109 protein-coding genes, 4 tRNA genes, 1 other RNA gene and 1 pseudogene (2 of these 115 only partly in view) are annotated in these 114,462 nt (G+C 61.7%); 76 read left to right on the top strand and 39 right to left on the bottom strand.

What is annotated here, in order from left to right; all coding sequences use genetic code 11:
* Positions 1–483, bottom strand: the 5' portion of a protein-coding gene (locus EDF61_RS19170; protein ID WP_133833447.1) for a CatB-related O-acetyltransferase. 309 nt of this gene lie to the left of the window's left edge; only the first 483 of its 792 coding nucleotides appear in the window; its start codon is at positions 481–483; its stop codon lies off the left edge, out of view.
* Between the two features lie 78 nt (positions 484–561).
* Positions 562–2,370 (bottom strand): glycosyltransferase, encoded by a 1,809-nt coding sequence (locus EDF61_RS05070; protein ID WP_133833446.1) that lies wholly within the window; start codon positions 2,368–2,370, stop codon positions 562–564.
* Positions 2,371–2,728: 358 nt separating this feature from the next.
* On the opposite strand from EDF61_RS05070, the gene EDF61_RS19040 reads away from it, so the two are divergent.
* Positions 2,729–2,857: a hypothetical protein gene (locus EDF61_RS19040; RefSeq protein WP_286134218.1), complete on the top strand. Its 129-nt coding sequence runs from the start codon at positions 2,729–2,731 to the stop codon at positions 2,855–2,857.
* A gap of 118 nt (positions 2,858–2,975) precedes the next feature.
* Here EDF61_RS19040 and EDF61_RS05065 read toward each other — a convergent pair whose 3' ends face one another.
* Positions 2,976–3,983 (bottom strand): ABC transporter substrate-binding protein, encoded by a 1,008-nt coding sequence (locus EDF61_RS05065; protein ID WP_133833445.1) that lies wholly within the window; start codon positions 3,981–3,983, stop codon positions 2,976–2,978.
* A 102-nt stretch (positions 3,984–4,085) separates the two neighbouring features.
* Here EDF61_RS05065 and EDF61_RS05060 point away from each other — a divergent pair, with 102 nt between their 5' ends.
* The 3 genes from EDF61_RS05060 to EDF61_RS05050 all read left to right on the top strand — a co-directional run bounded on the left by EDF61_RS05060 (position 4,086) and on the right by EDF61_RS05050 (position 8,035).
* A complete protein-coding gene (locus EDF61_RS05060; protein WP_286172106.1) occupies positions 4,086–5,183 on the top strand; it encodes a FecCD family ABC transporter permease in 1,098 nt (365 codons plus the stop codon).
* Positions 5,180–6,235: a FecCD family ABC transporter permease gene (locus EDF61_RS05055; protein ID WP_133833444.1), complete on the top strand. Its 1,056-nt coding sequence runs from the start codon at positions 5,180–5,182 to the stop codon at positions 6,233–6,235. Before EDF61_RS05060 ends, EDF61_RS05055 begins: the two co-directional genes overlap by 4 nt.
* Positions 6,236–6,298: 63 nt before the next feature.
* A complete protein-coding gene (locus EDF61_RS05050) occupies positions 6,299–8,035 on the top strand; it encodes an HNH endonuclease signature motif containing protein (RefSeq protein ID WP_133833443.1) in 1,737 nt (578 codons plus the stop codon).
* 46 nt (positions 8,036–8,081) lie between these two features.
* Here the strand turns inward: EDF61_RS05050 and EDF61_RS05045 are convergent, their stop codons facing one another.
* Entirely contained in the window at positions 8,082–8,711 is a 630-nt protein-coding gene (locus tag EDF61_RS05045) for a LysE family translocator (RefSeq protein ID WP_133833442.1), read from the bottom strand.
* Between the two features lie 250 nt (positions 8,712–8,961).
* Between EDF61_RS05045 and rpsP the strand changes: the two genes are divergently transcribed.
* The 17 genes from rpsP (at position 8,962) to EDF61_RS04960 (ending at position 23,460) form a co-directional block, all read left to right on the top strand.
* Positions 8,962–9,372, top strand: coding sequence for a 30S ribosomal protein S16 (gene rpsP, locus EDF61_RS05040; protein WP_013348861.1), 411 nt, complete (start codon positions 8,962–8,964; stop codon positions 9,370–9,372).
* A 2-nt stretch (positions 9,373–9,374) separates the two neighbouring features.
* Positions 9,375–9,617 carry an RNA-binding protein gene (locus tag EDF61_RS05035; RefSeq protein ID WP_038991490.1) on the top strand — a complete coding sequence of 81 codons (243 nt, stop codon included), beginning with the start codon at positions 9,375–9,377 and terminating at the stop codon, positions 9,615–9,617.
* 154 nt (positions 9,618–9,771) lie between these two features.
* The gene (rimM, locus tag EDF61_RS05030) at positions 9,772–10,314 is read left to right on the top strand and encodes a ribosome maturation factor RimM (RefSeq protein WP_133833441.1); all 543 of its coding nucleotides are present in this window, start codon (positions 9,772–9,774) and stop codon (positions 10,312–10,314) included.
* 3 nt (positions 10,315–10,317) lie between these two features.
* Positions 10,318–11,142 carry a tRNA (guanosine(37)-N1)-methyltransferase TrmD gene (trmD, locus tag EDF61_RS05025; RefSeq protein WP_105657732.1) on the top strand — a complete coding sequence of 275 codons (825 nt, stop codon included), beginning with the start codon at positions 10,318–10,320 and terminating at the stop codon, positions 11,140–11,142.
* Positions 11,143–11,392: 250 nt separating this feature from the next.
* Positions 11,393–11,752, top strand: coding sequence for a 50S ribosomal protein L19 (rplS, locus tag EDF61_RS05020; protein WP_133833440.1), 360 nt, complete (start codon positions 11,393–11,395; stop codon positions 11,750–11,752).
* Positions 11,753–11,765: 13 nt separating this feature from the next.
* Complete coding sequence (gene lepB, locus EDF61_RS05015) at positions 11,766–12,413, top strand: signal peptidase I (RefSeq protein ID WP_133833439.1); 648 nt, start codon at positions 11,766–11,768, stop codon at positions 12,411–12,413.
* Between the two features lie 424 nt (positions 12,414–12,837).
* On the top strand, positions 12,838–15,081 hold the full coding sequence (locus tag EDF61_RS05010) for a S1 family peptidase (RefSeq protein WP_133833438.1): 2,244 nt from the start codon (positions 12,838–12,840) through the stop codon (positions 15,079–15,081).
* A 173-nt stretch (positions 15,082–15,254) separates the two neighbouring features.
* Positions 15,255–15,842, top strand: coding sequence for a hypothetical protein (locus EDF61_RS05005; protein ID WP_133833437.1), 588 nt, complete (start codon positions 15,255–15,257; stop codon positions 15,840–15,842).
* Between the two features lie 164 nt (positions 15,843–16,006).
* Positions 16,007–16,711 carry a signal peptidase I gene (gene lepB, locus EDF61_RS05000; RefSeq protein ID WP_286134539.1) on the top strand — a complete coding sequence of 235 codons (705 nt, stop codon included), beginning with the start codon at positions 16,007–16,009 and terminating at the stop codon, positions 16,709–16,711.
* Between the two features lie 11 nt (positions 16,712–16,722).
* On the top strand, positions 16,723–17,448 hold the full coding sequence (gene rnhB / locus EDF61_RS04995) for a ribonuclease HII (protein ID WP_133833436.1): 726 nt from the start codon (positions 16,723–16,725) through the stop codon (positions 17,446–17,448).
* Positions 17,448–17,768, top strand: coding sequence for a DUF2469 domain-containing protein (locus EDF61_RS04990; protein WP_105657739.1), 321 nt, complete (start codon positions 17,448–17,450; stop codon positions 17,766–17,768). The genes rnhB and EDF61_RS04990 overlap by 1 nt, the downstream gene beginning before the upstream one ends.
* Positions 17,769–17,929: 161 nt before the next feature.
* On the top strand, positions 17,930–18,292 hold the full coding sequence (locus EDF61_RS04985; protein ID WP_133833435.1) for a YraN family protein: 363 nt from the start codon (positions 17,930–17,932) through the stop codon (positions 18,290–18,292).
* Positions 18,289–19,848 carry a YifB family Mg chelatase-like AAA ATPase gene (locus EDF61_RS04980; RefSeq protein ID WP_133833434.1) on the top strand — a complete coding sequence of 520 codons (1,560 nt, stop codon included), beginning with the start codon at positions 18,289–18,291 and terminating at the stop codon, positions 19,846–19,848. The genes EDF61_RS04985 and EDF61_RS04980 overlap by 4 nt, the downstream gene beginning before the upstream one ends.
* A gap of 8 nt (positions 19,849–19,856) precedes the next feature.
* Positions 19,857–21,101, top strand: a complete 1,245-nt coding sequence (gene dprA / locus EDF61_RS04975) for a DNA-processing protein DprA (RefSeq protein WP_286172105.1) — start codon at positions 19,857–19,859, stop codon at positions 21,099–21,101.
* A 33-nt stretch (positions 21,102–21,134) separates the two neighbouring features.
* A complete protein-coding gene (locus EDF61_RS04970; protein WP_133833433.1) occupies positions 21,135–22,130 on the top strand; it encodes a tyrosine recombinase XerC in 996 nt (331 codons plus the stop codon).
* 141 nt (positions 22,131–22,271) lie between these two features.
* A complete protein-coding gene (locus EDF61_RS04965; protein ID WP_105657742.1) occupies positions 22,272–22,775 on the top strand; it encodes a DUF3145 domain-containing protein in 504 nt (167 codons plus the stop codon).
* Positions 22,776–23,073: 298 nt separating this feature from the next.
* Complete coding sequence (locus tag EDF61_RS04960; RefSeq protein ID WP_133833432.1) at positions 23,074–23,460, top strand: VOC family protein; 387 nt, start codon at positions 23,074–23,076, stop codon at positions 23,458–23,460.
* Positions 23,461–23,466: 6 nt separating this feature from the next.
* On the opposite strand, the gene EDF61_RS04955 is transcribed toward EDF61_RS04960, so the two are convergent.
* From EDF61_RS04955 to aceE, 6 genes are all read right to left on the bottom strand, one after another.
* Positions 23,467–24,042, bottom strand: a complete 576-nt coding sequence (locus tag EDF61_RS04955; RefSeq protein WP_105657744.1) for a dihydrofolate reductase family protein — start codon at positions 24,040–24,042, stop codon at positions 23,467–23,469.
* A gap of 193 nt (positions 24,043–24,235) precedes the next feature.
* Positions 24,236–25,483: a beta-ketoacyl-ACP synthase II gene (gene fabF / locus EDF61_RS04950; RefSeq protein ID WP_105657745.1), complete on the bottom strand. Its 1,248-nt coding sequence runs from the start codon at positions 25,481–25,483 to the stop codon at positions 24,236–24,238.
* A gap of 121 nt (positions 25,484–25,604) precedes the next feature.
* Positions 25,605–25,850 (bottom strand): acyl carrier protein, encoded by a 246-nt coding sequence (locus tag EDF61_RS04945; RefSeq protein ID WP_105657746.1) that lies wholly within the window; start codon positions 25,848–25,850, stop codon positions 25,605–25,607.
* Between the two features lie 219 nt (positions 25,851–26,069).
* Positions 26,070–26,993: an ACP S-malonyltransferase gene (locus EDF61_RS04940; protein WP_133833431.1), complete on the bottom strand. Its 924-nt coding sequence runs from the start codon at positions 26,991–26,993 to the stop codon at positions 26,070–26,072.
* Between the two features lie 176 nt (positions 26,994–27,169).
* Positions 27,170–28,381: a PucR family transcriptional regulator gene (locus EDF61_RS04935; protein ID WP_105657748.1), complete on the bottom strand. Its 1,212-nt coding sequence runs from the start codon at positions 28,379–28,381 to the stop codon at positions 27,170–27,172.
* A gap of 156 nt (positions 28,382–28,537) precedes the next feature.
* On the bottom strand, positions 28,538–31,282 hold the full coding sequence (gene aceE / locus EDF61_RS04930) for a pyruvate dehydrogenase (acetyl-transferring), homodimeric type (RefSeq protein WP_105657749.1): 2,745 nt from the start codon (positions 31,280–31,282) through the stop codon (positions 28,538–28,540).
* Between the two features lie 362 nt (positions 31,283–31,644).
* Between aceE and EDF61_RS04925 the strand changes: the two genes are divergently transcribed.
* From EDF61_RS04925 to EDF61_RS04890, 8 genes are all read left to right on the top strand, one after another.
* A complete protein-coding gene (locus EDF61_RS04925) occupies positions 31,645–32,061 on the top strand; it encodes a DUF3052 domain-containing protein (RefSeq protein ID WP_105657750.1) in 417 nt (138 codons plus the stop codon).
* Positions 32,061–32,513, top strand: a complete 453-nt coding sequence (locus EDF61_RS04920; RefSeq protein ID WP_133833430.1) for a redoxin domain-containing protein — start codon at positions 32,061–32,063, stop codon at positions 32,511–32,513. Before EDF61_RS04925 ends, EDF61_RS04920 begins: the two co-directional genes overlap by 1 nt.
* Before the next feature lie 115 nt (positions 32,514–32,628).
* Positions 32,629–32,704, top strand: a tRNA-Val gene (locus EDF61_RS04915).
* A gap of 662 nt (positions 32,705–33,366) precedes the next feature.
* Positions 33,367–33,442, top strand: a tRNA-Val gene (locus EDF61_RS04910).
* Between the two features lie 112 nt (positions 33,443–33,554).
* Positions 33,555–34,163, top strand: a complete 609-nt coding sequence (locus tag EDF61_RS04905) for a class I SAM-dependent methyltransferase (RefSeq protein ID WP_105657752.1) — start codon at positions 33,555–33,557, stop codon at positions 34,161–34,163.
* Between the two features lie 257 nt (positions 34,164–34,420).
* The gene (locus EDF61_RS04900) at positions 34,421–35,083 is read left to right on the top strand and encodes a hypothetical protein (RefSeq protein ID WP_133833429.1); all 663 of its coding nucleotides are present in this window, start codon (positions 34,421–34,423) and stop codon (positions 35,081–35,083) included.
* On the top strand, positions 35,070–35,363 hold the full coding sequence (locus EDF61_RS04895) for a transcriptional regulator (protein WP_133833428.1): 294 nt from the start codon (positions 35,070–35,072) through the stop codon (positions 35,361–35,363). The genes EDF61_RS04900 and EDF61_RS04895 overlap by 14 nt, the downstream gene beginning before the upstream one ends.
* 161 nt (positions 35,364–35,524) lie before the next feature.
* On the top strand, positions 35,525–35,719 hold the full coding sequence (locus EDF61_RS04890; RefSeq protein WP_105657755.1) for a CsbD family protein: 195 nt from the start codon (positions 35,525–35,527) through the stop codon (positions 35,717–35,719).
* A gap of 86 nt (positions 35,720–35,805) precedes the next feature.
* Here the strand turns inward: EDF61_RS04890 and EDF61_RS04885 are convergent, their stop codons facing one another.
* Positions 35,806–37,032, bottom strand: coding sequence for a methyltransferase (locus EDF61_RS04885; protein ID WP_133833427.1), 1,227 nt, complete (start codon positions 37,030–37,032; stop codon positions 35,806–35,808).
* A gap of 66 nt (positions 37,033–37,098) precedes the next feature.
* Entirely contained in the window at positions 37,099–38,331 is a 1,233-nt protein-coding gene (locus tag EDF61_RS04880) for a glycosyltransferase (RefSeq protein WP_133833426.1), read from the bottom strand.
* A gap of 94 nt (positions 38,332–38,425) precedes the next feature.
* Here EDF61_RS04880 and EDF61_RS04875 point away from each other — a divergent pair, with 94 nt between their 5' ends.
* From EDF61_RS04875 to EDF61_RS04865, 3 genes are all read left to right on the top strand, one after another.
* A complete protein-coding gene (locus tag EDF61_RS04875) occupies positions 38,426–39,067 on the top strand; it encodes a TetR/AcrR family transcriptional regulator (RefSeq protein ID WP_133833425.1) in 642 nt (213 codons plus the stop codon).
* A gap of 91 nt (positions 39,068–39,158) precedes the next feature.
* Positions 39,159–40,328: an acetylornithine deacetylase gene (argE, locus tag EDF61_RS04870; protein ID WP_286172104.1), complete on the top strand. Its 1,170-nt coding sequence runs from the start codon at positions 39,159–39,161 to the stop codon at positions 40,326–40,328.
* Entirely contained in the window at positions 40,325–41,599 is a 1,275-nt protein-coding gene (locus EDF61_RS04865; protein ID WP_133833424.1) for an MFS transporter, read from the top strand. The genes argE and EDF61_RS04865 overlap by 4 nt, the downstream gene beginning before the upstream one ends.
* An 81-nt stretch (positions 41,600–41,680) precedes the next feature.
* Here the strand turns inward: EDF61_RS04865 and trhA are convergent, their stop codons facing one another.
* A complete protein-coding gene (gene trhA / locus EDF61_RS04860) occupies positions 41,681–42,370 on the bottom strand; it encodes a PAQR family membrane homeostasis protein TrhA (RefSeq protein WP_181148856.1) in 690 nt (229 codons plus the stop codon).
* A gap of 110 nt (positions 42,371–42,480) precedes the next feature.
* Here trhA and EDF61_RS04855 point away from each other — a divergent pair, with 110 nt between their 5' ends.
* Positions 42,481–43,413: a zeta toxin family protein gene (locus tag EDF61_RS04855; protein ID WP_133833423.1), complete on the top strand. Its 933-nt coding sequence runs from the start codon at positions 42,481–42,483 to the stop codon at positions 43,411–43,413.
* 93 nt (positions 43,414–43,506) lie between these two features.
* Here EDF61_RS04855 and EDF61_RS04850 read toward each other — a convergent pair whose 3' ends face one another.
* Positions 43,507–43,767: a GlsB/YeaQ/YmgE family stress response membrane protein gene (locus EDF61_RS04850; RefSeq protein WP_105657761.1), complete on the bottom strand. Its 261-nt coding sequence runs from the start codon at positions 43,765–43,767 to the stop codon at positions 43,507–43,509.
* Between the two features lie 322 nt (positions 43,768–44,089).
* Between EDF61_RS04850 and EDF61_RS04845 the strand changes: the two genes are divergently transcribed.
* Positions 44,090–44,596, top strand: a complete 507-nt coding sequence (locus EDF61_RS04845; RefSeq protein WP_105661221.1) for a gluconokinase — start codon at positions 44,090–44,092, stop codon at positions 44,594–44,596.
* Between the two features lie 66 nt (positions 44,597–44,662).
* Positions 44,663–46,078: a GntP family permease gene (locus tag EDF61_RS04840; protein ID WP_133833422.1), complete on the top strand. Its 1,416-nt coding sequence runs from the start codon at positions 44,663–44,665 to the stop codon at positions 46,076–46,078.
* Positions 46,079–46,168: 90 nt separating this feature from the next.
* Here the strand turns inward: EDF61_RS04840 and EDF61_RS04835 are convergent, their stop codons facing one another.
* On the bottom strand, positions 46,169–46,903 hold the full coding sequence (locus tag EDF61_RS04835) for a FadR/GntR family transcriptional regulator (RefSeq protein ID WP_133833421.1): 735 nt from the start codon (positions 46,901–46,903) through the stop codon (positions 46,169–46,171).
* 208 nt (positions 46,904–47,111) lie between these two features.
* Here EDF61_RS04835 and gnd point away from each other — a divergent pair, with 208 nt between their 5' ends.
* Complete coding sequence (gene gnd, locus EDF61_RS04830) at positions 47,112–48,551, top strand: NADP-dependent phosphogluconate dehydrogenase (protein ID WP_105657765.1); 1,440 nt, start codon at positions 47,112–47,114, stop codon at positions 48,549–48,551.
* A gap of 595 nt (positions 48,552–49,146) precedes the next feature.
* Here the strand turns inward: gnd and EDF61_RS04825 are convergent.
* Positions 49,147–49,725, bottom strand: a complete 579-nt coding sequence (locus EDF61_RS04825; protein WP_133833420.1) for a TetR/AcrR family transcriptional regulator — start codon at positions 49,723–49,725, stop codon at positions 49,147–49,149.
* Positions 49,726–49,817: 92 nt separating this feature from the next.
* Here EDF61_RS04825 and EDF61_RS04820 point away from each other — a divergent pair, with 92 nt between their 5' ends.
* The 3 genes from EDF61_RS04820 to EDF61_RS04810 all read left to right on the top strand — a co-directional run bounded on the left by EDF61_RS04820 (position 49,818) and on the right by EDF61_RS04810 (position 51,690).
* The gene (locus EDF61_RS04820) at positions 49,818–50,210 is read left to right on the top strand and encodes a DUF1304 domain-containing protein (RefSeq protein WP_133833419.1); all 393 of its coding nucleotides are present in this window, start codon (positions 49,818–49,820) and stop codon (positions 50,208–50,210) included.
* Between the two features lie 51 nt (positions 50,211–50,261).
* Complete coding sequence (locus tag EDF61_RS04815; protein ID WP_133833418.1) at positions 50,262–51,272, top strand: NADP-dependent oxidoreductase; 1,011 nt, start codon at positions 50,262–50,264, stop codon at positions 51,270–51,272.
* Positions 51,273–51,420: 148 nt separating this feature from the next.
* Complete coding sequence (locus EDF61_RS04810; RefSeq protein WP_133833417.1) at positions 51,421–51,690, top strand: hypothetical protein; 270 nt, start codon at positions 51,421–51,423, stop codon at positions 51,688–51,690.
* On the opposite strand, the gene EDF61_RS04805 is transcribed toward EDF61_RS04810, so the two are convergent.
* Positions 51,691–52,191 (bottom strand): GNAT family N-acetyltransferase, encoded by a 501-nt coding sequence (locus EDF61_RS04805; protein ID WP_133833416.1) that lies wholly within the window; start codon positions 52,189–52,191, stop codon positions 51,691–51,693.
* A 2-nt stretch (positions 52,192–52,193) separates the two neighbouring features.
* Positions 52,194–54,455 (bottom strand): ATP-binding cassette domain-containing protein, encoded by a 2,262-nt coding sequence (locus EDF61_RS04800; RefSeq protein ID WP_133833415.1) that lies wholly within the window; start codon positions 54,453–54,455, stop codon positions 52,194–52,196.
* Positions 54,456–54,585: 130 nt separating this feature from the next.
* Between EDF61_RS04800 and EDF61_RS04795 the strand changes: the two genes are divergently transcribed.
* Together EDF61_RS04795 and EDF61_RS04790 are read left to right on the top strand one after the other, a co-directional pair.
* Positions 54,586–55,098 carry a hypothetical protein gene (locus EDF61_RS04795; protein ID WP_133833414.1) on the top strand — a complete coding sequence of 171 codons (513 nt, stop codon included), beginning with the start codon at positions 54,586–54,588 and terminating at the stop codon, positions 55,096–55,098.
* Positions 55,099–55,396: 298 nt separating this feature from the next.
* Entirely contained in the window at positions 55,397–56,677 is a 1,281-nt protein-coding gene (locus tag EDF61_RS04790) for a dicarboxylate/amino acid:cation symporter (RefSeq protein WP_133833413.1), read from the top strand.
* Positions 56,678–56,859: 182 nt separating this feature from the next.
* On the opposite strand, the gene epsC is transcribed toward EDF61_RS04790, so the two are convergent.
* From epsC to msrA, 3 genes are all read right to left on the bottom strand, one after another.
* Positions 56,860–57,444: a serine O-acetyltransferase EpsC gene (gene epsC, locus EDF61_RS04785; protein WP_105657773.1), complete on the bottom strand. Its 585-nt coding sequence runs from the start codon at positions 57,442–57,444 to the stop codon at positions 56,860–56,862.
* Positions 57,445–57,586: 142 nt separating this feature from the next.
* A complete protein-coding gene (gene cysK / locus EDF61_RS04780; RefSeq protein WP_105661227.1) occupies positions 57,587–58,522 on the bottom strand; it encodes a cysteine synthase A in 936 nt (311 codons plus the stop codon).
* Between the two features lie 127 nt (positions 58,523–58,649).
* A complete protein-coding gene (gene msrA, locus EDF61_RS04775) occupies positions 58,650–59,177 on the bottom strand; it encodes a peptide-methionine (S)-S-oxide reductase MsrA (protein WP_105657859.1) in 528 nt (175 codons plus the stop codon).
* A gap of 132 nt (positions 59,178–59,309) precedes the next feature.
* Between msrA and EDF61_RS04770 the strand changes: the two genes are divergently transcribed.
* Together EDF61_RS04770 and EDF61_RS04765 are read left to right on the top strand one after the other, a co-directional pair.
* Entirely contained in the window at positions 59,310–60,263 is a 954-nt protein-coding gene (locus tag EDF61_RS04770) for a Nif3-like dinuclear metal center hexameric protein (protein ID WP_286172103.1), read from the top strand.
* Positions 60,264–60,275: 12 nt separating this feature from the next.
* The gene (locus EDF61_RS04765) at positions 60,276–60,674 is read left to right on the top strand and encodes a VOC family protein (RefSeq protein ID WP_105657776.1); all 399 of its coding nucleotides are present in this window, start codon (positions 60,276–60,278) and stop codon (positions 60,672–60,674) included.
* A 120-nt stretch (positions 60,675–60,794) separates the two neighbouring features.
* Here EDF61_RS04765 and EDF61_RS04760 read toward each other — a convergent pair whose 3' ends face one another.
* A complete protein-coding gene (locus EDF61_RS04760) occupies positions 60,795–63,074 on the bottom strand; it encodes an exo-alpha-sialidase (protein ID WP_166650696.1) in 2,280 nt (759 codons plus the stop codon).
* A 209-nt stretch (positions 63,075–63,283) separates the two neighbouring features.
* Complete coding sequence (locus EDF61_RS04755) at positions 63,284–64,063, bottom strand: YaaA family protein (RefSeq protein ID WP_133833505.1); 780 nt, start codon at positions 64,061–64,063, stop codon at positions 63,284–63,286.
* A gap of 117 nt (positions 64,064–64,180) precedes the next feature.
* Between EDF61_RS04755 and EDF61_RS04750 the strand changes: the two genes are divergently transcribed.
* The 4 genes from EDF61_RS04750 to EDF61_RS04735 all read left to right on the top strand — a co-directional run bounded on the left by EDF61_RS04750 (position 64,181) and on the right by EDF61_RS04735 (position 69,097).
* Positions 64,181–65,623, top strand: coding sequence for a dihydrolipoyl dehydrogenase family protein (locus EDF61_RS04750; RefSeq protein WP_105661232.1), 1,443 nt, complete (start codon positions 64,181–64,183; stop codon positions 65,621–65,623).
* Positions 65,624–65,695: 72 nt separating this feature from the next.
* Positions 65,696–66,051, top strand: an RNA gene (gene rnpB / locus EDF61_RS04745) — RNase P RNA component class A.
* 219 nt (positions 66,052–66,270) lie between these two features.
* Positions 66,271–67,728: a glyceraldehyde-3-phosphate dehydrogenase gene (locus tag EDF61_RS04740; protein WP_105657779.1), complete on the top strand. Its 1,458-nt coding sequence runs from the start codon at positions 66,271–66,273 to the stop codon at positions 67,726–67,728.
* 322 nt (positions 67,729–68,050) lie between these two features.
* A complete protein-coding gene (locus tag EDF61_RS04735; RefSeq protein WP_133833411.1) occupies positions 68,051–69,097 on the top strand; it encodes a winged helix DNA-binding domain-containing protein in 1,047 nt (348 codons plus the stop codon).
* Between the two features lie 12 nt (positions 69,098–69,109).
* On the opposite strand, the gene def is transcribed toward EDF61_RS04735, so the two are convergent.
* The 3 genes from def to EDF61_RS04720 form a co-directional block, all read right to left on the bottom strand.
* Positions 69,110–69,682 (bottom strand): peptide deformylase, encoded by a 573-nt coding sequence (def, locus tag EDF61_RS04730; RefSeq protein WP_105657783.1) that lies wholly within the window; start codon positions 69,680–69,682, stop codon positions 69,110–69,112.
* A gap of 24 nt (positions 69,683–69,706) precedes the next feature.
* The gene (locus tag EDF61_RS04725) at positions 69,707–70,855 is read right to left on the bottom strand and encodes an acyl-CoA dehydrogenase family protein (protein ID WP_208294229.1); all 1,149 of its coding nucleotides are present in this window, start codon (positions 70,853–70,855) and stop codon (positions 69,707–69,709) included.
* 830 nt (positions 70,856–71,685) lie between these two features.
* A tRNA-His gene (locus EDF61_RS04720) sits at positions 71,686–71,761 on the bottom strand.
* 142 nt (positions 71,762–71,903) lie between these two features.
* On the opposite strand from EDF61_RS04720, the gene EDF61_RS04715 reads away from it, so the two are divergent.
* Entirely contained in the window at positions 71,904–72,656 is a 753-nt protein-coding gene (locus tag EDF61_RS04715; RefSeq protein WP_353653986.1) for a DapH/DapD/GlmU-related protein, read from the top strand.
* A gap of 97 nt (positions 72,657–72,753) precedes the next feature.
* Here EDF61_RS04715 and EDF61_RS04710 read toward each other — a convergent pair.
* Both EDF61_RS04710 and orn read right to left on the bottom strand, forming a co-directional pair.
* Positions 72,754–72,829: transfer RNA gene (locus EDF61_RS04710), tRNA-His, on the bottom strand.
* Between the two features lie 158 nt (positions 72,830–72,987).
* On the bottom strand, positions 72,988–73,599 hold the full coding sequence (gene orn / locus EDF61_RS04705; RefSeq protein ID WP_105661234.1) for an oligoribonuclease: 612 nt from the start codon (positions 73,597–73,599) through the stop codon (positions 72,988–72,990).
* A gap of 183 nt (positions 73,600–73,782) precedes the next feature.
* Between orn and mptB (EDF61_RS04700) the strand changes: the two genes are divergently transcribed.
* The 7 genes from mptB (EDF61_RS04700) to EDF61_RS04670 all read left to right on the top strand — a co-directional run bounded on the left by mptB (EDF61_RS04700) (position 73,783) and on the right by EDF61_RS04670 (position 82,368).
* Positions 73,783–75,333, top strand: coding sequence for a polyprenol phosphomannose-dependent alpha 1,6 mannosyltransferase MptB (gene mptB / locus EDF61_RS04700; RefSeq protein WP_286172102.1), 1,551 nt, complete (start codon positions 73,783–73,785; stop codon positions 75,331–75,333).
* A 5-nt stretch (positions 75,334–75,338) separates the two neighbouring features.
* The gene (gene mptB / locus EDF61_RS04695) at positions 75,339–76,814 is read left to right on the top strand and encodes a polyprenol phosphomannose-dependent alpha 1,6 mannosyltransferase MptB (protein WP_133833408.1); all 1,476 of its coding nucleotides are present in this window, start codon (positions 75,339–75,341) and stop codon (positions 76,812–76,814) included.
* A gap of 57 nt (positions 76,815–76,871) precedes the next feature.
* Positions 76,872–77,975, top strand: coding sequence for a VanZ family protein (locus tag EDF61_RS04690; RefSeq protein ID WP_133833407.1), 1,104 nt, complete (start codon positions 76,872–76,874; stop codon positions 77,973–77,975).
* A gap of 131 nt (positions 77,976–78,106) precedes the next feature.
* Positions 78,107–78,877, top strand: coding sequence for a DUF2637 domain-containing protein (locus tag EDF61_RS04685; protein WP_133833406.1), 771 nt, complete (start codon positions 78,107–78,109; stop codon positions 78,875–78,877).
* Positions 78,878–78,961: 84 nt separating this feature from the next.
* Positions 78,962–80,065, top strand: a complete 1,104-nt coding sequence (locus tag EDF61_RS04680; protein ID WP_105657790.1) for a GTP pyrophosphokinase — start codon at positions 78,962–78,964, stop codon at positions 80,063–80,065.
* A gap of 186 nt (positions 80,066–80,251) precedes the next feature.
* Entirely contained in the window at positions 80,252–81,853 is a 1,602-nt protein-coding gene (locus tag EDF61_RS04675) for an ABC-F family ATP-binding cassette domain-containing protein (RefSeq protein ID WP_105657791.1), read from the top strand.
* A 68-nt stretch (positions 81,854–81,921) separates the two neighbouring features.
* Positions 81,922–82,368, top strand: a complete 447-nt coding sequence (locus EDF61_RS04670; RefSeq protein WP_133833405.1) for a hypothetical protein — start codon at positions 81,922–81,924, stop codon at positions 82,366–82,368.
* A 78-nt stretch (positions 82,369–82,446) separates the two neighbouring features.
* On the opposite strand, the gene EDF61_RS04665 is transcribed toward EDF61_RS04670, so the two are convergent.
* Genes EDF61_RS04665 through EDF61_RS04655 form a run of 3 tightly spaced genes read right to left on the bottom strand, consistent with a single transcriptional unit; the run spans position 82,447 to position 84,023 of the window.
* Positions 82,447–83,355 carry an SURF1 family cytochrome oxidase biogenesis protein gene (locus tag EDF61_RS04665; RefSeq protein ID WP_133833404.1) on the bottom strand — a complete coding sequence of 303 codons (909 nt, stop codon included), beginning with the start codon at positions 83,353–83,355 and terminating at the stop codon, positions 82,447–82,449.
* Positions 83,356–83,601: an acetone carboxylase gene (locus EDF61_RS04660; RefSeq protein ID WP_105657794.1), complete on the bottom strand. Its 246-nt coding sequence runs from the start codon at positions 83,599–83,601 to the stop codon at positions 83,356–83,358.
* A complete protein-coding gene (locus EDF61_RS04655) occupies positions 83,601–84,023 on the bottom strand; it encodes a DUF3099 domain-containing protein (protein ID WP_133833403.1) in 423 nt (140 codons plus the stop codon). The genes EDF61_RS04660 and EDF61_RS04655 overlap by 1 nt, the downstream gene beginning before the upstream one ends.
* Positions 84,024–84,240: 217 nt before the next feature.
* Between EDF61_RS04655 and EDF61_RS04650 the strand changes: the two genes are divergently transcribed.
* Entirely contained in the window at positions 84,241–84,963 is a 723-nt protein-coding gene (locus EDF61_RS04650) for a beta-ketoacyl-ACP reductase (RefSeq protein WP_105657795.1), read from the top strand.
* Between the two features lie 34 nt (positions 84,964–84,997).
* Positions 84,998–85,747 carry an SDR family oxidoreductase gene (locus EDF61_RS04645; protein WP_105661240.1) on the top strand — a complete coding sequence of 250 codons (750 nt, stop codon included), beginning with the start codon at positions 84,998–85,000 and terminating at the stop codon, positions 85,745–85,747.
* A gap of 149 nt (positions 85,748–85,896) precedes the next feature.
* On the opposite strand, the gene EDF61_RS04640 is transcribed toward EDF61_RS04645, so the two are convergent.
* Together EDF61_RS04640 and serB are read right to left on the bottom strand one after the other, a co-directional pair.
* Positions 85,897–87,645, bottom strand: coding sequence for a VanW family protein (locus tag EDF61_RS04640; RefSeq protein ID WP_105657797.1), 1,749 nt, complete (start codon positions 87,643–87,645; stop codon positions 85,897–85,899).
* 161 nt (positions 87,646–87,806) lie between these two features.
* Positions 87,807–88,727, bottom strand: coding sequence for a phosphoserine phosphatase SerB (gene serB / locus EDF61_RS04635; RefSeq protein WP_105657798.1), 921 nt, complete (start codon positions 88,725–88,727; stop codon positions 87,807–87,809).
* Between the two features lie 187 nt (positions 88,728–88,914).
* On the opposite strand from serB, the gene EDF61_RS04630 reads away from it, so the two are divergent.
* The 4 genes from EDF61_RS04630 (at position 88,915) to EDF61_RS04615 (ending at position 91,769) form a co-directional block, all read left to right on the top strand.
* Positions 88,915–89,700, top strand: coding sequence for an ABC transporter ATP-binding protein (locus EDF61_RS04630; RefSeq protein ID WP_133833402.1), 786 nt, complete (start codon positions 88,915–88,917; stop codon positions 89,698–89,700).
* Positions 89,701–89,728: 28 nt separating this feature from the next.
* Positions 89,729–90,526 (top strand): sulfite exporter TauE/SafE family protein, encoded by a 798-nt coding sequence (locus EDF61_RS04625; protein WP_133833401.1) that lies wholly within the window; start codon positions 89,729–89,731, stop codon positions 90,524–90,526.
* Between the two features lie 4 nt (positions 90,527–90,530).
* The gene (locus EDF61_RS04620) at positions 90,531–91,364 is read left to right on the top strand and encodes a TrmH family RNA methyltransferase (protein WP_105657801.1); all 834 of its coding nucleotides are present in this window, start codon (positions 90,531–90,533) and stop codon (positions 91,362–91,364) included.
* Positions 91,365–91,511: 147 nt separating this feature from the next.
* Positions 91,512–91,769, top strand: a complete 258-nt coding sequence (locus tag EDF61_RS04615; RefSeq protein ID WP_013348950.1) for a type B 50S ribosomal protein L31 — start codon at positions 91,512–91,514, stop codon at positions 91,767–91,769.
* Positions 91,770–92,519: 750 nt separating this feature from the next.
* Here the strand turns inward: EDF61_RS04615 and EDF61_RS19035 are convergent.
* The 3 genes and pseudogenes from EDF61_RS19035 to EDF61_RS04605 all read right to left on the bottom strand — a co-directional run bounded on the left by EDF61_RS19035 (position 92,520) and on the right by EDF61_RS04605 (position 94,119).
* On the bottom strand, positions 92,520–92,813 hold the full coding sequence (locus tag EDF61_RS19035; protein WP_286172101.1) for a hypothetical protein: 294 nt from the start codon (positions 92,811–92,813) through the stop codon (positions 92,520–92,522).
* 18 nt (positions 92,814–92,831) lie between these two features.
* Positions 92,832–93,005 (bottom strand): annotated as a pseudogene (locus EDF61_RS19165) (HNH endonuclease); the annotation flags it as partial.
* Entirely contained in the window at positions 92,938–94,119 is a 1,182-nt protein-coding gene (locus tag EDF61_RS04605) for a DUF222 domain-containing protein (RefSeq protein WP_133833399.1), read from the bottom strand. The pseudogene EDF61_RS19165 and the gene EDF61_RS04605, both read right to left, overlap by 68 nt.
* Before the next feature lie 171 nt (positions 94,120–94,290).
* On the opposite strand from EDF61_RS04605, the gene lplAB reads away from it, so the two are divergent.
* The gene (gene lplAB / locus EDF61_RS04600; protein WP_133833398.1) at positions 94,291–95,346 is read left to right on the top strand and encodes a lipoate-protein ligase LplAB; all 1,056 of its coding nucleotides are present in this window, start codon (positions 94,291–94,293) and stop codon (positions 95,344–95,346) included.
* A gap of 66 nt (positions 95,347–95,412) precedes the next feature.
* Positions 95,413–95,538, top strand: a complete 126-nt coding sequence (locus tag EDF61_RS19030; RefSeq protein WP_286172100.1) for a hypothetical protein — start codon at positions 95,413–95,415, stop codon at positions 95,536–95,538.
* A gap of 29 nt (positions 95,539–95,567) precedes the next feature.
* Here the strand turns inward: EDF61_RS19030 and pepN are convergent, their stop codons facing one another.
* Together pepN and EDF61_RS04590 are read right to left on the bottom strand one after the other, a co-directional pair.
* Complete coding sequence (gene pepN / locus EDF61_RS04595; protein WP_133833397.1) at positions 95,568–98,213, bottom strand: aminopeptidase N; 2,646 nt, start codon at positions 98,211–98,213, stop codon at positions 95,568–95,570.
* Positions 98,214–98,257: 44 nt separating this feature from the next.
* A complete protein-coding gene (locus EDF61_RS04590) occupies positions 98,258–99,016 on the bottom strand; it encodes a FadR/GntR family transcriptional regulator (protein ID WP_286172099.1) in 759 nt (252 codons plus the stop codon).
* A gap of 103 nt (positions 99,017–99,119) precedes the next feature.
* On the opposite strand from EDF61_RS04590, the gene EDF61_RS04585 reads away from it, so the two are divergent.
* The 11 genes from EDF61_RS04585 to EDF61_RS04535 all read left to right on the top strand — a co-directional run bounded on the left by EDF61_RS04585 (position 99,120) and on the right by EDF61_RS04535 (position 111,145).
* On the top strand, positions 99,120–100,730 hold the full coding sequence (locus EDF61_RS04585) for an ABC transporter substrate-binding protein (RefSeq protein ID WP_133833396.1): 1,611 nt from the start codon (positions 99,120–99,122) through the stop codon (positions 100,728–100,730).
* Between the two features lie 108 nt (positions 100,731–100,838).
* Positions 100,839–101,795, top strand: a complete 957-nt coding sequence (locus tag EDF61_RS04580; protein ID WP_105657808.1) for an ABC transporter permease — start codon at positions 100,839–100,841, stop codon at positions 101,793–101,795.
* 2 nt (positions 101,796–101,797) lie between these two features.
* Entirely contained in the window at positions 101,798–103,819 is a 2,022-nt protein-coding gene (locus tag EDF61_RS04575; RefSeq protein WP_502699057.1) for a dipeptide/oligopeptide/nickel ABC transporter permease/ATP-binding protein, read from the top strand.
* The gene (locus tag EDF61_RS04570) at positions 103,816–104,610 is read left to right on the top strand and encodes an ABC transporter ATP-binding protein (protein WP_133833395.1); all 795 of its coding nucleotides are present in this window, start codon (positions 103,816–103,818) and stop codon (positions 104,608–104,610) included. The genes EDF61_RS04575 and EDF61_RS04570 overlap by 4 nt, the downstream gene beginning before the upstream one ends.
* Before the next feature lie 43 nt (positions 104,611–104,653).
* A complete protein-coding gene (locus EDF61_RS04565) occupies positions 104,654–105,601 on the top strand; it encodes a dihydrodipicolinate synthase family protein (RefSeq protein WP_286172097.1) in 948 nt (315 codons plus the stop codon).
* 11 nt (positions 105,602–105,612) lie between these two features.
* Positions 105,613–106,548, top strand: coding sequence for an ROK family protein (locus EDF61_RS04560; protein ID WP_286172096.1), 936 nt, complete (start codon positions 105,613–105,615; stop codon positions 106,546–106,548).
* A 12-nt stretch (positions 106,549–106,560) separates the two neighbouring features.
* Positions 106,561–107,247: an N-acetylmannosamine-6-phosphate 2-epimerase gene (locus tag EDF61_RS04555; protein WP_105657812.1), complete on the top strand. Its 687-nt coding sequence runs from the start codon at positions 106,561–106,563 to the stop codon at positions 107,245–107,247.
* Between the two features lie 76 nt (positions 107,248–107,323).
* Positions 107,324–107,884 (top strand): hypothetical protein, encoded by a 561-nt coding sequence (locus tag EDF61_RS04550; RefSeq protein WP_105661251.1) that lies wholly within the window; start codon positions 107,324–107,326, stop codon positions 107,882–107,884.
* Positions 107,885–108,325: 441 nt separating this feature from the next.
* Entirely contained in the window at positions 108,326–109,207 is an 882-nt protein-coding gene (locus tag EDF61_RS04545; protein ID WP_133833393.1) for a hypothetical protein, read from the top strand.
* Complete coding sequence (locus EDF61_RS04540; protein ID WP_105661253.1) at positions 109,204–110,475, top strand: hypothetical protein; 1,272 nt, start codon at positions 109,204–109,206, stop codon at positions 110,473–110,475. The genes EDF61_RS04545 and EDF61_RS04540 overlap by 4 nt, the downstream gene beginning before the upstream one ends.
* A 4-nt stretch (positions 110,476–110,479) precedes the next feature.
* Positions 110,480–111,145, top strand: a complete 666-nt coding sequence (locus EDF61_RS04535; RefSeq protein WP_105661254.1) for an ABC transporter ATP-binding protein — start codon at positions 110,480–110,482, stop codon at positions 111,143–111,145.
* A 413-nt stretch (positions 111,146–111,558) separates the two neighbouring features.
* Here EDF61_RS04535 and EDF61_RS04530 read toward each other — a convergent pair whose 3' ends face one another.
* Positions 111,559–112,962 carry an aminotransferase-like domain-containing protein gene (locus EDF61_RS04530; protein ID WP_133833392.1) on the bottom strand — a complete coding sequence of 468 codons (1,404 nt, stop codon included), beginning with the start codon at positions 112,960–112,962 and terminating at the stop codon, positions 111,559–111,561.
* Here EDF61_RS04530 and EDF61_RS04525 point away from each other — a divergent pair.
* Positions 112,961–113,905: a DMT family transporter gene (locus tag EDF61_RS04525; protein WP_133833391.1), complete on the top strand. Its 945-nt coding sequence runs from the start codon at positions 112,961–112,963 to the stop codon at positions 113,903–113,905. The two genes, EDF61_RS04530 and EDF61_RS04525, sit on opposite strands and share 2 nt — an antisense overlap.
* Positions 113,902–114,462 carry the 5' portion of a dihydrodipicolinate synthase family protein gene (locus EDF61_RS04520; RefSeq protein WP_105661257.1) on the top strand. The gene runs 378 nt beyond the window's last position, so the window shows 561 of its 939 coding nt (coding positions 1–561); the start codon lies at positions 113,902–113,904; its stop codon lies beyond the right edge, outside the window. Before EDF61_RS04525 ends, EDF61_RS04520 begins: the two co-directional genes overlap by 4 nt.

Genomic DNA, 114,462 nt, shown 5'->3' with positions numbered 1-114,462 from the left:
GTCGCCGATGGACACCCCATGGCCCAGCGTGACCTTTTCGCCGATCCACACGTCGTTGCCGATGGAGATCTTCCCCGGCGTGTAGCCGTACTTCGTCGTGCCCAGTTCCGCGCCGTGATCAGCCGCGTAGGTGCGCATCAGCAGCCGCTGGTTGTAGAACACCGGGCTGGTCGATGCCCACTCCAGGGGGTGCTTGGCTCCCATGACCGTCAGGCCCTTGGCGATCGAGGTGAACCGCCCGACGCTGATGGCCTTGTTGAGCTTTGAATGGGTGTAGGAGAACGCCCCCATGCGGGGCAGGGCTGTTCCGCTGGTTCCCCATAAGGTGGTGTAGGGATCCAGTGCCAGGTCTTCCTGGTAGCTGATCCACGCCTCGGGATTGCAGGTGCTTCCGGTGTCCTGGAAATCCTTCATGCCCGGAACCGTCATGAGGATCCGGTGGCTTTTGAGCAGCGGTCGCAGTTGGGACATCTGAATTCGCATGCGATCGACTTTATGGGACCGGACTTGGAGAATTGTCAGCAAGTCCCGAACGCGCGCTGGATGCGAGCTGCTGCCCGGCTACTGCTTGGGGCGGAAGGAGAGGTTCTTGTGCGTGGTGAAGTACGGCAGGATCATTGTTTCGGGCAGACCCAGGCGCTTCATTTCCATGGCCTTGCCCACGCGCAGGCGCAGGTTCACGTCCACCGCCGCATCCTGTTCCTGGGTCTCGCCCAAGAGCTGCGGCTCCACATCGAAGACCGCCAGCTGCTCGTCCACACTGCTGCTGGCCACGGCCGCGATTTCTTCCTTGCTGTCCCGATTGACGAAGACCAGCTCGAAGGTTGCCGGTTCGGGCAGGTCTTCGACGTGGGCCCGATGCTCCACCCGCACCTGCAATCCCTGGCCGTCAGGGAAGTCGACGCCCCGCAGTTTTGCTTCGAAATGCGGGACGCGGTTCTTTGCGCCGAGCTTCTTGAGCATCTTGGCTATGGACATGGTGTCCTCCCAAAGTGAGACTAGATCGCGAGCTTGGTACTCGCTGGCAAATGTGCGGGCCTGCTGCGACATCCGGGCGGCCAGGGCGGGATCGTCCATGAGCTGCTGCACCCGGTCGGCCATGGCCTGGATATCGCCATGGCGGACCAGGAAGCCGTTATGCCCATCGGTGATGCTGTCGGCAGGGCCGAAGTTGATGTCGAAGGACACCGGGATGCATCCCTGGGCTTGGGCCTCGAGGATGACCAGCGCCTGGCCCTCGTTGGTCGAGGTGAATAATTGGGCCGTGCAGGAAGCGAAGTGGCGGGGGAGCTGGTCGGAGTAGCCGTGGAAGATTACCGACTCGCGCAGGCCCAGCTCGGCGGCCCTTTCCGCCAGTGCGGCGTGTTCGCTGCCCTCGCCCACAACGTGCAGTGTCGGCCGCTTGCCGCGAAGGGCCAGCTCGTGGAGGACATCCAGGGCGGCGGCTACGTTCTTGTTGGGGGTCAGCGAGCCGGCAACAATGAGGTCGGTCGAGCTGCGTGCCGGCATAGGTGGCTGCACCATTGCGGGCTTCAGCGGGTTGGGAATGACGAATGCCGAGTCTGCTTCGCCGAAGCGGTCGACATAGGCCTGGCGCTGGGCGTGGGTCAGGAAGACAAAAGCATCCCAGTTGGATCGTTCTTCGATGATGGGTTCGTGGCCCTTGGAGAGTTGGCCGCTGGCAAGGTCCTGCCCCTTGGCCACATGGATGCTGTGGAACGCGAATACCTTGGGCACGTGCACCGGTTTCCAGGAAGCGAGCATGGCCGCGGTGTACTTGCTGTCGATGACCACCAAGGAGTTCGGGTGGTCGACGATCTGCGACAGCCAATGGCGGTAGAACGACGCCGCGCTGGGGAAGCGGGCCACCAGGGTTCCGCTGCGGTCAAAAGCCTCAACGATGCGGCGGGCCTTCCCGTCATGGAACTTCATATCGGACAAGAAGGCGGTGCCATCGGCGCGGTAATACGTGGTCTTCTTGATCCCGTCTTCGGGGCCTGCGACGCTGTGCTCGCAGAACAAGGCGGCGTCCTGGCCAGGGTGGTGGATGGACTCGCTTACCGTGAAGTCCAGGCAGCCCGGTTCGGCCTTCCGCTCGGGGATGCTGCCCTGCGGCTGCAGGTCATGGTCCGCCAGATGGAGGTAGGGATTGAGCACCCGGACCGTGGGCGAAAGCTTGCCGCGCGCGGCGAGTTCCTCAACGATCTGCGGGAGCTGTTCGTTGGGGCCGAAGGTCACCACCGCGGCAGAACCGTGCCGCTGGGCGAAAGCGGCCGCGCGCTGGGTGCAGACGGTGGTCATCCCGCCGAATTCGCGCTCGAGCTTCCACGTGACCATGTAGGCGTCCAACTGCTGTTCCCTGATATCCACGGAGAATGATCCTTAGTTTGACCACGGCAAAGTTAATTTCGCGCGAGGATATGCAGTTCCTCGCGCCAAACTCCAGACTACGCGGTGAAGCTAGGCGGGCGCTGGGAAGACACCGTCGTGTCGGCCTCGATTCCCCTGAGGTGCACCGCAAGGCGGGCCCAGTGGCCGAAGAGGCTGCCAGCGCGGATCCGAACGTATATTCGAAAACACCATGGCGCTCGCCGAAAGCCGTGGGAGAATCGCCGGGAAGGCGCCAGCCCTTGCCCTTCGGTGCGAAACTTCCTATGGTTCAGGTTATGGGGTACTTTCCCCGCATTTGTTGGAGGCGCAGCGCGTCTCCGGTAAAGGACGGCACGTCATGTCGAGCAAATCCCCACGCAAGGGCGAAGCGAAAAAACCAGGCAAGAGCATCAAGGAAAAGCGCGCTGAGAAGCGGCTGAAGCACGCGGAGGTCGCTGTCGATCCGGTGCGCAAGGCTGCCAGGTAACCACTGATTGGCACCGGCTCCCGCGCACGGAGCCGGTAAATGAATCGAGTCCCTGCCTGCGGCGAATGACGCCGGGCAGGGACTCGAGTATTTTAATTGCTAGTTTTCCGAGTGCCGCTTAGGGCAGCTGCGGGTTGACCTCGAAATGCTCGGCCACCTGGGTGATGACCTCGTTGGCGCCTTGCAGGGAAACCGAGGAGAGGAAGATCGAGTCGTCGACCTGCATGACCTCGCCTTCCAGTTTCTCCCACAATGGGTTGGAGGTGAACTTGTCTTCCTGTGCGCGCGATGCGTCGCCCTCGGCCCCTTCCGGGGCCCAGGTGGACTGGAAGATCACTTCGGCGTCGGCCTTCAGGATTTCCTCCGGCGACAGCGGCACGAAGATCGACTCGGTGGTATCCGGGGCATCCTCCGGGCGCGGAATGCCCATGTCCACCATGATCTCGCCGATGAACGAATCGGTGGCGTACAGGCGCGCGGTGTCCTCGCCGGCGAAACGCACCAGCGAGTAAGTGGTCTCGGGCTTCTTCGCGAGGATTTCCTTGCCCACTGCGGCGGCGCGGGCCTCGTAGTCAGCCACGGCCGTTTCCGCCTGCTCCTTCTTGCCCAGGGCCTCGCCCAGCAGCACCACGTTTTCCTTCCAGGTTGGTCCGGTGGACTCGGAGAAGATGGTCGGGGCGATCTTGTTCAGCTGGTCGTACATGGCGCCCTGGCGCACGTCGGCGGAGATGATCACGTCCGGCTCGGTGGCCAGCAGCTTTTCCAGCTCCGGTTCGGTGATGGTGCCGACGTTCACGGCTTCGTCGGTCAGCTCGGTGATGTCGCCGAGGTACTCGGGGAAGGGGTTGTTGCCCTTGCGGTATTCGGTGTAGGCCACCAGCTCGGCTCCCAGCAGCATCGTGGCATCCACGTAGGAAGGGTCCAGTGCGGCGACGCGCAGCGGGCGTTCGGCCAGCTCGGTGGTGCCGCGGAAGTGCTTGATGGCCGCCGGGAAGCTGGAATCGGCTTCCGCGGTGGCGGCGGTTTCTGCCGGCTCGGTGCTCGGGGAGGAGCTGGCGCAGGAGGACAGGGCCAGTGCGGCCGCGGCCAGGGCGGCGCTCAGGGCGAGAATGCGGGGAGTGTGCATGCGAGTGCTTTCCATGAAGGTGATTGACTAATTAGCGCATGATGTATTTTTGCTTGCCCCACTTAGGCAAGGGTAAGCTTAGCGCGCGAGAAGAACAGTAGCATGGATCCGGCCGTCCCGGTCAAGGTCCTGCGACATCATTGCTTCGCATATCCTGCACGCACCGCCGCGCACCGCGCGGCCCGAGAAAGGCCACCGACCATCGACCGCACCACACCGCGCATCAGCTCGCTGCTGGCCCTGGCCGCCGGCGTGGGCGCCGCCATCGGGCTCAGCCTGTGGATCGGCAGCACCACCTCCAGCTTCGCCGAGCTGCGCCACGCACTGCTGGCCCCCGACGGCCAGGTCAGCGACATCGCCATCCGCGAGATCCGCTGGCCGCGCACCGTCACCGCGCTGGCTGCCGGCGCCGCTTTGGGGATGGCCGGCACGCTGATCCAGGGCCACACCCGCAACCCGATCGCCGAACCCGGCCTGCTGGGCATCAACCAGGGCGCGGCCCTGGCCATCGTCTCGGTCGCCGCTTTCACCGGCCCGCTGCCGGCGTGGACCCAGGCGCTGCTGGCCCTGGGCGGAGCGCTGCTGGCGGCCCTGGTGGTCTTCGGCATCGGGCGCATCGACGGGCGCGGGGGATCGCCCATCACCTTGCTGCTGGTGGGCGCCGCGGTCACCGCGCTCTGCGCCGGAGTGGTCTCGGCCATCGTGCTGCTGAGCGAGGCGGCCCTGGAAACCCTGCGCTTCTGGCAGGTCGGCTCCGTGGTCCAAGGCTACGAATCCTTCTTGTCGCTGTGGCCGCTGCTGGTGGCCGGCACCGTGCTGGCGCTGGCCAATGCCCGCGGGCTGAACGCGCTGACCCTGGGCGAGGATTCCGCACGCAGCCTCGGGGTCACCGCCCTGCATGCCCGCGGGCTGGGGCTGGCGGCGATCGTGGCGCTGTCAGGGCTGGCGGTCACGCTGGCCGGGCCGATCGCCTTCCTGGGCCTGCTGGTCCCGCATATTTCCCGGCGCATCTTCGGCGCCGACTACCGCTGGGTGATTCCCGGCTCGGCCTTGTGCGGCGCGCTGCTGCTGTGCGTGGCCGATGTGCTCGGCCGCATGCTGGCCCGCCCCGGGGAACTGCCCGTGGGCGTGGTCATCGCGCTGCTCGGTGCGCCCTTCTTCATCTACGTGGCCCGGCGCCGCAAGGCGGTCACCGTATGAGCGCCCCGGCGATCCGCACCCCCGCTTCCGCGGTGCGCGCCCGGCGCGCTGTGGCTACCGGCCTGATCCTGCTGGCCGTGGCCCTCGCGGCCTTCTGCCTGCACCTGGCCATCGGGGGCACCCCGATCGCGCTGGGCGATGTGGTGGCTACGCTCTTCGGCGCGGCCCCGGATCCGCGCACCGAGCTGTCGATCATCGAGTTCCGGCTGCCGCGCAGCCTGGCCGCGGTGCTGGCCGGGGCCGGCTTCGGAGTGGCCGGGGCGCTGACCCAGAACGTGGCGCGCAACCCGCTGGCCAGCCCCGACATCCTCGGGGTGACCAACGGCGCGGCCCTGGGTGCGGTGGCTGTGCTGGCCCTGAGCGTGCACGCCGGCGGGCGTTCTGAACTGCTGGTGCACTACGGGCTGCCCATCGCCGCGACCCTGGGCGGCTTGCTGGTCTCGGCCCTGGTCTTCGCGCTGGTCTGGCACAGTTCCCTGGAAAGCAACCGGCTGGTGCTGGTGGGACTGGGCTTTTCCGGGCTGTGCGCCGCGCTGACCTCCTGGATGCTGACCCTGGGAGAAATCTACAACGCCCAGCAGGCGCTGACCTGGCTGGCCGGGACCATCAACGCGATCTCCTGGGCCGACCTGGCCTTCGCGCCGGCGGTCATCGTGCTGGGACTGGCCGCGGCCGCGCTGCTGCGCAACCAGCGTGAGGTGCTGGCCCTGGATTCGGACACCTCCCGCGCGCTGGGCATGAACCTGGGGCGCGACCGGGTCCTGATGCTCGGCATCGCCTCGCTGCTGGCCATCGCCGCGACCGTGATCGCCGGGCCGCTGGCCTTCGTTGCGCTGGCCAGCGGGCATGCCGCGCGGCTGGTGGCCCGGGGCACCATCCCGCCGGTGCCCCATGCCGCGCTGATCGGGGCGATCTTCGTGCTGCTGGCCGACCTGGTTGCGGCCCGGGCTTTCCCAGTGATCCTGCCTGCCGGGGTGGCCACCGCGGTGATTGGCGCCCCGTACCTGATCTTCCTGGTCATCCGCCAGTCCAAGGTCCGCCAACGCGGCTAGCGGCTTATCCACAGTTGGCGATGGCTGACAGCTCGGGCCTCTGGCCGCGCCCATGATGGGTCCATGGGCATCCACCAGCTAGCCGCGGCGATCCAGATCCTGCGCGAATCCATCACCGGGTCGCTCCCGCGCGGAGCGACCCAAGTGCTCCTTGAGCTGATGGCTTCCTGCTGCGCACTGCTGGCCAAGCTCTCCTGCACCCTGCGCGAGTCCGATGACCCGCGGGTGGCCGCGGGGCATGCGCGGCTGATTGAAACGCTCTACCGCTATACCCTGCGCGAGCAATTGCACAGCGCCATCCATCTCGAATCAACCGGCGCCCACCTGCTGGAGGACGATGAGCTGGCGGCCGTCGCCGAATCGCGGACCAGCTTCGACCGCCCCGCCCGCCAGCATTCAGGTCGCGCCCACTACCAGAACACCGGCGACTTCCTGGCCAGCTGGCTGGGGATTAACGCCCATGAGGGGCAGCACCGGGTGAATGACGCGCACCTGCTCATCGCCCGGCGCCTCATGGATGGCAGCACCGCTGCCCCGCGCTTGTCCCAGCTGGCCAGGCTCTACGCCGAAGCGCCGGATCTGGACCCGCGGCTGATTGCCCGCACGGCCCGCGCACTGGACAAATTCGAGCCGGCTGACACGAGCTTCCAAGGCCGGCCGCTGGAACCGGCCGCCCGCAATGAACAGGGCCAACTGCTCGATCACCAAGCCGCGGCCCTGCTGCAGGAACCTGACCGTGCCACCCGCGAGACCCAGCTCGCGGCGATGCTTTCCGCCGAGCGCAGGGCCCGCAAGCAAACCAGGAACCCGGCACCCGGAATCTATCCGCGAGGCACCGTGGGCGACTGCGACAAGTACGAGCTCTACATCGCCGGGACCCAGCGCGAGGAATTCCGCTCCACCCTGGCCCAGGCCGATAACCCGCGTACCAAGGCAGGCAAAGCCGCCCGTGCCGCCAAATCCGGTTCAGGCGCTGCCCCTGATGATGGCCAGTACGCCTCAGAGGACCAGCAGGAAGCGGATCCCGGGGCAAATGCCGGGCAATCAGCCACCGACGACCTGTTCAGCAGCAAGGAACCACCACCGCCATGGGCCCAGGACGGGCACGGGGAGGAAGAATCCTTGTCCGGAGCGCAGCAACAACCTGACAAGCTTGTTGATGAGCAGGAAACGCGCGGCGCAGGCGGAGCAGGCGAAGGCCTCCAAGCGTCCCTGCTGCTTGGCGATGGGGAGGTTCTGGTGGCCCAGCGCCGGCTCAACGCACTATTGGCCGCGCTGAGAGGGCGCACGGCAGGTGCCGCGCCCAATGGAATCATTCCAAGGATCGGCATCCATATCCAGTTGCGCGATCCGCAGGATCTTGGAGATCCGGCCAAGCTTCGCGCCACCTCCGACCACGGGGTGAAACTCGATTCCGCGGACACCGCACAGCTGATCTGCCAAGGCGAGATCTACCGGGTGGTCTTCGGACCCGATGGGCAACCGCTGGATGTAGGACGCAAGGAACGCTTCTTCACGGATGCAATGAAGCGCGCAATTTTCGCCCGCGACCGCGGATGCATCGTCCCGGGGTGCACCGCACCGCCTGAAATGCTCGAATACCATCACGACAACTGGTGGGAACGTGGCGGGTGCACTTCATCGCGCAATGGCAGCTGCCTGTGCCGGAGGCACCACCATGCCATTCATGCAGGATTGCTGACCCTGGTTACCGTTGGGGGACTGGCGCACATCCTGCTGCCCAAGCACCTGGACCCGATGCAGGTACCGCGAAGAAACAGTGTTCCGGTGGCCGCCTGAGCACCCGGAGCCGCGAACTGCTGCACCTGCCGGCGTGGCCAAGATGCTATGGGCGCGAGAGCGCAACTTTCAGTCCGAACCCGATCAGCACTGTCCCGGTGATCCGGTCCATCCAGGACACCGACTTCGCTGAGCCCAGCCAGCGGCCAGCGATCCGAACCCCGTACACCAAGGCCACTGCCCACACCAGGGTCAGTGCAACATGCACCGCCGATAGCCCCATGCCCATGAGCAGGGCGTTGGTGCCCGCCGGGGTGAATTGCGGGATCGCGGCGATATAGAAGACGCCGATCTTCGGGTTCAGCACGTTGGTCACCAGCCCGGTCAGGTAGGCTCGATACCTGCTGTGCGATACCGGGACATGGATCGTGGCCAACTGCTTGCCCCGCAGGCTCCGATGGATCATCTGCCCGCCCAGGAACACCAGATAGGCTGCGCCGGCATAGACCAGCACCTGGTAGGCCAGGGATGAGGCGGCCAGAATTGCCGAAGCTCCCGCGGCCGCGGCCACACCCCAAGCGAATACTCCCGTGCAGATCCCCAGCGCCGCCAGCAGCGCTTCACCGCGTCCCCGGGCAATGGCCGATCGCAGGATCAGCGCGGTATCGACACCCGGAATCAACGTCATCAGGGCGGCAACTATACTGAAACCCAGCAAGGCGGAAGCAACGGTCATGCACTCAATGCTAGAAGCTGCAGCTGGGCGCAGGCCCCAGGGTGAGCAAGCTCATGATCTTCGCCCGACGCGCGGGGCCAATTAGAGTTGGCCACCGCGCACGCTCTCTGGCATAATTGCAGGGTACTCGATTCGCAGTGGCCCCTCTCTCCGCTATGAGTCCTGTCCTTTTAGAATCCGACCAGTAAGGCCTGCCCCACAGGTGCTAAAAATTGGATTCGACCATGTTGAGAAACAGGAGACCACAAAAGTGGCCGTAAAGATTCGTCTGAAGCGCTTCGGTAAGATGCGCGCACCTTTCTACCGCGTTGTCGTCATGGACTCGCGCGCTAAGCGCGATGGCCGTGCCATCGAGGAGATCGGCAAGTACCACCCAACCGAGAACCCATCGGTTATCGAGATCAATTCGGATCGTGCACAGTACTGGCTGTCCGTTGGCGCGCAGCCAACCGAGCAGGTACACGCACTGCTGAAGATCACCGGTGACTGGCAGAAGTTCAAGGGCATCGATGGCCAGGAAGGCACCTACAAGGTTGCCGAGCCTAAGCCAGCATTCGTTGCTCCTGACAAGGGTTCGGTGATCCTCCCAGAGGCAATCACCAAGAAGGCTGAAAAGCCAGCTGCTGAAGAGGCAGAGGCCGAAGCTACCGAGGCTGAGTAACAGTGCTCGTTGACGCGCTAGACCACCTGGTACGCGGGGTTGTCGAGGAACCGGAAGACGTCAAGGTCGCCTTGAAGTCCACCCGCCGCGGCGACCTGCTCGAAGTACGTGTGAACCCTGAGGATCTCGGTCGTGTGATCGGACGCCAAGGACGCACCGCACGAGCACTGCGCACCGTAATGGCAGCGTTGGCCAAGGAGCCGGTACGTGTCGATGTAATCGACACCGACCGTCGCCGAGGCTAAGCAACTTAGAGGTCTGGCTTTTAAGTTGGCTTCGAAACGAAAGGAGTTTCCGTCCTAACTAGTGACGGAAACTCCTTTCGTGTTTACCCCTAGAATTTCCATTCCAGTCTCCCGGCACACGCCACGGAACACAGTGCAGAAAGAGCAGCAGACTATGCGATTGCAGGTTGCCCGCATCGGCAAGCCCCACGGCATCCGTGGCGAAGTCACCGCCCAGGTCATGACCGATACCCCGGAAGAGCGCTTCACCGCTGGCGAAGAACTCATCGTCGTCGACGGCCCGGTCAAGACGCTGACCATCGCCAATGCGCGCTGGAACAAGACCATCCTGCTGCTCTCCTTCAAGGAAATCGCCGACCGCAACCAGGCTGAAACCCTGCGCGGCGCGCGCCTGGAGATCGAAGTGTCCGACCAGCCGGAAGACGACTCGGACGAATGGTACGAGCATGAACTACTGGACCTGAAGGTCATGCTCGATGGCGAGCAGGTCGGTACCATCACCGCACTGCGCACCAACCCCGCCCAGGACCTGCTGGTCTTCGAAGACGCTGACGGCCAGGAGATCTACCTCCCGTTCGTCGACGAATTCGTCCCAGAGATCGATCCGGAAGCCGGCATCGTAGTCATCACCCCGCCGGCAGGCTTGCTGACCTTGAACAGCGATGAAGACGGCAGCGACGAAGAGGGACAAAAGTAAGCCATGCGTCTTGACGTCATCTCGATTTTCCCTGAGTACCTCCAGCCGCTCTCGCTTTCGCTGATCGGCCGCGCCGCCGAAGACGGCATCCTGGATCTGAACGTCACCAACCTGCGCGACTTCACTGCCGACAAGCACCGCAAGGTCGACGACACCCCGTACGGTGGCGGCGCCGGCATGGTGATGATGCCGGAACCATGGGGACAGGCACTGGACGCGGTGCGCCCAGCCGATGCTGGCGGCCCCAAGCCAACCCTGATTGTCCCTTCGCCTGCAGGCGCCGTCTTCAACCAGCAGATGGCCTACGACCTTGCCGAGGAAGAGCATCTGGTCTTCGCCTGCGGCCGCTACGAAGGCATCGATGAGCGCGTCATCGAATACGCGCACGAGAACTTCAACGTCATCCCCGTATCCATCGGCGATTACGTGCTCAACGGGGGAGAAGTGGCCGTGATGGTGATGGTGGAAGCCATCGCCCGGCTGATCCCAGGAGTCATCGGCAACCCGGAATCGCTGGTAGAAGAATCCCACTCGGATGTTCTGCTGGAATACCCGGTGTACACCAAGCCGGCCTCCTGGCGCGGCCGCGATGTCCCCGAGGTGCTGCTCGGTGGCAATCACCAGCGGGTGGGACGGTTCCGCCGCGATGAGCAGATCAAGCGCACCGCAGAGCGTCGCCCCGACCTGATCACGCAGCTGGATGCCGAGAGCCTGAACCGCAGGGACCGCGATGCCCTGTGGCACAGCGGATTCGCGCTCGTTGACGGTGCCATAACCCCCAAGTCCGAATTGGACTGGGCTACCGGCGCTGGCACCGAGAGCGACTAAGAGTCCAAAATCACTCGAAAGCCATTTCGGGCAAACTCGCATCGGCTTCGCGGATACGGCATAATTGTTTCTTGGTGTGTTTTTGTTCGACTCCTGCCGCAGGGGGAAGTTCGAGCCACAGAAGACCACCGCACCGTTTGCTAGAGGCAATCGGTGGTACAACGTTCCGGGGATTTCACTGGTTTCGACCGGTGTCGGGCCCCGCTACGAGGATTCGGTGACCTGCGGCATTGATCCTAGGAGATGCACTATGCATATTCTTGACTCTGTTAACGCAGCCTCGCTGCGCTCCGACGTTCCAGCCTTCGGCCCAGGCGACACCCTGAAGGTTCACGTCAACATCATCGAAGGCAAGAACTCCCGTGTTCAGGTCTTCCAGGGCTACGTCCTTGGTCGCCAGGGCCAGGGTGTTGGCGAGACCTTCACCGTTCGCAAGGTTTCCTTCGGCACCGGTGTTGAGCGTACCTTCCCAGTTCACTCCCCAATCATCGAAAAGATTGAGGTTGTGACCAAGGGTGACGTTCGTCGTGCAAAGCTGTACTACATGCGCGATCGTCACGGCAAGGCTGCTCGCATCCGCGAGAAGCGCGACTTCAGCGCAAAGAAGTAATCTGCGTTCTTCAATGAACCGGATTGCACGCACTGAGCGGGCAACAATGAAGCGCCGGGCCTTTTCATGGGTCTGGCGCTTCGCTGTACTCGCCATCATTCTTGGTCTGCTGGCCACCATCGTCATTCGCGCCACCCTGATCGACGTCTTCCATATCGAGTCCAACTCCATGGAATCCACGCTCAATCCTGGCCAGAGCATCGCCGTAGATCGCCGCGCTTACTCGGATGCCGAACCGCAACGCGGAGACATCATCGTCTTCGATGGCCGCGGCTCGTTCCTGCCCTACGCCAAGGCCAGCTTCGCTGATGATCTGCTGGGGGCGTTCAGCCTCACCGGGAGCAGCAATAAGTACGTCAAGCGCGTCATTGGCGTTGGGGGAGACACCGTGGAATGCTGCAGCGCTGATGGGCGACTGCTCGTCAACGGCGAGCCTGCAGACGAGCAGTATATCTTCGCCGGGGATGCTCCGAGCGACCAGAAATTTTCCGTAGAAGTGCCAGTTGGCCGCTTGTGGGTCATGGGCGATCACCGCTCCACTTCCAAGGATTCGCGGGCATTGCTGGGCGCAAGCGGCGGCGGAATGATCAGCGTCGAGCGCGTCACCGGCAAAGCGACCGAGGTGATTTGGCCGCTCGATCAGCGTTCAGTAATCAGGTGACACGCCGTAGCAACCGGCGATTTTGATAGCGCCAGATGGGTAGAACTACCCATCTGGCGCTATTTTTCTAGGTTAATGGAATTAATTCGGATGGATTTCCATCCCACCCGATTTGCTGTGCAATTCGTGTGTAAATTTCGCGACAACACTCAGGATCCACCAAGCTGACTAGGGATTAGAAAGAGAAGTCCAATCTTAAACCAATACTACTGGCACGTAAGTTGTAACCAAGCTCGATGAGGGTAGAGCTATTTGACTAGGTGAAACGGGTTCTGGAATTTATATTTTTGTTGGATTCGATGGTTGAAAAGCTGTGTCGGAACCAAGTATTGTTTCATTTTGGTAACAACACCTGTGCTTACGCGCGCGCCCTTAGGTAAGGGGACGCGCGGGCACTCGCACCATAAATCTGGGAGAAGCATTAATGCCACATCCAAAAAAGAAGACTGCGCAACGCGGCATCGTTGCAGCAGCCGCGACCGCCTTGGTGGTCGGCTCTAGCTTCATGCCTGCCGCAGCGGCGCCAACGGCCTCCGAATCGCCGTCTGCGTCCGCTACGGCAAGCGAGAAGCCTTTGGCCAGCGAAACCGCTCTGGACACCGAGGGGCTCGACAAGGCTATTGAGAAGGACCTCAATAAGTCCGTTGAAGAGTACGTCAAGGACGGGGAGACCAGCGACGCTGCTTCCAAAGTCCGCGACGAACTGAATGCGAAAGGCATTGACGCCACTGCCTCGGTGAAGGACGGCAAAGCCGAGATCACCGTAAGCAAGAAGGACGCTGCCAAGGCCAAGGAGATCGTCCAGGCCAGTGCAGCTCCGGCTCCTATCGTGGTGACCGAAGTTGACTCGCAGGTCAAGACCGTAGACAAGGTCTACACCGAGCTCTTGGCCAACATCGAGCCGAAGGAACTGAAGCGCATCACCGCTATCCTTCAGACCAACGATGGCTTGAAGATCTATGCAAAGGGCTTCGACGAGAAGGAAGCTGCGGACGACCTGAAGTCCAAGTCCGCTGGCTCCCTGCCTGAGAAGCTGACCGTTGAGCAGTTCGTCAGCGAAGCTACGCACGTTGACGGTGTAGAAAGCTCGGGTGTTGCCAAGACCACCGCCGCAGAGGATATTTACGGCGCCTTGGGTTACGCAATGGACAAGTCCGGCGCACCTACTAGTAAGTCGACCGTCTGCTCGCTCGGATTCACCGCGTGGACCGCAGAGGGCGAAGATGCCATCATCTCGGCTGGGCACTGCTCGGAAGATGGCGCCACCAGGATTTTGGGCCTTGCCGAACAGTCGGTTCCAGGCCAATCGCCAACTCTGGGTGCCGAGCTGGGTACTTTTGGATTCAACCAGTTCGGTGGTCCGGGTAATTCGGGCCTATCCGCCGAAGAACTGGACTCCATGACCGAGGAAGAGTTCAATAACCTGGAACCAGGCACGGACATCTCGGTGATCGATAACATCAATCCTGCGCTGAACTTGCACGCTGCTGTGTCCGAATGGGCTGACGGCAAGGAACCTCGCGACGAAGTTATCAACGTGACTGGCACGACGAAGGCACTAGTTGGGTCGGAAGCTTGCTCTTCGGGTCGTACGACCGGTTGGAGCTGCTCCCCGATTATCGGTGAAGGCGTCTTCTTCGTTGGTGGCTCGGATAAGACCTACCGTTCAGTTGCTGGCTATGTCGCTGAAAATCCTGGCCAGAGCGTGCTTGACCAGGGTGACTCCGGTGGCCCAATGCTCGTAGGCAGCAAGGCGGCAGGCATCAACTCGGCCAACGCCGCAGGTGAAGACCTGAAGGAAAACACCGCTGATGACATCGCCATGTACACCTCGCTCGATGATGTCTTCGACAAGGGCTACATTGATGGCTACACGCTGAAATTCCATATCAATACCCCTGCCATCACGGTGGAAAACGGTACTGAAGTTGAACCTGGTGAAGCAATCACCGGTACCCTTGCCAATGCTCCGGCTGGCACCATCATCCGTGTGGTCGTTGACGGCAAGCTCTACAAGAAGGTTGAGCTGGACGCTAAAGGAAACTTCTCGTTCCCAGCCCCGGAAGAACCAGGAAAGTTTGCGTTCAGCGTTGTGGCCAAGAACGGCTTCAACACCTCTGAGCGGGTCAACGCCAACGTCGTGATCGTTGCTGCGCCGACTCCAACTCCAACCGAGGAACCAACCGAGGAACCGACTGAGGAGCCTACCGAGGACCCGACTGAGGAGCCTACCGAGGAACCCACTGAGGAGCCAACCGAGGAACCTACTGAGGAACCAACTACGGAGCCTTCCGAGGAACCAACTACTGAGCCTTCCGAGGAACCAACTACTGAGCCTTCCGAGAGCACCTCGCCATCGCCTTCCGAGGACGAAAGCGACAAGCCTTCCGAGAGCACCTCGCCATCGCCTTCCGAGGACGAAAGCGACAAGCCATCGGAGAGCACCTCTCCTTCCGCTTCGGAGGACGACGACAAGTCGGAAGCTCCGAAGGACCAGAAGGACGACGAGCCAAGCAAGTCTGCAACTCCAAAGGAAACTCCTAAGAAGGACGATCCTTTGGCGGATACCGGTTCGAACAGCGTTCCGCTGATCGCCGCCGGTGGCGCAATGGCCCTGGCCGGTGCGGCATTCCTGCTGTTCCGCCGCAACGCACGTCGCCACGGCTAAGGGATTCTGATCCGGCGGGACTGGGTCCTGCTGAAAATGCCCCGCTACTTGAGAACAAGTAGCGGGGCATTTTTACTTGGCACACATGTAGTTCCTTGGTTGCTCTACGATTTCGGCACTAGTCTCAAAGCTAAGATCGTTGCGGCAACGTGAATATCACCGAGGTGTAAATTATGAATTTCAACGCTAGAACTTCACGCACGCCAATCATGCTGGCCTCTACTGCCGCCATGGCTGCCCTATTGCTAACCGGCTGTGGTCAGGGAACTGATCCAGGTGCGCAGGCTACGGCCAGCGCCACGGCATCGGAACCCTCGCAGCAAACAGAAAACTCGAGCGGGAACACCGTGGACCAAGACGCATTGCTCCAGACTAATGACCAGCTCTCCGAAGCCTTGGGCGATGAATACGTCCAGGGTTGGATCAAGGACGGGCAGCTGAACGTTTCGACGACCAGCGAAGAGCAGCTATCCGTTATTGAAGAAGCCGGGGCTATCGGGCACCTAGTCCAATTCAGCAGCGAGGAGCTTCGTTCGGCGATTTCCGAAATCATGAAGTGGCAGGGCAAGCAGGAAAACCCCGTGCGCACTGCCATCCATGCATACACGCTGAATCCTGAAACGGGCGGCATCACCCTGTCGGTGGATAAGAGCCAGCTGGACGAAGTCCAAAAGCTGATTGAAGCTGAGAAGCCCATCGGCGAAATCCCCGTGGACTACAAGCAGAGCGGTGGCATCATGTCGCCTGCTGCCACCCAGTAGCCCGCAGTCCGCTTGAACGGACGCACCAATGGCCAGGCCCGGCGACGGACCTGGCCATTGGTGCGTTTCTGGGCAACTGGCCGTGGCTATGCAATGATCCGCTGCGCCTGGCAAGACACGTAAGATGGGGATTACACGCGACAATGGAAGGTACTAATCGAATCGTGAGCGCAGCATCAGCAGAGACTCCTCCAAGCAGGGGACCCCTATACAAAATATGGCGCTTCGTCCGCGAGATTGTCATCATCATCGCGATCGCGCTGTTGCTCTCGTTCGTGATCAAGACCTTCTTCTTCCGTGCCTACTACATCCCATCAGGCTCCATGGAGCATACCCTCGAGGTCAACGACCGGATTTTCGCCAACCTCATGGTTCCCGGGCCGTTCGAGTTGGAACGTGGCGACGTCGTCGTCTTCCGCGATGACCAGGAATGGCTGCCACCGCTGACCGAGTACCCCACCGCGTTCCAGAATGCGCTCTCCTTTGTCGGCGTGCTGCCAGCGGCTGATGAGCAGTACCTGGTCAAGCGCATCATCGGCATGCCCGGTGACACCGTGGAGTGCTGCACCGCGGAAGGTGCCATCACGATCAACGGCGAGCCCATTGACGAGCCGTACATCTTTGACGGCGACAGCCCGTCAGACATGGAATTCAAGGCGACCGTCCCAGAAGGAAAAATCTGGGTGATGGGTGATCACCGAGGTGCCAGCGCGGATTCCCGCTTCCACGCCGATCGCCAGGGCGGTTTCGTCGACCTCGAATCCGTCCAGGGCCGCGCTTCGGTGATCTCTTGGCCAACCTCGCGCTGGGGCATCGTCGACTCGCACGAAGAAGTCTTCGCCAACGTCCCGCACGCAGTGGCGAAGTAGGGGCACCGCCCATGGCCGTTTTGAAGAGCAAGGCAACCACGCTAGAACATGAGCGCGCCTTGGCAACCAAGCATGGGTTCCGCTATATCGCAGCGGTCGATGAGGTGGGACGCGGCGCCTTGGCTGGTCCGATTACCGTCGGCATGACGGTAATAGATATTGAGCAGGTCACGGAGTTCCCAGCGCTGCGCGACTCCAAGCTGCTGAGCCCGGAAACCCGTACGGAACTGGTCGATCCCGTTCGCCAGTGGGCCGTGGGCTATGGCGTCGGGCATGCCTCTGCGGCTGAAATCGATGAGCTGGGAGTTACTGGCGCCCTGCGCCTGGCCGGATCGCGGGCCATGGAGCTGTGCGCGGTACAGCCCGAGGCGGCGCTTCTGGATGGCAGCTACGACTGGCTGACCGCACCGGAACCGGATCTCTTCGACATCCTGGCCGATGACCGCGAACCCGTGGGCCTGCACATCCCGGTGACGACCATCATCAAAGGCGACATGACCTGCCAGGCGATCGCTGGAGCTTCCATCCTGGCCAAGGTCGAACGCGATGGAATCATGGTTGATCTGGCCACCGAGCATCCGGCCTTCGGCTGGGAGATCAACAAGGGGTATGCCACCGCTGCGCATCGTGCCGCGATCGTTGCGCAGGGTCCCTGCGACTACCACCGCAAGAGCTGGAACTTGACTTCGGGTGCTGATCAGGCCCAAGGTGAAGCCACGACAAGGAAAGCAAAGTGATGGCTGCCGACGACCTGGAAAACTACGAGTCCGACATGGAACTGCAGCTATACCGCGAGTACAAGACCGTGGTGGGGCTGTTCAATTACGTGGTCGAGACCGAGCGCCGCTTCTACCTGGCCAACCAAGTGGACGTGAAGACCCTGTCCAACGCCGGGGAAGTGTACTTCGAGTTGAACCTCACCGACGCGTGGGTCTGGGACATCTACCGGCAAGGGCGCTTCGTGAAGTCCGTCAAAGTGCTGACCTTCAAGGACGTCAACGTCGAAGAACTGAACCCTGACGAGTTCCAGATCCCGAAGGATGGGCTGGGCTCCTAGCGCGAGGCACTGCGGCATTCGATCGCCGGCTCTGTTCGTGGAACAGAGCCGGCGATCTCGCTTAAAGCGAATTGTCCACATTCCGCGGCGGGCGCCGCCGCTGTGGACCATAATTCTCCGACGATGTTTCCATTACGGATCGCAGACATCGAGGAGCAAACATGCAGACCGCGAAGCAACGCCTAGGGACCGATGGCGAACAAGCTGCCGCCGCATTTCTCACCGGGCAGCACTACGAAATTCTCGATCGCAATTGGAGATGCCCAGCAGGGGAGCTGGACCTGGTGGCAAGAGCCGGCAACGGCCAGATCACCGCCGTCGAAGTCAAAACGAGGTCCTCGCAACGCTATGGATCGGGCTTCGAGGCGATCAGCGCGGCAAAATTCTGCCGGCTCAACAGGCTGCTGATTTCCTGGGCCCAATGCCATCGCATGTTTCTCGCCGAACTTCGCGTGGACATCGTCGAGGTCTATCTGACAGCAACAGGGTTCGAATGCCGGCTGCATGAGAACGTGCGCTCATGAGCACCGCCCGGACCAGCGCAGTGGCCCTGCACGGGGTCAGCGCCTCACTGGTGGAAGTCGAGGCCGACCTTGGCAACGGCATTCCCGGATTCGTCCTGCTGGGCTTGCCCGATGCATCTTTGAGCGAGGCCCGCGAACGAATCAAAGCCGCGGCTAGGAACTCAGGGATTCCTCTGGCAAACCGGAAACTGACGGTCAATCTTTCGCCAGCCACACTGCCCAAGTATGGATCAGCTTTCGATCTGGCCATCGTCATCGCCGCCTTGGCCGCTGATCAACAGCTGTTCGCGTCACCGAGCACGCTGTACATGGCGGAACTCGGCTTGGATGGCACCTTGCGGCCAGTACCCGGGGTGCTGCCAGCGGTGCAGCTGGCCAAGGTCCATGGTCTTGACCGGGTGATCGTGGCCGAGGCTAACGGGGCAGAAGCGAGGCTGGTGCATGGAATCGAGGTCATGGCGCTACGCCATCTGGGACAGGTCCTCACCTGCTGCGGAGCCCCAGCCGAACAGGTCACCACTTACCTGCGCCACCGGCAGCCGCAGGCGCCCACCGAATCTGCCGGCCCTTCCGAAGGAACTGCTGCCTCGGGCGATGCGGACCTGGGCCTGGTCAACGGGCAGCAGGAAGCTCGGCTCGCCTTGGAACTGGCCGCAGCCGGCGGGCACCACCTGATCATGGTCGGACCGGCCGGCGCCGGCAAAACCATGCTGGCCAAGTGCCTGCCATCGATTCTGCCGCCACTTGATGACTTGCAAGCACTTGAAGCCACCGCGGTCCATTCCATTACTCGGGGCGGATCCGGGGAATTGGACCAGCTGCAACGCACCCCGCCTTTCGTGGCGCCGCACCACACCGCGTCCCGCTCAGCCCTGATTGGCGGCGGAACCGCACAACTCATTCCCGGGGCCATTACCCGCGCGCACCAGGGCATTCTATTCCTCGATGAAGCAGCGCAATTCCAAACCGGTGTACTTGATGCGCTTCGCCAACCGATCGAGGAAGGCTATATCAACCTCGCGCGGATACGCGGCCACCAGCGGCTACCGGCCCGTTTCCAACTCATCATGGCCGCCAATCCGTGTCCCTGCGGAAAAAACTTCGGCACCGGTACCGGGTGCACCTGTACGCCCATGGCCCGCCGGCGCTATTTCGCCCGGCTTTCAGGACCCATCCTCGACCGTGTGGATCTGCAAGTCAGAGTCAATCCGGTAGCGCAGGCACAGCTTCTTAGCGGAGTACCAAATGAATCCAGTGCACAGGTGCGTGAACGCGTCTTGGCCACCCGGGCACGCAGCAAGGAGCGACTGGGAAAGTTCTCTATTGCTTGCAACGCGCAAATACCAACTCAGATCCTCAGGAATGAACTGGAATACTCGGCCAAGACCCGGGCGGCGCTTGAACAACTCGCCACACGACGCGGGCTCTCTGCGCGTGCCATCCACCGCCTCCTGCGGGTCGCGTGGACGGTTGCAGACCAGCAAGGGCATGCAGCACCAACCGAGGATGATCTGGCCATCGCCGCTCACCTTCGCCAGAACTTGGAAAATAGCTAGGTAAGGCCATGACTTTCAACGATGTGAACACTGCCGGAAAAGCCTCGGCTCCAACCAGCCAGGAGCGCCGGGTCTACGCCCATCTGAACCAACTTATCGAGCCCAACGACTATGTGGCCACGGCCTTGCTGGAACTGATGAGCCCACAGGAACTGCTGCGCCTGATCCAGCGGGAGGATTTCTACCCGGCCGCGCTCAAAGCGCCGGTCGACGGAATCCTCGGATTCCACCCGCCCGGGGATGGCGCACAAGACTTGAGGGTAGCCTTGGCCCGATGGAGAAAGCGCCTGTCGCTGAGCAACCCGGCGGGAGCCTTGGATGCCGCTGCGCGCGCGGGTGGCGGATTGCTGATCCCGGACGATGCTTCGTGGCCGCGACAGCTAGCCGACCTGGAACTGGGACGTCCCCTGTGCCTGTGGTGGCGTTCAGCGAACCCGCAATTGCTCGAAGGCCAAGAGCTGGCGCGCAGCGTGTCCATCGTCGGCTCCCGCGATGCCAGTGACTACGGTGATCAAGTCACCTTCGATCTTGGCCGGACCCTGGCCCTGAACGGGTACACCATTGTCTCGGGTGGCGCTTACGGCATTGACGCCAGCGCGCACCGGGCCGCTCTGAGCGTGGACGATTGGCAGCATCCGAACCCGCCAACGATCACGGTTATGGCTGGCGGCATCGATCGGCTCTACCCTTCGGGCAACAGCAACCTGCTCAACCAGATTATTGCTCGCGGCGTGCTGATCTCAGAGGTGCCTCCCGGAACCACATCAGCACGCTTTCGCTTCCTGAACCGCAACCGGCTGATCGCGGCATTGAGCAGGCTGGTCATCGTCAGCGAAGCGCGCCACCGCTCAGGAGCACTGAACACCGCCAGCCATGCAGTCGAGCTGGGACGCGATGTAGCGGCCGTTCCCGGAAGTGTTTTCGCGCCCAACTCCGCAGGGTGCCACCGATTGATTGCAGAGGGCAGTGCGGCCCTGCTCGCCAGCCCGCAAGATGCGCTGGGCCTGGTTGGCCACCACTGCCAAGCAGAGCCGCGGAGTGCCAAAGTTCAGCAACGCCCGACGGACGTCCTGGGTAGGGACGAAGCAATGGTGTACGACATCATGTCCTTCACCAAAGGATTGCTGGTCGATGAGATCTCTGCCCGCAGCGGGGTGCCGCTGATCCAGACGCTACGCGCCATCAATCGATTGGAGACACTGCAAATGGCTGCCACCGATGGCCTGGCATGGAAGTTGGTGCGCCAAAACTGACCGGTGACGCAGCTGAGGGTATCCTCAATAGTGATGAAGCAAGAATCAACGACGCACGCCAGCAATGCGATGTCAGCAAAATTCGCTGAGCCGGTGGCAGACTACCTGGAGTACCTGCAACGCGAACGCGGCCGCAGCACTAATACCCTGCGAGCCTACGAAGTGGATTTGCGGAACCTCGGCCAGTTCTTGCTCCACCATGCGCAGGATCCGAGCCTCAAGCAGATTTCAGTTGATACGCTCCGCGATTGGTTGGCGCAGCTTCATGAATCGCAGATTTCCCGCACCACCTTGGCCCGCAGGATCTCTGCGGTGAAGAGCTTCTTCGCGTGGGCGCTGAAGCATCAGCTGATCGACGCGGACCCTGCCCTGCGGCTGGCCGCGCCCAGGAAGGAACGGCGTCTTCCGCATGTTTTGCAACCAAGCCAGATCGACCGCTTGCTCTCCGAAACAGCCCAGCCGCCTGCTGGAAAAGAAGTCAGCGAGAGCAAGCCGGAACCTGCCCCCGATGCCAAGAGCCAGGCCGTAGCGGCACGCGATAAAGTCATCGCCGAGTTGCTGTACGCATCCGGCCTGCGTATCAGCGAGCTCGTGGCCTTGGACGTTGACGACATCGACTTCGAACGACGCACCGTCAAGGTTCTCGGCAAGGGCAACAAGGAACGGGTTGTTCCGTTTGGCAAGCCCGCAGAGCGCGTGATCATCGGGTGGATTCGGTCGCATCGCAAGGTCCTGGCCCGCCAGGAAGCTCAAGGCGCTTTGCTCGTAGGGGTGCGCGGTGCGCGTTTGAATGTACGCCAGGCACGCGAGGTCATTTCCAAGGCCTTGCAATCGCTGGGGGATACCGCTGCCAGCGGCCCGCACGCGTTAAGGCACACCGTAGCCACGCATCTGCTGGATGGCGGCGCAGATTTGCGTGCCGTCCAGGAATTCCTCGGGCATGCTTCGCTGGCAACAACCCAGCTATATACTCACGTTTCGGTTGACCGATTGAGGCAAAGCTACCGCCAAGCCCATCCGCGAGCCTGACTATTTGGTACCAATCTGCAAAAATAGCCTTTCTGGGTGGCGAAAGGCCTCTTCATCGGGCAAAATGGAAGTATCGGCGGCGATGGCACCGGAACGATGTTGACGTAGGGGAAGACGATCAACACCGCAACGGAGGATGGCATGTCTGCACCGATGTCCAGAGGCGTGATTTATATTCATTCCGCCCCTGCAGCGCTATGCCCACATCTGGAATGGGCAATCGGGTCCGTGCTCGGCACTCCAGTAAAAATGGAGTGGACCGAACAGCACGTCGCACCCGGATTTTGTCGCGCCGAAATCGAGTGGGTAGGTACGCAAGGTACCGGCGCTTTGCTGACCAGTGAGATGCATGGTTGGCAGCATCTTCGTTTCGAAATCACCGAAGACCCAAGCCCGGGTGCCGACGGCAGCCGTTGGTCCGTGACCCCTGATCTTGGCATCTTCCACGCCACGGTTGATTGCGCTGGCAACGTCATGGTCAGCGAAGAACGCATCCGGTGGGCCTATGAAAAGGGCGACGGCAATCCCTCGGTCTTCTACCAGGAGATGTCCATCGCTCTCGGCGAGCCTTGGGATGAAGAACTTGAACCCTTCCGTCACGCAGGCGAAGACGCGCCTGTTCGATGGCTCAACCAGGTGGTTTAGCAACTGGTTATCTAGTCCCTGAGTGACTTATCAACAGACACTCAGATACAACCCCGATGGTGCGGGGTTGTTACCCAAAAGAAGTGGGATCCCATGCCGGGGATCCCACTTCTTGCTCTAAGAACTGCGGTTGTGGAGAAGTGTCGAAGCGCAGTGCTATGCTCGATGGCGATGATGACCAGTCAGGCCGCATGCGGCCACTCCCGGAACGGCAAACTGGTCGTTCCCTGATCCGCGGGCCTCCCGTGCCAGATGCATTCCACCAAAGAACAGCACATCTGAACCACGAAAGGGAGACATGACCGCACAGTTCAACCACACCATCATCGCTTCACTCGACCTGCAACGCATGGCAAAGTTCTATCTTGAGCTGCTCGAAGCCCGCACGGAATCAAGCTGGGGACCATTTACCAACATCAGCCTGGCCCACGGGGTGCTGCTTCAATTCGCTGCACCACCGATGGACTTCCCAGCGCAGCACTATGCCTACCTGCTCGATGACGAGCATTTCGACCGCGCCTACGCGACTATCCGCGAGGGGAAAATGGAGCACTGGGCCGATCCCCAACGGCAGCTGCCAGGGCAGATTAATCATGAACACGGCGGCCGGGGAGTCTACCTGCTTGATCCTTCCGGGCACTACCTGGAATTGATCACCCGGCCTTACCTGCCCGCAGCCAGCTAGGACCAGCTAGCGCTGAACCTTGAACACGTTCTTCTGGATGCCGTTGGAGTAGACCTGCGAATCAATAAGGGCCAGCTTCTGCGCGTCCAGGCTCGCGTCGCTGAAAAGGCGTTTGCCTGCACCAAGCAAAACCGGGAAGACCAGCAGGTTGTACTGGTCGATGAGCTGATGTTCTTGCAGCGAGTGGACCATCGTTGCCGAACCATGGATGCTGATAGGGCCGCCGTCGCCGGCTCGAAGCCGCGCCACATCGGCGACCGAGCGCAAGATCGCAGTCTCGCCCCAGTTCCCGGCCAAGTCCTTCTCCCGCAAGGTAGTGGAGAGCACGTACTTGGGCATCGCGTTGTACTGCGGGAACTGCTCGGTCATCGAGGGCCACACCGCGCAGAAGGCCTCGTAGCTGTGCCGGCCCAAGAGCATGGCGCTGGCTTCTTCTTGCTCGGCGCCCTTCAGTTCGTAGGCGGCGGGGTCGAACTCGACCGAGTTCATCGTCCAGCCTGAATTGCGGTAGCCGGGTTCGCCGCCCGGGGCTTGGACGACACCGTCCAAGGAGACGAAGGAAGTGGCGATCAGGGTGCGCATGGGAAGGGATCCTTTGCTCGTGGCAAGTACCGTCAGTTGCCTCCGACATGAGGCGGTACTTGAGCTTAACGAACATGTCAGGACCGAAGCAATGGCTCTGAGCCAATTCTTTCGGGGTTAAAGACCACTGGGCTGGTTGAAGAGTAATCTTCAACTAGCCCAGTGGCGCGCTCGCCTGCAGCTGCCGGAACGGCTAGACGCTGCGGATGGCGACCACGGCGTTATGGCCGCCGAAGCCGAAGGAGTTATTCAGCGCAACGATGGAGCCCTCTGCAGGCAGCTGCGCAGGCTGGCCGGTGACGACCTTCAACGGGATCTCTGGATCCTGGTTGTCCAGGTTAATGGTCACCGGGGCCTTGCGGTTGTAGATGGCCAGTGCGCACAGCACGGACTCCACGGCACCGGAAGCGCCCAGCAGGTGGCCCATCTGTGACTTGGTCGCGGATACCCACACGTTCTCGAGGTGATCGCCCAGGGCGTTCTTCAGCGCAGCGTATTCCGGCTTGTCGCCAACTGGGGTGGAGGTTGCGTGGGCGTTCACATGGACCACGTCCTCTGGCTGGATGCGGCCATCGAACATGGCAGCCTTCAGCGCACGGGTTGCACCCATGCCTTCTGGATCCGGTGCGGTGATGTGGTGCGCATCGGAGGTGACCGAGGAGCCTGCCAGCTCGGCGTAGATGCGTGCGCCGCGGGCGATTGCATGCTCTTCGGCTTCCAGTACCAGCGCGCCAGCGCCCTCGCCCATGACAAAGCCATCACGGTCGGTGTCGTAGGGACGCGAAGCCTTGGTCGGATCATCGTTGCGGCGGGAGAGTGCATGCATGGACGCGAAGGCGGCCATCGGCATGGGGTGGATCGCGGCTTCTGCGCCACCGACCATGACCACATCGGCCTTGCCCGAACGGATCAGTTCCAGGCCAACGTGCATCGCTTCGGTACCCGAAGCGCAAGCCGAAACCGGGGTATGCGCGCCACCGGCGGCACCCAGGTCCAGCGACACGGCAGCTGCTGGGCCGTTAGGCATCAGCATTGGCACGGTCATGGGCAGGACGCGGCGTGGGCCCTTTTCACGCAGGGTGTCCCAGGCGTTGAGCAGGGTCCAGACGCCGCCGATGCCGGTAGCGAAGGCAACGGCCAGCTTGTTCTGGTCCATCTCTTCCTTGACCAGGCCTGAGTCGGCCCAGGCTTCACGGGCCGCAACCACAGCGAACTGGGTCGATGGGTCCATGCGCTTGGTCTCCGGGCGGGAGAGTACCTCGGTCGGCTGCACAGCAGCGCGGGCGGCGAAGGTGACCGGCAGGTCGTATTCCTTAACCCAGTCATCTTCCAGGGTTACGGCGCCGGAGACGCCCTTGAGGGCGTTTGCCCATAGGGTGGGGACATCCCCGCCGATTGGGGTGGTGGCTCCGAGACCGGTGATCACTACTTTGCGCGCCATCATCAAACTCTCTACTGTGCGAATAAGAACTGTGCTTGGAAATTCAGGGGGCCGGCTTGACGTACCGGCCGGTGTGCGCGGCTTGCCCGCACAACGGTGTGGCGAAAAAACGCCGGGAAGCTTAGGCCTGTGCCGCAGCGATGAAGTTGACGGCGTCGCCGACGGTCTTCAGGTTCTTGACCTCTTCGTCAGGGATCTTGACCTCGAACTTTTCCTCAGCCTCAACGACGATGGTCATCATCGAGATCGAGTCGATGTCCAGGTCCTCGGTGAAGGACTTGTCCATCTGCACGTCTGCTTCGTCCAGGCCGGTCTCGGAGTTGACGATTTCGGCGAGGCCCGCCAGGATTTCTTCGTTGCTAGCCATGGATGGCTCCTTTTCTTCTTAGCCGGAGGACTCCGGTCATTTTTGTGGCTGGGCGCAGATCCTGTTTCCAGGAACCGGTTCCAGCCGGCTTAATGAAACTTTGGTGGCGCATCAAGAATGCGCGGCACGTTTCGTCGGTTTAAAGCTTAGGCCAGAGACGCGCTCGGCGGACGCAACATGACGTTCCCGGCGTGCACAATCTGTGAACGGCGCAAAAGCCTAGTTGGCGGTGTGCTCGGCGATGAACGCCTTGGCAGCTTCCAGATCCGCTGGACTCTTCACCGCCAGGGTCTTCACGCCCTTGAGCCCGCGGCGGGCCAATCCCACCAGGGTTCCGGCCGGTGCCAGTTCCAGCACACCGGTCACGCCAGCTTCGGCCAGCGTCTGCATGCACAGGTCCCAGCGGACCGGACGCGATACCTGGGCGACCAGCGAATCGAGGTTCGCCTGGCCATCGGCTACGGCCTTGCCGTCGAAGTTCGAGAGCAGGGTTTCCGCTGGTTCCTTCGGGGTGATGGTTCCGGCCAGTTCCTCCAGGATGCCAACTGCGGGCTGCATGTGCGCGGTATGGAATGCGCCGGCAACCTTCAGGGGGATCACGCGAGCCTTGGCCGGCGGGTTCTCGCCCAGGGCCGCGAGCTGCTCCATGGTTCCTGCGGCCACAATCTGGCCGCCGCCATTGGCGTTGGCCGGGGTCAGGCCCAGTTCGTCGAGCATGGCCAGGACCTCATCCGGGTCGCCGCCGAGCACTGCTGCCATGCCGGTCGGAGTCGCCGCAGCGGCTTCGGCCATGGCGTTGGCGCGGACCTTCACGAAATTCATGGCGTCAGCTTCGTCCAGCGCGCCGGCCAGGGCCGACGCGGTGATCTCGCCAACCGAGTGGCCGGCCACAACGGCGCCTGCCGGCAGCGAGCTGCCAAAGAGCGCACGGGCGGTGACCAGGCCGGCAGCGACGATCAGCGGCTGGGCGACGGCGGTGTCCTTGATGGTCTCTTCATCGGAGGTGGTGCCGTGGGCGGTGAGGTCGCGCTCGGTGATCGAGCTGAGCGCCTGCAAATGCTCGGGCACGCCATCGACGTCGAGCCATTCGGTGAGGAAACCTGGGGTCTGGGAGCCCTGTCCGGGGCAAACGATTGCTAACACTCTTACAGCTTTCCAAATGTTGGGAGCTTTTGGCGCTTCATTTGAGTACCAAGCTCGTGGTGACTGTTTGTAGGATCTCTACAAAAGCCTAGCGTATCCAGAAGCTGAATTCCGCTGTAATGCGCGATCAACTCGGAATTATCGGTGTCGGGAGCTCGACGCTCTTTGGTTGAAGCCTACAAGTTCGATTCGTGGAGCCGTCCGAAAAGCAGCGCGGTTTGCAGGACGAAGGCATCCCGGGGAACCAGTGGATCCCAACCGGTCACTTCGCTGACCCGCTTGAGCCGGTAGCGCACCGTGTTTGCATGGACAAACAGTTCCCGGGCGGTGCCTTCGAGCGAGTGGCCGAGCGCCAAGTAGCTGGAGAGCGTTTCAGCCAGGCCATTGGAGGCCTGCTGCAGCGGAATGTAGACCTGGTCCACCAGCGCCGTGCGGGCCAATTCATCGCCGTTGCAGGCGCGTTCTGGCCACAGGTCATCGGCACCGACCGGATTCGGCGCTTGCGGCCAGGCCTTGGCAGCGCTGAATCCCGCCACGGCTGCCACCGCGGCGTGGTGCATTTCCTTCACCGTCGGAGCCATGGGGGAGTAGACCAGCGGGCCGGGCCCGAAGAACCGGGTCAGCCGGCTCAGATCCGCTTCTTCGAATTTGGTGTCCGAAAGCATCAGCACCGAGCGGTCGCCGAGCACGCCCACCAGCGAATCGCGCGAGTAGCGGATGGCAATACGGCGCAGGGCCGAGACGAAGGTGGCCGGGTTGGACGAAGGGGTGGTGCCCACCAGGATGCGGATATTCTTCTGCGACTTCCAGCCAATGGCCGCAATGCGCGAGGAGAGCGAGTCGTGGGCCTCGCCGTGCAGCACCGCGTCGACCACGTGGGCCTCCAAGCGCGAGTCCCAGGCGCCGCGGGTTTCGGCGGCGCGGGCATAGACATCGGCGGCGGCGAAAGCGACCTCGCGCGAATAGCGCAGCACCGCTTCGCGCAGGGCTGCCTGCTCATGCTCGGCGGCGATGTCGGGCACCTGGGATTCGACCACTTCCACGATGGTGCGCAACAGGCCCAAGGCCTTCTGCAGGGAGATGGATCGGGTCAGCTCCGTGGGAGCGGCGCCGAAGACGTCGGTCACCACCCAGGACGGGGTGGAGGAAGGATCCTCGTACCAGGTAACGAAGGTGGAGATGCCCTTCTGGGCGATCAGTCCCAAGGCGGCGCGCTCATTGGGCGCCAGCGATCGGTACCAGGGCAGTTGCTGGTCCAGGTACTTCAGCGCGGTGGTGGACAGGACGCCAATATGGCTTTTGAGTCGCTTGAGCGTTTCACTGCTGGGTGCCTGGGATCGGCTGGGACGGTTCTTCGGAGCTGCGGCGGCATCCATTTCAGGACTCATGGGTTCCAGCTTAGTTTCTTTTCTTCCCCCGCGCCCGGCACAGCAGGTAAAGGTGAGATTAAATGAGCCAGCTGCCCGGCAACGAGGAAAACCTCGTCATCGGGCAGCTGCTCAATGCGGCGCCGGAGCAAGCTCCGGGCACCTGGACCCTGGGGCCTAGGCGTCGCCGCCAGCGTTGCCGGACTGGCCGGCGTTGGCGTTGTTCAGGTCGTACTTGGCGTGCGCCTTCACTGCGGTGTCCGCAGGGATTTCGCCACGCTCAACCAGCGACTGCAAGGTCTGCACGACCAGCGAGTGCGCATCGATCTTGAAGAAGCGGCGGGCCGCGGCACGGGTGTCCGAGAAGCCGAACCCGTCCGCGCCCAGGGTGTGGAATTCACCTGGCACGTACGGGCGCAGCTGCTCGGGCACGGCGCGCATGTAGTCGGTGGTCGCGATGACTGGGCCCGGGGTGGACTCCAGCTTCGAGGTCACGTACGGGGTGCGGCGCGGCTTCGATGGATCCACGAGCACGTCGGCGTCGGCGCGCTGGCCGTCGCGGGCCAGTTCGTTCCACGAGGTGACCGACCAGACATCAGCCGAAACGCCCCACTCCTCGGCCAGGATGGCCTGGGCTTCCAGCGCCCATGGCACGGCCACGCCCGAGGCCAGCAGCTGTGCGCGCGGGCCGTCGGTGGTAGCTTCCTTGAGCAGGTGGATGCCCTTGATGATGCCTTCGATGTCAACGTTCTCCGGCTCAGCTGGCTGGCTGATCGGCTCGTTGTACACGGTCAGGTAGTACATCACGTTCGGATCGGCGTGGGTTCCGCCGTACATGCGTTCCAGGCCGGAGCGCATGATGTGGCCGATTTCGTAGCCGTAGGCCGGATCGTAGGTGATCACAGCAGGGTTGGTCGAGGCCAGGATTGGCGAGTGGCCATCTGCGTGCTGCAGGCCTTCACCGGTCAGGGTGGTGCGGCCGGCGGTAGCGCCGATGATGAAACCACGGGTCATCTGGTCCCCGGCTGCCCAGAACTGGTCGCCGGTGCGCTGGAAGCCGAACATCGAGTAGAACACGTAGATCGGGATCAGCGGTTCATCGTGGGTCGAGTAGCTGGTGCCGGCAGCGGTGAAGGCTGCGACGGCGCCGGCCTCGTTGATGCCCGGGTGGATCAGCTGGCCCTGAGGGGATTCCTTGTAGGCCAGGACCAAGTCGCGGTCCACGGACAGGTAGTTCTGGCCGCCAGGGTTGTAGATCTTCGCAGTCGGGAAGAACGAGTCCATGCCGAAGGTACGGGACTCATCTGGCACGATCGGCACGATGCGGTGGCCGAATTCCTTGTCGCGCATCAGGTCCTTGAGCAGGCGCACGAAGGCCATGGTGGTGGCCGCCTGCTGCTTGCCCGAACCGCGCTTGGCGATCGCGTAGGTCTTCTCGCCTGGCAGGGCCAGCTTCTTCGAAGCTTCCTGGCGGCGGGTAGGCACCGAACCGCCCAGGGCCTCGCGGCGCTCCATCATGTACTTGTACTCAGCCGAATCCTCGGTTGGGCGGTAGTACGGAGGAGTGTAGAGGTCCGCTTCGAGCTGCTCGTCGGTGATGGGGATGCGCAGGTGATCACGGAACTTCTTCAAGTCCTCCATGGTCAGCTTCTTCATCTGGTGGGTCGCGTTGCGAGCCTCGAAGTGCGAACCCAGGCCGTAGCCCTTGACGGTCTTGGCCAAGATGACGGTCGGCTTGCCCTTGAACTCCGCAGCAGCCTTGTAGGCGGCGTAGACCTTGTGGTAATCGTGGCCGCCACGCTTCAGGTTCCAGATCTCGTCGTCGCTCATGTCGGCAACCAATTCCTTGGTTTCCGGACGCTGGCCGAAGAAGTGCTCGCGAACGAATGCGCCGGACTCGGCCTTGTAGGTCTGGTAGTCGCCATCCGGGGTCTGGTTCATGATGTCAACCAGCGCGTTGGTCTTGTCTGCTTCGAGCAGGGCATCCCACTCGCGGCCCCAAGCAACCTTGATGACATTCCAGCCGGCACCGCGGAAGAAGGCTTCCAGTTCCTGCATGATCTTGCCATTGCCGCGAACCGGGCCGTCAAGGCGCTGCAGGTTGCAGTTGATGACGAAGTTCAGGTTGTCCAGCTTTTCGTTGGCGGCCAGCTGCAGGAAGCCGCGCGACTCCGGCTCGTCCATTTCGCCGTCGCCCAGGAAGGCCCAGACCTGCTGGTCCGAGGTGTCCTTGATGCCGCGGTTCTGCAGGTAGCGGTTCAGCTGCGCCTGGTAGATGGCGTTAGCTGGGCCGATGCCCATCGAGACGGTTGGGAATTCCCAGAAGTCTGGCAGGGAACGCGGGTGAGGGTAGGAAGGAAGCGCGTGGCCTTCCTTCGACTTTTCCTGGCGGAAGCCGTCCATGTCCTCTTCGGACAGGCGGCCTTCGAGGAACGCGCGGGCGTACATGCCTGGCGAGGCGTGGCCCTGGAAGAAGACCTGGTCGCCGCCGCCTGGGTGGTTCTTGCCGCGGAAGAAGTGGTTGAAACCTACTTCATACAGGGTCGCTGCACCGGCATAGGTGGAGATGTGCCCGCCAACGCCGATATGAGGGTTCTGGGCGCGGTGCACCATGATGGCGGCATTCCAGCGCATGAAGGCGCGGTAGCGGCGCTCGATGGCCTCGTCGCCCGGGAATTCTGGTTCCTGGTCCACAGGAATGGTGTTCACGTAGTCGGTGGTGGTCACGTGCGGCACGCCCACGGACTTGGCACCTGCACGCTGCAGCAGCGAGCGGATAATGAACTGGGCACGCTCGGTGCCCTGGGTCTCTACGAGGGAGTCAAACGAGTCCATCCATTCCTGAGTTTCCTCAGGATCCCGATCGGACAGCTGGTAAGTCAACCCGCTACGGATCTGGGAGATGTGTTCCTCTACAGCCACGGAAGCTCCTTGATTGAATTGCGGCTCCGACGCTGTGCAGTTTTGCGCTGCGGTGCATCGGTATTGGGACAACGGGTGCAGTAGCACTGGAATGATGTGCACTGCCGGTTCATATGCAACTCTAGTGTTAAACGATCCAGTTTTGTGGCGCGTTTTCCAGCAAAAACCGGTTTAAATCAGATATTTGAAGTGACTTGCGCAACTAGGTACGGGAGCTAACTTCCCGATGGCCATGTCAATATGATGCGGGTCACTGGAATGTGGGTTATATTTGTTCGGCGTGTTATCGCTGTAGCGCTTGAACGGAGCGGCAAAACCGTGTTTCGTTGGTAGTAACGCTTTGCACCAGCAGGAGGAATGAAGTGAGCGACGCCGTATCGGCAAACTTGGAGCCCGCCAAAAAATTGGGCTTCGCTAATGAAGACCTTATTCAGGAACTGGGTTACGACGATGACGTGGACTACGATCTGCGCGAATCGATCGAGGACCTGATTGGTTCAGAGCTGCTCACCGAAGAGGACCATGACGTTGTCGACGCAGTCATTTTCTGGTGGCGCGACGGCGATGGAGATCTAGTTGATGCATTGATGGACGCGCTGAACTGCTTGGACGAGAGTGGCATCGTTTGGCTGCTTACTCCTAAGCAGGGCCGCGAGGGACATGTATCCCCAGCACTTATCCAGCAGGAGGCGCCAACCGCTGGCCTGCATGTAACTACTAGTGAAGGCGTTTCGGAGGATTGGTCCGCAATCCGCCTCGCCCCGCGTAAGAAGAACTAATGATTCAAACAGGTTCACGCCTGTTCGACTTCTCGCTGGAAAATCAGTACGGCGAAACGATAACCAGTACCGGGCTGTCTAGCGGCCGGGTGCTGGTTGTCTTTTATCCCTGGGCATTTTCGCGGGTATGCGGGTCGGAACTGGCAACACTCCAAGAGCACTACGAATTCTTCACGCAGCACCAGGTGCGCATCGTGGCCATTTCGGTGGACCATAAATTCACCCTGCGCAACTATGCGCAGTCGCTTGGCTTGGACTTCGAGCTGCTGGCCGATTTTTGGCCTCATGGGGCGGTGGCGCAACAGGCCGACGCCTTTGACCCTGAGCGTGGGGTCGCGGCCAGATTGACGCTGTACCTGGTTGACGGTGAAGTGCGCGATGTTTTCCGCAGCGAGATGACGCAGCCAAGAAGCATTGATGATTACAAGGCGGCAGTGGAACGCGCCGTTTAGCGTGCCGATATGGGCTGTGCTCCAGTTCACGAAAAAAGTCGGCTCACCGATTTGCCCGGACGCAGAAACCTGTGTAGAGTTATTCCTCGTTGGCTTGCAAAAGCGAACATGGTAAGGGCCTTTAGCTCAGCTGGTAGAGCGTCACGTTTACACCGTGAATGTCATCGGTTCGATCCCGGTAGGGCCCACCAAATAAGAATCCTCGATCCATTCGGATCGGGGATTTTTTGTCTCCTTGAGGCGATTTTTCCACTCGGGCAAGTCCTGCGGTGCCCATAGTGCCGGCTTCATGGAATATTTGATCCTCGATGACGCTGGACTCCTGGCATTGTCGTCCGAAGCCAGCGTGGCTGAGCCGGTGGCCCTTGCGCGGCACCGGAAGGTGCTTCGAATCTGCGAACCCGGTACAGCGATCTGGCATCGCTGTTTTCCAATGCCCCGTGGAGGGTGGTGGCGTCGTCTTCGATCACCGCTTCCTGGTACGTGCTATCGCTCATCGAGCTGCTTCGCTTCCACCTGCGGGGCAAGTCCGCAGATCCAGGCGCCTCGTGTTCTTCCGCGCTGGACTGAGCTCGCGCCTCGGTGGCGCTGGTCCCAGTGGTGCAGCGTGGAATAAGCAGGTGTGGGGGCGATGCTGGCGATTGCGGATTACCCGTGCATGCGAACAGCCTCGAACTTGCCGGCAACGCCAGTGGAGAGTATGTTCCAAGATCAGGCGATGTGGTGACGCTCGGCACTCTTTTATGAAAACCTCCATTTCAATTTGCCAAGTCAGTTCGGGATGCATTAGATTATTACTTGTTGCAGCGAAGGACTGAAGGAAAGAAACTTCCCGATTTCACACACTGCAGGAGGGCCTTTAGCTCAGCTGGTAGAGCGTCACGTTTACACCGTGAATGTCATCGGTTCGATCCCGGTAGGGCCCACCAAAACGAAGACCGCTTCAATCACTCTGAAAAGAGTGATTGAAGCGGTCTTCTTCGTATTCCCGGCCGGCGCCAGCCAATCGCCGAATGCCAGCGAAAGTGCGAAACTGGATGCATGACTGCACCAGAAGAAAACCTTTGGCTCGCCACCGTTCGCAAGAACCCGGACCACTCGCAGAATTTTGCCCAGCGCTGGCGCACGCTTGCCGCCGAAGGCCAGGATATTTTCGGGGAAGCTCGCGCCGTTGACGCGATGGTTGCCCGGGGCAGCAGAATTCTGGATGCCGGATGCGGGACCGGGCGGATCGGCGGCTGGCTTTCCGAGCAAGGGCACCAAGTGGTTGGCGTGGACCTCGACCCGCATTTAATCGATGTTGCCCGGGCAGATTACCCCAAAGCCCAATGGCAGGTCGGCAATCTGGCTGACTTCACCATCGCTGACGCAGCGGGGGAGAACCAGGAATTCGACCTGATAGTTTCTGCCGGCAATGTCGTCACCTTCCTCTCCGAGTCCGAACGCCGCCCGGCGCTGCAGCAACTGCGCGGGCATCTGGCGGCAGACGGGCGCATGATCATCGGCTTCGGCTCGGGACGCGGCTACGGGTTCGATGACTTCGAGGCCGACGCTTTGGAGGCGGGGCTGGCACTGCAGCAACGCTATTCGACCTGGAACTTCCATTTGCCTGCCGCCGATTTCCTGGTGGCCGTGCTCGGGCGCAAATAGCGCCAAGCGCAAACCGAGCGCTGCAGGAAAAATCCACTTCGCTTCCATGCGACGTGCAATTGCTCTTGAAAGGCCTCTGGCCTGCGGCTTCTGCCGTGGGTCGAAAACGGCGGGGTGCGATTAGGCGCAGCTGCCAGAATGCGCCTCTTGCGGTAAGCCGTCGTTAGCGCTATCTTGAACTTTGTAATGCAAAGTGGTTTTCATCACGTACTGCTTTGCGGCTCGGAGGCGGTGATCGCCGAAGGAGGCAGTGCGCCATGGACAACACGAACAGCAATGACATCGACCCGGCTCGCATTCTGCGTGGAATCGAATCGGATGCACAGCAAGCCCGCGAGGGCATGAGCCCGAACCAGCAACTGCTGTTCTCCATCTGGGGCGGTGCCTGGATCATTGCCTTCCTCGGGCTCTACTTGGCACTCGCGCCGCAGGGCTCGCCGCTGCTGCCGCCGGCGGTTGGCATCGGCACCGCAGTTGCCTCATTCCTCATCGCGATCGTGACTTCCGGCGTGCATTCGGCCAAGCGCGGTTCGGGGACCAAAGGTCCGTCGATGGCGCAAGGGGCGATCTACGGCAACACTTTCAGTCTGGGCATGATCATCACCGCCTTGCTCGGTTGGCGGCTGCATGCCGACGGGCTGAGCTCAATGGGCATGGCGACTTTTGCCCTCACCGGCCTGTGCCTGGTGATCGGCGTGCTCGTGGTTGCCGGCTCGGTGCTCTTCAACGACCGGGCCCAGCTGGTCTTCGGGTCCTGGATCCTGGCTATTGCCCTGCTCTCACTGGCCGCGCCGGCACCGCATAACCTCTTGGCCGGTGCAGTTGGCGGGCTGGGATTCATCGTGCTGGGCCTGCTGCACGGCAGCAAGCCGGAACTGGTCTCAGGAGCCTTGATCCGGGGTGGGCATGCAGGAGCTTGACCCGCTGATCCACGCCCAGGCACGGCTGAGGACCGTCACGGTCCTGGACACCTTGCGGGCCGGGGACAGCATCTCGTTTCCCAAGCTGCAGGGCCTGCTGTCGATGACCTCGGGTAATCTGGCAACGCATTTGCGCAAGCTGGAAGACGGTGACTACGTGAAGGTGGACAAGATCCTGGAGGGGCGCTGCCCAGTGACCTACATTGCCTTGACCCGCGCTGGGCGAACCGCCTTCGAAGAGTACAAGGAACAGCTTCGCGCACTGCTGGATGCGGTGTGATCGCCGGACGAACGTGCAAGGATACACGCAATTGCGCAGCCGGGGAGGAACCGGGAAAATCTGCCAGCTAATGCAGAGGCCCGGGACAGGTGAATCATCTGCGCGGCCCATTAGGCTGGAGAAGGTACGCTATCGAATCAACTGCAGAAGGAGATTTTCCAATGGGCCTAGGCGATAAGATCCAGAATAAGGCGCAAGAAGTTTCGGGCAAGGCCAAGAAATCCGTAGGCGATGCGACCGGCAATGAACGCCTGCAGGCTGAAGGCGTTAAGGACCAAGCCGCTGCGAAAGCCAAACAGGCCGGCGAGTCAGTCAAGGATGCGGCCAAGGACGTACGCGACGGCCTGGACAAGTAGCAACAGGCACGCAGGAGCTTAAACGGCAAAGGTGCCCGCGAATTCCGCGGGCACCTTTGCCGTTTCTGCATGGAACGCACTCGGGGCTACTTGGCCTTGAGCCTCCACAATGAAGTGACTTCCTTCGAACGGGCCGCATGCAGCACGTCCTGGGCATCCTGTGCGCGGTGGTGCCTTGGCGCGGTGTCGATCTTGTCGATGACTTCAAGGCCTGCCGCCTCGATGGCCTCCAGCAGCAGCGCGCGGGTACGCAAGCCCAGCAGCTCGGCGAGATCCGAGATGATCAGCCATCCTTCGCCGTTCTCGGTCAGGTGACCGGGCAATCCGCGCAGGAACTGCATCAGCATCTTGCTCTCGGGATCGTAAATAGCCGCGTCCAGGGTGCTCGGCGCGCTGCCCGGAAGCCACGGGGGATTGCACACGACCAGCGGGGCCCGGCCTTCGGGGAACAGGCTGGTCAGTTGCGCACGGGCGGCACCGGAAATGCCCAAGCGCGCGAAGTTGTCGTTGGCGCAGTCCACCGCGCGCTGGTGAATGTCGGTGCCGATGACCTGCTTGACTCCGCGGCGGGCCAGCACGGCCGAGAGCACTCCGGTTCCGGTGCCGATGTCGAAAGCCAGCGAGAGGTCCTCCAGCGGAGCCACCGCCACCAAATCCACATATTCCTGGCGGGTGGGCATGAACGTCCCGTAGGCCGGGTGGATTTTCGCTCCCAGGGCCGGAACGTCCACACCCTTCAGGAACCACTGGTGGGCACTGAGCATGCCAGCTAGTTCCTGCAGGCTGGCCACAGCCCGGTGACCTGCCAGGTCCGCGGCCTGCTCGTAGCCGAATGCCACCGCCGGACCGACGATCGGCGCCCGGGGCAAGTCCAGGACGGCCAGGCCGTCCTCGGCCTGGAAATCCAAGGGAACCAGGATCAGCGACAGCATCCGCGAACGCTGGGCCCGGGCCTGCCGGATGGCGTAGAACTTCTGCGCATCATCCAGGACCTTTTTCTTGGCCTTCGCGCTGCTGGCCTTGGCCGCGTTGGCGGCCGCCATGCGCCGGTCCATGGCGGCAAGCAGCTGCTTGGCGTTGTGGAAGTCGCCGGTCCACAGCATGGCCGTGCCGCGGGCCGCGTGGCGCATGGCCGCATCCGCGCTCAAGCGGTCATCGGCCACCACGATGTGTGCTGGTGCCCGGCGGGAATTGGCGGACAGCCAGATGGCTGTGGTGCTGGTTCCTTCGTGGTCCCAGGAAACGGTCACAGGGGCGGTGGCGGAATGGGAAGCGATGGGATGGCCCTGTCGATCAGCGTTGCTCAAGCGCATGGCAACCGCGCATGAGCTGTTCTGTTGCGAGGGGCTGGAGTTCCAATTCTACCGGTCCCGGCCAGACTAGCTGGGCCGGTGCCTGGCGACCAGCTGTTCGAGGATCCTTATCACTGGAATCGAGCTGTCCGTTTCGGCTGCCAGCTGCCGGGCAATTCGCCGGGCGCCATCGGCCAGGTCCTCATTGGCCAGGACTCCGGTAATTGAGGACGCGAGCCGCTGCGCAGTCAAGTGCTTGTAGGCAATGGGCTCGGCAGCCGCGCCGAGCCGGTGGATGCGCTGGGCCCAGAACGGCTGGTCGGTGAAGACCGGAACCGGAACTGCGGGGACGCCTGCCCGCAGGCCAGCGGCCGTGGTGCCGGCCCCGGCATGGTGCACGACGGCTGCCATCTGCGGAAACAGCCAGTGGTGCGGTACCGCGCCGATGCCCAGGATGCCAGGTTCGTCGATTTCCGGTTCCCCTTGCACGATAGTCCGTCTTCCGGTGCGCCGGGCAACATCCGTGATGAAGTCCGGTTCCAGCGCCTGCGTGCTGCCGAAGCCAATGAAGATTGGAGCCGGCCCCTCGTCGATGAAGTCGAGCAGCCGCTGCGACGGTGTCCATGCCGGATCGGCTGGCGGCCACCAGTACCCGCAATTGACGATCCCCTCATGCCAATCAGCGGACCGTGGAACGATAACTGAACTGAAGCCGTGGAGAATGGGGCTCCGGTGCTGGCGGCGAAGGCGTTCGGAGGCAATACGGCTGCGCGCGGGCAATCCCAGGGATTCGCGTACCCGCTTTGCTGGGAGGTCGTAGGGCGCCTTGGAAGCGGCGAAGAGCTGGCCGAGCAGCTTGTTGCCCAGAGGCCCGAAGCTGCGCGATGCACCCAAAGCCATGGGCGAGTACGCTGCACTGGGTTCAATGGGTTGCAGGTGCGCGCCGATCGCGGGGATGCCCATGGCCTCGGCCACGTCGTAGGCATAGGGTGCTACCGCATTGGTCATGATGATATCGGCACCTCGCTCGGCTGCGGCCATCGTTCCGGTAGCTGCCAGTTCGAAATAGTCCCGGAGCTCCCGGAGGTACCGGCGCAGATCCTTGGGGCTGGCCTTAGCGCCCGGAGCTGCCGGCTTGACCAAGGCGCCCATGTCGCCGGGGAGCTCCCGGAATCGGCAGCCTGCGGAAACCGCAAGGTCCTTGTATGCCGGGTTTGCCGCAATGGATACATCGAAACCATGGAGCGCCAGCTTCTGGCCGAGGCCGGCCATCGGCGCGACATCGCCTCGTGTTCCCGGTGCGATCATCAGCAAGCGCATAGTTCCTCCTGTAGAGTTAAATGCGAACAGTGTTCGCGGTTAACTATACAGCCAGAGCACGGCGCGTGACGCGCCCTGCGGGAAAGGACGGGCGATGACCGGCAACCAGCCTCGCACCGGGCCCAGGCCCCGGCACTCCCGGGCCAAGATCGCCCAGGCGGCGATCGCGCTGGCCGATGAAGAAGGCATGGGAGCGGTATCCATCAGAGCCGTAGCTGCAAAGATCGGAGCAGGAGCCGCCTCCCTGTACCGTTACGTTGAGTCCCATGAGGAGCTCACCGGCCTTATGGTTGAGCAGATCAGCGCCGAATATGAACTGGAATCGCTGGCCGGTTCGGCTGCCCAGCAGCTGCTCGGCCTGGCCACCCAGGGCCTGCAGATCATGCGCAGGCATCCCTGGGTGCCCTCGCTGGCCATGGGCAAGGCGTCCATGGGGCCGAACGCCTTGGCCTACCTGGAACGTGGATTAGCGGCCCTGGAAGGCAGCGGGCTGGAGGCAGGGGCCAAGCTGCATTGCCTGGCGATGCTCAACGCCATCACCGCAGCATTCGCGCTCAATGAGCAAAGCCAGCAGCGGCCCGAAGACCCGGCGGCGCTGTTCGCCCAGCTGGAAACAGGCCGCTACCCCCACCTGTCGGCCGCGCTGGGCCAAGCGGCAAGGCCCGTGGACCAGCAAGAGGCCTTCGTGAACGCGATCATGCACTATCTGCGTGGTGCCGGTGTTATTCCCAACTAGCCAGTGGCCATTCTTTGACATCTTCTAGGTGGTGCGGGAGCAATATGGAAACATGAATCCATAGCATCATCGCCTAGAACCAGGAGCTGAAATGCCCGCGCCCAGCGAAGCAAGCATGAAAGAAATCCACGAGCTCATCGCCGTGGACACCACTAGCCGCGACAGCAACCTTGCGCTGATCGGGAATGTCGTGAAGAAGCTGGACGCCTATGGCATCAGCTCCCAGCTGATCCACAACGAAGAGGGCACCAAGGCCAACCTGCTGGCCACCATCCCCGCCGCCGATGGAACCCGCACCGGCGGCATTGTGCTTTCCGGGCACACCGACGTGGTGCCAGTGGACGGGCAGAAATGGAGCAGCGATCCATTCGACGCCCAGGTGCGCGCAGACAAGCTCTATGGCCGCGGCACCTGCGACATGAAGGGCTTCCTCGGGGTGATCCTGGCCAAGCTGGACCAGTTCACCGGCGCAGAACTTGCCGAACCAATCCATCTGGCGCTGTCCTATGACGAAGAAGTCGGCTGCGTCGGCGCGGTGTCGCTGGTGCAGAGAATTGTTGACGAGAAGCTGGCGCCTCGCGGATGCTTCGTGGGGGAGCCATCGAGCATGCGGGCGATCCGCGGCCACAAGTCGATGAACGTTTTCCGCGCCGAATTCAACGGCGTCGCAGCGCACTCCTCGCTGCCTTCCGAGGGGGTCAACGCAATTTCCTATGCGCTGCGCTTCGCGAATTTCGTCGAGGAGGTTTCGACCGAGCTGCGCAACCATGGCCCGCGCGATGAAGCATTCATCGAACCGACCACCACCATGAACGTGAACAAGTTCGACGGCGGCATCGCGGTGAACACCATTCCCTCGCAGGCGGTGGTGTTCTTCGAGTACCGCTCGCTCGCGGTGGTGGACCGCGAGGCGCTGACCGCGCGCTTGCGCGAAGAAGCGGCCAAGCTGGAAGCCCAGATGCGCGAGCAGAACCCGAGCTGCTCCGTGGAGTTCTCCCAGCAGGCGGGCGCTCCGGGACTGGATACCGCTGCGGAGGAAGGGATTGTGTCCTTCGCGGCCGCCTGCGGCGCCATTGCCACCGATGAAAAGGTCACCTATGGCACGGAGGCCGGGCTGTTCGCCGCGGCCGGCATCCCCACCGTGGTGTGCGGTCCTGGCGATATCGCCCAGGCCCACGCTCCGGACGAATACATCGAGCTGGAGCAGATCGTGGCGTGCGAGAACTTCATCGATTCGCTGATTGCGCAGGTCAGCTCGTGAGCGCAGAGGTGAAGGCGACACCCGAGCAGATCGTCAAAGCCCGCAAGGCGGTCATTTCCAGTTCCATTGGCGCGGCGCTGGAATGGTTCGACATCATTGTCTATGCCACCTTCGCGACCACCATTGCAAAGGTGTTCTATCCGGAATCGGACGGCACGTTCGCGCTGATTCTCACCTTCGCCACCTTCGCGATTTCCTACCTGATACGCCCCCTGGGCGGCATGGTGCTGGGCAGCTACGCCGACCGCAAGGGACGCAAGAACGCGCTGACGCTCACGCTGGGCCTGATGATGCTCGGTACGCTGATCATGGCCGTGGCGCCGCCCTATGAGGTGGCGGGCGTAGCCGGTGCCTTGATCATCCTGCTCTCGCGCATGATCCAGGGCTTCTCTGCCGGTGGCGAGTTCGGCACGGCCACTGCATTCCTGATCGAAACCGCACCGCACAAGAAGGCGTTCTACTCTTCGTGGCAGGTCGCCAGCCAGGGTGCATCCATGCTGCTGGCTTCTGCCTTCGGCTACTTCCTGACCACCGGCCTGAGCCCGGAAGCCCTGGAGAGCTGGGGCTGGCGCGTGCCGTTCTTCGTTGGCCTGCTGATCGGGCCGGTAGGCCTGTACATCCGCGCCAAGCTGGATGAAACCGACGAGTTCGTTTCCGCCGCCAAGGAGAAATCGCCACTGGGCACGCTGTTCACCCAGCACTACGGCCGCCTGCTGGCCGCGGCGGCTACCATTGGCGTGGCCACGATTTCGGTGTACATGATCCTGTACATGCCGACCTTCGCCGTCACGAACCTGAAGATCCCTGCCGACGCGGCCTTCCTGGGCGGCATCTCGGCGGGCATCATCACGTTGTGCGGCGTCCCGCTGGTGGGCCATCTGGCCGACCGCATTGGCCCGGCCCGGGTGATGACCTACGCCGCGGTCGCGGCGTTCGTGCTGGCCTATCCGCTGTTCAAGCTGATGACGTCGAACCCGAGCGTGATCGTGATGGTGATCGTGATCGCGGTTCTCGGCGTGATCATGTCCTTCTACTTCGGTCCGCTGCCGGCGTTGCTCTCCAACCTCTTCCCGGCTGCCATCCGTGGTTCGGGCCTGTCGGTGGCCTACAACGTGGGCGTGACCCTTTTGGGCGGAATTGCCCCGCTGGTACTGACTTGGTTGCTGGACCTGACCGGGTCGCTGGATGCACCGAGCCTGTACTACATGGCAATCGCCGTGATTTCGCTGATCGGCCTTGTGGTCGTGCGAAAGCGCTACGGCCAGCGCTAGTCCAGCCTGGGATTCAGCCAAAGATCGCCGCAAGCTTCCTCGTGGAGCTTGCGGCGATCGCTTTTTCCAGCGGGTGCGCCCTTACAGAGCCACCAGAAGCACAGCCGTCCAGTGGCACAGGAAGGCCATGACGGTGCAGGCATGGAAGAGCTCGTGGAATCCGAAAATGCTCGGCAGCGGATTTGGCCGCTTCGTGGCGTAGAAAACCGCGCCGATCGTGTAGGCCAAGCCGCCAGCGAGAATCAGGATCATCACCGCGGGGTTCGCGGCCCAGAACGCTGGCAACTGCATCAATGCGCCCCACCCGAGCAGGATGTAGAGGCTGACTCCAACCCAGCGGGGTGCCGCGGGCCAGAATGACTTGATGGCAATGCCGGCCAGTGCACCGGCCCAGATGACGGACAGCACGATGATCGCCTGCGGACCGGGCAAGGTCAATGCTGCTACCGGAGTGTAGGTGCCGGCAATGAGCAGGAAGATGTTCGCATGGTCGGCCCGGCGGAAGAGCCCCATGACCTTGTCGGTCCAGTTGCCACGATGGTAAAGCGCCGAGGTGCCAAAGAGCAGGATCGAGCAGAGCGCGAAGACCGCGGTGGTCCATTCCGCCAAGCGTCCGTTGGCCAGTACGACCAGCACCAGGCTCATGATGATAATGCCCGGGGTGGACCAGGCATGGATCAGCCCGCGCCAGCGAGTACGCTCGGTGCCGATGTGCGCGAAGGTTCGCCCGGCTCGGCCTTTGCCTGCAGATGGTAGCGGTGCGGTAGCCATGGGTCTCCTTAACGTCGTGCGCGGGCACTGGGCCCATCATCGAACTATACGATAATCGGCTGTCAGCGTGCTGTGGGGTCATCGCGATTAATCCCGATTAGGATTCGAATATGGCAGATGACCAAGAAATTACCGACCACCTGAAGACTATTGCTCAACTCAATGAGCCCGGAGAAGTGCTGGCCAATGATTCACCGTTCATCTCCGTGCGCAACCCTGACTGGTTCGAAGAAGTGGCCCCGGGCTCGTGGAAGGCGATCGGGGAACGCGACCAGTTGCATCGGCGGTTGATCGACCAGGAACTGCGGGCAGCGGGCGGCGCCCAAGCGCAGCGCCAGGCTGTTGTGCTTGCCGGAGCTCCGGGAGCCGGCAAGAGCAGCCTGCTGCGCGAACTGCTTGGCGGTCATGAAGATGACTATGTGGTGATCGATGCCGATGAATTCAAGGCGAATCTGATGCGCGAAGCGCAAGACGACGGAACCTACGAAGGATTCTTCAAGCCTCGGGAAGTCAAAGAGCGCGAGCAGCGCGGTGAGCAGTTCTTCCCGATGGACATGGCGAGCCTGGTGCATGAGGAATCTTCCATGCTCAGCGAGAACCTGCGTGCCGCATGCTTCGAGCAAGGACTGAATGTCGTCATTGACAAGGTCCTTGCGTCCGAGGATTCAGCGCAGAAGCTGGCAGCTCAGCTGCAGGAGGCCGGATACGAGATTCAGATCGTGGAGGCGTACGCGCCGCAGGATGTCTCGGAAGAACGGATCGTTGAACGCTGGGAAAAGCAGCAGGAAGCTTCCCTGGATGGCGACGACAACCTTGGTGCACGCTGGGTTCCCGAAGGATTTACCGATATGGTCTTCGACGCCCCGGGCCAGCGGTCCCGGCCAGCCGCCGTGGCCCAGATGTTCGCACGCAACTGCCCCTCGGTACTCAGCTTCAAGGTGTTCCATACCGCGCTTGGGGAAGCCTCGGACACGGACGGGAGCCTTCTGCTTTTCGAATTGCGCAGGGAATCCGTGGGCTCTGAGCTGCTGCGGGTGAAGTAGCCAAGACAAGAGAAAAACCCGCCGAGCAGCAGTTGGTACTGCTGCTCGGCGGGAATTCAAGATCCGCAGGACAATGGTCCCTCGGGAGGTGCCTTAGGCCCGTCGTTTGGTGATGAAGCCCCAAATGACCAAGACGATCAGGGCGCCACCGATGGCAAGAAGCCAACTTGAGATCGAGAAGAACTCATCCACGCCCTCACCGAAGATAGCACTTCCGATCCAGCCTCCGAGTAGGGCGCCTACGACGCCGAGAATCAGGGTAGCGATCCAGCCGCCACCTTGCTTGCCGGGCAGAATGGCCTTTGCGATCGCTCCGGCAATCAAGCCCAAAACTATCCATCCAATGAATCCCATGATTCGCTCCAATGGTCAGACTGTGCAGTGGTCGGGTTCGATCCACTTAAAAACCGAGAGTACATGGCATTGAGCTGGGGTTCTACAACGACCTCGAAGAAATTCAGCATTTTCAAAGGCTAGGTTCAAGCCATGCTTGAACCTCGGGCCAATTGATCCGGGAATTCCCCATCTGGCCACATGTTTTGCAGAATCTTCCTGGTGAACCAGGTGCAACCTGTTGACAGCGTCCGCCGCCGCTCCTACTCTAGTTAAATCATACTTTATGACTTTGGCTACAACATAAGTCATATATTAGGTTCACGTACGACGGAGTAAATGGATGAGTGAACAGGTCCCGCCCCTTGTTGTAATGGGTGTCTCGGGCAGCGGCAAGACCACCATCGGAAAGATGCTGGCTGATCAGCTGCATCATGAATTCATTGATGGCGACAACCTGCACCCCAAGGCCAACAAGGAAAAAATGGCCGGCGGACAGTCTCTGGATGACGCTGACCGCGAGCCGTGGCTGCAGCTGATCGGCGCCAAACTGGCCGAAAGCAATCGGCACCAAGCGCCGCTGGTTATTGCCTGTTCTGCACTCAAGCGAAGCTACCGGGATCTCATCCTCAGCTTGGAGCCAGCAACGATTTTCATCCACCTCACCGGTGTCCCGACGCTGATACGGGACCGGATGAACGCGCGTTCGCATGAGTACATGCCCACCAGCCTGCTTGACAGCCAGCTGGCCACGCTTGAGGCTCCCGATGCGGACGAGCCGGTGCTCAGCGCCGATATTGCCGATAGCCCCGAGGACATCGTTCGACAGCTGATCGCCAAACTGTCCTAGTGCAGTGCGCCGACAGCAATCCACAGACCACCTATGGCATGAAGCCCCCATTGATCAAGGAAGACAATGACAACTGAGCTTGAACTGAACTGGACGTTAAGTACGCCCGGGCTCCTGACGCTGGCGGTCGGTGCGGTAGCGCTGCTGCTGGTGCTGATTATCCGCTTCCGCGTCCACGCGTTCCTCGCACTGGTGCTCACCAGCTTGCTGACCGCGGTCGCTTCCGGCATCCCGGCTGAATCGGTCATCACGACGCTGACCGGAGGCTTCGGATCCACCTTGGCCAGTGTGGCCCTGCTGGTCGGCCTTGGCGCAATGCTCGGACGCATGCTGGAAACCAGTGGCGGCGCCGATGTGATGACCAACTGGCTGATCTCCAAGTTCGGCGAGAAGCGCGCGCCGCTGGCACTGTCAGTTGCCTCGCTGCTCTTCGGCTTCCCGATCTTCTTCGATGCCGGGCTGGTAGTCATGCTGCCGATCATCTTCACCGTGGCCCGCCGCTTGGGCGGCTCGCTGCTGCTCTACGCCATCCCATCGGCCACCGCATTCTCGGTGATGCACGTCTTCGTTCCGCCGCACCCGGGCCCTGTGGCCGCCTCCGGCCTGCTGGAAGCCAACGTCGGGCTCGTGCTGGTGCTCGGCCTGGTCGTCGCGATTCCAACCTGGTTCGTTGCAGGCCATCTCTTTGGAAAGTTTGTCGGCAAGAAGTTCAACATCCCGGTACCGAATATCCTGGATGCGGCACTGGGCAACGGCGCATCTAAGGACGAGTTCAAGTCCTCTCCTTCCGTGGGCACGGTGTTCAGCCTGCTGCTGCTCCCGCTGTTGCTGATCTTCATGAACACGGGGCTGAATATGCTCGGCTCAGCCGGCGTCGTGGACCCGGAAACCTCCTGGGTGCGCTGGCTGCGCCTGCTGGGTGAAACTCCGGTGGCCCTGCTGATCACTGTGCTGCTGGGAATGTTCCTTCTGGGCTTCCGCAAGGGCAAGGATAAGACCTTGACCGAGACCATCGTGGACTCCGCGCTGGGCCCGGTCTGCTCGATCATCCTGATCACCGGCGCTGGTGGCATGTTCGGCGGAGTGCTGCGTGCCAGCGGCATCGGCAACGCCATTGCCACCTCGCTTGAATCGGTGGGCATGCCGCTGATCGTCGCCGGCTTCCTGATCGCGGCCATCGTCCGACTGGCCCAGGGCTCGGCAACAGTGGCGCTGACCACTGCGGCGGCCATTGTCCAGCCGGCGGTGCTGGCGGATGCCTCGCTGACCGCATTCCAGGTCGCCGCCATGGTGCTCGCGCTGGCAGCAGGCTCGGTCTTCGCCGGCCACGTCAACGACTCGGGCTTCTGGCTGATCTCGCGCTTCCTGGACATCGATGTGCCAACCACCTTGAAGGTATGGACCGTTGGCCAGGCGCTGGTATCGGTGGTCGGCTTCGCCTGCGTCATGGTGCTCTACGGTTTGGCGAGCGCGCTGGCCTAAAAAGGGGCAGCGAGCAGGACAAAAAATCCGCCGGGGCAGCGATGCAGATCGCTGCCCCGGCGGATTCGCATTTAAGAAGGGAACGCCGGGTTACTGGGAGCTCTTGGCCGGGTCCACGAACAAGCGCGGCGCGCCGTCCCAGAGGCTGCAGATCTCGTTGTGCGTCCGGCGCATGATGCTTTCCATGTTCTTCCGCGCGCTGGCGGAGTCCGAATTGGAGATGGCATCGGCGACCGACTGGTGCCAGAGCAACGCTTCCTCGTGCGGGCGTTCAGGCATCAGGCCCAATTCGGTACGACCGCGCAAAATCGCACCGATCGGGGTGGAGAGGTTCGCAAACATCTCATTGCCGGAGGCGGCCAGCACCACAGCGTGGAATCGGACATCCAGTTCCAGGAAACGTCGCAAATCGCCTTGGCGCCCGTAATGGTTCATCTGCGCCGAGAGCATCATCAGCTCCTTGCGCATCGCTTCGGGGGCGAACTCGGCCGCCAGTTCCGCGGCCATCGGCTCTACGGAAATGCGCAGCTCGGTCAGCGAGCGCAGCTGTGCGCCCTTCTGGTCGCTGGCCAGCCGCCAGCGGATGACATGATCGTCGTAGGGGTTCCAGCGCTCCGCTCCCAGCACGCGGATGCCCACGCGCTTGGTGCTGGTGACTAGGCCGCATTGGGCCAGAACGCGGATGGCTTCACGGATCACCGAACGCGAGACCTGGAGCTTCTGCTCGAGGTCGGCGGCGAGGATAATGGAGCCGCGCGGAATTTGCCCGCTGATAATGCGAGAGCCGAGGTGCTCAACCACATGAGCGTGCAGACTAGTTGCCATGGGGTCAGTTTAGCCAATGACTTGCGCCAAATCGGACTATGGCGAGTCGATCCGCGAAATAAATATGCTTTAATTTACGCGATCCTCTGTAAAACACGGGCGTCGCCCTTGTAGGATGGAAAGGTCACGTGGCCGTGAACAGGGATCGTGACTCATCCGGTCTCTGCTTGGCGGTTCAACTCCCCGTAATCGATGGAGACTTATTTTTATGCCTGCACAGATTGGTGTCACAGGTCTGGCCGTCATGGGCGCAAACCTTGCCCGTAACTTCGCTCGCAACGGATACACCGTCGCCCTGCACAACCGCTCGGTCGGCAAGACCGATGCGCTGCTTGAAGCACATGGCGATGAGGGCGATTTCATTCGCACCGAAAGCCTGGAAGAGCTGGTAGCGAACCTCGAAACCCCGCGCCGCGTGCTGATCATGGTCAAGGCCGGCGGTCCAGTGGACTCGGTCATCGACCAGCTGGTGCCGCTGCTCGAAGAGGGCGACGTGGTCATCGACGCCGGCAACTCGCACTACACCGACACCCGCCGCCGCGAAGCTGCCCTGGCTGAAAAGGGCCTGCACTTCGTGGGCATCGGCGTCTCCGGTGGCGAAGAGGGCGCACTGCTCGGCCCATCGATCATGCCCGGCGGTTCCGCTGAATCCTACAAGTCGCTGGGCCCGATGCTGGAAAAGATCTCCGCCAAGGCCGACGACGGCGCACCGTGCTGCGCTTGGATCTCCACCGACGGTGCAGGCCACTTCGTGAAGATGGTGCACAACGGCATCGAATATGCCGACATGCAGGTCATTGGCGAAGCCTACGATCTGATGCGCAGCGCCGCCGGCATCGAGCCAGCCAAGCAGTCGGAGATCTTCAACGAATGGAACCAGGGCGAACTGTCCAGCTTCCTGATCGAGATCACCGCTGAAGTGCTCGGCCACGTCGATGCTTCCACCGGCAAGCCGCTGGTCGACGTCATCCAGGACTCCGCAGGCCAGAAGGGCACCGGCCGTTGGACCGTGCAGTCCGGCCTGGATATGGGCTCGCCTGTTTCGGCCATCGCCGAGTCGGTCTTCGCCCGTTCCCTTTCCTCGCAGCGCGATATCCGCGCCGTGGGCCAGAAGGTGCTGACCGGCGAAACTGCCGAGGTCACCTTGCCGGAGAACTTCGTCGAGGATGTGCGCCAGGCGCTGTTCGCTTCGAAGCTCGTCTCCTACGCGCAGGGCCTCGACATGCTCACTTCGGCTGCCGGCGAATACAACTGGGACCTGAAGCTCGACGAGATCGCTGGCCTGTGGCGTGAAGGCTGCATCATCCGCGCAGCCCTGCTCAAGGACATCACCGCTGCCTATTCGGCAGGCGAGAAGCCTTCGAACTTGCTGTTCGCTCCGGCATTCGCTGAAGCCATCAACAAGGCAGTTCCAGCATGGCGCCGCGTGGTTTCCGTTGCTGTCCAGCTGGGCATCCCTGCACCAGTGTTCTCCTCGTCGCTGGCTTACTACGATGGCCTGCGCCGCGACCGTCTGCCAGCAGCCCTGACCCAGGGCCTGCGCGACTACTTCGGTGCGCACACCTACCGTCGCACCGACAAGGAAGGCACCTTCCACACGCAGTGGAGCGGTGACCGTACCGAAATCGCTGCCGAGGACACCCACTAAGCGGAGTGATTTGACGCTAGCAGCAGCTGGCTGATCCGAAGCCCACCAGTTCAATTCGATTGAACTGGTGGGCTTTTGCCATTTGGGCCCTTCTGCGCGCTGTCCCGCTTAGCTGGAACTGGCAGCCGTGGGGCGTGCTCAGCAGAATGCTGGGTGGGATAGGCGCAGGTCCCGGCCAGCGCCATGCGCTCAGGGGAGTACGGATCCTAGCGGCGCGGAAAATCGGTGCGGCAGCCAAAGGCGGTTGGATTGTCCGTGGCGAGCGCGACGATTAATGCCTGCTGCGTGCGAACTGATCTGCCAAGCATGCGCCGGTGATTGGCTGCGGCCGTCGAAGCGCAGGAGCCGGACTATTTAATCGGATGAAAAGCAGGCGTTCCCGTATCCAGCACGCGGCAGAAAACTCGCTGATTGCAGAACGATCTGCCGCTGGCAGCAGTCGGCGGAGCCCCTGCGCATCGAGCCGGCAGCCCTCCGCGATGCATTCAAAGAATGGATCCGTGGATCAGTGCCTGGCTAGAAGCAATCCGGACAACAGGTGCCCCCGGGGCTTTGCGCCTTAATCCCGGAAAGGAATAGGGGCAGAAGACCGGTCCTAGTCTTCCAGCAAATTCTCGGCGCATTGCAACAAGCGAACAGCTTCGCTGGGGGAGATGCGCACCAGAGCGAAGGCCGCTACCACCAGACCGGTGACGGTGTCGCTCAGCAGGGCGTGGCGCTCGACTGAAAGATCCGGACGAAGGGCATGCAAGCCACGGCCCATGGCTTCATCAAGTTCTTCCCGGTACGCGGAAATGATGGCGGCGATTTCATTCTCTGCTGCAATCGGTGCGCTGGCGGTGTTGATCAGCAGGCACCCATGGGCTGCCGGCAGGGACTCCGGCTTCGCGAAAACGGCAGCAAGCCCACGCAGATAGTCTCCCAATGCCTGTGAAGGTACTGGGTCCTGGAGCAGCGGACGCAACCGCGGGCGGACAATTTCATTAAGGTAGCTGTCTACTGCGGCATCGAACAGGCCGCGCTTGGAGCCGAAGGAGTTGTAGATACTTGAACGGCTCAGGCCGGTGGCATTTTCAAGTTCGGGAATGGACGTGGCCTCGAAGCCCTTGGACCAGAACACCGAACGGGCGTTCTGGATAGCCGCTTCCTTGTCGAATGCAGATGTACGCGCCATCACACCCACCTCCTCTTTTCGTAACGACCATTCCAGTATATATTGAAATGGTCGTTACAGAATAGTTGCCTTCCCAACACCAAGGACTAGCCATGATCATCGCCGCGCAGATCTTCGCAACCGCCGCTGCCCTGCTCCACATCTACATCTTCTCGATGGAGTCCATCACCTGGACCACTGGAAAAACCCGCGCCTTGTTCAAGACCAGCGAGGCTGAAGCAGAAGCAACGCGCGAAATGGCCTTCAACCAGGGGTTCTACAACCTCTTCTTGGCAGTTGCCGCACTTGCCGGGGTGATTGCCCTGGGCATGGGCCACTTGGCTGTGGGTTCCACGCTGGTCTTCGCCGGAGCCGGCTCCATGCTGGCCGCCGCATTGGTGCTGGCACTGGGGAGCCCGGGCAAAGCCAAGCTGGCCGTCAAGCAGGGGATGTTCCCGCTGCTGTCAGTTGCGCTGCTGGCCCTTGGCCTGGCGCTGGGCAACTAGAACGACACCGAGAGTTTCCAATATCACCGAGAATTGAAAGAACTGGTAACCATGACTGAAGCAACCAGCACGCAGATCCTGCTCGCCTCCCGTCCGTCCGGTTGGCCAACGCAGGAGAACTTCACCGTCCAGACCGTTGAGTTGCCGGAGCTGAAGACCGGTGAAATCCGGGTGCGCAACGAGTTCATTTCCGTGGACCCGTACATGCGCGGACGCATGAATGACACCCGTTCCTACATCCCGCCATTCAAGATTGGCGAGCAGATCCTCGGCGGCGCAATTGGCCGTGTCATCGAGACAGCGGACGAAGCGTTCCCGGCAGGCACCTTGGTCCAGCATCAGCTGGGCTGGTCTGACACCGTGCAGGATGACTCTGCGAACTTCAAGCCGGCACCTGATCTGCCCGGCGTTTCCTCGTCGCTGCGCCTGCACATCTTGGGCATGACCGGCTTGACCGCCTATGTAGGCCTGAGCGCAGTCGCCAATCTTGCCGAGGGCGAGACCGTCTTCGTCTCCGGCGCTGCAGGTGCCGTGGGCACGGCTGCCGGGCAGGTCGCCAAGCTCATGGGTGCTAAGCGCGTCATCGGCTCGGCTGGCAGCGCAGAGAAGGTTGAACTGCTGACCAGCAAGTACGGCTACGATGCCGCCTTCAACTACAAGGATGGAGATGTCCGCGGGCAACTGGCCGCCGCAGCCCCGGAAGGCATCGATGTCTTCTTCGACAACGTGGGCGGGGACCACCTCGAAGCCGCCCTGGCAGCGTTCAACGATTCCGGTCGTGCTGCCCTGTGCGGCGCTATAGCCAGCTACAACACCACCGAGTCGACTCCGGGCCCGAAGAACATGGCCAACTTGATCACCCGCGGCCTGAAACTGCAGGGATTCACCCTCTCCAGCTACCTTGACCTCGCCCCGGAGTTCGGCGAGCGCATGGGCAAGTGGTTCTCCGAAGGCAAGATCGCCTACGACGAGACGATCGTTGACGGCATTGAGAATACCGTGGACGCCTTCCTTGGCATGATGCGTGGTGCGAACACCGGCAAGATGCTGGTGCGCATCTAATTCCGCCGACCCGAAGACTGCTCCGGCCCGACCCCCGATTCAGGGGCTAGGACCGGAGCAGGACCGGTTAAGGTGGTGGCTGGGGCGCGGGGCGGGGAATCCTGCTCTCGCTCGATGCTGGATACCCGCCAGGCAATGGTCGCTGTGCGTGCAGTACCCCATTGCCCGGCGGATGTCCCTTGGCATCACCGAGCAGAACGTCGGTACCTCGATGCTCGACTGGCTGCAAGGCCTCGGCGAGCTGCCCGAAGCCCGGGACAAATTGCGCCAACTCAGCTCCACGGGAATCCGCGCGACCCCCGATCCTGGCCCCGAATACGGCGCGCTGATTCGCCAGGCGCAGCTGGTGCTGCAAATCGACGCGAAACTGGGTCGTGGGAGCGACCCGGACATCCTCGGGATTCTCTCCGCTTGCTAGCTACCGGATCATTCTTGCGTCGGTAATTTTCGGAGCAGCCGGGTCGACCTCGCTCACGCCGTCGAAGGCGAATCCGTTGCGTTCGTAGAATCGGATGGCACGCGGATTCTGGGCCGCCACCCACAGCACGGCCGGCTCATCGCCAAGGACTGCATCCAGCAGCCCCTGCCCTGTTCCGTCGCCATGGAAGACCTTGAGCACATACAGGTTGTACAGCTGGCGTGAGACGTGCTCCGGTATCCCGTCGGTATTGCCGGTGGGAGGTGCGCTGAGGGCGAAACCGACAAGCTTCCCGTCCTCACTTTCCGCCACCGAAATCCTGAAGAGCGGATTCGGGTCATCCAGGACCCGAGTCCACATGCCCAGCCGCTGCTCACTGTGGGCAGGGTCGAAGAAACCATCTGGCAGCAGCTGCGTGTAGGTTTCTTTCCAGCATTCGACATGCAGCCTGGCCAGCTCCTGCGCGTCGGCAGGCAGCGGTTTCCTGAGCTTCTGGGCCATTCCTATCCCTTGATGTAGTCGGACAGATGAACTCCGGTCAGGGTGCCGGAGGCGGCAAGGTCAGCCGGGGTCCCTTCGAAGACAATGCTTCCTCCTTCGTGCCCTGCCCCGGGACCCAAGTCAATGACCCAGTCGCCGTGGGCAACCACGGCTAGATGATGCTCGATGACCACGACGGTATTGCCTTCATCGACCATCTCGTCCAGCAGGCGCAGCAGGTTCTGCACATCAGCCATGTGCAATCCTGTGGTTGGCTCGTCCAGGATGTAGGTACCGGCGCCCTGGCCTAAATGGATAGCCAGCTTGATTCGCTGCCGTTCGCCGCCAGAAAGCGTGTTCAGCCGCTGTCCCAGTTTCAGGTATCCCAGCCCCACCTGGTTCAGGCGTTCGAGCACGGCCTTCGCCTTGGGCACTTTGAGCTGCTCCAATGCTTCTTCCATGCTCAAGTCCAGGACTTCGGCAATGTTCAACCCATCGAGGGTGTATTCCAGCACATCAGCGGTGAATCGCTTGCCGCCGCACTGCTCGCAAGGCAAGGCCACTCCGGCCATGGAAGCCAAATCCGTATAGGTGTATCCGACACCGTTGCACCCCGGGCACGCTCCGGCCGAATTGGCGCTGAACAGGGCAGGCTTCACGCCGTTGGCTTTCGCAAACGCCGCACGGATCGGATCCATGATCCCGGTATAGGTGGCCGGGTTCGAACGCCGGGAGCCCCGGATGGCGGTTTGGTCCACCACCGCCACGTCATCACGTTTGGCGATTGTCGAATGGATCAGCGTGGATTTGCCCGAACCGGCGACACCGGTGATTGCGCACATCACGCCGGTAGGGATATCCACGGAAACATTCTTCAGGTTGTGCAAGGAGGCACCGCGCACTTGCATGGACCCCTGTGCCTCGCGCGGGTTCGCATTGAGCGCAGCACGTGTGGTGAAGTGCGTTCCGGTCAGCGTATCGCTGGACAGCAGGCCGTCCACTGGACCGCTGTAGCAAATGGTGCCGCCATGGGTACCCGCGCCCGGGCCCAAGTCGATCACGTGGTCCGCGATGCCGATGACCTCGGGCTTGTGCTCCACCACCAGTACGGTATTGCCCTTGTCCCGAAGGCTAGCTAGCAACCCGTTCATCCGCTGGATGTCATGGGGATGCAATCCAACGGTGGGCTCGTCGAAGACATACGTGACATCACTGAGCGCCGATCCAAGATGCCGGATCATCTTCACGCGCTGGGCTTCGCCGCCCAAAAGGGTCCCCGCCGGACGGTCAAGGGACAGGTAGCCCAACCCTAAATCCACCATGGATTTGAGCACGGCCTTCAAATTGGCTATCAGCGGCGCGGCATCCGGAATCTGGATCTTCTCCAGGGTTTCGAGCAGCTCGGAAACCTGCAGTGCCGTCATGTCCGCGATTCCCAAGGAATTGATCTTCGAAGCGCGAGCGGCCTGGCCGAGCCGTGATCCGGCGCAGGCAGAGCACGGTGCGGTCGTGGAGATGCGTTCGATCCAGGCACGAATATGGGCTTGCTTGATCTCCCTGCCCGAATGGATGTAATTGGACTTGATGCGCGTGACCAAACCGGAGTAGCTCATGTTGGCCCCATTGAGCTTGACCTTGCCTGCTTCCTCGTGGAGCAAGCGGTCAAGCATGGCACTGGGCATGTCCCTGAGCTTCATGTCCAGATCTGCCTGCGTGCCGGCAGTCAGCGTCTGCCACAGCCAGGAATCCGGGGCAAAGTTCGGCGCCTTGATGGCTCCCTCGTTCAGCGACTTGTCCCAATCCAGCAGCTCATCAAGGTCGATGCTCGCCTCGGTGCCGAAACCCTCGCAGACCGGGCACGCGCCCTGGCCGAGATTAAACGAGTACGCGCCAGCGCCGCCGGCGCTCGGAGTGGAATAACGCGAATACAGAACGCGCAAGAGCGAGTAGGCGTCGGTCGCCGTGCCCACGGTAGAACGCGAATTCGCGCCCATGCGTTCCTGGTCGACCACGATGGCCGTGGAGAGGTTTTCCAGCACTTCTACATCAGGCCGGGGCATCGAGGGCATGAAGCTCTGGATGAAGGTCGTATACGTTTCATTGATCAGGCGCTGGGACTCTGCAGCAATCGTGCCGAACACCAGGGAGGACTTGCCGGAACCGGAAACACCGGTAAACGCGGTAATGCGCCGTTTTGGAATATCGACGTCAACACCTCGCAAGTTGTTTTCCCGGGCTTGGCGTACTCGAATGGTGTCATGGCTATCGGCAGGGTGCTGGCTCATGCCCCAAGCCTACTGAGAAATGCTCCAACCGACACCTGCTGGAGGGCGGCGGACTTGCAAACGCTGCCGATTCCGGTGGAGTATCGAACCCACAAGGAATCAGCGACCCCCTGCGAGAGCGGAGAAATCCATGCCGGATAGAACTAGGAAACTACTCAGGCTCAGCTCGGTGGCGGCACTGGCCGGCTGCCTCGCGCTCGCCGGTTGCGGCAGCACTGCAGGTGGCACCGCAAGCCAGGAGCCGTCAACTCCTGAAGCCAGCCCAACGCAGTCCGCATCGCCAACGGCATCCTCTTCCGGGGATGCCGGGGAGTCGGAGCAATCTGGAACTGTCGGAGGCCAAGAGCTGGGCAAGCTCCCATCGAGCGCTACCGAGTATGCAGATGCCCTGGTCGTCGCTTGGGGCAATGGAAATGAAGCGCAGATGCAACAGCTGGCCACCGATCAGGTGGTCGCCTTGCTCACCGGGCATTCGGCGGCGGGCAGACCGAACTGGTCGCAAACGGGCAGCGATGCCGGAGCCGGTTCGGTCTTCGTGAGTTATGAAAATGCCGATGACGGATTCGTGCTCAACCTCCGCGTGCAAAGCCAGGTGGTGGGCCAGGGCCAAGAACAAGGCGTGGTCGAAGCGAACTTCGAATAATCAATGAATCCAAGCCAGGGCGGGACTGCTTAATGGGGCAGACCCGCCCTGCTGCTGTTAAAATCGCCGAATATTCAACTCACGAACCCCTGCTGCACCAGGGATCGAACCTGATTGAGCGTGTTGCGATTTACGGTAGAGAATATTCGGCAGAAGGGCGTATTCTCGTAACACTCAATCCATTCACAGGATTTCGGTGTAACAAAAATTACGTCTATCATGATTGAGGCGTGCGCCACGACACACTTGTGGCCCGTCCAACAGTGCGCTCCGATCCCTAACCGTTTAAAGGACATTCATGAAGCTGCTGAAATCTATCCCACTGCTTGGCTGGGTGCTCGTTGCCATCCTGCTGGGTATTCTGCTTGGCCCGGTTATGCCGGTGTGGCTAGGAAGCGTATTCCTGACCTACAACTCGATCTTCTCCGGATTCCTTGGGTTCATCGTGCCGTTGATCATCTTCGGCTTGGTGGCACCGGCTATCGCTGAACTCGGCAAGGGCGCAGGAAAGTGGTTGGGCATCACCGCGGTTATCGCCTACACCTCCACCCTGTGCGCGGGACTGCTCGCGTACTTCGTGAGCCGTTGGCTATTCACCAAGTCGCTTTCCGGCGGAGGCGTCGAGGAAGTTGGCGCAGGCGAAGGATCAGGTTTCGAACCGTATATTTCCCTGGTCGGCAGTGCGGGCGAAGCGGCAACCGAAATCGTGCTGACTCCGCTGATGGGCGTCATGACTGCACTGGTACTGGCATTCATGCTGGGCCTGGGCCTGACGGCCTTCCGATCCACCGTGATCTTCCGTGGGACAGTGGAGTTCCGCAGCATTATCGAGATGGTGATCCGCCGTGTGATTGTTCCCGCGTTGCCGCTGTTCATCTTCGGAATCTTCCTGGATCTGTCCGCTGCCGGGGACGCCGTCACCGTGGTGCAGAAGTTCCTCTTCGTCGCCGTGGTCTCCTTCGCACTGACCCTGGTTGTCCTGCTGGTGCAGTACTCCATCGCTGGGGCGATGAACAAGCGCAACCCGCTGGCCGCACTGTGGGGCATGCGCAATGCCTACTTCACCGCCTTGGGTACCTCATCCTCGGCTGCAACCATTCCGGTGACGCTGGAATCAGCCAAGAAAAATGGTGTTTCCGACACGGTAGCCGGCTTCGTCGTCCCGCTGTGCGCCACCATCCACCTTTCAGGCTCGATGGTCAAGATCACCTGCTTCTCCATCGCAGTGCTCCTGCTGACCGGTGGCGACGTTTCCTTCGGCACCTACTTCCCATTCATCCTGATGCTCGGCGTCATGATGATTGCAGCACCAGGCGTGCCAGGTGGCGCTATCGCCGCCGCTGCCGGACTGCTCGCACAGATGCTGGGCTTCGGCGAGGTCGAAGTCGGCCTGATGTTCGCAGCCTACATTGCGCTGGATAGCTTCGGCACCGCAACCAACGTGACCGGTGACGGCGCGCTGGCCATGATCATGCACAAGCTGACCCGAGGAAAGCTCGGCGCCCAGCCCCAGGATCCCGAGGCTGAGATCGTTGAGTTGGCCGATGGCAGCGAATCAGGTGAGCACAAGCTGGCCTAAACGGCTTCCATCACTCGCATAGGCATCGATGCCCGGTACCAGACTCGCAGTGGTACCGGGCATCGACGTTTTGCTTTGCCCGCAAGGATCGGGGCGAAAGCGAAAACCCGCCCAGCAGGCGGACCGTGGCCGGTCCGTGTGCTGGGCGGGTTTGCTTTGCCGCAGTGGCAGCAGCGGTAGTACTAGATCCACATGGCCGGGTCGATGTACTCGGCCGGGTCTACAGCAGGCTTGCGTTCTTCAGGCCTGCGCGGACGGTTCTGTGCGGGGATTCCGGTGACGATCGAGCCTTCCGGAGCATCCTTGACGACCACGGCGTTCGCACCGATGGCGGAATCGGCGCCGATGACGATCGGGCCGAGCACCTTGGCTCCGGCACCGATGACCACGCGGTCACCGATGGTCGGGTGGCGCTTGACCTTGGCCAGTGAACGGCCGCCGAGGGTCACCCCGTGGTACAGCATGACGTCATCGCCGATTTCGGCAGTCTCGCCAATGACGATGCCCATGCCGTGGTCGATGAAGAAGCGGCGCCCAATGGTGGCGCCGGGATGGATCTCGATCCCGGTCAGGGCGCGGTTCGCCTGGGATAGCAAACGCGCTGGCCACTTCAGCGAGGGGTTCTGCCACATCTTGTGGGCCAACCGGTGCAGCCAGATCGCGTGCAGTCCGGAATACACGAAGAAGTTTTCCGGATCGCTTCGCGCTGCCGGATCGTGCTGGCGTGCGTTGGCCAAATCCTCACGCAGGCGGGAGAAAAAACTCATGAATACTACCTTAGGGGTTGCGGTTCGCTCGGGGACAATCCGCAGATGTCACACAGCAAATCGGCGCGAGTTGCACCGATACAGGTCTCTCTATAGACCCAACAGTGGCTCGCGCCGATTTATTCTGCTTCTGCAAATTGACTTAGCCGCGGATGTCGTCGAAGAGCAGGGTGGAGATGTAGCGCTCACCGAAGTCCGGGATGATCGCAACGATCTGCTTGCCGGCGTTCTCTTCACGCGCGGCGATCTGTACCGCACCCCAAACGGCTGCGCCAGCGGAGATGCCGCCGAGGATGCCTTCCTTGACGCCCAGCGCGCGAGCGGTCGATACCGAATCCTCGATGCTGGCATCCAGGACTTCGTCGTACAGCTCGGTGTCGAGCACCTCGGGGATGAAGTTCGCTCCCAGTCCCTGGATCTTGTGCGGGCCGGGCTTTCCGCCGTTGAGGATCGGGGAATCCTTGGGCTCAACGGCCACGATCTTCAGGTTTGGGTTCTTTTCCTTCAGGTAGCGGCCTGCACCGGTGATAGTGCCACCGGTACCGATGCCGGCAACCAGGACATCGATCTTGCCTTCGGTATCGGACCAGATCTCCGGACCGGTGGTCTCTGCGTGGACCTGCGGGTTGGCGGTGTTGGCGAACTGCTGCGCCCAGATAGCGTTCTCGGAAGTCGCAACAATCTCCTTGGCCTTTTCCACAGCCCCGCGCATGCCGTCGGCGCCCGGGGTCAGCACGATCTCGGCGCCGAAAGCGCGCAGCATCACACGGCGCTCGGTGGACATGGTTTCAGGCATGGTCAAGATGACCTTGTAGCCGCGGGCTGCACCGACCATCGCCAGTGCAATGCCGGTGTTGCCCGAAGTGCCCTCAACGATGGTGCCGCCTGGCTTCAATGCACCAGAGGCTTCGGCTGCATCAACGATGGCCACGCCGATGCGGTCCTTGACGGAGTTCGCCGGGTTGTAGAATTCCAGCTTCACAGCGATGTTCCCTGGCAGGCCCTCGCCGACGCGGTTCAGCTTCACCAGCGGGGTGTTGCCGACGACTTCGGTGACGTTGTTGTAGATCTTGCCCATCTTGTATGCAATCCTTACGTGACTCTATGCAGCCGCAGTTAGTTGCGGCGAAATAATTGCCGGAATCTGGCGTAACCGCCGGACACCTATGAGGTTCACAACTAACCCTAGTAGGCCAAAAGCGCGACTAGGCTTCGTTTAGCCATTGAGCGTAATATTTCCTGACTTTCGCGATCTTTGGATCGATAATCACGCGGCAATAGCCGACTTCCTGGTTTTCGGAGTAATAATCCTGATGGATTTGCTCGGCAGGATAGAAATCTTTGGACTCTTCGAGCGTAGTGACGATCGGATTGGGGTATACGCGCGAGAACTTCTCGATGGCGTCCTGGAAGAGATCGCGCTGCTGGTCATCGAGCGGGAACATCGCCGAGCGGTACTGCGTGCCCACATCGTAGCCCTGGCGGTTCAGCGTCGTCGGGTCGTGCACGGTAAAGAACATGTCCAAGATGACTTCGGCCGGAACCACTTGCGGGTCAAAGATCACGGCGACACCTTCGGCATGGCCAGTGGTGCCGCTGCAGACTTCGCGGTAGGCCGGATCCTTGGTGTGGCCACCGATGTATCCGGAAATCACGGCGTGGACGCCACGCGTTCGCTGGTACACGGCATCCAAGCACCAGAAGCAACCGCCGGCTAGTACGAAGGTGCTCAACTTGGTGTCCTGGACTTCCAGGAACGGGCTGAATTGATGAGGGGACTGAAGGCTGGGAATACTCACACAGTTCACAACGTTGCGGCGTTGCATTCTGTTCCATCCCCATACCCACCGCGTAGGGTGGTGGGTATGCAGAGCAAGGCAGATAACTCGCAAGACCTGGGGAAGAGCAGCGATTCCCTGGATGCCTCGACGCTCAAGCCCGTTACCGGAGAAACGCCTGAGCAACCGGTGGAAGACACCTCGGTTCCGCAGACCACCTTGGGTAACGTCCTTGAAGCAGCTGAGGAACTTTGGCCAAAATCATTGGCCGAAGATTGGGATGCCGTTGGCTTGGTGACCGGACGTACCAGCCAGCAGATTTCCAAGATCGTGATGGCTGTTGATCCAACGCTGGAGGTGATCGAGGATGCAATCGAGCGTGGGGCCGATCTGCTGATCACTCACCACCCATTGCTCCTGCGCGGAGTCACCCAGGTTGCCGGCACCAATTTCAAGGGCGAAGCCATTCACCGCCTGATCGAATCCGGAACCGCATTGCTTACGGCGCACACCAATGCCGACAGCGCCATCGGGGGAGTCAACGATGCCCTCGCCGATGCCTTCGGGCTGAAGGACTGCGTGCCGTTGATCGAGTCCAAGGATGGACTGCCAGAAGAAGGCTTGGGGCGGGTGGGCTTCTTGGAGAAGCCGATGAAGCTCGAGGATTTCGCTGAACGCGTTTACACCGTGCTCCCAGCGGTGGCTGGCGGTGTTCGTGTCGCCGGAGACCGTACAGGCATCATCCGGAAGGTCGCCCTTTGCGGCGGTGCCGGCGATTCCCTGTTTGACGCGGTGCGCTCGCACCAGGCCGATGTCTACGTGACTGCTGATCTGCGTCACCACCCGGCAAGCGAAGCACGCGAAGCTGCCAACGGCGGGTTCCCTTACCTGATCGATGTCTCCCACTTCGCTTCGGAATGGGTCTGGCTGTCGGCTGGTGCCCGCGCCCTGGGCAATGTGCTCAACGATCTTGGCCACACCGTGGAGATCGAGGTTTCCCAAGTGAATTCCGATCCATGGGACTTCGTGCTGACTCCGTAGTCAGTGAGTTCCATGCTGCATCATCTGGAAATATGGGTTGAGGATTTGGCAGCCAGTACAGCTTCCCTGGGCTGGCTGCTCACTCGCCTTGGCTATGTGGTGGATTCCCAATGGGCTGATGGCATCAGCTATGCCCGCGATGGATTCTATATAGTCCTGGAATCCGGACCGGATGCCAAAAGGCAGCGGCATGACCGCCTGGCTCCCGGGCTGAACCATTTGGCTTTCCATGCTGGAACCAGGCAGGCGGTGGAAACGTTGGCTGCCCAGGCGCTGGATCACGGGTTCACCCTGATGTTCCCGGAGCTGCACCCGTACGCCGGGGGACCAAAGCACTACGCGGCGTATTTGGAAGATGCTGCCGGTTTCGAGATTGAGCTAGTAGCGGCCCTGACACAAGCTGAAGTGTGAACCAGCAACCGGTGCGATCCAGGAAATACCCAATCCCGGATCGCACCGGTTGCTTTCTTCAGGGTGCTGGCAGCAGCCGGATAGATCTGCCGCGGCCTCCTCGCGCACTTTTACGAGGTCCTAGCGCTCCGCCAGCTTCACCTCGGCCAGCGAATACTCGGCTTCAACTTCTCTGTGCCCGTTGCTGGCAGTTGCAAGCAACGAACCCTTGGTCAGTTTTCCTTCCGAGATTTCCAGGCTGGTTAGCAATCTGCTGATGGTTGCAGTCCTTGACTGCCCGGCCGCCAATTCGACGACGCTGAACCCCGGTCCTTCTAGATCGGTCAATCGCACGTTACCTGTGTTGGTGACAGTCACCTCGAAGTTGACCCAAGCGCCGGCCCTCGAAGAGGAGTTCCCCGTACGGTCCGCTACTGCCGGCTCGGATACTTCAACGCTGAAGGCCGGTTGGCGATCCAGCAGATCTACTTCCTCGCCGGTAACGGTGTATTCATCCACAACGCTGGTGTATTCGCCGATGCGGCCTGAAGTCCAGCGGGTCTGAGGAACGAAATAACCGTCCGCTAGTTCCTGATCCGTCACCTCGTGGCGCGGGGTTGCGCAGGTGTAGGCCTTGTCAGCACCGAGGTTTGAGTAGCGGCAATTCCCTGCTGGACTGGATTCGCCTACCGGCTTGGCGGCAAACGGTGAGAAATTGCCTTCTGCGGGAACTACCCATTGATTGATATTGCCGATGTTGCTCACGCGGAAACTGTATGGCACCTTTTCACCCACCGCGTAGGGATCTGCTGCCAGGTCGCGGCTCGCATCGCCGCGCTGGCCGACTACCTCGATGCCGGTGACTTCTTGGCCGGCCACCTGAGCTGCGATGGTGGCCTGCGAAGTGCTTCCGGACGCACTCGTGAACTGCAGCTGCAATGATTGGGCGCCGAGCGCTGTCGCCGCAATGGTTATGGGCACGTTAACGGTGGTGCTCTGGCCCGGTGCAAGATCGGTGACCTGGGTAGCTGCCGCATTGAACAGGTTCGATGCACCGACGTCTATGGTTCCCGAAATGGTTTGGGCTTCCTGGTTGGTGATGGTGACCGGCACATCCACGGTCGTTCCAGCATCGGCTTTGAATGTGCTGGCTTGCATTGGGGCGCAAACGTAATTCAGCCACTCTTCATCAAAGGATGCGAATTGCATGCTGTCGGTATAGCCGGCCTCGTAGAACACACCGAACTTGCCCCCATCGAGCGCACCTGCCACCGAATAGGCAGACAACCCTCGGCGGATCGTGCGAAGCCCCGGCCAGGTCTTGCCGTCATCGCAGGAGATCCTCGCCGAGACGTTGGAGCGGGAGGCCTGCGAGTTGGCTCCGGTGTATAGCAGCTTCTTGGCCTGGCTGCTGTTGATTTCGGCATCGGGGAACATCTGCGTGATGTGGGCATTATTGGTGGGGTCAGGCAGGTTCCTGTCCTGAGTGACCGATGAATAGCTGTGGCCGCCATCGGACGAAATTGCGACCTTGCGGTAGCCGCCGCCGCTGTTATCGCGGGAGTTGAGCAGCAAGCGGCCATCAGAAAGCTCAACGACCTTGTTCTCGTCCATGGCTTTCCCGGTGAATTCGCCACGCTGCCAGGTAGCCCCGTGGTCATCCGAGTACACCGAATAGGCTTGGATAGCCCGCGATCCATCGGCTTGCATGACATCACCGGCATATTGCTGTACCAAGCGGCCGGCGTATTCACCGCGAGTGAGCTGGATTCCTTGGCCAGAGGTGGCAAAGGTGGAGCGGACCGCTCCGGGTACTGCGTGGTCGCCGGGCTTGACCACATCGGTGATCAACCGTGGCTTGCTCCAGGTAGCACCGTCATCAGTGGACTCGACCACCGCGGCGCTGATGACCTGGCGGTTCCCGTCATCGTGACCCCAGGTGCTGCCATGGAAACCTTGATCCTTTGAATAGACGAAGAAGGCGAATACCTTCCCCACCTCTTCATCCACCACGTAGCTTGGGTCGGAATAGCCGTATTTTCCTTCGTCAGCGGAGCCGGGGAAGCCGGCGGCGATGGTGGTCATCGCGCCCCATGTGGCACCGTTGTCGGTGCTCTTGCGTTGCACGATGCTGTTTGGATTCGGAGCGTCGGCGGCGCTGCCGGGGCGGGCATCCCAGGCAGCGATGATAACACCATTGCCCAGATGGGCCATCGCCGGAATGCGGTAGAAGAAGTTCTGGGCAGTGCGGTCGGAACCCAGATTGATCTCGGAGAAGTTTCCGGGAGGTGCACCGGGATCAGCTTCGTCCAACGTGCTTGCCGCCAGCGCCCCGTGGGCGCTGATGACCGGGATGGCTAGGGAGATGGCGATGGCAGCCGCCAGGGTTTTTCCATGATGAAGCCTAGAGCGAATTCGCATGGGCGAGTTCCTCGCAGGTGAGTGGGATCCTGTAATCAGGAAGGACGTATGACGTAGGATGTCATACGTGAAGCCTAAGTGAACTGCATCACATTTGGAAGGGGTCTGCATGGAATAACGAAGCCCGGGTGCTGCGAGGCCGGCGGTTGCAGTCAGGATTCTTCGCGTGGCAACGCCGGAGGGGTAGTGGACTGCAAATCCTGATTGGGCTATTTGGCGGTGGTGAACTGGTGGTCTTCCGGCAGCAGGATGTTCAGCGCCAAGCCCTTCTTGTCTTGGACGAGGGACGCTTCCCACTTGGTCTGGACCAGTTCGAGCAATTCTCCAGGGTGTTCCGGTGCGACCGGTTGCTGGACCAGGAAACCGGCGACCTCTCCGCGGGTGTGCTTGGCAAAGTGCGAGACCACCTTCGGGATCCCATTGCGCATCTGGAAGACGTTGACCGCAACGGTGTTGCCATTGGCCGGCTTGTAGGCGGCCGCATAGGTGCTCGATCGCGCGTCAACGATCAGCTGGTCGCCGGCCACCGCATCCAGCACCGGAGCCAGGCGTTTCTTCCACCAGGTGGCCAGCTTGCCCAGCGGCTCGAGCTTGACCGACATGGATAAGCGGTAGGGCGGAATGCGATCGCCGAAACGCACGGCACCCCACAGGGCGGAGACCACGATGATGGATTCATCGGCGCGCCGCTGCGCTGCTTCATCCAGGCTTGCGTAGTCCAGGGCCTCGAAGAGCACGCCCGAGTAGATATCGTGCGCCTTGGCTGCGGGCTCGGTGTGCAGATTGATATTCCGCGCTACTTCCTTGGCCAGCGAGGCTCCGACTCCCAGCAGGTCCATGGCATCTTCGCGTGCTGAGACTTCAGCAAGGGCGTCAAGCACCAGGCGGCGTTCCCCGGAAAGCTCCGGAAAAGACAGGTCCTCGATTTCGAACGGAGAACCTTCGGCGTGGGCGGTCTTGCCTTCGGAAGGCGGCAACAGAATAAGCACGCGTTCCAGCTTATCGGAGTCCATCTGATCTTCTGCCCAGGGCATGTACCCGCAGAGCAGATCTGGCTAGGCTGAACCCACTACCCAGCAGCGCTTCACGCAGAGCAAGGACAGAGCATGCCCCAGCAGAACTCAAGAGCTAGCCAAACTGCCTCCGGGCAGCACTGCGACTTCGATGTGATCGTGATCGGCGCCGGGCCGGCCGGGGAGAACGCCGCCGACTATGCCACCCGGCAGGGCCTGAAGGCGGCCATCGTCGAATCCGAGCTGGTGGGCGGGGAATGCTCGTATTGGGCATGCATGCCTTCCAAGGCCCTGTTGCGCAGCGGCGATGCGCTGCGCGCGGCACGCCGGGTTCCTGGGGCCCGCGAAGCGGTGACTGGTGCGCTGGATCCCGAGGCGGTGCTCGCGCGGAGGGACGCCTTCACCAGCAACTGGGATGATGCCGGGCAGGAACGGTGGCTGCGCTCGGCGGGCATCGAGTTGATCCGCGGCCGGGCGCGGCTTTCCGGGCGCGGCCTGGTGCAGGTGGCGGATCGCGAGTACTCGGCCCGGGCCGTAGTCCTGGCCACCGGATCCACTCCAGTTCTGCCTGGGATCGAGGGATTGGCTGAAGCCAGGCCGTGGGGCACCCGGGAGGCCACTGCGGCCAAGGCGATCCCGCCAAGGCTGGCCATCATCGGTGGCGGAGTTGCCGGGGTGGAGCTGGCATTCGCCTTCGCCTCCCTCGATTCCAAGGTCACCATCCTTGCCCGCGGGTCGCTGCTGGGCCGCGAAGAGCCGTTCGCCGGCGAGCTGGTGGCCCAGTCGCTGGCCGAGGCCGGGGTAGTGGTGCACCAGGACACCACTCCGTTGCAGGTCCACCGCGATGAGCACGGGATAGCCGGCCTCCAGCTGCCCGGAGGATCCCTCGTGGAAGCCGAGGAAGTGCTCGTCTCCACCGGGCGGCGGCCGGACATCGGGAACCTGGGACTCGAAGCACTCGGGGTGGACCCGTCCCGGCGGTTGCAGGTCGATGACACGATGCTCGTGGCGGGCACCGACTGGCTCTACGCCGTGGGAGATGCCAGCGGGCGCAGCCCGCTGACCCACCAGGGCAAGTACCAGGCCCGGGCCGCGGGCGAGGCCATTGCCGCGAGGATCAATGGAACCGGGGTTCTCGATGCGCCCTGGGGCAGGCATGCGGCCACGGCGGACCACCATGCGGTGCCGCGCGTGGTCTTCAGCGATCCGCAGATCGCCGCGGTCGGACTCACCGAACGCCAGGCCCGCGACGCCGGTCTGCAGATTTCGGTTATCGAGCACGATCTGGGTGCGGTGGCCGGGGCGAGCCTGCACGCCGACGGGTATTCCGGGCGGGCCAAGCTGGTGATAGACCAGGCGCGTTCGGTGATCGTCGGCGCCACTTTCGCTGGCCAGGATGCCGCGGAACTGCTGCATGCGGCCACCATTGCGATCGTCGGCGAGGTCAGCCTGGACCGGCTGTGGCATGCGGTCCCCGCCTATCCGACGATCAGCGAAATCTGGTTGCGGTTGCTTGAGGCGCTGCGGTTCGGGTGAACCTGGCTGTGACCGAATCAGCGTTCGGAAGTGGTCTGCAGGCCGCGCCCAACGCATTAGACTGGTAGTGAATGGGATGGCCAGACGGTCGCGTGGCAAGCAATTGCCCCGAGGAACGTCCGGGCTCCGCAGAACAGGGTGGTGGGTAACGCCCACTCGGGGTAACCCGCAGGCTAGTGCCACAGAAAATAGACCGCCAGGTTTTCCTGGTAAGGGTGAAACGGTGGTGTAAGAGACCACCAGCACCCCAAGCGATTGGGGTGGCTAGGTAAACCCCACTCGGAGCAAGGTCAGACAGACTGCGTTATGAGGGCTGTTCGCCCCATGCAGTCGGGTGGACCGCTAGAGGCTGCCGGCAACGGCAGTCGTAGATAGATGACCGTCCCGCTTCGGCGCGACAAAACCCGGCGTATCGGCCATCCCATTCACACTCTTCCTCCCTGCGATTGCGCCGGCATCAGCCTTTAGTGCGCTGGTGAGATGATTCACAGTCCCCGATCCTCAGTTTTTCTGCGCACGGTCTAGAATGGATCATGTACTTACGAGGATGATCCTGTTACCTCGTGCCACCGCAAAAGCAATGGTGCTTCCCACGGTGCCAACCGACTTTATGGATCTGCGAGTCGGCTGAATTGGAAGGATTTTCTGTGACCCAGCAGTCTGTCGTTGCCCAGCAAGAATGGAGCGGGCGCGAAGAGCTCGCCGAGGCCATGATCCCACTGATCGGACGTCTGTACCGCAAGAACAATGTGGTGACCTCCGTCTACGGCCGCAAGCTGATCAACCAGTCCGCCATCGACATCATCAAGGCCCACCGCGTAGTGCGCCGCATCGATGGCGAAGAGCTCGACCTGAACGACACCAAGGCCATCCTGGATGCCATCGAGGCCCTGAACGTCGGTTCGGTAGCAGTTGACCTCGGCCGCGTGAACAAGAAGTTCAAGGAATCCGGTTCCGCTGATTTGAACGCTTTCCTGGCTGATGAATTGGGCGAGAAGGTTGGCCAGGCCGGCGCAACCGACGCTGAACCCCAGGACGTTGTCCTCTACGGCTTCGGCCGCATCGGACGCCTGCTGGCCCGCATCCTGATCGAGCGTGGCGGCTACGGCCTGCGCCTGCGCGCCATCGTGGTCCGCAAGGGCTCGGATGACGACATCGTCAAGCGCGCTTCGCTGCTGCGCCGCGACTCGGTGCACGGCCGCTTCGAAGGCTCGATCACGGTCGACGAGGAAAACAGCACGATCCTCGCCAACGGCACCCTGATCAAGGTCATCTACTCGAATGACCCGACCACCGTCGACTACACCGAACACGGCATCGACAACGCCATCGTGGTGGACAACACCGGCCGCTGGCGCGATGAGGCCGGACTGTCCCAGCACCTGGCCGCCAAGGGCGTTTCCCGCGTGCTGCTGACCGCACCGGGCAAGGGCGATCTGAAGAACATCGTCCACGGCATCAACGATTCGTGGATCACCGCAGAAGACAAGATCGTCACCGCTGCCTCGTGCACCACCAATGCCATCACCCCAGTGCTCAAGGCCCTGAACGACAAGTTCGGTGTCACCCACGGGCACGTCGAGACCGTTCACTCGTTCACCAACGACCAGAACCTGATCGACAACTTCCACAAGGGCGAGCGCCGCGGCCGTTCGGCAGCGCTGAACATGGTGATCACCGAAACCGGTGCCGCCAAGGCAGTGGCCAAGGCCCTGCCGGAGTTCGAAGGCAAGCTGACCGGCAACGCGATCCGTGTACCGACCCCGGATGTCTCCATGGCGATCTTGAACTTGAACCTGGAGAACGGGACCACCAAGGAAGAGCTCAATGCCTACCTGCGTGAAACCTCGCTGACCTCCAGCCTGCACAAGCAGATCGACTACATCGATTCGCCTGAGGTTGTCTCCACCGACTTCGTCGGCTCGCGCCGCGCCGGCATCGTTGACGGCCTGGCCACCATCGTGTCCGGCAAGAACGCTGTCGTCTACGTTTGGTACGACAACGAGTTCGGCTACTCCTGCCAGGTTGTGCGCGTCATCGAATCGATGGCCGGCACCCACCCGGCTGCAGTGCCTGCAGTGAAGGCTGAAGCCGTCACCGCCTAGGACCTCGCTGCTTGCAGCTGAAGGGACCATCCCAACGCATTGCGCGCTGGGATGGTCCCTTTTGCTATTCCATCCGGGTGGCACGAAGCCCTCCAAAGGACCTTCCGGGTCCAGGGGGCCAACGAGAACCAGTACCTGGCCAGCACCTCTCCAGCAAAGTCCAGGCAGGTCTCGACCTTTGCGCGCATCCGGGCGTGGAGGTCCGCTTGAGCCTGCGCCGTCCCTGCGTCAACGGCGGCTGCAGGTGCGCCGCTTCGCGGGCATCTCTGTACCTCCGCACTGCTAGGCTTTAGGCCATCAAGCATTGGATCGAGGTTGGTTAGTGGACAGTACCCGGACGCTGGCGGCGCGCATGGCGAGCCAGCTGCTACTGGAGCCGGCAGAATCCGTACTGCAGGCCGCAGAACGAATGCTCGCGTTCCAGTCCCAGGACTTCGCTGCAGGACGCTACGCGCTGGCTCAGCGCTCCGCAGCGCAAGAATCCCGACAGCAAGTCGATGCGCTCTTCAGCGAAGGACGGCTCGTGCGGTCATGGACCATGCGGGGCACGCTGCATATCTGCTTGGCCGAAGATGCGCGCTGGATGACTCGCGCAACGCGTGAACGCACCTTGCGCTCATCGGCCACACGGATGCGGGGACTGCAGATCGGCACCCAGGACATTGACCAGGCAGCTGGCATCATCAGCGCGCATCTGCAGGAGCACGGGCAAGCCAGCCGCTCCGCGCTCTTCAAGGCACTGAACCAGAATGGAATGGAGACCGGCCAGCAGCGAGGACTGGTTATCCTGCAGGTCCTCGTCCTGGACGGGTTGATCTGCCAGGGGCCCATTCCACAAGACGCGAAACTCATCGCGCAGGACTTCGTGCTCGTGGATGAATGGATTGCACGTCACCGGGAACCAGGAGATCCGTTGGCGCAACTCTTGCGCCGGTACCTGCACTCGCATGGGCCAGCTACCCTTCGCGACGCAGCCTGGTACACGGGACAGACGCTGACCACCATGAGAACCGCCGCGGAAGCACTCGGCGGCTTGCTGTCCAGCGCAGGAAGCGATGAGCGCGGGGAGTGCTACTGGGTCATCGCCGGCAGCCGCGCCCACCGGGAGCTTGAAGCGATGGAGCCCGCCGGGCTGCCACTGCGCCTGCTCGGTCCCTTTGACGAGTACTACCTGGGCTACGCGAATCGCACGCTGGTAGCCGACGAGCAGATGGCTGCGCAGATCCTGCCCGGCAAGAACGGCATGTTCCTGCCCTTCTGGCTAGAACAAGGCAGGGCTTCGAAGCTCTGGAACGCAGAAACAGCGCCCACCGGCAAAATCGGTGCGGCGCTGCATCAGCGGTATCTGGACTTCAAGACTGCCCGGTAGGCGGCGGGAGGCCTAGTGGCCGAATGGATCCTCATCGGTACCCGGCAACCAGGTGTTGCCAGGCACGCCCCAACCCAGAGCCTTCTTGGCCTTCTTCCACTTCTTCTCCCAGCGTGGCTGCAACTTGTCCACGTAGAGGTAGCCATCAAGGTGGTCGTACTCGTGCTGCATGATGCGCGCGAACCAGCCGTGCGCTTCGAAAGAGATCGGATTGCCGAACTCGTCGAAACCCTCCACCTTCGCATAGTCGGCACGCTGCAGCGGGTAGTTCAACCCGGGCACGGACAAGCAGCCCTCGGAGTCGTCATCAGCATCCGCAGGAGCCTGCGACACCTTTGAAAGCGTGAGCTTGGGGTTGATCACTACGCCCCGCTCGGGAGCATCGTCCTGGTCAGCGAAGACGTAGGTGAACATGCGCAGGCCCAAACCGATCTGCGGAGCCGCCAGGCCCACGCCATGCGCTTCATCCATGGTGAGGTGCATATCGGCAACGAGCTCGCGCAAGGCGCCATCAAACTCGGTGACCTCCACCGCACGCTTGTGAAGTACAGGTTCTCCGTAAACAGTGATCTGCCGAATAGGCACGTGATCGGTTCCTTTCAAAAGTGCTTAGAGTGCTCGTCCAATAGTTTCACGCATGATCTCGCTTGTGCCACCGAAGATGGTCAGCAAGCGGGAGGCGGTGAAGGACTGGGCAATCGGGTACTCCATGATGTAGCCATAGCCGCCATGCAGCTGCAAAGCCTGATCGGAAAGCTTTTTAGCGCTCTCACTAGCCCAAAGCTTGACCTCGGCAGCCTCGGAAGGATCCAGCTCGCCGTCGTTGAATGCCAGGACGGCCCGGTCCACGAAGCTCTGGGTGACATGCGCCTCAGTCTTCAGGTTAGCCAGCTCGAAACGGGTGTTCTGGTACTCGGTCAGCGCCTGGCCAAAGGTCGAGCGGTTCTTCGCATGCTCCAGCGCCTGCTCGAAGGACGCGGTGCAGATCGCCGAGGCAGCCACGGCAATAGCCAGACGGGCCTGGGGAAGCTGCGCCTTGACATAGGACAGGCCCTGTCCAGCTTCGCCAACGAGATCCGCAGCCGAGACGCGGACATCGTCGAAGAACAGCTCAGCGGTATCAGAAGCCCGCAGCCCGATCTTGTCGAAGGGGCTGCCGTTGGTGTACCCCTCGGAACGCTCGACCATGAACAGCGAGAATGACTGCTCGCCCGCACGTCCGCTCTCGCCATCGGTGCGCGCAAGCACCAAAGCGGCATCGCCAAACGCAGCATTGCCAATGAAAGTCTTCTGGCCGCTAATCAGCCAGTCATCGCCATCGCGGACCGCCTTGGTGCGCACCGCACGCAGGTCAGACCCAGCGCCAGGCTCGGTAAACGCACAAGAGGTAATGGTGGAGCCATCGACCATGCGTGGAAGCCACTTGTCCTTGAGCTCGGCAGAGCCGTAGGAGAGCAGGTACGGCAGCACCAGGTCGTCGTGCAGGTGGAAGGCCAATGCTACGGACAGATGCCCCGAACGCACGAGCTGCTCATCAAGCACTACACGGAAGCGGTAATCATCGATGCCCATGCCACCGAACTGCTCAGGCACGGCAAGACCCAGCAGGCCGTTTTCACCGGCAGACTGCCACACCTCGCGGGGGATCTGATGATCCTTTTCCCACTGAGCGTATTTACCGGAAATCTCCCGGGCATTGAATTCCGTAGCCAGTTCACGGAACTGCTCGTGGTCCTCTTCAAAGAGCGCGCGTTTCACAGGGGGAGTACCTTTCGGTGGATGGAACGAAGGCATAAAGCTCACTGGCTTGCCGAAGTACATCATCCATTATGGTCGCTCAGGCCAATGCGTGCCTATTCGCCAGGGCAAACAACGATTCAAGTCACTAGATAACGCAAAAAGTCTCGAGAAACACGGGGATAGACCCCAAAACACAACGCATTCGAACATAGTTTCGAATCCGTGTTCCAAGCCGCCGAAATATGACTTAACACCGCATCAGGGCAGCACTGCGCTCGCCGGTAGGTTCGAAGTGCCTGTTCAGTCGGTCTCGTCGGCGACGAGTCTGCAGCCGGGATCCGCGCGTCAGGGCGTTGGCTTCACCGGAACCAACGATAAATCGGATCGGGTCCTGGGGAAGACGAGTGGCCCGTTGTGCAGGGGTGGGCAGTGCCGATAGTGCAACCCTGGACTGTCCCGATGGTTCCGGATCACTCTACGCGAAATCGATCCGGTTGCCGCTTGGTGGAATCCGTTTGTTTCGAGACTGCTGGCAGGATTGCGTGCGATCGCGTCGAGGCGCTCGACCTGTGCCTTGGAAGCGATCTTTTCAGCTTCGGCAGGTGCCTGGGCATCTGGTGGTTCCATGCGGTGGCCATGGCCGGCGGTGATAGCGGTTGGCGGCTAGCGACGCGATGCTGAACGCCGTGTCGGATTCGCTGGCGGGGACTGGCGGTGTATGCCTCTGGATTCCAGGTGTTCGGTCTGAAGTCATCCGGGGTCCGACGCCTTGCCGATTGCGCTTCAAGGCGTCGGAAACAAGAAAAGACCTGGTTCGGAATTTCCATTCCGAACCAAGTCTTTCGATCTGGGGTGAGTAACGGGGTTTGAACCCGCGACCTTCTGGACCACAACCAGACGCTCTACCGACTGAGCTATACCCACCATGTCTACTTCGTTACTAGTCAGAAGCTGCAGTGCTCATGATTTCGTACCGGGCAACGAGAAATACTATACACGTATCCAGGCCGGAAATACCAATTCGCGCAGCGCCATCTCCGGGATTGTGACGGGATGCTCATTATTCATGGCCGTGGGGCTGTTGCTCGCCGCTGAACTGCCACATGAGATGAATCCCCGTGCCGTGATCACGCCTTCGCCGGCAGTACCTGAGGGAAATGCTTTGCTGCAGGTGCAGGGCCCGACGACGCTAGGCATCGAGGGTGGAAGCCGATATAGTTCGAGCCACCGTGAAGAATTGATGATGGGGGAATTCTTGGGCATCGACGATCTTCTGGAAGCCTTGAATGCTGGCCAGAGAATTACCGCCGGTTCGCCGCTGCATGCGCTCATGCATAGCACAAGCCAGGACGCGCTGCGCATTTGCGCGGAGCTGAACGACGGCTACCGCAGCCCAGGGCAAGTGCGGGATTTGCTGCGGCAGCTGACCGGAACGAACGTTGACGACTCGGTGGTGCTATTCCCGCCGTTCAACTCGGAGTTTGGCCGCAATATCGAACTGGGGAAAAACGTCTTCATCAATGCTGGCTGCAAATTCCAGGACCAAGGCGGCATCAGTATCGGGGATGAGTGCTTGATTGGGCACAACGTCGTTGTGGCAACACTTAATCACGATCTTGAACCTGCTCGGCGGGCGGATATGATTCCGGCTCCAGTGATCATTGGGCGCAACGTCTGGATTGGCGCGAACGCGACCATACTTTCCGGTGTCACGATCGGCGAGAACGCAGTTGTCGCTGCCGCCGCGGTCGTAACGAAAGACGTACCTGCCGGCGCTGTTGTGGTTGGCTCGCCAGCCAGGGTGGTGCGCACGGTCTAATTCTGCGGCTCGTCAGCTGAGCGGCGGCGTTGCCAGGCGTGCGGGTTAAGCAAAAGACTCGATCCAGAACTTTCGTTCGGGATCGAGTCTTTGTCTCTGGGGTGAGTAACGGGGTTTGAACCCGCGACCTTCTGGACCACAACCAGACGCTCTACCGACTGAGCTATACCCACCATGTTTGCTTCGTTACTAGTCAGAACGCTTTTGCGAACCAATTCCGTATTTGGCAACGAGAAATACTATACACACAATTCCGCGCTTGATGCCAATCGGAAGGCCCCTGGGGCACTGTGCAGTGCATCACCAATGCGCCGGGGCCTTCGTTTAGCGGCTAGCCGGCGCTTTGGGTGATCCCTGCGGCGATCTTCCTGGCCTCATCGGAGGTTGGTCCCGGCGCCGGAACCATGATGGCGTCGCGGTAGTAGCGAAGCTCGTTGATCGAATCCTGGATGTCGCCCAGTGCGCGATGGTTGCCGGTCTTGGCTGGAGCGCCGTAGTGCGCCTTCGGGAACCAGCGGCGGCTCAACTCCTTCAAGGTCGACACGTCGATAATGCGGTAGTGCAGGTGTTCGATGACCTCAGGCATATCGCGTGCCAAGAAGTTCTTGTCGGTGCCCACCGAGTTGCCGCCCAGCAACGCCTTGTTCGGCTCCGGAACGTGCTTCTTGATGTAGTCGACCACCAGGCGCTGGGCTTCCTCCATGGAAATGCCGTTCTCCAGCTCGGGCAGCAGGCCGCTAACCACATGCATATTGCGAACGAAATCATCCATCTGCGCCAGAGCTGCCGGCTCGGGCTTGATGACTACCTGGATGCCCTCGTCGACGATCTCCAGATCGGAGTCGGTAATGAGCACTGCTACTTCGATCAATGCGTCGTTAACCAGATCCAAGCCGGTCATTTCGCAATCGATCCATACAATTTTTTCTGAGTTACTAGCCACGTAACCAATCTACACTTCAAGCAGGGCTGTGGGGGAGCGCACCCCGTTACGGGGCGCAAGGGCAGTGTTTCAACCGGCCTGGACGCGTGCTCGATGCTAAAATCATCTGAGATTTCCGGCTGTTGAATTGCCTGCTCGCAAGGGCGCGGCACATGCGACGCTGGCTTAATTACTCTCGAACTCATGTCCGTTACAGCCCGAGGTGTCAGTGTGTCAGCCAGCAAGCCAGCAGCAGTGAGCTCCCCGCCCTACGCTGGAGTGAATCGGACCCTTCTCAGCGGCGTCATCGGTTCCTCCCTGATCCTTTTCGGATCCTTCGGTACGGGGTGGCTGGCCAGCGTATCCCCGCTGAACCGCGACCCGTTCTTCATCATGCTGCGCACCGAACCGGCTGGCGTGATCGCCTGCGTGATCCTGCTGGCCCTGGGCTGCTGGGTCCTCTTCCGTTCCTGGTGGCGACTGGGCCAGAAGCTCAAGGGCTGGGGCGAGGGTTCGCTGAAGGTGGTCCGCCGTGCGGTGTGGCTGTGGAGCATCCCGATGTTCGTCACCCTGCCGATCATGAGCCGGGACGTCTTCGCCTACATCGGCCAAGGCCGGCTGGTGGATGCCGGGCAGGATCCTTATGTTGACGGAATATCCTCGCTGAATAACTGGTTCCAGCTCGGTGCCGACACCATGTGGGCGCAGGACGGCACCCCCTACGGCCCGCTCTACCTGAGCATCGAATTCCTCGTGGTCAAGCTGACCGGCCCTTCGACCGACGCGGCGGTCCTGGCCTTCCGGGCCATTGCATTCATCGGCGTGCTGCTCTGCCTGCGCTACGTGCCCAAGCTTGCCGAACTGCACGGTGTTTCCGGGGCCAAAGCCGCCTGGATGACCGTGGCGAACCCGCTGTTCCTGGTGAACTTCGTGGCCAGTGCGCACAACGATGCACTGATGACCGGCCTGTCGGTCTGGGCCGTCTACCTGGCATGCAAGCGCTACGGCTTCTGGGCCATCGTGGTGCTGGCGGCCTCGGTGGGAGTCAAGCCGATCACCCTGGTGCTCCTGCCGTTTATCGGCCTGCTCTGGGCAGGGCCAAACGCCGCCTGGCCGCGCCGCATCCTCTACTGGTTCTACACCGGTACGATCTTCCTGGCCCTGATGACCGTGGTTGGGTGGCTCAACGGCTACTGGTTCGGTTGGCTGAAGGTCATGCTCTTCACCGGCACCGGATACTCCATTTTCTCCCCGGTAGGGATCGCGGTCATCGCGCTGAGCGGGCTGGTCTCCGCCTTCGGGCTGTCCACCGAGTGGATCCTGCCCGCGGCAAAGCTCTTCGGCCGCCTGGTCGGCGTAGCCATCGCCTTTGTCTTGATCTTCCGCGGAAAGCACTCGCACCTGGTGCAGCGCATGGCTATCGCCTTCGCGGCGATTGTCGTGCTCTCTCCGGTGATCCAGCCGTGGTACCTCCTGTGGCTGTTGCCGTTCTTCGCCGCTACCGGCCTGCGCGATGACTGGCAGATGCTCTGGCTGCACCTGACCACCATCTTCTTCCTGGCCTACCAGGCCGCTGACCAGATCTTCGTCTGGCAGTTCCTGCAGGATTCCCTGGTTCCACGCGTCCAATTGATTTCCTGGGGCATCTCCATCGCCTGCGCCTTGTACCTTGTCTTCTTCGATCCGAAGACCAAGAACATCTGCGCTGATCTGCTCAGCTCGACCAACTGGCTGAAGAAGAGCAAGAAAGCCTAGTGGCAGTGGAGCAGCCGAAGCTGGCACCGCAGCACTCAAGCCTGCGGTCACTATCTTGGCAGGGGTTCACCGCCTCGGCCATGATCACCGTCGCCTCCTGGGGGATCGGCTGGTTCCCGCGCACCCAGCTGTCCCCGCTGGCACGCAGCGGCTTCTTCATAGAATTCCGAACCGAAGTGCCAGGTGTCATCAGCTGCATCGTGCTGATGGCCCTGGGAATCGTCTGGTTGACCCGAACCTGGATCCTGGCCCGGCCATGGGTCCAGGCTGCCGGTGAGATCACCGGACGGGAACTGGCCCGCGTGCTGGCCATGTGGTCTGCTCCGCTGATGCTCAGCTTCCCGATCCTCAGCCGTGACGTCTACTCCTACCTGGCCCAAGGCCGAATGCTGCACGCCGACAAATCCCCGTATGCCGAGGGCGTGTCCGCGCTTCCGGGCTGGTTCGATGGCGGATCCGACAGCCTGTGGGCGCAATCGCCCTCGCCCTATGGCCCGTTCTTCCTCGTGCTCGCCCGCATCATCTACTTCGCCTCCAACGGCATTCCCGAAATCGGCGTGGGCCTGCTGCGCGTCATTGCCGTGCTCGGTGTCTGGGGCTGCTATCACTTCACTGCGAAGCTGGCGCAGAAAATGGGACAGAGCGCCAACTGGGCCAACTGGGCCATCGTGGGCAATCCGCTGTTCCTGCTGACCATGATCGGCGGCGTCCACAACGACGCGCTGATGATCGCCGGTGTCTTCAGCGCCTTCGCCTATGCCTACGACCGCCGCCCCATTGCCGCTACGATGGCTCTGGCCATAGCCGTGTCGGTCAAACCCATCGTGCTGCTGGCGCTGCCTTTTATCGGCTTGATCCTGCTGGGCAGGAGCCCGTCGATGCGCGAGAGGTGGAAAATCTGGGCCAAGGTCGCAGCCCTCTCGCTGACCTGGCTGCTTTTGATCGGTGCGGTCACCAACCTCTGGTTCGGCTGGCTGCTTGCCATGTTCACTGCGGGCGACGCGGCGTTCCCGTACGCTCCCGTGGGACTGATCGGCTGGTCGCTGAGCAACCTGGCTGGCATATTCGGCGCTGATATCTCCTTGGTGAATGCCATCGTGGTGGGCGTCTTCCAGGTCATCGCGCTGGCCATTGTGGCGCGCCTGGCGCTGGCCAAGGAGATCTCCAGCCCGGTCCGCCTAGCGGCGTGGGCGCTCTCGGCGGTCGTGCTGCTGGCTCCGATTATCCAGCCGTGGTACATCCTGTGGTTGATGGCGCTGTTCGCCATTTCGCACAAGGTGTCCTGGGGATCGGAAAAGCTGATGATCTATGCATCCAGCCTGATCCTGGTAGCGGTTTTCGTCGACCAGCTCTCCATCGAGCAGTGGCACTCGGCCTGGCTGATGAAGACCCTGGCTGGAGTGCTCGTAGCGAGCCTGTTCATCGGCCTCTTCACTGCCGATGCCAGAACCAGGCAAGTGCTTCGCGGGCCGAAAGCATAGCCAAGGTCACATTCTGCAGCCCAGCTTTCTCCCGGAAAATTCCGCTTAGATAGAAATATGCAAACAATGTTCTGGCCAGCGGCAATCGCCATTCTCGGCGGCGCCCTCTTCTTGGCGTCCGCCGGCGTTTTCCTGCTGGCCGTGCAATACCGCCGGCATGGACGGTTGTCCTGGCGCCGCACCATTACCACCGCAACCGCAGCCGTCTACGGATTCGGCCTGTTCAGCTACACCATGCTTCCGCTGCCGTCCACGCGCGACGAATTCTGCCGTCCCGGGGTGGCCATCCCGCAACTGGTGCCCGGCCGTTTCGTCGATGACTTCAGGCTGGCCATCGTGGAACGCGGACTGAGCGGATTCGCCACCAGCTTCACCTTGTGGCAGGTGCTGTTCAACATCATCTTGTTCATGCCCCTGGGCATCTTGGCCGTGCGCTGGCTGCGCGGCAACATTTTCACCGGTGTCCTGCTCGGCTTCGCGGCCTCGCTGGCCATCGAGCTGACCCAATACACCGCTATTTGGGGGTTGTACACCTGCGCCTACCGCGTGGCCGACGTCGATGACCTGATCACCAACACTGCCGGCGCGCTGCTGGGCGCGATGATCGCCTACCTGCCGATGTTCCGCTTCCTTTCCGGCCCGCTGGAAGCGGACGCGGCCAATGCGCCGGCGCGGCCAGTGACCCGCGCCCGCCGTGTATTGGCCAACATCTTCGATGCAGGCTTCACCGCCGGCGCGCTCCTTGTCATCGGCGCTGCCCTGGAACTGCTGGAGCGCTTGGGTGCTCCGGAGTTCGGCCAACAGTGGATGAACTTCTGGCTTCCGCTGTTCGTGGTCTTCTGCGTCTTCTGGCTGCCGAGCCTGGCGCCGGGACGGGCCACCCTCGGCCAGCGCTGCGCCTGGCTGATGCTCACCGACGGGCAGGGGCAACCGGCTCCGGCCGGCCGGGCCTTGCTGCGCAGCCTGCTCGGATTTGGCGGGATTAACTTCCTCTTCCAGATTTCCACCAGCATGGTCGACTTCACGCCCTACCCGCTGCTGAACATGCTCGTTGTGATCTATATCGCGATCAGCGCCTTCTACTTCATCTTCGAGGCGAATCACCGGGGGCTGGCCGGAAAAATCAGCGGTACCGGTTTCATCGACCGTCGCGCCCTTTGAGCCAAGGCACCCCAGCACCGCAAGGCGCACGCTAAAATGGAACGCGGTGGTCTGCGCCTCGGGTGCGGTCCAGCAAACTCGCGTTTGAAGACATACCGATAATTCCCAAAAAGTTAGGTCTGCTCAGCAGCATGGAAGATAACAAACCAGAGGTCCCGGCCGAACCGCACCGCGCCGTCCTAGGCACGGCCGTAGGCGCGACGGTCCTCATTGCCATCGGCGCATTCGTGCTCTCGTTCGCTGCATTGACCGACCTGGCCGAGCGCTCGGGCATCAGCCCGCGCCTGGCCTGGATCTGGCCAATCATCATCGACGGCATGATCGTGGCCGCCACCGTGGCCATCGTGGCCCTGAACGGCTTCCATCGCAAGGCCATGATCTACCCGTGGTCGCTGCTGTTCTTCGGTGCGATCGTTTCCACTGCGGCGAACTCCACCCACGCAATCTTGACCGTGGACTCGATCGAAAACGGGGTGCCGCCGCTGGTTTCCGCGCTGGTTGCCGCCATGCCGCCAATCGTCTTGCTGGCCATCACCCACCTGACCGTGCACATGTACCAGAAGAAGTCCGAAGCCGCGAAGCTGCGCGCTGAGCTGGAATACAACGAAGAGCGGGAAAACGCCGAGAAGTACGGCGTCGCTTATGATGATGGCTACAACGCTGCGCTGACCGACACCAAGACCGCCGAGGAAGAACGCCTATCGGTCCTGGAACAGGATCACCAGGACGCGCTGGCCCGAGCCCGCGCCGAAGGCATCGCGGCAGGCCGATCGGACTCGAAGGTCACCCCGATCAAGCAGAACGCGCAGCCAGCCAAGGAAACCAAGCCTGCAGCGCAGAAGAAGACCGAGGACAAGGCGCCATTGTTCGACGACATGGCTAAGCGCCTTTCCCGCCCATAAGGGCCGTCGCCGCACCCGGCTGGCGCCAGGGCATGGGCATGAGGACAGCATTTTCAGGAACGCTTTAGCATCCAGGAGGCATCAATGATGGATCCGGCGCAGGGCCAGGCGAACGACGAGTTCTCCGAACAGATTGCGGCCGCCGTTGAGCAGTACAAGTCTGTGACCGGCGAACTCAATACCGTCATGTCGGCCATGAAGGCGAAGATCCGCCGGTTGTTCGCGAATTCCGAGGTGCAACCGCTGTTCATTACCGGCCGGGTGAAATCGCCGCAGTCCTTCGCGGCCAAGGCCTCGCGCCGGCTGCAGGAAAGTTCCGAGACCGCCCCGGTGCTGGAATTCCCCAACCCGCTGCGCGAAATCCACGACATGGTGGGCATCCGCATCATCGTGATGCTGCCCCATGAAATCCAGCAGGTTGCCAGCCTGATCAAGTCGCACCGCGACTCCTTCGACTGCCGCAGCGACCGGGAGAAGGACATCGGCTCGGTGGAGTCCGGCACCTACGGCTACTCCTCGCGCCACCTGCTGCTCAAGACCCGCAGCGAGCCGATCGTGCGCAAATTCCAGGAGGCCTTGGGCAAGCCGGTGGTAGCCAGCGGCAACTTCGTCTTCGAAGTGCAGATCCGCACCGTGCTGCAGCATGCCTGGTCCGAAATGGAACACGACATCCGCTTCAAGCATCCCGGCGAGGCCGCCTGGAATCCGCAGATCGACCGCCACTTCACCGCCACCGCTGCGATGCTGGAAACCGTGGAGGACTACTTCACGGACATCGACGAGCTGTACCATCGCCTGAACGGCTACCACGACCAGCAGGGCGCCGGATCCGAGCCGTTGACCGGCGAGAAGATCGGCGAAATATGGCAGACACTGTTGCCCCACGTCGACCGCAAGCGCGATGACGATTGGTCCTGGGCCGCCGAGCTGCTCGGCTCCCACGGCATCGACCAGACCTGGCAGCTGGCGCAGCTGCTGGATGCGAATGTGGTCACCGATGTGCGTGCGGCGCTGGACCACCGGTACTCGCCGGGCCCGGACCGCTTGCTTGACGACGTGCTGCTCTGGCGCTTCGGCAAGGACCACATCGACAAGACCAGCGGCGGGGACCTGCGCCGCGAAGCCTCCTTGCGCCGCCGCCTGATCCAGATGATGGATTACCGATCGCAACCCAGCGACAAGGAATAATTTCGATTCGAAGCCCGGATTTCCACGGCGGCGGAAGTGCGGGCTTCGATTCTTTAGCCAGCTCAACCCCAAACTGTTAGTTTGTGCACGTTCCGCAGGCCACGGCGTGGTTGGCCGGTAGAATAGTCAAGTTGCCCAATTTGTGGGCCGCACAATTCTTGTACCCGCATGAAAGGGCCACACCATATGATTTCCGTAGCCAACCTTGAGCTACGCGTCGGCGCCCGCTTGCTGATGGACGAAGTGAACTTCCGCATCGACAAGGGCGACAAGATCGGACTGGTGGGACGCAACGGTGCCGGCAAGACGACGATGACCAAGGTCCTCGCCGGCGAGACCCAGCCAGCCTCGGGTGAGGTCACCTTCAAGGGCTCCATCGGCTATCTGCCGCAGGACCCCAAGACCCCTGACATGGAGCAGCTGGCGCGCAATCGCATCCTTGGCGCCCGCGGCCTGGACGTGGTGGTCACCAAGCTGGCCCAGAACCGCGAGGACATGGCCAGCGAGGATGCTGCCGTCTCCGCCAAGGCCATGCGCCAGTACGACCGGTTGGAAGCAGAATTCATCGCTGCCGGTGGCTACGCTGCCGAATCCGAAGCGGCCGCCATCTGCGCCAACCTGGATCTGCCGGATCGCATCCTGGACCAGCCGCTGCGCACCCTGTCCGGTGGACAGCGCCGCCGCGTCGAGCTGGCCCGCATCCTCTACTCGGACGCCGAGACCCTGCTGCTCGATGAGCCGACCAACCACCTGGACGTCGATTCGATCATGTGGCTGCGCGACTTCATCAAGAACTACCCCGGCGGCGTGCTGATGATCAGCCACGATACCGGCCTGATGGAATCCACCGTGAACAAGGTGCTGAATCTCGACGCGAACCGCGGCGTGGTGGATGTCTACAACATGAACTGGAAGCGCTACAAGATCCAGCGCGAAACCGATGAGCGTGCCCGCAAGCGCGAGCGCGCCAACATCGAGAAGAAGGCTTCGGTCCTGCTGACCCAGGCGAACAAGATGAAGGCCCGCGCCTCCGGCGCCTCGGCGGCGCAGTCCATGCTCAAGCGCGTGGATCGCATGCTTTCCGGGCTGCAGGAAGAGCGTGCCTCCGACAAGGTTGCAGCCCTGCGCTTCCCGGATCCGGCTCCCTGCGGCAAGACCCCGCTCATGGCCGAAGGCCTGTCCAAGGCCTATGGCTCGCTGGAGATCTTCAACGATGTCTCGCTGGCCATCGACCGCGGCTCGAAGGTTGTCATCCTGGGCCTGAACGGTGCCGGCAAGACCACCTTGCTGCGCATGCTCGCCGGTGTCTCCGAACCCGATACCGGAAAGATCATTCCGGGCCACGGCCTGAAGATCGGCTACTTCGCCCAGGAGCATGACACCTTGGATCCGGAAGCCAGCGTGCTGGAGAACATGCGCCGCAACGCGCCTGACCACCTGAACGATGCCGACGTCCGCTCGATCCTCGGCTCGTTCCTGTTCGTCGGCGACGACGTGACCAAGCCGGCCGGCGTGCTCTCCGGCGGCGAGAAGACCCGTCTGGCCCTGGCCACCATCGTGGCTTCCAGCGCCAATGTGCTGTTGCTTGATGAGCCGACCAACAACCTCGACCCTGCCTCGCGCGCCGAGGTGCTGGGCGCGCTGTCCACCTTCCCGGGTGCCGTGGTCATGGTGTCCCACGATGAGGGCGCAGTGATGTCGTTGCAGCCTGAGCGCGTGGTCATCCTGCCTGATGGCGATGAGGACCTCTTCAACGAGGATTACCTGGAATTGGTTTCGCTGACTTAAATCCTGACAACGCGCAATAGCTCTCGTAGGCTTGGCAGATCACCATCTTCAAAGGGAGCTGCCAAGCCATGAGTGTTTTTGGACGCAAATTACCGCGGATCGCAGGCGCTGGGCTGCTGCTTGCCAGCGCGCTGGCCGGCTGCGCCGCACAGGTTTCCGATGAGGTCAACGCCCAGTGGACGCTACTGGACCCTGCCGGGGTGAATGCGTCGAGCACCAGCCTCGACCTCGGGGTCATGCGGCTTGCCTGTTCCTCCGGGGTGACCGGCGAGGTGACCGCCACCCAGGTGGAGCTGTCCAATGACCAGATCGCCATCGGGATCGTGGTTGAACCGCTGGAAGGCGAAGCGCATGCCTGCCAGGGCAACGAGACCGCGCCCTACACGCTGGAACTGCAGGAGCCGGTGGGGGACCGCACCCTCATCGATGCCTCCTGCCTCGAAGGCGAGTGGCACAAGACTCCTGGGTGCAGCGACAGCGGGATCCGCTGGACGCCGCCGGCCAACGGCAGCTGAAAGAAAACTGCATTAAGCAGAGAACCGCGCGGCAACTGGAATATTCCAGCTGCCGCGCGGTTCCCTTGTTTCCCGCAGCTACTTCGGGAGGCCCCCTGGCGTGTGGTCGGCCTGGTCGAGCAGCGCATCCTCGATGGCTTCATCGGTCGGCGTGCCGTCACGGCGGAACTTCTTATCCGGCTTGGCGCGAATCTTGCGCACCTTGTGCAGCGGCTCGTCCAGGCCCAGCGCCTCGGCTTCGGCTTGCTCGGCGGCATCCTCGGCGTTCAGCTTCTTCTGCTGGCGAGCGGCATACCAGAAGCCGATGAAGGCCAGCACGCCAAAGATGTACCACTGGATCTCGTAGGAAAGATGCGGACCTTCATCCATATCCGGAGCGTCCAGCTGCAGTGGCGCAGTGGCCGGGGCCGGATCCTCTTCATACATCAGGCCGTAGGCGCCCTGGGCGATCTCGTAGTCCAGGAGCTTGGCGTAGTCTTCGAGCTGGATCGAAGCCAATTGGCCCTCCGGGGCGCCGCGGTCCAAGCGGATTTCCGATGGTTTCAAGCGCACATCCACAGTGACTTCTCCGGCAGGTGGCGCTGGAACAGCATCCGGGTGGCCGTTTTCCTGGTTGCCGATCGGCAGGTAGCCGCGGTTCACGACGACAGTTCCGCCCTCGGTGGTCCTGAACGGCACCAGCACCTCGTAGCCGGGGCTGCCGGCCTTGATGCGGTTGCGCACGATCATGGTATCCGCGGGCAGATATTGGCCTCTGAGCTGCGCGGTCATCCAGGTCTTGTCCTCGTCCAGGTCCTGGAAATTCTCCAGGGCCTGCGTGCCGGTGACCGGCTCTGCGAAGTAGTTGCGGTTGACCCGTTCGATGCCCTCGAGGACTTCGGCACGGCGGTCGGCTTGCCAATTGCCCAAGCCAATGCAGGCGGCGGCGAAGATCGCCACCAGAATGAGCCAGCCGACCCACCGGGTACTGGCCAGAAAACGATACATCTACTTGCTTTCTCCTTCATTGCCCGGCATCGGCAGCGTTTCCTTGTAGAGCAGGCGTTCCTTCAGATACGTTTCGAGCCAGTCGCGGTGCTCTTCGCAGGCCAGCCAGATTTTGCGCCGGTCCGGGGTGTGGATCTTCGGGTTATTCCACAGCAGCTGGTGGCTGGCGGCGTTGCGGCAGCCCTTTCGCGAGCACTGGATTTCGGCGGCGGCAGGGGAGCCGCCGAGCGAACCTAGCAGATCCACTAGTCCTCCTTGGGAGCAGTTGTTGGCTGTTGCACCGGTTCAGCTTCTTCGGCGAAGCTTCCGTCGATCACTTCTGGTTCCGGTGCCTGCTGCGCGGCAGGCGCGGTTTCGTCCGGTGCGGCGATAGCCTGGGCGCCGGGAGCCTTGTAGAACTCGGCGGGCGGTTCGCGTTTGGTCAGATCCGCACCGCCGTTGGCGATCACCACTGCGATATAGGGAAGGATAATTGCGCCCGCGAGCAAGACCCAACGCAGCCAGCCATCGAAGAAGAAAGCGAGAACGAAGCAGATCAGGCGCACGGTCATGGAAATCGTGTATTTGCGCACACGTGAATCGCGCTCGGTGGTATGGGACTCGCGCGCTTCGGTAATGCGGTGAACTTCCGGTTGGCTGGAACCGTGATTCGTGGGCTGTGGGGACATGTAAAAGACTTCGCTTCGCAGTACGGGATCTGCTCCCATTGTCTCACCTGCGGCACGAAGAGTGTAATTTCTACGCGCTGTCGAAGCGGTAAAACTGGGTAGTAACTAATAGGATTGTTCACGGAGTAGCTACTTAACTAGGCAAAGTGCGCTTTTCGGCTGGCCCTTGGAGAGATTTACCATGCCAGGACAGCGAGCGCATGAACGGAGAAATACATTGACTACGGAACCAACCACTGGCCGCAGTGTCCTCGTGACCGGCGGCAACCGCGGCATCGGACTTGCTATTGCGCGCGCATTCGAAGCCAACGGCGACAAAGTGGCCATTACCTACCGCAGCGGCGAGGTTCCCGCCGGACTGCTCGGCGTCAAGGCCGATGTCACCGACGGCGAATCGATCGACGCGGCCTTCAAGGAAGTTGAAGCGGCCCACGGTCCGGTAGAAGTCCTCGTCGCCAATGCGGGGGTCACCAAGGACACCCTGCTGCTGCGCATGAGCGAAGACGACTTCACCTCGGTGATCGACACCAACCTCACCGGCGCCTTCCGCGTGATCAAGCGCGCGTCCAAGGGCATGATCCGGCTCAAGCGCGGCCGTGTCGTGCTGATTTCCTCGGTCGTCGGCCTTTACGGCTCGCCAGGGCAGATCAACTACGCGGCGTCCAAGGCCGGCCTGGTGGGCATCGCCCGCTCGCTGACCCGTGAACTGGGCTCACGCGGCATCACCGCCAACGTTGTGGCTCCGGGCTTCATCAACACCGAGATGACCGCTGTGCTGCCAGAGGACACCCAGAAGGAATACCTCTCCAGCATCCCGGCCAACCGCTTTGCTGAGCCTGAAGAGGTTGCCAACGTGGTCCGCTGGATCGCCAGCGACGAAGCAGGCTACATCTCCGGTGCCGTGATCCCGGTTGATGGCGGCCTGGGCATGGGCCACTAGAAGATTTAAGCAAGAAATCCAAAGGAGTACCACCATGAGTGAATTCAAAGGTGCCGTTGTAACCGGTTCCTCGCGCGGCATCGGTGCGGTGACCGCGCAGCTGCTGGCCGAGCAGGGCGTTGGCGTAGTGGTCAACTACCGCGCCAAGGCCCCGCGCGCCAACAAGATTGTTGCCGCTATTGAAGAAAAGGGCGGCAAGGCCGTTGCCGTGGGCGCCGACCTGACCACCGTTGAGGGTCCGCAGGCTCTGGTTGACGCGGCTGTTGAGAACTTCGGCTCGCTGGATGTCGTCGTGCTCAACGCTTCGGGCGGCATGGAAACCTCCATGGGCGAAAACTATGCGCTGCGCCTGAACCGCGACGCGCAGGTGGCCATGCTGGAAGCCGCGCTGCCCCAGCTGAGCGAGGGCGGCCGCGTGGTCTTCGTTACCAGCCACCAGGCGCACTTCATCAACGAAGTAACCACCATGGATGCCTACGACGCTGTGGCCAAGTCCAAGCGCGCCGGCGAAGATGCACTGCGCGAAATGATCCCGAAGCTGGCCGAGAAGAACATCACCTTCGTGGTGGTCTCCGGTGACATGATCGAAGGGACCATCACCGCAACCCTGCTCAACCGCATGGAGCCAGGTGCTATCGACGCCCGCCGCGAAGCTGCCGGCAAGCTGTACTCCGTCGAGGAGTTCGGCGCCGAGGTAGCCAAGATGGTCTTCGCCGACGTCGAGACCGGCCACACCGAGCTGGTTGGCGGCGCAGGCGACTTCCTGGAGCAGTCGGGCAAGTAAGCCCCCGCAGCAGCGCGCATCAGCTGGCGGCAGTTACCCCGTGCAGGGGTTCCGACCGCCAGCTTTTCCGTGCCTGGGGCAAAATGCGCAGGGTTAAGCGAAATCGCCGGGCACCTCCGAAAGGGAGGCGCCCGGCGATTTCGCTTGGATCAGTCCTTGGGCTTGTCGCCGCAGACGATCTTGTGCCATGGGCTGTAGGTCCAGCTCTTGGTTTCAGCTGGCAGCTTCTTGGATCCATCGAAGGCTTCCCGGTAGCGGGTGATATCGATGCTGAAGCCCTTCTTGCCACCAGATTCCGAGACGCACTTTTCGGCCGGGTTGTACTTGGTCTCGGGGTTGGTCTGGTTGTACTTGCCCGAGCTCTTCTGCGAGACATCCCAGTACTTGGTGGACCACAGGCGGGTATTGACCTTGTCGCCCGAAACCCAGGCCTGGATCATCACGCCGTAGGGGGTGTTGTTCTCCCAGATCATGTCGATCTGGCCTTCCCACAAGGTGGCTTCGCGTCCCGCGGGGTAGCGCTCGAACCAGCGCGAATGCGGCTTGTGGGTGATGTCGTCGTATCCGGCCAGGAAGCCGACGTTGTACATCTGGGTGGAGATCTGCGAGAGTCCGCCGCCTACGGCTTCGGTGCTGAAGCCGCTTTCCACGACCCCGGAGCTGTAATAGCCGTTGGCCACGGTGATCGGGCCCAAGGCCTGCAGCAGCGAGAAGCGTTCGCCGGGCTTGATGATATCGCCATTGACGCGCGCCGAACCGGCATGCAGGTTCTTGGTGCGTACGGTATCGGAAGCCGGGTAGGGAGTGGAGAAGGTGACGATCGGTTCCTTGATGCCGAGCTTCTTCGCATCTGCGGTGGTGAAGTCGGCTTCCTTCTCGGTCATCTCAACTTCGGCAGTGCGGTTCTTGGCAGCGGTGGCGGCCAGGACCTTGGCGCCCAGGCCCTTGGTCTCCAGCGAGATGCCCTTGGAGGACTTGATGATGGACGGCTTGCCGTCCTTCAAGACGATCTGCGCATCCTTGGCAGTGCTGGAAAGATCGGAATTCTTCGTCGCAGCCTTGTAGAGCTTCTCGTCATCCAATGCGATCGCTGGGGCGCCATCCTTGGGCGCGTACTTTGCCGCCGCGGCAATAGACGCGGCCGAGATGGACGCTTTCTTGTCATCCGATGCCAGGATGACCTCGTCCTTCAGCAGCGCCTTGACGTCCTTGTCGTAGAACGCCTGCAGGGCGTCGGCAGAGATTGCCGGCTTGCTGACCTCGGCAGGCAGGTCGATCGCCGCGCCGGCAATTTCCCATTCCTCGCTGATCAGTGTGGCGGCTTCTTCGGTCTTCAGCGCTACGCCGTCAACGGGCTTGGTCAGCTTCGAGGTGCCATCCTTGAAATCGATGGTTCCTTCGGCGACCTCGGCATTGGCCTTCTTGGCCAGCGCTTCAAGCTGCGCGCCCAGTTTTTCCTGATCTACGTCGACCGCTGGGGTGACGTGGAATTCGCCGGTGAGCCGCTCGTAGAGCTTGGCCGGGTTGATTTCGTAGGAAGTCAGTTCGTTGATGGTTTCATCAACGTTCAGTTCCAGGCCGGCCTTGGCCGGATCCAGGGTGTACTTTTCACCGTTGACGGTGACATCCATTGGCTTTTCAGCCAGGGGGAGTACCTCGCGTTCCAATTCGGCGCGAGCCTGGTCCTTGTTCATGGATCCGATGTTCACGCCCGCAATTGACGCGTTGGCTGGAACCTGGGAACTGACATAGGCGGCTCCGCCGAAATATGCTGCGGCTACGGCTGCAACACAAGAACCGGTAATGATCCAAGGCTTGGCCTTGCTCTTCGGCTTCTTCTTGTCTTGTGCGGAGTGCGTAGGCGTAGTTGAGGAACTGTCCGGGGAGGGGGTCTGCACTGGTCTGGTAGCTCTTTCGAAAGCGATAGGGGCTACGCGCGCGGCTAGGACTTATGCCGCCAGCCGTTAAACGCGTCAATAGAAATACTAACCGCTGGAACAACCGATCAAGTTACCGAAAGCCGCTATCGGCAGAATTGTTATGCAGTTGTTGGATTCCGCTAAGCCAAATCATTGAGTACTAGGTCGGCGATGACGTCCAGGCGCGAGAAGTCCAGGCGCACGTCCGCCTCATCGCGCAGGGCAGGCTTCGCATTGAAAGCCACACCCAAACCCGCGGCAGCAACCATGGCCAGATCATTGGCGCCATCACCGGCGGCGACGGTTGCCGTCATCGGGATGTGATGTTCCTCGGCCCAGGCGCGCAGCATCGTTTCCTTCATGCCGCGATCGACGATCTGGCCGTGAACGGTTCCGTCAAGAATTCCCTCGGAAATGCCCAAGGTGTTAGCCAGCGCATGGTCCAGGCCCAGATGGGCAGCCAACGGATCCAGGATCTGCTGGAACCCGCCGGAAACTACGCCGACCTTGTGCCCAGCAGCGTGGAACCGCTTGACCAGGGCTTCGGCGCCGTCCGAGAGGACAATGCGCTGGCCTACCTCGGCAAGGACAGTATCTGGCAGATCCTTCAAGGTAGCTACGCGCTGGATCAAGGACTGGGCGAAATCCAGTTCACCGCGCATCGCGGCTTCGGTCACCGCAGCCACTTCTTCTTCCCGTCCAGCGTGAGCGGCGAGCAGTTCGATGACTTCCTGCTTGATCAAGGTGGAATCGACATCCATCAGCAAGAGCAGCTGCGGAGCATCGACGAGTTCGGCCGGTACCACCGCTACGCACATGTCCGCGTATTCCAGTGCGCCGTCGGCGACCTGCGCATCGACGAATGCCGCAGCAGCCTGCTGCAGCTTCGCCTGATCGGCCTGTTCAAGGCGGAACTTGGCGACCAGCCGCTCTTCGCTGGCTTTGATCTGGCTCTCGTCCGCGGCGGGAATGAGCCCGGCGGCGGCCGCTTGCTGCAATACAGCGTTGAAGTCTGTGCGGGAGAAAGCGGGGCGGGATGCGAAAACCAATGATGAAGCCATGCAACCATTTTTCATTGCTTCGGTGTTTACGACCAAACATGACGTGTTGGCGCAAAGCTGCTGACCAGGCCCAGGGGAGCGAACTAGTATTGCCGTTGGACGCAATACAGGTCAATCCGGCGATCTCAGGCCCCGTTCGGCATTTCCAATTAGTGAAACAGGGGCGAAAAGTCTAATCTTGAATACCATGAGCGAAGTGCTAACTTTCAAAGATGTCAGCGTTGTACGCGGGCGAAAAGACCTGCTCAAGGACGTGTCCTGGGAAGTCAAAGAAGGACAGCGGTGGATTGTGATCGGCCCCAATGGCGCCGGCAAGTCGACCTTGATGAACATTGCGGCCACCCGGCTGCACCCAACCCGCGGTACCGCGGATATCCTTGGCGAACGTTTGGGCAAGGTGTCGGTCTTCGATCTGCGTCCGTTGATCGGCCTGAGCTCAGCCCTGGTTGCCAACTCCATTCCAGCCAACGAAACCGCGCTGAACGTAGTACTCACCGCGGCTTACGGCATGACCGGTCGCTGGCGCGAGAAGTACGAGAAGCTCGATGAGCGCCGTGCTTTCCATCTGCTGCACAACTGGGGCATGTCCACCTTCATGAACCAGCCTTTCGGCAAGCTTTCCGAAGGCGAGCGCAAGCGCGTGCTGATCGCCCGTGCCTTGATGACCGATCCCGAACTGCTGATCCTCGATGAGCCTGCAGCAGGCTTGGACCTTGCCGGGCGCGAAGACCTGGTTGGCAAGATGGCGGAACTGGCAGCCGACGAGGATGCCCCGGCGCTGGTTCTGGTAACCCACCACCTTGAAGAGGTGCCAGCGGGATTCACCCACATCCTGATGATGCGCGACGGCGAAGTTGTCGCTGCCGGCGAGATCGAATCCACGCTGAACGAAGCGAACCTGGAAGCAACCTATGGCATGCCGCTGAGCCTGCGCCGTGAAGGTGGACGCTACTCTGCTTTTGCACGCAGCTAACAGCAATAACTAAAGGGGAAAATTCCACGTGATCGAATTTTGGCGCGAAGCCCTGGTCTTCATTGGCGGACTGTGGGCCGGAACTATCAACACCGTCGTCGGTTCGGGCACGTTGGTCACTTTCCCCATTCTCGTGGCGTTGGGCATGGCTCCGGTGAATGCCGTCGTCTCCAACGCCATGGGTCTGGTTGCTGGTGGCTTCTCCGGTGCCTGGGGGTACCGTCGAGAAGCTGCCAGCGTCAAGAAGACGCTGCTCAAACTCGTGCCGGTTTCACTGGTCGGCGGGTTGATCGGTTCCTTGCTCCTCCTGAACCTGCCGGAGTCCGTCTTCGGCATCGTTGCGCCGGTGCTGCTGGTTTGCGCGCTGGTGCTGGTGATCTTCCAGCCCCGTCTTGCCAAGTGGGCGAAGACCCGGCAGGCCGCTTCCGGCGGCACCGACCCGGATGATGCCGATCGCGCCCAGATTCCAATGGTCCTCTACATCCTGGTGTTCATCATCGGTGTCTACGGCGGCTACTTCACCGCCGCGCAGGGAGTCCTGCTGATGGCGGTATTCGGCGTGTTCTTGCAAGCATCCCTGCAGCAGTCCAATGCAATCAAGGTCATCCTCTCCCTGATCGTGAATCTCGTGGCGGCCGCGATGTACCTGATCATTGCGCCGGAACGCATCAATTGGCTCGTCGTCCTGCTTATCGCTGTCGGCTCGCTGATCGGCGGATTTGCCGGCGCCAAGATTGGCCGCAAGCTCTCGCCTGGGCTGCTGCGCCTGGTCATCGTCATCCTGGGCCTGGTCGCCCTGGGCAACATGCTCTACAAGTTGGTGTAGCTTCGTGGCTGAAATTCTCAACCCTGAACGGATCCTGCCGGTCGCGGATCTGGCCGATTCCCGCCTCGACGAGTACCTCCGGCTCTCCGAAGCGAACCTGCGTATGCGCACTGACGTGGAAAACGGGCTCTACATTGCCGAGAGCACCAAAGTGGTGCAGCGTGCGATCAACGCGGGCCACGTGCCGCGCAGCTTCTTGCTCGCCGAAAAGCATCTGGACCAGCTAACCGAGGAGTTCAACCGTTTCCCAGACGCGCCGATTTTCATTGGGGATGATCGGCAGCTCCAGGATCTGGTCGGCTTCCACTTGCACCGCGGCGCCATGGCAGCGATGAATCGTCCCGAACCGCTGGATCTGGACGAAGTGCTTGAAGCCAGTTCGCGCGTTGCCATCTTGGAAGACATCGCCGACCATACTAACCTCGGCGCAATTATCCGTTCGGCTTCAGGGCTCGGCGTTGACGCCGTGCTGCTCACCCCCAAATGCGTGGACCCCTGGTACCGTCGCAGCGCCCGCGTCTCAATGGGGACGGTCTTCGACCTTCCTTGGGTACGCATGCTGTCGTGGCCAGAGGACATCCAGACCTTGAAGAGGCATGGCTACGAGATGCTCGCCATGGAACTGACCGAGGACGCGATCCCGCTAAACGAAGTAGAGATCAAGTCTGGCCAGAAGGTCGCCATGATCTTGGGCAACGAAGGCAGGGGAGTTACCGATGAAGCTCTGGCCGCCGTTGACCGGACCGTGATCATCCCTATGTACCGCGAAGTGGATTCCCTGAATGTTGGTGCCGCTAGCGCAATTGCATTCTGGCATTTGTGCTCCGCGCCACGCTAAGAAGGTTTCTGCCGCCGCCGCTTTTGCGATAGGATGGACTGTCTGTGCATTGAGGTCTCTTCATGGAGCCCTGAATGCGGGACACAATTTCCGAGTAAGTAGCTACTGGCAAAATCCAGTGGCCATAAACAAAAAAGGTGTATAGCTATGAAGGCTGATATCCATCCACAGTACGGCCCAGTTGTCTTCAACGACCTGGCATCCGGCGAGAAGATCCTGACCCGTTCGACCGCTAAGTCGGACAAGACCATCGAATGGGAAGATGGCAACACCTACCCAGTAATCGACGTCGAAATCTCGGCAGCTTCGCACCCGTTCTACACCGGCAAGCAGCGCATCATGGACACCGCTGGTCGTGTCGAGCGCTTCAACGCCCGCTTCAAGGGCTTCGGCGGCAAGAAGTAATACTTCGCCCCTAGCAAGCTTTCGCGGCGTGTTTCCAGTATTTGGAAATACGCCGCTGCTGCTTTAACAGCACACCTGTCCATCAGTGACTGAAAAATGTTTTCACGGAACCGTCTAAGAGGATTCGTTTTTCGCGCCACGATGCGCATCGCGGCATCTTGGCAGTTTCCTGGATGCGCCAGTGACTGAAAAATATTGTCAGCAGCGTTCGCCCCAGCGTCGTTCGGCGCAATAGCCGTCGGGGCGGCAGGAGATGACTGAAAATGCTCTCACTTAACTGACTAGGAGGATTCCTTTTTCGCGCCGCGATGCGCTAGTGGCATTTTGGTAGTCGTCTCGATGCGCCAGTGACTGAAAAATATTGTCAGCAGCGTTCGCCCCAGCGTCGTTCGGCGCAATAGCCGTCGGGGCAGCCGGGGATGACTGAAAAATGTTTTCACGGAACTGTCGTAGAGGTCCCGTTTTTGGCACAGCGGTGCGCATCGGGCATTTTGGCAGTTGCCTGGAGGCGCCATTGACTGAAAAATATTGTCAGGAGCGTTTGCCCAGAGCTTTTCGGTGCTATAGCCGTCGGGGTTTCCAGTGGCGGCTGAATAAGGATTCGCTGACTCGTCGAAGCAGACGTCTTGGCCGCACTGCTCCGAGCAACTGGCTCCATCGCCGTTGCGTGAATGGTGTTATTGGTGGTGTGGAGGTGCTGGTGACTGAAAAATTCTGTCACCCAAAAACCGGTCAATCGGGATAGCGTCCTCAGCCTGTTTCCTTCTGGCCGTCATCTGGCGGCGATTCAGGACCGGGATCCTCGTCTGGAATGTCGACGCGAGGCTTGAGCCCAAGTACCCTGCGTACTTCTGCCGTGAGTCGAATATGCGGCAAAGGAATGACCTTAGGGCGCTCTGGGCAATGATCATTTACATGATCGAATTGGTCCACACGCTTGACGCTTTCCGGAATAACGAGTGCGCTCAGCCCGTGTGGAGTCACCCACATCTTGGATCCGTCAGGACGCGGAACGACTTTCCAACCCAATGCATGCTTGAACATTTGATGCTGCTTGCACAGCAGATGCGTATTGTCCCTGGTCGTATGCCCTCCGTGAGCCCAGCCATTTATATGGTCAATCTCGGAGCGGTCAGCTGGACGGCGACAGCCGGGGAAGCAGCAATGCTCATCGCGGTGCCGTAACAGATCCTTGAGACTCTGCGAGGGCCGGTAGCGCCTGCGCTCGACATCCATCGCGGCGCCAGTCCATGGATCGGTCAGCACGCGCTGGAACGAAGGCGCATCCTTTGCCAACGCCAATGCGACCCCCCAGTGGGATGGGGCCGTAGCCTTCCAGGTCAGCCACGGTCCTTGTGGGATCCGCCAGCATTTCCACCGCGGGAATCGTGATGGATACCCGTGGCTTGAGGGGCGTGCCTTCCCGGTCCGGCCAGCCGTTGAGGATGATGTCTGCAAAGGCGTCCGCTTCTATTTGCTCCCGGGTACGGGGATCCTGCGGATCGTTATGCTGATCAGCTAGCCACTTCACGGAGTTCTTGATGGAATGAATCACTGCGGCACTGTTGTAGTACTTGAGGGTGGACATGCCATTTTCGTTATCCCACAGCGTGAGCTTGCGATTCTTTTCAGACTTCTTGTGCCTTTGCTCGGCGGCCTCCGGGCACATCCTGTCATGGAACCGGCGTGCGCGTTGGTATATCGCGTCATCAGACGCAGTCTTCGCCATGGGCAACAGCACGCGTTGCATCTGCACGATTTGCTCGGGGAGCAAATCCTGCGAATACTTCACAATGTCATGCGCTGCCTTGGGCGTGATCTCTCCCGCAGCCAGAGCCGTGAGGGTTTCCTTGCAGGCGTAGCGAAGACCCTTGGCATAGAACATCCGCTTGCCTACCATGCGAGGGGTCTCACGCAGCGCGACAGCCGCTTCTGCGATGAAGTTGGAGTTGATGACCTGGTCACTGCCGCGGTCAACGCCATAGTATTGAGCACTTTTCCGAGCCTCGCGTTCCTCCTCCTCGGTAGTGGTCCCCGCGGTGGCGATCATATCGGCAAATGATTCACTGACTTGTTCTACTGAATCGGCCAGCAGCACAGATGTCATTGCATCGAGGGTGCTCTGAATGCGTTGGATCTTCTTCAGCCGTTCGAGGGCGTCGTCGGGGCCATTGAGCGGGCCCGCGTCGTAGAGCTCATCTGCCAATTGCTTCAGCGGACCATGGAACAGGTGATGTTCGAGATGGTCGCTGAATAACGAATCCTTGTGGGATTCTGTGCGAGTGCCAGCTGGGGGCAACGGTAGACGATGTTCATCATCGTCGTCATGGATGAAATCGGGTATAGCCATAGTTAATTATCCTGCCGGCAACAGACAGTTTGGCCCGGAAATCCGCGGAATGTGGAAGTATTCTCGAATATTTATTCGATTGTTATCCGGCGTCGAATGTTGCCACTGCGAACCACCGAATCCGGGGGTGCGTGGATTCGACTAGCGGGCAGCCGGGGATAGAATGAAACCATGAAGCATCATGGTGAATACAAGGTAGTCGGTGGCAAATTAGTCGTTGTAGATCTGGATACTTCCGATGGCGTGATCACCGAAGTGTCATTGAATGGCGACTTCTTCCTGGAACCAGATGATGCACTCGATGACTTGAATGATGCGCTACGCGGTTTGCCAGCGGACGCCAGCCACAGCACCATACGCAATGCGGTAACCGACAATCTGCGTGAAGGCGCAGTGATGTTCGGTTTTGACGAAGACGCCATCGCGCGCGTCGTCCGCCGCGCGCTGGGACACGCCACCAAGTGGGAAGACCACGAGTGGGAAGTCCTGGGCCCGGAGATCATTCCAATCACCGAGCAAGTGGCGCTGGATGAGGTGCTGACCCGGCAAATCGCCAAGGGGACCCGCAAGCCGACCATCCGTTTCTGGGACTGGAGCGAAGGTGCCGTCGTGATCGGATCCTTCCAGTCGCTGAAGAACGAAGTGGACATGGAGCAAGCCGAAAAGCACGGCATCCAGGTGGTTCGCCGCATTTCCGGAGGCGGCGCGATGTTCATGGAAGCTGGCAACTGCATTACCTACTCGCTCTACGCTCCTGAATCCCTGGTGGACGGCATGAGCTTTGCCGATTCCTACCCGTACCTGGACGCCTGGGTGATGGAAGCGCTGGAAAGCATCGGCCTGGAAGCGTACTACAAGCCGCTGAACGACATCGCGACCCCTGCCGGCAAGATCGGCGGCGCAGCGCAAAAGCGCCTGGCCAACGGTGCGATGCTGCACCACGTCACGATGAGCTACGACATCGACGCGGAGAAGATGACCCAGGTGCTGCGCATTGGCCGGGAGAAGATCTCCGACAAGGGCATCACCTCAGCGGTCAAGCGTGTGGATCCGCTGAAGTCGCAGACAAAGCTGGATCGCATGGAGATCATCAACGTCATGATGGACACCTTCGCCAAGCGCACCGGGGCCAAGCCGGCGCAGCTGGATGCCGAATCCCGTCTGGCGGCGAAGGAATTGGCCGAGGCCAAATTCGCTACCGCGCAGTGGTCCGCGCGGGTTCCGTAGCGAGCCAAGATCCAAGGGCCTGTTCTCGATCAAGTTCGAGGCCAGGCCCTTGTTTTGCTTGAGGCCATGGTTGCTGTGGCCCTGCCATCTCCGCTGGGCCGGCCGGGTTCGGCCGCAGGGCAGACCCGCACTGGAACCAGTTGCGCCACCGGCAACGGCCTGCGGCTCTTGGCCGGCCCGCTGCGTGGATGAGCAGCGGGCCGGCTTCGGAGGGCCAGCGCCTAGCGGCTGGTGCGGCTGTAGGCCTGGGCCTTCAGCGAGCGTTCCAGTTCTGCGCGTTCCTCAAGCAGGATGCGCTTGAGGGCGGCCGGTGCGCTCTCATGGCGTTCCAGCCAGCTGGTCGCGGTAGCCAGTGCATGGTTCTGCTCGATGGCGCCCTGGAGATCCTGGTGCCCTGGATACAGCCCCTCGATCACGCGCGTGGCGAATTCCATGCCCATGGTCTCGAAGACCGGCAGGATCGCGGCCCAGTAGCGTTCCTCGAACGGTGCCAGCAGGGCGGAGGAACCCATGGTGAAGCCCAGCGCGGTGGCCGAGAGGGCATCGTTGGACAGCTCTCCGTGCTCATCGCGCGCCATCAGCACGGTGTCGAAAGCGGTGTCCTTGGCCTGCGGATCCGGGCGCGCCGCCAGCGCGGTGCGAACCGAATTCTGCGCCACGCTGGTGGGGTTGGCCTTGGCCGCTTCGTGCATGGATGCCTCGGCGGCCTCGTCGAGCCGGCCGGAAGCGGCCAGCGCGATGTAGGAACCCCACAGCAGCTGCTCATCGACGGTGACCTGGTAGGCATTGGGCTGCTCGCCCAGGAAGGCGTCGAGCACCTCCGGAGCCACGCCGGCACGGGCCAGGCGAACCAGGGTGCGCGCGGTGGTGGTCTGCTGGTCTCCGCCGGCCTCGAACCGGGTGAGCCACCCGGTGAGGGTTGCGGCGGCCTTCTGGCGCAGCTCCGCGCGCAGCTCGGGGGCAACGTACTTGGAAATCGAGGTGGCCAACTGGTCGGTAAGCACCCCGAAGACGCCCGCGTCGGTGACGGCGTGCGCGTGATCGAGGATCGCCTGCACGTAGCTTTGCGCATCCAAGGTAGCCGATCGCACCGCATCCCACAGCGACGCCCAGCAGGTGGCGCGGGGCAGCGAGTCGCCCAGGCCCGAGAGGTGGCCGAGCAAGGTGGCACGCGAAACCGGGTCGAATTCGATCAGCGCATAGGTCTCATCGCCGTCGTTGGGCAGCAGCAGATCCGGGATCCGGCGTCCGACCAGGAAGTCCAGGGCCGCCGATTCGCCGGAGAGCTCCACGTCCACCGAGTCGGTGCGCACCAGCTGGTTCCCGTCCAGCTGGTAGGCGCCGACCGAAAGCACATGCGGGCGGGCGATCTTCTGCCCGGTGACCGGATCGGTGCCCGACTGGATCAGCGATGCCGCGGTGATGGTGCCGCCGGCATCGGTGGTGTACTCGACGTGCAGCTTCGGTACGCCGCTGGTCTTCAGCCAGGCATCCGCCCACTGGCGCATATCGCGGCCGCTGGCCGCTTCGAGCGCTTCGAGGAAGTCATCCAACGAGGTATTGCCGTAGGCGTGCTTGCGGAAGTAGGCGCGGGCGGCGTCGCGGAAGGCCTCGGCGCCGACAAAGGCGGCCAGCTGCTTGAGCACGCTGGCGCCCTTGGCATAGGTGATGCCATCGAAATTCTGGTCCGCGGCCAGCAGGTCCGGGATGTCGGCCACGATGGGGTGGGTGGTGGGCATCTGGTCGGCCACGTAGGCCCAGGCCTTGCGGCGCGCCGCGAAGGTGGTCCACGCGGTGGTGAAATCGCTGGCTTCGTCGTTGGCCAGGGTGCCGATGTAGTCGGCGAAGGATTCCTTGAGCCACAGGTCATCCCACCACTTCATGGTGACCAGGTCGCCGAACCACATGTGCGCCATTTCGTGCATCAGGGTGTTGCCGCGCTGCTCGTACTGGCCTTCGGTGGCATGCGAGGTGAAGACGTAGCGTTCGGTGAAGGTAACCAGGCCCGGGTTTTCCATGGCGCCGAGGTTGTACTCCGGCACGAACGCCGAGTCGTACTTGCCCCACGGGTAGGGGTAGTCGAACAGCTGGTGGTAGTAGTCCAGGCCCTGGCTGGTCAGCTTGATGATCTCGTCGCCGTCGAAGTGCCCGGCCAGCGAGGCACGGCAGGTGGCGGCCATCTCGATGCTCAGCTCTTCGCCGTCATCCAGCCGCTGGAGATGCTCGCCGCTCACCACGTGGTACGGTCCGGCCAGCACCGCGGTGATGTAGCTGGAGATCGGGGGAGTCGGGGCGCAGGCCACGGTCTTGGTGCCGTCATCGTGCAGTACCTCATCGACGATCGGCTGGTTGCTGGCCAGATGCCAGGCTGCCGGGCCGGTGAGGGTGAAGCGGTAGCTGGTCTTCAGGTCGGGCTGCTCGAAGCAGGCGAAGACCCGGCGCGCCTCGGAAGGCTCGAACTGGGTGTAGAGGTAGGTTTGGCCATCCTGCGGATCCACGAAGCGGTGCAGGCCCTCGCCGGAGCGCGAGTAGATCGCCCGTCCGGTGATCTTCACGGTGTTCGGCACGTCGGTGCGCAGCTGATCGAGGTAGATGCGTGCATCGAGCACTGCGGATTCCAGGTCGATCGCGGTGCCGTTGACCAGTACCTCGTCCACGGATTCGTGGATGAAGTCGATGAAGGCTGCCGGATCCTTGGAGCTGAAGTTCAGCGTGGTGATCGAGCTGAAGCTGGTGGCTGTGCGATCGGTGGCATTGGAAAGATCGAGCTGGACCTCGGCGAAGTGCCATTCGATATTCCGTGCGCGCCAGGCCGCTTCGTCGCGCCTGAGGTTTTCATTGGGTGCATAGCGTTGAAGTGTGTCCACCACCCCAGCTTAGCTGTGAAAGGAATGCTTTAGGGTTCTTTTTGCTAAACTTCCCGGCTCGCCAGCAGGGCGCGAATGCCGTGGAAGTGCTCGGAGATCAGCTGCCGGGCGGTTTCCACGTCCTTGGCGCGTACCGCGTCGAGGATATCGCGGTGGTCCTGGGCGGTCTTGGCCGGCTGGGTGATTTCCAGATCGGAGTCGATTGCATCGTAGATGGTGCGGTAGACATCCCAGAACACTCCGAGCAGGTTGGTCAGCAGCTGGTTGCCCAGCGGCTCGAAGAGGATGCGGTGGAAGGCCTTGTCCTGCTCGACGAAGGTCTCCTCGCGCGCCGCGTGCTGCTCCATCTGGCTTACGCACTGCTCCAAGGCCTCCAGGTGCTCGTCGGTGACCGCGCGGATGGCCAGGCCGATCAGGCCGGTTTCCAGTGCCTGGCGGACATCGACCAGCTCGCTGGCCTCATGGCCATGGTGGCGCAGCGACATCTGCCCGCGGAAGGCGAGGGAGTCATGCAGGGCGTTGAGGTTTTCCTGGGCCACGAACATGCCGAAACCGTGGCGGGTGTCGATGATGCCCAGGGCCTGGAGCACCTTGATCGCCTCGCGCAGGGAGTTGCGCCCCACACCCAGCTCGGCCATGAGTTCCTGCTCGGTGGGCAGCGGGTCCCCGGGCAGCAATCCGCGTTCCAGGATCAGCGCGGTGATGTCATTGGTCAGCGCGCGCAGGCGGGCACGGGCATCTGATCGGCGGGCTGGCATCGTGCTCAACGGATCCTGCTTTCCTCGGCGGGCGGAGAAGTTCATGTGACGCAGTTGACCATGCGGCGTGACGTCCACTACAGTCTAGACCATAGATCGGACATCCTACGTCCTACAACACTCACTCATTTTCCTGGAGGTGGCAAGAATGGCTTTGAACGAAGTAGCCAACAAGCCCTTTGCACGACGAGATTTCCTGAAGATCACCGGCATGGTTGGCGCTGCTGCGGCATTCTCGGCCAGCCTGGCCGCCTGCTCCCCAGGAGCCAGCGGTGGCGCGGGCAGCACCGCAGCTGCCGGCACGGGCACCATCGAGGCAGGCATTTCCTACGCCCTGTCCACCGGTTTCGACCCGATGACCTCCTCCGGCGCGACCCCGTTCGCCGCCAACATGCACATCTTCGAAGGCCTGGTGGACCTGCACCCGGCCACCCGTGAACCGTACCTGGCGCTGGCAGCGGCGGAGCCGAAGCAGATTGACGACACCAGCTGGGAAATCACCCTGCGCGACGGGGCCACCTTCCACAACGGGGAAGCGGTCACCATCCAGGACGTCGTCTACTCCTTCGAGCGGGTGCTGGACACCGGCAACGCCTCGTTGTTCGCCCAGTTCATCCCCTTCATCAAGTCGGTGAAGGCCAAGGACGAGAAGACCGTGGCGTTCACGCTGAACTACGCCTTCCCGCTGTTCCCGACCCGCATCTCGGTGGTCAAGATCGTGCCGAAGGCCGTGGCTTCCAAGGACCAGGCCGCCTTCGACGCCGCACCGATCGGCACCGGCCCGTACAAGCTGGTCTCGGCCACCAAGGACGACAAGATCGTCTTCGAGAAGTTCGAGGACTACAACGGCAAGTACCCGGCGACCGCCAGCGGCATGACCTGGTTCCTGCTCTCCGACGCGGCCGCCCGCGTGACCGCCATGGAATCGGGCCGCGTGCAGGCCATCGAGGACGTGCCGTACCTGGATATGGACCGCCTGGCTTCGAAGGCCACGGTGAAGAGCGCCGATTCCTTCGGCCTGCTGTTCCTGATGTTCAACTGCGCCAAGAAGCCATTCGACAACGCGCTGGTCCGCCAGGCACTGCACTACGGCCTGGACACCGAGTCGATCATCAGCACCGCGCTGCTGGGCAACGCCAAGGCTGCCAGCTCCTATGTGCAAGAAAGCCACCCGCAGTACATCAAGGCGGATACGGTCTACGGCTACGACGCGGCGAAGGCCGCGGCGCTGCTGGCCGAAGCCGGCGTGGACAAGCTGGAATTCGAGCTGCTGACCACCGACACCTCGTGGGTCAAGGACATCGCCCCGCTGATCCTCGAATCCTGGAACAAGATCCCGGGCGTGAAGGTCACCATGAAGAACCTGCAGTCCGGCGCGCTGTACACCGACAACGTGGACAGCGGCACCTTCTCGGTGGTGGCCGCCCCGGGCGACCCATCGGTCTTCGGCAACGACCTGGACCTGCTGATGAGCTGGTTCTACCGAGGCGATGTCTGGCCGAAGAACCGCTTCCGCTGGAACGATGCACCCGAATACAAGGAGCTGCAGAAGCAGCTGGACGCGGCCATCCAGACCGATGATTCGAACAAGGCCATGGCGGCGTGGGGCAAGGCGATCAACATCGTCGCCGACCAGGCCCCGCTCTACCCGGTGCTGCACCGCCAGCTGCCATCGGCCTGGGACGAAAACGCGCTGGAAGGCTTCGCACCGCTGCCAACCACCGGCATCTCCTTTGTCGGCGTGAACCGCAAGGCCTAGCTGGCCCCGGCCCCGCGCAGCAGGCCGGGAGGCACGGCACCCATGCCGTGCCTCCCGGCCCGCCCAGCGCAATGACCTGCACACTTCGATACTCGACGGAGCTACTCCATGGGGAATTTCCTCAACCTGCTCTTACGCCGCCTGGCCGCGCTGCCGGTGATGGTCCTTGGCATCTCCGCCATGGTCTTCATCATCATGAAGCTGGCCCCGGGCGATGAAGCCACCTCCGCGCTGGGCGAGGGCGCCTCCGAGGCCGCCAAAGAGGCCTACCGCGAGGAACGCGGCCTGAACGACGCGCTGGTGGTCCAGTACATCAGCTTCATCGGCCGGCTCATCCGCCTGGACTTCGGCCTGACCACCCCGCCAGCCCAATCGGTCTCCCAGATGATCGCCGGCGCATTCCCGCTGACCTTGCAGCTGACCTTCCTGGGCGTGGTCATCGCCGTGGTCATCTCGCTGGCCTTCGGCCTGCTCGGTGCACTGTACCGCGATGGCTGGCCGGACCAGCTGGTCCGCATCTTCTCCATCGCGGCGATCGCCACCCCGTCCTTCTGGCTGGGCATCCTGCTCATCCAGTGGTTCGCCCTGGGTTCCAGCCCGCTGTTCCCCTCCGGGGGAGCGGCCCCCGAAGGATCGGACCCGGGCACCTGGCTGCTGCATATGGCGCTGCCGGCCCTGGCCCTGGCCATCCCGGTCTCCGCCTCGCTCACCCGCGTGGTGCGCACCTCGATGGTCGAGGAACTGGACCGCGACTACGTGCGCACCGCCATCGGCAACGGCGTGCCGCGCGGCGAAGTGATCTCCAAGAACGTGCTGCGCAACGCCCTGGTCACCCCGGTGACCGTGCTCGGGCTGCGCATTGGCTACCTGCTGGGCGGTGCGGTGGTCATCGAGATGATCTTCTCCCTGCCCGGCATGGGACAGCTGATCATGAACGGCATTACCAACAAGGACACCAACCTGGTCCAGGGCGTCACGCTGACCATCGCGATCACCTTCGTGCTCGTGAACATCATCGTCGACTTGCTCTACCTGCTGATCAACCCACGAATTAGGACGGTGTAGGGATGAGCATCATGGCCCCACGCAACAACCTCGTGAACCGCCTTTCCGAGTCCGGCGCCCGCTTCAAGGCGCTGCCGGCAGGCTCCAAAATCGCCTTGGCCTTCCTGCTGGCCATTGCCGCGGTGGCCCTCTTCGCCCCGCTGATCGCCCCGCACGACCCGCTGGCCACCGGAATCCCGGCGCAGAAGCCGAGCGCCGAGCACTTCTTCGGCACCGACCGGCTGGGCCGCGACATCTACTCGCGCCTGCTCTTCGGCGCCCAAGCCTCGCTGCTGGTCGGCCTGGGGTCGGTGGCGCTGGCACTGGTCATGGGCGGGCTGCTCGGTGCGTTGGCCGCCACCAGCGCCAAATGGGCCAATGAGACGATCATGCGCATCATGGACATGGTGATGGCCTTCCCGGGCATCGCCCTGGCCGCCGCGCTGCTGGCTTCGCTGGGCAACACCTTGCCGGTGATCATCTTGTCCATCGCGATCATCTACACCCCGCAGATCGCCCGGGTGGTCCGTGCCAACGTGCTGGCCCAATGGGGCGAGGACTATGTGCGCGCCGAACGCGTGATCGGCGCCGGGCGCTTCTACATCCTGGGCACCCACGTGCTGCGCAACTGCGCGGCCCCGGTGATGGTCTTCGCCACCGTGATGGTGGCCGACGCCATCATCCTCGAAGCATCCCTTTCCTTCCTCGGTGCAGGCATCCAGGATCCGGCCCCGAGCTGGGGCAACGTGATCTCCTACGGCCGCACCCTGGTGCTCAACGGCGCGTGGTGGGCGACCACCTTCGCCGGCCTGGTGATCCTGCTGACCGTGCTGGCGCTGAACATGCTGGCCGAAGGCATGACCGATGCGCTGGTGAACACCAAGGGCTCGGCCAGGAAGCAGGCGAAGAAGAACGGCGAACCTGCGCTGGCCAAGGCCAAGGCGGCCGCGGACCCGCAGGCCGCCGAGCGGCTGCGCGGGGAACTGGACCTGCTGGCAGCGGCCGAGGCCCAGCGCACCGACCGCCTGGTGCTCGATACCTCCCAGGGCGCGCCGCGCACTATCCTGGAGGTCAAGAACCTGTCCATCCGCTTCCCGGAGCGCTACGGGGACACCCCGATCGTGCAGGATGTCTCCTTCGCGGTACGCGAGGGCGAAACCATGGCGCTGGTGGGCGAATCCGGCTGCGGCAAGTCCATCACCTCGCTGGCCATCATGGGGCTGCTGCCGGGCAGCGCCCAGCTCTCCGGTTCCATCACCTTCGAGGGCAGGGAACTGCTGCCGGCCACCTCCGATGGCGGCACCCGGGCCGGGGACGACAAGGTCTACAAGGGCCTGCGCGGCCAGCAGATCGCGATGGTCTACCAGGACGCGCTGTCCAGCCTGAACCCCTCGATGCTCATCGGCGACCAGTTGCGCCAGCTCACCCGCCGCGGCGGGCGCAAGACCCCCGAGGAACTGCTCGCCCTGGTCAAGCTGGATGCCAAGCGCACCCTGCGCTCCTACCCGCATGAGCTCTCCGGCGGCCAGCGCCAGCGCGTGCTGATCGCCATGGCCCTCTCGCGCAGCCCCAAGCTGGTGGTCTGCGACGAGCCGACCACCGCGCTGGATGTCACCGTGCAGAAGCAAGTGGTCGACCTGCTCAACGAGCTGCGCGAGCAGCTGGGCTTCGCGATGGTCTTCGTCTCCCACGACCTGGCGCTGGTGGCCTCGCTGGCCCACCGGGTCACCGTGATGTACGCCGGCCAGGTGGTGGAGTCCGGTCCGATCAGCGAGGTGCTCTCGGACCCGCATCACGAATACACCCAGGGCCTGCTCGGCGCGGTGCTCTCCATCGAGTCGAAGGCCGAACGCCTGCACCAGATCCCGGGCACCGTCCCCAGCCCGTACGATTTCGCCGCCGGCGACCGCTTCGCCGAGCGTTCGCAGCGTGCCGGCGCCGACCCGGACCAGCACCTGTCCTTCGTCCCGGTGGGCGCCGGCAGCGAGCACCGCTGGGCCAGCCACCAGGGCAATGGCAGCCACCTTCAAGGAGCCAGCAAATGAGCAACGCGATCATCGAGCTGCAGGATATCCACGTGCACCACAGGATCCGCGGCGGCAAGCTGTTCTCCCCGCGCCTGATCAAGGCCGTCAACGGGGTGGACTTCGCGGTGCGCCGCGGGCAGACCGTGGGCATCGTGGGCGAATCCGGTTGCGGCAAGTCCACCCTGGCCTCGGTGCTGGTGGGACTGCAGGAACCCACCAGCGGGCAGGTGCTGTTCAACGGCAAGCCGGTGGGCAAGCGCAATGCCGCAGGCCGCAAGGAGTTCGGGCGCAGCGTGGGCGTGGTCTTCCAGGACCCGGCCACCGCGCTGAATCCGCGCATGTCGATCATGGACACGCTCACCGACCCGCTGCGCGTGCATGGCATCGGCAGCGATGCTTCGCGCAAGGCCAAGGCGCTGGAACTGCTGGAAGTGGTGGGCTTGCCGGCCTCGGCGGCCTCGGCCCTGCCCAGCCAGGTCTCCGGCGGCCAGCGCCAGCGCGTGGCCATCGCCAGGGCGCTGGCCCTGGAACCTGCGGTGATCGTGGCCGATGAGCCCACCAGCGCGCTGGATGTCTCGGTGCGGGCGCAGGTGCTGAACCTGCTCACCGACCTGAAATCCGAGCTGAACCTGGGCATGGTGTTCATCTCCCACGATATCCAGACCGTGCGCTATGTTTCGGACACCATCTGCGTGATGAACTCCGGGCAAATCGTCGAGCGAGGCGATGCCGCACAGGTATTCGACGCGCCCACCAATGACTACACCCGCACCCTGTTGGGTGCTGCCCCGGCACTGCTGGAGCACTAACCATTCGTCGCAATTGCGGCACCTAGAGAAAGACCGAATTCCCGTGGCTTACACGAACAACCCGAAGTACTCCGGCGTCATCCCGCCGGTCATCACCCCGCGCACCGCCGATGGCGCCATTGACGCCGCCGGCCTGGATGCCGTGGTGGAACACCTGATCGACGGGGGAGTGGCCGGCCTGTTCGTGCTCGGTTCCTCCGGCGAGGTGCCCTACCTGGCCAATGCCGAACGCGACGCGGTACTCGCCCGGATCGTGGCCGCCAACGCTGGCCGCGTGCCGGTGCTGGTCGGTGCCAGCGAGCAGACCACCGCCCGCGTCATCGACGAGGGCCAGCGCCTGATCGCCCTGGGCGCCGACGCGCTGGTGGTCACCACCCCGTTCTATGCCATCTCCAACGGCCCGGAGATCGAAGCGCACTTCACCGCCATCCACGACGCCCTGCAGGTCGACATCTTCGCCTACGACGTGCCGGTGCGCACCCACCACAAGCTGCCGCTGGATGTGGCCATCCGGCTGGCGCAGTCCGGCGCCATCGTGGGCGTGAAGGACTCCTCGGGCGACGACGTGTCCTTCCGCCAGCTGCTGCTGGCCACCAAGGACATCGAGGGCTTCTCGGTGTTCACCGGCCATGAGGTCGTCGTCGACGGGGCACTGCTGGGCGGAGCCCACGGCGTGGTCCCGGGCCTGGGCAACGTGGACCCAGCTGGCTACCGCCGCCTGTTCGAGCTGGCCGTGGCCGGCGACTGGGCCGGCGCCGCGGCCGAGCAGGACCGCCTGGCCCGCGTCTTCGACATCGTCTACACCCCGGATGCTTCCCGGGTGTCGCCAGGGGCTGCGGGCCTGGGCGCCTTCAAGACCGCCCTGGTGGAACTGGGCATCATCGCCAATAACGCCATGAGCGCCCCGATGGCGTCGCTGGATGCCTCCGAGGCCGCCGCGATCCGCGGGATCCTGGCCGAAACCGGCCTGCTGCCGGTGGCCGCCAAGTAGGCCCTGGCCCAGTGCAAGAACAACTAGCAGGCGCCGGCGAGGTGCTCGCCCTGGATCTGGGCGGCACCAAGATCGCCGGCGCCGTAGTGCGCCGCGATGGCACCATCACCGCGCGCAGCCAAGCACCCACACCGGCCCGCGAAGGCGCCGCCGCAATCATCGCGGCCATGGCCGGCGTGGTGCAGCAGCTGCGCGGTGCATGCTCGGCGCAGCCGGCCGGATTGGGTATCGGCGCCGCCGGGGTCATCGACCCGGAAACCGCGAAGGTGGTATCGGCCACCGATACCTTGGCGGGCTGGGCCGGCACCGACATGGCGGCCGAACTGGGACGGCTCACCGGACTGGGAGTCCGCGCGGTCAATGACGTGCACGCCCACGGTTTGGGCGAGGCCCGCTTCGGCGCAGGCCGGGGAACCGGCCAGATGATGCTGTTGGCCATCGGCACCGGAATCGGCGGAGCCTACCTGCACGGCGGCCAGCTGGTCACCGGCTTCCACCACGTGGCCGGGCATATGGGGCACATCGATTCGGCTTACGCCACCGGGCTGGAATGCTCCTGCGGACGCACCGGGCATGTGGAGGCGATCGCCGCCGGGCCGGCGATCCACCGGCACTACCAGCGATTGGCCGGCAACCCGAAGGTGCGCGACACCCAGGCGGTCACCGCGCTGGCCGGAGCCGGCGACGCCTTGGCCTATCGGGCAGTGCATACCGGAGGCCTGGCCGCAGGCGCCGCCGCCGGATCGCTGGCCAACGTGCTGGACCCGCAGAAAATCGTCATTGCCGGCGGGATGGCCGGGGCGGGGAGAATCTGGTGGGAGGGTGTGCGCGAGGGCTTCGCCTCCAGCGCCATCGACCTGGTGCGCGGCACCGCGCTGGAACCTGCCCGTTTGGGAACCGATGCCGCCCTGATCGGGGCGGCCAGCCTATTCTGGCCACAAGACTAAGAGGAGAAAGACATGTTGCTTTCGGCAGCAGCACTGCAAGCCCTGCGCGGACGGCTGATCGTTTCGGCGCAAGCCTATCCGGGGGAGCCGATGCGCCACCCGCAGACCATGGCGCAGGTGGCTGCCTCGGCGGTGATCGGAGGCGCCGGCGCGGTGCGCGTGCAGGGCATCGCGGATATCCAATTCACCCGTTCGGCCGTCGAGGTGCCGGTCATCGGGCTGTTCAAGGACGGCCATGAGGGCGTGTTCATCACCCCCACCATCCACCACGCCTTGGCGGTGGCCAACGCCGGGGCGCACATCGTGGCCCTGGACGGCACCCGCCGCGAACGGCCCGACGGCAAGAGCCTGGCGCAAACCATTAGCGCGGTCCACGAACGGTCTGCCGCCTTGGTAATGGCCGACTGCGGGTCGCTGGACGACGCGCTGGCTGCCGCGCAGGCCGGGGCCGATCTGATCGGCACCACGCTGGCCGGCTACACCGGGGAACGGGACAAGACCGAGGGGCCGGACCTTGAGCTGCTGGAACAGATCGCAGCAGCGGGCCTGGAGCCGCCATTGATTGCCGAGGGCCGGATCCACACCCCGGCGCAGGCCAAAGCCGCGCTGGATGCCGGCGCGTTCGCCGTGGTGGTGGGCACCGCAATCACCCATCCGGCGAGCATTACCGGATGGTTCGACGCCGCCCTGCGAGGCTAGGCGTTTTCTTCGTGGCTGGCAACTGGCCTACGATTAAGCGCAGAACCTAATTCCTGCAGAATCGGAGAATCACCCCGTGGACGTCTTTATCAAGGGCCCTTCCAAGCGCGATGTAGCCGGCATGAAAGCGGCCTTCGGCGAGGTGGAAGCCGGGGACGTGATCTCGGTGCTCTACAAGACCGCCCGCTTCGGCAACTTCCTGATCACCGGTGCCGCGCACGCCACCGTGCTCGACGACGTCATGGTTGGCGGGCTGAACGCGGCCGCTGCCAAGAAGAAAGCCAAAGACGCCGACGGCGGCGAAACCATGGCCCGCCAGCCTGATAAGGACGTGCGCGCCTTCCCCGCAGTCTTCGAAGGCGAGTTCGCCCCGGAAGACGTCGAAGTTTCCGAGCTGTCCCACGGCGATTTGGTTGCCGCATCCTTCAGCCAGGAACCCTACGGTGATTTCGTGATTACCGGCGTGGTCACCGAGGCCGAAAATGATCGCGGCTACCTGATGGTCGGTCCGTGGATCCTGCAAACCGCCGACGGCGCGCCGCCGCGGTTGCTGTCGGTTCAGCGCGTGGCGGCCAACGGCACGCACGTTGCCCCGGTGCCTACGCGCCGCGGCCTGGTCGAGGTAGACGGACTGTAGCCAGCAAAGAGTTCAACAGGCCCCGGTGGATGAGATTATTTTTCATTCACCGGGGCCTTCTTTCTACTTCCGGAAAGGAGGCGGGTTCTCACGGTCGTTGCAACACCTTGATCAAACAGGAGTTGCAACGACCGTCAGAACCCGCCTTGTACGACTTGGTCCGGCATTTATCACTCCACGCGTGCACGACTAGGAGAAGGGCAGCACTATCGATGGTGTTTCAGGTCGTATCTGTGGCTCCCATGGTAATGGGATCAATTTGCCTTGGCGGCGGTATGCCGTCTCAAGCGGGATTCTTATAGACCCAGGCACCGCTAGAACTTACTATGGTAGATAACATCTTCCGGAAGATATAACCGACACAGGTGGGTTGAGATATGAGTACATCTCCCCACCTGCCAAATGTGAAAGTGTACCTTGCGATCAAAACCCATAATTCTGGTGCTCGCGTTTGCCGGATTGTTGCTGTTGTTGGATCTAGCGATGCTGTCTTATCGCGCCATACAGGCTACCACCCTACAGGAGGCAAACTCACTATATACGAACAGAGCTATCGAGTTGAGCGGTGATCCATCGACAGCAATCGATTACGCTCGGGGCGATGGGTTGGATGTAACCATCTTCCAACCGCTCGCTGACGATGATCATATTCGTGCCGTATTTTCGACAACGGACGTGTCTGGATCTTTACCACTGCACGATATCCGTTGGAATGTATCCGATAGTCGTCCGGGGGCATTAGTAGGGGCCAACCTCCAAGCTGTGGGCGCCGAGATCGTAATACTGGGAAAAGAATATGAAGTTGCTGGTTTATTAGGGGCACGGGACAAGAGCCTGTTAGCCGACGAAATCGTTATTTACGATCCACAGTTGTTTGAGGAGCCAGGTGAGCGTCGATTCGTCGTTGACGGACCAGACGCCGATCGGATTACTGAACGTTTCGAGAATACGCGTGCGATTGAATCAGGTCTCTCCAGGCGAACTAATATTGATTTCATTTCTCCCATCATGAATATGCTTACTGTGGTTTTGCTAATCACTGGGACAGGTATTTTAGGGTATCTAACGCATACCTGGGGTGCAGCGCGTGATTCGGTAGATCGGTTGTGGGGACGCACCCGCGCATTTTTGTTGTCACGACATATTCTCTCGTACACGACAGTCTGGATCGTGGCGGCAATAGTACCGACGCTAATTCTATTTAGTGCGGGTCGAGCTAGCTTATTGTTTCAAGATTTTCTCTACTCGCATGTGCTTCTGACATCTATGTTCATTCTCTCTTTCACGACGTCGTTTGTGGTTAGGAACGGAGGAATGAAATGAACGAGTTCATTTTTGATCTACGTCGAAACTGGCTTGCTATTGCAACAAAAGCTGTTATCGTAGTGCTGTTTTTAACGGGTTTATACAGCACTATCAGTTTCTCAGCGTCAACGCAGAACGCGATTATCAAAAGCTTTAGTGATGGAAACAATCAAGATCTCTACCGTGTGACAGATACTTTTATCGATGCCAATGAGTTCACAGAAGTTCGTCAAAGCCCAGAAAAACTAGATCAAATTGGAGAGTTTTACGAGAAACTCAATGAGAGCAAGCTCGTGAACTTATTGTCGTCTTTCAATCAACCTATACCGATTGCTGATTTTAAAGGCAGTGAGTCTTTCGATGCTTGGGCTGGGGGAGACTATGTTAATGGCGGCGTTTACGTCGATCAGCTGACAGGGCGCGAGACACTGGAGGTTCGGTCAATGCAGATGAGTAAGGAAGCGTTTGAATTTTCGCATTTGACGGTCGACGAGGGGCAACTTCCTGATTGGGAGAATATTGACTACAGTTCTGGCCAGATCCCAGTGTTGCTTGGTGCGGACTACAGGGGTATTTACAGTGTCAATGACACACTTGACGGCATGTTCTACATGGAACCGTTCTCACTCAAAGTTGTTGGATTCCTTGAGCCGCACTCTTCGATGTTCTACCAAGACGATATAGACCACTTCCTTGATGACACCATTGTCATCCCGTATCCAAAAACACTACGTGGGATAGCGAAGACGAATCTAGATTTTGGTGGGATATTGTCCTTCGCAATGATCAACAGCGATTTTACTGCCTCGAAAGACATGTCCGGTAACGATATCCTCAAGCATCTTGACCAGATCGGGCGGGAAACTGGATTCACGAACTATGCACTTATAGGTGTGCCTCAATATTTAACTCAATATTCCCTGATGCGAACAATGCTATTTGATAATGTATGGCTAGTCGCCTTCCTTCAAGTTGCTTTAGGAATAGTTGGCGGACTCGTGTTGTGCGCGCTGAGTGCATTCAATTTCCGTCGTCGGCGTACTGTCCTCAATTTACGGTGGATAATTGGAACTTCTTGTTTGGAGTTGCAGAAGTGGATGGGGATGATTGTGCTCATCGAATGGGCCGCAATCGGACTGTTGTTCCTCACTGTTTATCAAGTTTTACCCAATGAGGGTTCATCAGCCGTCGGCTGGATTATTCTGATTTTTGCCGTTGCTGCTTGTGTTGATATTGCTGCTGCTACCAGGTCGACCAAACTGTACTTTCAAAGAAAGATTGCATAGAGACATGACAAGAATCGAACTTCGAGGCCTATCCAAAGGGTTTCGTGAGGCTAACGGCACACCCCATACACTGTTCCAGAACACGAACTTTGAAGCAGATGAGAACGATGCTTCAATTGCCGTCCTCGGACGCAGTGGTTCGGGAAAAAGTACCTTACTTAAAATTTTGGCCGGTCTTGATACTCATTATATGGGGGAATTTCGCTTTAACGAAGAAATTCTCCAGCATAAGGAATCGAGGATGGCGGCCTTTCGCAAGGCGAATGTCGGCGTAATTACGCAACGCTATGATCTGCTACCTGAGCGGACCGCCTTGCAAAATGTCATGTTGGGACTAGGCGGGAATAAGAACGCCTTCCGCGACCCGGCAGCAGACGCACTCGGTCATGTAGGTCTTAGTAAGTACGAAAATCATAGAGTCGGCAGACTCTCAGGTGGCGAAGCTCAGCGTGTGGCGATTGCCCGCGCAATCGTTAAATCTCCAGCAATTCTAATTGCGGATGAGCCAACCGGGGCGCTCGACGAGCAGACGGAAAATGAAGTGTTGGATCTATTCGACATTCTTCGCGCTCGTGGAAGTTTGCTCGTTATTGCAACCCATAGTGAACGAGTAGCTCAACGTTGCGCCAGGCAGGTAGTTATCACAGGTAAGAAAGTAGTTGAAGTCTAGTGTCGATTCTAATCGATAATCCTAGGCTAAAGAAATATTCTGATTAATAAATTCCTAAAACATCACGGCATTATTCCGATGCATAACACTAGATTGGTTTATTTGAGATTTACGTATCTGATTTCTCGCGGTCGAGTCTCTTCTCTGGGCTTATTTTTTGTCAGAGAATTTATCTTCTTGCATCGAAACAAATGCTTTCAGTTCATATTGTGTTATTTTCAAGCTAATTGACGGCTGGAATATTCATATATAACCAGAAATGCAACACTTATGTATCAATCTGAATGCTGCAACGGTGGCGAATGCCTTGCAGGACTTGTCGCTTTGATGATCGCTGGAGCCCTATAGGCACCCCACGGCCCTCGCACAGCCCTACGAAGACCAGGTATGTTGGTTAGCCCTTCGCATTGGACCTAGGCGCGCAGCACCTGGCCGATGATCTCGACGCCCTGGTTGAAGGCTCCAGGGTTCGGGCCGGCAAAGTTCAACCGCAGAAAGCGTCCGGTCGGTTCCGCGGGGAACCAGCTGTCTCCGGCCGAGATGGCCACGCCGCGCATTTCGCAGTCGCGGACCAGCTGCACCAGATTAGTGGCATCCGGCAACCTTGCCCAGAGGTTCAGCCCGCCCAGCGGGACCTGCTCGACATGTGCTTCGGGCAGATGCTGCGCCAGGGCGTCGAGCACCAGATCCCTGCGCGTTGCCAGCTGCTGGCGCACCGAGCGCAAGTGGGTGCGCCACCCGGGCTGGGTGACCACGTCAAGCGCGACGGATTGCAGCGCACCACTGACATACATGGATTGGGCCTGGTTATCGGCCAAGATCCGTTCCCGTGCTGGCCCTCTGGCAATGACGCCGGCAACACGGACCGCCGGGGACACGCTTTTGGTCAGGGAGCGCAGATACACCACATGGCCGCTGTCATCTCTGGCGGCCATCGGTGAAGACTCGGCATTGATCCCCAAATCCTTCGCCCAGTCATCTTCCACCAGGAAAGCGCCACGATTCTTCAGGATTTCCAGCACCCGCTGGGAAACTTCGGGCGACCACTGGGCCCCGGAAGGGTTGGCAAAATTCGGGTGGGCGTAGAAGGCGCGGGCCCCGGTTTGCTCGAAAGCGCGATCCAACTGCCCGGTGTCCGGGCCGTGGGGACCGGCGGGAACGGGGACGAGCTGCACGCCGACTTGCGCGGCCGCGAGGATAGCACCCCAGTAGGTGGGCGATTCGATGAGCATCGGCTTGCCGGCCCCAACCAGTGAGCGGAAGATCGAGCCCAGCCCGCTTTGGCTGCCGGGCAGGACGACGACGTCGCTGGCCGCCGGCGCGCTCAGCCCAGGGGCGGTGATGGCGCCGAGCTCGGATGCGAACCAGCTCTGCAGATCAGGCAGCCCCGCGGCCGGGGTGCGCTGGAGCACCGCATCGCTGCGCGCGACCCGCGAGAAGGCGCTGCGCACCAGTCGTTCTGGCAGCAAGTCTCGATCCGGATAGCCCGACTGCAGGGATATGACGTCATTGGGCGTAGCGCGCTGGGCGGAGGCGAGTTCAGGCAGGGGCCGTTGCACAACGCCCAAGGCCGCGGTTTGCCAGGCATGGTCGTGCGCCCGGGCCACCGGGTGGCTGCGAACGAAGGTGCCGATACCCGGACGCGATTCAATGATGCCCTGGCCGGTGAGGATCCGCAGCGCTTTCTGCACGGTGACCGGGCTGACTTCATAATCCGCCACCAGAGTACGGGTGGAGGGCAGCTGGCTCCCGGCGGGGGCTGTCGCAATCCATTCGCGCAGTACCGCAACCAGGCGCTCACTGCTACTGTTAAACATGAAACTAGATAGTACCGCTACTCTCATTTCGCGGCAACCGCTATCCTCGGGCGTTACCGGGCTGATCTGGGGATTGCTGGGCGTGCTCGCCTTCTCCTTCACCGTGCCCTTCACCCGCATCGCCGTGGAAAGCGGCCATCTGCAACCGCTGTTCGTCGGCGCGGGGCGATCCGTTATCGCCGCAATGCTGGCTGTTGCCGTGCTCTGGAGCACCGGCCAGAAACTTCCGACACGGTCGCAATGGTGGCGTCTGCTGGTCGTCGCCGGGGGAGTCATCGCAGGTTTCCCCCTGCTGACATCCTTTGCGATGACCACGGCTCCGGCCAGCCATGGCGCGGTAGTGATCGCCATCCTGCCTGCAGTGACGGCCGCAGCCGCTGTTCTGCGAACCAGGGAACGACCCAGTGCCAGATTCTGGATCGCGGCTGGTTCTGGGGCATTGGCAGCCTTGGCGTTTGCCGCTTTGCAAGGAGGCGGGCTGGGCAGCTTGCACGGGGCCGACTGGTTGCTCTTCGGGGCGGTGCTCGCTTGCGCTATCGGCTACGCCGAAGGCGGACTGCTCTCGCGGGAGCTCGGTTCATGGCAAACGATCTCATGGGCGCTGGTCCTGGCCTCACCGGTAATGATCACCCTCACGACCGTCTCGGCGCTCCAGCAACCGCCCACGGCAACATTCAGCGAGTGGGCGGCATTCGCCTATCTTGGCGTCGTGAGCATGTTCCTCGGCTTCATTGCGTGGTATCGCGGATTGGCCATCGGCCCGATGGCGCAAGTGAGCCAGGTGCAGCTGGCGCAGCCGGTGATGACGATCTGCTGGGCCGGGATGCTGCTGCACGAACAAATCGGTTGGCCCACCGTGGTTGGCGGCTGCGCGGTCATCGCCTGCGCGCTGCTGGCCGTAAGATCGAGGAACCAGCACATGAGACAGGATGGCGCATCATGAAATCATCAACGAAAACTGGCGCAGTGCCAGTCACCGCTTTGACCGGGCTCAGCGCCTTCCCGCTGACCCCAATGAATGATGACCAACTCGATGAACCTGCATTCATCGGATTGGTGCAGCGACTGGTTGCGGCCGGGGTGGATTCAATTACCGTCCTGGGCTCGACCGGTTCGTACATGTACCTGGACCGCGCGGAGCGCGAACGCGTCATCGGGTTGGCGGTGCAGCATGCAACGGGGATCCCGGTGCTGGCTGGAGTCGGCGCCATGCGCACGGCCCACGTCCTGGCGCATATTGACGACGCCAAGGCCGCCGGTGCGGCCGGCGTTCTGCTCGCCCCGGTGGGCTACCAGCGGCTGGACGATGATGAAGTCTTCGCACTGTTCAGGGCGGCGACCGAACGCAGCGACTTACCGGTCGTTGTCTATGACAACCCTGGGACAACGCATTTCACCTTCAGCAACGGGCTTTATGCGCGCATCGCGCAGTTGCCGGGGATCATTTCCATCAAGATTCCGGGGGTTCCGGCCGATCCGGTGGATGCGCTGGCGCATGTC

The sequence above is a fragment of the Arthrobacter sp. JUb115 genome (genome assembly GCF_004365035.1).
In the GTDB taxonomy this organism is placed as follows: domain Bacteria; phylum Actinomycetota; class Actinomycetes; order Actinomycetales; family Micrococcaceae; genus Glutamicibacter.
Note: the sequence above shows the minus strand (reverse complement) of the source record. Positions and strands in the feature narration are given on the sequence as shown.

Coding starts and splice junctions, on each gene's coding strand:
- EDF61_RS19040 (WP_286134218.1), top strand. CDS start 2,729: ATGTCGAGCAAATCCCCACGCAAGGGCGAAGCGAAAAAACCAGGCAAG.
- EDF61_RS05065 (WP_133833445.1), bottom strand. CDS start 3,983: ATGCACACTCCCCGCATTCTCGCCCTGAGCGCCGCCCTGGCCGCGGCC.
- EDF61_RS05060 (WP_286172106.1), top strand. CDS start 4,086: ATGGATCCGGCCGTCCCGGTCAAGGTCCTGCGACATCATTGCTTCGCA.
- EDF61_RS05055 (WP_133833444.1), top strand. CDS start 5,180: ATGAGCGCCCCGGCGATCCGCACCCCCGCTTCCGCGGTGCGCGCCCGG.
- EDF61_RS05050 (WP_133833443.1), top strand. CDS start 6,299: ATGGGCATCCACCAGCTAGCCGCGGCGATCCAGATCCTGCGCGAATCC.
- EDF61_RS05045 (WP_133833442.1), bottom strand. CDS start 8,711: ATGACCGTTGCTTCCGCCTTGCTGGGTTTCAGTATAGTTGCCGCCCTG.
- rimM (WP_133833441.1), top strand. CDS start 9,772: ATGCGATTGCAGGTTGCCCGCATCGGCAAGCCCCACGGCATCCGTGGC.
- trmD (WP_105657732.1), top strand. CDS start 10,318: ATGCGTCTTGACGTCATCTCGATTTTCCCTGAGTACCTCCAGCCGCTC.
- rplS (WP_133833440.1), top strand. CDS start 11,393: ATGCATATTCTTGACTCTGTTAACGCAGCCTCGCTGCGCTCCGACGTT.
- lepB (WP_133833439.1), top strand. CDS start 11,766: ATGAACCGGATTGCACGCACTGAGCGGGCAACAATGAAGCGCCGGGCC.
- EDF61_RS05010 (WP_133833438.1), top strand. CDS start 12,838: ATGCCACATCCAAAAAAGAAGACTGCGCAACGCGGCATCGTTGCAGCA.
- EDF61_RS05005 (WP_133833437.1), top strand. CDS start 15,255: ATGAATTTCAACGCTAGAACTTCACGCACGCCAATCATGCTGGCCTCT.
- rnhB (WP_133833436.1), top strand. CDS start 16,723: ATGGCCGTTTTGAAGAGCAAGGCAACCACGCTAGAACATGAGCGCGCC.
- EDF61_RS04990 (WP_105657739.1), top strand. CDS start 17,448: ATGGCTGCCGACGACCTGGAAAACTACGAGTCCGACATGGAACTGCAG.
- EDF61_RS04985 (WP_133833435.1), top strand. CDS start 17,930: ATGCAGACCGCGAAGCAACGCCTAGGGACCGATGGCGAACAAGCTGCC.
- EDF61_RS04980 (WP_133833434.1), top strand. CDS start 18,289: ATGAGCACCGCCCGGACCAGCGCAGTGGCCCTGCACGGGGTCAGCGCC.
- dprA (WP_286172105.1), top strand. CDS start 19,857: ATGACTTTCAACGATGTGAACACTGCCGGAAAAGCCTCGGCTCCAACC.
- EDF61_RS04970 (WP_133833433.1), top strand. CDS start 21,135: ATGAAGCAAGAATCAACGACGCACGCCAGCAATGCGATGTCAGCAAAA.
- EDF61_RS04965 (WP_105657742.1), top strand. CDS start 22,272: ATGTCTGCACCGATGTCCAGAGGCGTGATTTATATTCATTCCGCCCCT.
- EDF61_RS04960 (WP_133833432.1), top strand. CDS start 23,074: ATGACCGCACAGTTCAACCACACCATCATCGCTTCACTCGACCTGCAA.
- EDF61_RS04955 (WP_105657744.1), bottom strand. CDS start 24,042: ATGCGCACCCTGATCGCCACTTCCTTCGTCTCCTTGGACGGTGTCGTC.
- fabF (WP_105657745.1), bottom strand. CDS start 25,483: ATGGCGCGCAAAGTAGTGATCACCGGTCTCGGAGCCACCACCCCAATC.
- EDF61_RS04945 (WP_105657746.1), bottom strand. CDS start 25,850: ATGGCTAGCAACGAAGAAATCCTGGCGGGCCTCGCCGAAATCGTCAAC.
- EDF61_RS04935 (WP_105657748.1), bottom strand. CDS start 28,381: ATGAGTCCTGAAATGGATGCCGCCGCAGCTCCGAAGAACCGTCCCAGC.
- EDF61_RS04920 (WP_133833430.1), top strand. CDS start 32,061: ATGATTCAAACAGGTTCACGCCTGTTCGACTTCTCGCTGGAAAATCAG.
- EDF61_RS04905 (WP_105657752.1), top strand. CDS start 33,555: ATGACTGCACCAGAAGAAAACCTTTGGCTCGCCACCGTTCGCAAGAAC.
- EDF61_RS04900 (WP_133833429.1), top strand. CDS start 34,421: ATGGACAACACGAACAGCAATGACATCGACCCGGCTCGCATTCTGCGT.
- EDF61_RS04895 (WP_133833428.1), top strand. CDS start 35,070: ATGCAGGAGCTTGACCCGCTGATCCACGCCCAGGCACGGCTGAGGACC.
- EDF61_RS04890 (WP_105657755.1), top strand. CDS start 35,525: ATGGGCCTAGGCGATAAGATCCAGAATAAGGCGCAAGAAGTTTCGGGC.
- EDF61_RS04885 (WP_133833427.1), bottom strand. CDS start 37,032: ATGCGCTTGAGCAACGCTGATCGACAGGGCCATCCCATCGCTTCCCAT.
- EDF61_RS04880 (WP_133833426.1), bottom strand. CDS start 38,331: ATGCGCTTGCTGATGATCGCACCGGGAACACGAGGCGATGTCGCGCCG.
- EDF61_RS04875 (WP_133833425.1), top strand. CDS start 38,426: ATGACCGGCAACCAGCCTCGCACCGGGCCCAGGCCCCGGCACTCCCGG.
- argE (WP_286172104.1), top strand. CDS start 39,159: ATGCCCGCGCCCAGCGAAGCAAGCATGAAAGAAATCCACGAGCTCATC.
- trhA (WP_181148856.1), bottom strand. CDS start 42,370: ATGGCTACCGCACCGCTACCATCTGCAGGCAAAGGCCGAGCCGGGCGA.
- EDF61_RS04855 (WP_133833423.1), top strand. CDS start 42,481: ATGGCAGATGACCAAGAAATTACCGACCACCTGAAGACTATTGCTCAA.
- EDF61_RS04850 (WP_105657761.1), bottom strand. CDS start 43,767: ATGGGATTCATTGGATGGATAGTTTTGGGCTTGATTGCCGGAGCGATC.
- EDF61_RS04845 (WP_105661221.1), top strand. CDS start 44,090: ATGAGTGAACAGGTCCCGCCCCTTGTTGTAATGGGTGTCTCGGGCAGC.
- EDF61_RS04840 (WP_133833422.1), top strand. CDS start 44,663: ATGACAACTGAGCTTGAACTGAACTGGACGTTAAGTACGCCCGGGCTC.
- EDF61_RS04835 (WP_133833421.1), bottom strand. CDS start 46,903: ATGGCAACTAGTCTGCACGCTCATGTGGTTGAGCACCTCGGCTCTCGC.
- gnd (WP_105657765.1), top strand. CDS start 47,112: ATGCCTGCACAGATTGGTGTCACAGGTCTGGCCGTCATGGGCGCAAAC.
- EDF61_RS04825 (WP_133833420.1), bottom strand. CDS start 49,725: ATGGCGCGTACATCTGCATTCGACAAGGAAGCGGCTATCCAGAACGCC.
- EDF61_RS04820 (WP_133833419.1), top strand. CDS start 49,818: ATGATCATCGCCGCGCAGATCTTCGCAACCGCCGCTGCCCTGCTCCAC.
- EDF61_RS04815 (WP_133833418.1), top strand. CDS start 50,262: ATGACTGAAGCAACCAGCACGCAGATCCTGCTCGCCTCCCGTCCGTCC.
- EDF61_RS04805 (WP_133833416.1), bottom strand. CDS start 52,191: ATGGCCCAGAAGCTCAGGAAACCGCTGCCTGCCGACGCGCAGGAGCTG.
- EDF61_RS04800 (WP_133833415.1), bottom strand. CDS start 54,455: ATGAGCCAGCACCCTGCCGATAGCCATGACACCATTCGAGTACGCCAA.
- EDF61_RS04795 (WP_133833414.1), top strand. CDS start 54,586: ATGCCGGATAGAACTAGGAAACTACTCAGGCTCAGCTCGGTGGCGGCA.
- EDF61_RS04790 (WP_133833413.1), top strand. CDS start 55,397: ATGAAGCTGCTGAAATCTATCCCACTGCTTGGCTGGGTGCTCGTTGCC.
- epsC (WP_105657773.1), bottom strand. CDS start 57,444: ATGAGTTTTTTCTCCCGCCTGCGTGAGGATTTGGCCAACGCACGCCAG.
- cysK (WP_105661227.1), bottom strand. CDS start 58,522: ATGGGCAAGATCTACAACAACGTCACCGAAGTCGTCGGCAACACCCCG.
- EDF61_RS04770 (WP_286172103.1), top strand. CDS start 59,310: ATGCAGAGCAAGGCAGATAACTCGCAAGACCTGGGGAAGAGCAGCGAT.
- EDF61_RS04765 (WP_105657776.1), top strand. CDS start 60,276: ATGCTGCATCATCTGGAAATATGGGTTGAGGATTTGGCAGCCAGTACA.
- EDF61_RS04760 (WP_166650696.1), bottom strand. CDS start 63,074: ATGCGAATTCGCTCTAGGCTTCATCATGGAAAAACCCTGGCGGCTGCC.
- EDF61_RS04750 (WP_105661232.1), top strand. CDS start 64,181: ATGCCCCAGCAGAACTCAAGAGCTAGCCAAACTGCCTCCGGGCAGCAC.
- EDF61_RS04715 (WP_353653986.1), top strand. CDS start 71,904: ATGGCCGTGGGGCTGTTGCTCGCCGCTGAACTGCCACATGAGATGAAT.
- mptB (WP_286172102.1), top strand. CDS start 73,783: ATGTCCGTTACAGCCCGAGGTGTCAGTGTGTCAGCCAGCAAGCCAGCA.
- EDF61_RS04690 (WP_133833407.1), top strand. CDS start 76,872: ATGCAAACAATGTTCTGGCCAGCGGCAATCGCCATTCTCGGCGGCGCC.
- EDF61_RS04685 (WP_133833406.1), top strand. CDS start 78,107: ATGGAAGATAACAAACCAGAGGTCCCGGCCGAACCGCACCGCGCCGTC.
- EDF61_RS04680 (WP_105657790.1), top strand. CDS start 78,962: ATGATGGATCCGGCGCAGGGCCAGGCGAACGACGAGTTCTCCGAACAG.
- EDF61_RS04675 (WP_105657791.1), top strand. CDS start 80,252: ATGATTTCCGTAGCCAACCTTGAGCTACGCGTCGGCGCCCGCTTGCTG.
- EDF61_RS04670 (WP_133833405.1), top strand. CDS start 81,922: ATGAGTGTTTTTGGACGCAAATTACCGCGGATCGCAGGCGCTGGGCTG.
- EDF61_RS04665 (WP_133833404.1), bottom strand. CDS start 83,355: ATGTATCGTTTTCTGGCCAGTACCCGGTGGGTCGGCTGGCTCATTCTG.
- EDF61_RS04655 (WP_133833403.1), bottom strand. CDS start 84,023: ATGTCCCCACAGCCCACGAATCACGGTTCCAGCCAACCGGAAGTTCAC.
- EDF61_RS04645 (WP_105661240.1), top strand. CDS start 84,998: ATGAGTGAATTCAAAGGTGCCGTTGTAACCGGTTCCTCGCGCGGCATC.
- serB (WP_105657798.1), bottom strand. CDS start 88,727: ATGGCTTCATCATTGGTTTTCGCATCCCGCCCCGCTTTCTCCCGCACA.
- EDF61_RS04630 (WP_133833402.1), top strand. CDS start 88,915: ATGAGCGAAGTGCTAACTTTCAAAGATGTCAGCGTTGTACGCGGGCGA.
- EDF61_RS04615 (WP_013348950.1), top strand. CDS start 91,512: ATGAAGGCTGATATCCATCCACAGTACGGCCCAGTTGTCTTCAACGAC.
- EDF61_RS19035 (WP_286172101.1), bottom strand. CDS start 92,813: ATGTTCAAGCATGCATTGGGTTGGAAAGTCGTTCCGCGTCCTGACGGA.
- EDF61_RS04605 (WP_133833399.1), bottom strand. CDS start 94,119: ATGGCTATACCCGATTTCATCCATGACGACGATGATGAACATCGTCTA.
- lplAB (WP_133833398.1), top strand. CDS start 94,291: ATGAAGCATCATGGTGAATACAAGGTAGTCGGTGGCAAATTAGTCGTT.
- EDF61_RS19030 (WP_286172100.1), top strand. CDS start 95,413: ATGGTTGCTGTGGCCCTGCCATCTCCGCTGGGCCGGCCGGGTTCGGCC.
- EDF61_RS04590 (WP_286172099.1), bottom strand. CDS start 99,016: ATGAACTTCTCCGCCCGCCGAGGAAAGCAGGATCCGTTGAGCACGATG.
- EDF61_RS04585 (WP_133833396.1), top strand. CDS start 99,120: ATGGCTTTGAACGAAGTAGCCAACAAGCCCTTTGCACGACGAGATTTC.
- EDF61_RS04580 (WP_105657808.1), top strand. CDS start 100,839: ATGGGGAATTTCCTCAACCTGCTCTTACGCCGCCTGGCCGCGCTGCCG.
- EDF61_RS04575 (WP_502699057.1), top strand. CDS start 101,798: ATGAGCATCATGGCCCCACGCAACAACCTCGTGAACCGCCTTTCCGAG.
- EDF61_RS04570 (WP_133833395.1), top strand. CDS start 103,816: ATGAGCAACGCGATCATCGAGCTGCAGGATATCCACGTGCACCACAGG.
- EDF61_RS04555 (WP_105657812.1), top strand. CDS start 106,561: ATGTTGCTTTCGGCAGCAGCACTGCAAGCCCTGCGCGGACGGCTGATC.
- EDF61_RS04540 (WP_105661253.1), top strand. CDS start 109,204: ATGAACGAGTTCATTTTTGATCTACGTCGAAACTGGCTTGCTATTGCA.
- EDF61_RS04535 (WP_105661254.1), top strand. CDS start 110,480: ATGACAAGAATCGAACTTCGAGGCCTATCCAAAGGGTTTCGTGAGGCT.
- EDF61_RS04525 (WP_133833391.1), top strand. CDS start 112,961: ATGAAACTAGATAGTACCGCTACTCTCATTTCGCGGCAACCGCTATCC.
- EDF61_RS04530 (WP_133833392.1), bottom strand. CDS start 112,962: ATGTTTAACAGTAGCAGTGAGCGCCTGGTTGCGGTACTGCGCGAATGG.